The sequence below is a fragment of the Shewanella vesiculosa genome, assembly GCF_009994065.1.
Taxonomy (GTDB): Bacteria; Pseudomonadota; Gammaproteobacteria; order Enterobacterales; family Shewanellaceae; genus Shewanella; species Shewanella vesiculosa.
Genome location: NZ_JAACSD010000012.1, coordinates 70,576 through 185,918, shown reverse-complemented (window position 1 = coordinate 185,918; position 115,343 = coordinate 70,576). Strand labels below are relative to the sequence as shown.

The following is a 115,343-nucleotide window of genomic DNA, read 5'->3' as shown; positions in this document are numbered from 1 at the left end:
TGATAAAAAGCTGAGGATTACACCCCCCTCTCAATCGATAAAGAGTTGCGGCAGTTAGTGACAATTTTGCTAAAGCGGGTGCAGTGTGATTATTTAAGTGTCACCAAAGTAGGTATAATCTCGATATACCTTGTTATTACACAGCATTAACTCTACTGTTAATAAGATATTTACATTCGCTCAATCAAAGGAAATCCAATGAAAAAAGTTCTTGCAGTCGCCACAGTAATGTTAGCTTATTTGACTTGTATTTCGACCACCTACGCTGGGGTTATTTCCTCAGAGCAGGTTATCGTTCAGCAGAAAAATATTTATAATAAACAACAAGTCATTGCAATGCTCAGTAACGTTGACGTTCAAAATAAACTGGTAGCACTTGGCGTTAGTATGGAGGATGCAGAAATGCGGATCGCCAGCATGACGGATCAGGAATTAAACCAATTAAACACCCAAATGAATGATATGCCTGCGGCTGCTGGTGGCGTAGTCGGAGTTGTAGTCACTGTATTAGTGGTGTTAGTGGTACTCGATTTGGTGGGCGTTACCGATGTGTTTTCCTTTATTAGGCCCATTAACTAGATCGTATTTTCAAGTATGAGTCATATAAGCAGGTTTACAAAAGCCGTTGGTATTACTGGCTTTTGTTTATTTCTCAGTGGCTGTCTATCGGTTCCGCCCCAGACAGCCATGCTATTAGCTAATCCGCCCGATATTTCCCTTAAACATCAAATTACTGGGGTTCCTTTTTATCCTCAAGAGGATTACTTCTGTGGTCCTACAACACTCTCAGAAGTGTTCAATTTTTATGGGTTAACCAAAACACCTCAGCAAATAGCACCAGCACTGTTTATTCCTGATTTACAAGGCAGCTTGCAAATTGAAATGGTGGCCGCAGCCCGTCAACAGGGGCTGCTTGCTTATGCTGAATCAGGCAACTTGACCCAACTACTGTCTTTGGTCAGTGACAACATTCCGGTCATAGTGCTACAAAATTTATCAACCTCATGGTATCCCATGTGGCATTACGCAGTGGTAACAGGCTATGACCTTGATAATCAGCAGATCGTGCTCCATTCTGGCAGCCATAAAAACCGTATCGCGGAACTTAAAGTATTTGAACGCACCTGGTTGCGAGGCCAATATTGGTTATTGGCTGTTGTGCCGCCGGATATCAAGAGTTCACATTTCGACCGGTTTATTTACGCCAGCGCCGCCCAAGATTTGCTCAGCGTTGGCGAAAGTACTGCCGGCATAAATGCGCTTGAAAATGCCACCAGACAATGGCCTGACTATTGGCTAAGCTATTTTTTGCTTGGAAATTATTATTTAGCAATAGATAACGCCAAGGCTACTTTTTGGTATCAACAGGGATTAAATTATAGCGCGCAACAGCCTGAGCAACAGGGCGCTTATTTAAATAATTACGCTTACAGTTTGTCTGTGTCTGGTTGTAAACAGAGGGCAATGGAGATGATCAAAAAAGCACTTCAATTACAACCCGAAGATAGCAACATACTCAACACACAAAATGACATAGAAAAAATGTCCGATAATGCAAGTTGTACCACAGATTAAGCTCGCTCAATTAGTCTGATACTATTTTAATGTAATGATTTTAGAACAGAGCAAATAAACACATAAATAAAGATAACAAAATGAAATTTATCATCTTTTTCAATTTACTCAGAAGGTGAGTCAGTCTTTATGATTGCAATGATTTTTGAGCATGACTTGTGCCGCTAAATGACTCAAAGTGAATGAGCGCCAATCGGCGCTCATTCACTTTATGCTGACTACGGTATGACTAACATGCGTTGTCAGTGTTAATTGGGTGACTTACCCGTGAGCCTAGCATATTTGATTAGCAGCTCGTCTTGCGACTCTTTATGTTCTGGATCGGGATCGATGCAATCAATCGGGCAAACTGACACACAGGTCGGTTTGTCGTAATGGCCCACACATTCAGTACACAATCCGGGATCAATTTCATATACCTCTTCACCCATAGTGATGGCCTCATTAGGGCATTCAGGTTCACACATATCACAATTGATACAGCTATCGTCAATGATTAATGCCATAAAACCTCAGGTTAAACAGATTGATGAGGGTTTCGAGTATCCATCCCCTCAGGTAAATTACGCATTAGCATGGCTTTGTCGATGTTAATATCTGCTGGCAGCGCGAGAAACACAAAATGTCCTGAGCCTAAAGCGGAATCGATAGATTCACCTTTGCGATTCAGTAATGCTTCAATAGTGATAACAAAATTACCTTCAGTTGTCATTATTTCAACGCAGTCGCCGACAGAGAATTTATTTTTGACGTCTATTTCAGCTAACCCTTGTGGATTTCGTTTGCCAGTAAATTCACCAGCAAATTGCTGACTATCACTTACAGAATGACCATATTGGTAATTTTGATATTCATCATGAACATGACGACGTAAAAAACCTTCGGTATAGCCGCGATGCGCTAAGCCTTCAAGGTTGTTCATTAAAGTGCGATCAAAGTCTTTACCTGCAGCAGCATCTTCAATGGCCTGACGATAAAGTTGGGCAGTGCGCGCAACATAATAAAAAGATTTGGTACGACCTTCAATTTTTAATGAATCAATGCCCATTCTGGTTAAACGATCCACATGTTGAATAGCGCGTAAATCTTTTGAGTTCATAATGTAAGTGCCATGTTCATCTTCAAACGCTGGCATATATTCGCCAGGGCGACCGGCTTCTTGTAATAAAACAATCTCACTACTGGGTTGACCCGAACCTAAGGTTGGGGTTTCAAACTGAACTGTGGGGGTCACAGGGATGATATCTCCGCTCTCGGTTTGTTGTGCTTGGTGAACATCATATTTCCAGCGACATGCATTAGTGCAGGTTCCCTGATTAGGATCGCGTTTATTCATATAACCAGACAATAAACAACGGCCTGAATATGCCATACACAATGCGCCATGAACAAACACTTCTAATTCTATATCTGGACACCGCTGACGAATTTCTTCAATTTCATCAAGTGACAATTCACGCGATAATATGACTCGCTTAATCCCTTGCTGTTGCCAGAATTTGACCGATGCCCAGTTAATGGCGTTTGCTTGAACTGATAAGTGAACTACTTGTTCAGGGAACGCTTCGCGTACCATCATAATAAGCCCCGGATCTGACATGATCACCGCATCAGGTTTCATTGCAATCACAGGTTCCATGTCTTTAATATAGGTTTTGAGTTTGGCATTGTGCGGCGCAATATTACTCACCACATACAATTTTTTCCCTAGGGCATGAGCTTCTTCTATACCTGAAGCAAGGTTCTCCATTTTGAAATCATTATTTCTGACTCGTAAACTGTAACGAGGTTGGCCTGCATAAACAGCATCGGCACCATAAGCAAAGGCGTAACGCATATTTTTAAGCGTACCAGCGGGAGATAATAATTCAGGTTTAAACATGGTTTTACTCGACCTAGTTAAATAGTGTATGACTCAAGGGCCGAAGCTTACTTAAGGATATTAGCGGGGACAAATATAGCCTTAGAATTTGTGAGGTCGGTTGTATTTTACAACTACTAATCTGTTTACCGAGCGACAAAGCTTAACGGAACGATATAATTAATTGGCTTCTCGTTAGTTGAGTAATCGCAAATGTTATCGCTTTGGGTATATAATCCAACATCAGTGGCTATTTATTTATGGAGACCTCATGTCTACGGAACATCAACTCTTGGTTGGACTATTAAAAAAGCTTAAAGATGATGCTTTAGTTTTACCAACACTGCCAGAAGTGGCCATGCGTGTTCAAGAAGTCGTGTCTCGTCAAGATTCAAGCCTCAAGCAAGTTGCTGACATTATTGGTCAAGATGCCGCTATTTCAGCGCGCATTATCAAAGTTGCCAACAGTGCTTTATATTCTCGTGGTAACAAAGCTGAAAATATTAATGCCGCTGTGAGTCGTATTGGTTTAGTACAAATTAAATCTATTACCACATCTGTTGCCATGGAGCAGTTATTTATCTCCACTAACGAAATGGTGTGGGAGGTGATGGATGAAGTATGGAAAACCTCTATTGAAGTGACAGCTTCCTCCGGTGCCATGTTAGAGATGTACAATAAACGTCACCCGAGTAAGAAATTAGACCGTGATACGCTTACTCTAGCTGGTTTAGTGCATAATATTGGTGCATTACCAGTATTAACCGAAGCGGAAGTTCACCCTGAGTTATTTAGCCGAATTGATGATTTACGCAGTTTAGTGCGTAAAATGCAGGGCCCTATTGGTCGCGCCGTATTAAAAACATGGGATTTTGCCCCTGAGGTAATGGAAGTGGTCGAACGATGGGCCGATCTTCATTACATGCCTGAAAAAGTATCTTATCTCGACTTTATCCGTTCGGCTGCATTTTACACGGGTGAACTGCGTGCCGGTGAAGAATTAGCTGAAAGATTGGGCGTCTTTGCACAAAGAGGCTTACCTGTTACTGCAGAAGATCTTGCCAGTGATGAGTTCATTGATATGTATCATTCAATTAAGCAAAGTTACGAATAGTAGTATGTTGTGCTTATTTCACTGATATTATCAAATGAGTCAAACACAGATGATTAATATTAGTGATGTATTTTTGCGTTGAATACTGTGATGATTAAAATTGCAACATGATGAAGACTTAATGAATTACTTTTTGATAACGATGTTATGTATTATGGCGATCTTGCTGTGTAGCGTTGCACTTCTCTATTGGCGTCAGCATCGTTTTATTCAACAATTGACTCATTCGTTGCAATTACAATTACTTAATCAAGATTCATTCAACGTAGACTCAGCTTCAACTTCAACCTCATTAAAACCGCTCATTAACGTTCTTCACGACTTACATCAATCAAGCATCTTTAGTACCGAACGAGATAAGTTAACTGGCTTAGCTAACCGTGTCGGTTTTAAACGTAAAATGTTGTCTAAAATGCCCATGTCAGACGGCATGTTAGTGCTGATAGATATTCGACAATTTCGGTTTGTGAACGATTTGTTTGGTTTTTTATTTGGCGACAAATTTCTTAAAGCGTTTGCGAAGCGGATCGATAACCTTAATTGCAAAGCACAGTTTATCGCTCGAATGAACGGAAATGAGTTTCTATTGTTTTTTCACCAAAAATTAACAGTTGAGCAACTGCTTGAAATCAAGAGTGAATTACAAAAACCGTTTGAAATTGAACAGCAACCCATCAGTATCAAAATACAATTGGGTGTATTGTCATTAAGTGAACATCATGCCGAGGTCAGTTTGATGCTGCGCCGCTTAGATTTGGCATTAAAAAAAGCCAAAACATTAAAGCAAGCCATGGCATTTTATGATCAAGATGATGATAAAGCCCAATACAGAGAATTATTAATTATCAATGGCTTGCCTAAAGGGTTAAAGCAAAATCAGCTGTTTATGGTATTCCAACCCAAGTTAGATTTAAAAAGTGGTCAATGTAAGCAGGTTGAAGCGTTAATTCGTTGGCAGCATGACAGTTTGGGATTAATTTCGCCTAATGAGTTTATTCCATTAGCAGAACAAACTGGAATGATTAATATTTTGAGTACTTGGGTGTTAGATAACGTGCTAGCTCAACAAGTTAAATGGCGCAACACAGGGATTTACGTTAATGTCGCCATTAATTTATCTTCTACTGATTTAGATAATCCCAATCTTGCCGCTGATGTTGCAAGCAAATTAGCTCAATATCTGGTGCCAGCCGAATCGATTACGATTGAAATCACTGAAAGTGTTTTAATGAAATCTCTGGCACAAACCATTGTGACCTTAAATCAATTACGCAATATTGGGGTTAAGCTTGCGATTGATGACTTTGGTACTGGTCACTCTTCTTTGGCTTATTTGCGTCATTTACCCGTTGATGAAGTGAAAATAGATAAAGCCTTTTTAGATGAGTTTGAAACTTCACCAGCGGCAAAGCAAATTGTTAAGACGAGTATCGATCTCGCTAAAAATCTGGGTTTTGAAGTGACGGTTGAAGGGGTTGAATCTAAGACAGTATTGGAAGCATTACATCATTTTGGGGTGGATACCATTCAAGGTGATTATTTTGCTAAACCTTTTACTGCCAGTGAGTTTGAGCACATATATCCGCAACTTAATTACCCACTCATCAGCTCTGCTCAAATTAACCAGCCATAAATTGTTATCCATAGCGCTAACGTCCTAAATCCCCTTGGATAGATGGGTTATTAATTCTGTCGGCATGGGCGCAAGTTGACGTTTCTGGTTCATACAGACCATTTCTATCGTTGCCGTCACTGCTGGTTTTTTCGCATTAGGTCGCCATATTTCCTGTTTCCACACTGTACGGTACTTACTTTCAAAATAAAATTGAGTACGTACATCAATAATATCAGCAAATTCAACGCCATCGTGACATAACATATCACTGCGATAAACAGCAAAACCCAATTGTTGTTGTTGCCAAAGTTGGCTGAGGATCTCTGCACCAATAACATGTTCACGAGCACGTTCGAAATATTTCAAAAAATTTGGATGATATACCACTCCTGAAAAGTCAGTATCTTCATAATAAATTTGTACTGAAAAAGAGTGCACTGGGCTGTATTGTTGTTGCGCAGGGACACGACTCATTACACTATGACCTTATGTTATTTACTGTGTTGCTATTAATCATATAGGGGCAGAAGTAATTGCTGGTATTTACCCTGTTTTTTTAGTGCTATTAGTCCTTTGTCGAGTAACTCACTAAGGTGTTTTGATTGCGGATTAAGTTTAGAAAAAGCGACAAATATTTTACTGGTATGATTGTTAAATTTAGCTTGTATATCATTGTTAACTCCCATCCGCTTGATGTAAACGTCAGCAACAAGATCATACATGATAGCAGAGTCAATTCTGCCCACTAGTAACAAATTAGTTAATTGGCGTTGGCTATCTACAGTAATAACTTGGAGCTTTCGTTTTTCTACCAGTGTTGTAAATTCATCTCCATACTCATAGCCATTGATAATACCTATGGTGCTTTCGGTTGGCAGTTGCCATTTATTTTTTGCAACCGTAGGATAATCTTTGGCAAAGAAAAAAGAAGCCGTTATGGTAAAAAGAGGTTCATTACCGAAAACAAATCGGTCAATTGTACTTTGCTCTCTGGTAACATTAAATACGCCATCAACCGAGCCTCGTTCAGTCATAATTAATCCGCGAGCATAAGGGACTACGATAGTTGAGATGTTAACATCAACTTGCTCAAAAGCATGGCGGATAATGTTGTGGGAAATACCTCGACCAAATTCATCAGCAAAGGGTGGCCAGCTATCTTCAGCGGCTAGCGTAATTGATAATGGTTGTGCCACGGTATTGTGTATAGAAAGGAAACTGACAATAGTCATTAATATTAAAAATAAGTAATGTATTGATAAGCCAGAATATTTTGGCAGTAAAATGCAATCAAAAAGTACATTTTTTTGATATGTTGACGACATATAATCCTTTATCGAACAGTCCTGTAATGACAAGGCAATAATAGCACTTCTAGCAATAAAGTGATATTTCATGTTTTTCATCATTAGTTCATTCTGTGAACTTTTAGTGATTAAACGCTTGTTATATAAGTTTTTAGATTACCGATAAGCGTAATCGGCACCCGTTACTGTATTTTTATATTTGATAAATTAACCTGGCTTAAATCCATTTGATACTGACCAATATCATTGAAGTTAAACTGCATCGGTTTGTTAATTTATGCGGCTATTCTATTGTGTTAGAACTTATGCAGTGTTGCTGTAATGGACTACAGTAATGTGGCGCTAAGTAGTGGCTAATGAGGTTTTTAGCACGCAAAAGTCACTTGGTATCGCTCATTGGCACAAGCTTACGTGTTACATTATCTAGATCAATAATGGTGCTTCGATAGCGGTAAATTGTTGGCATTGATCGGTTAAAGATTTTGCTGTGAGGCGCTCAACACTTAATACGTGGGTATAGCATGTGGTTGTTTGATTTATCTTTTTGAGTAATAAATCAAAATCACCATCACCAGAGAGTAAAATAACTTCATCTACCGTGGGCGCTATCTCGAGCATATCGATGGTGATCCCCACGTCCCAATCTCCTTTAGCCGAACCATCACTACGCTGAATATAGGGCTTAGTTTTTACGTTAAAGCCAATGTGTTTTAGCGCGTCTTGAAACTTTACCTGTCCATCATCAGCTGGCGCAATAGCATAAGCGATAGCATGAGAAATGTTCCCTCGTGCCGATAACTGCTTATACAAGGCTCGGTAATTAAACGAACGACCAAAACCTTGCTTACAGGTGTAATAAATATTTTGCACATCTACAAATACGGCAAGCGTTGTCATTATTACACCTGAAAAATTAAGGCTTTTGCGCTTGTTGAGCGGCAATAGCATTATTAAGTTGTTCTTCTACAAACCCAGGAGAGTGGGTTGACGAAGAAATAAGTCGGTACATTGCGGGGATCACTAATAAAGTTACCATGGTCGCAAATGCCATACCAAAGAATATCACAGTTCCAACAGCAATACGGCTTTCACTCCCTGCGCCGGTAGAGACGATCAACGGTATTGCACCAATTAATGTGGTGAATGCCGTCATTAATATCGGCCGTAAACGACGTGCTGATGCATCAATAATGGCATTGTCCAGCGATAAGCCTCGATCGCGTAATTGATTGGCAAACTCGACAATTAAAATCCCGTTTTTAGTGACCATACCAATTAACATTATCATGCCTATTTGGCTGTAAATATTCATCCCTTGATGGGTAAGCACTAAACCTATAAAACCACCAAAAATGCCCATAGGAACGGTAAACATTACCACCGCTGGGTTGATGAAACTTTCAAATTGAGCTGCCAATACTAGATAAGCAATCAGCAATGCTAAACCAAACACTATCATTACCCCGGATTGGTTTTCTTTAAAATCTTTTGACTCACCTGTGTAAGCAATCGAGATATCGCTGGGTAACAATGTTATTGCGCGTTGTTCTAAAAAGTCTAGCGCTTCCCCAAGGGTATAACCTTCACCTAAATTGGCTTTGATGGTGATCGATTTTTGTTTATTGGTATGACTCAATCTTTGTGGCGAGGCGACTTCTTCAACATGAGTAACAGTATCAAGGGTAATGAGTTGGCCTCTGCTTGAGCGGAAGTAAATCTTGCTAAGATCAGTGATACTATTAAAGCTGTTTTCATCACCACGAAGATAGACATCATACTCTTCACCGCGTTCGACAAACGTTGTCTCTTTGCGTCCACCTAACATAATTTCTAATGTGGTGGAGATTTCTTCCACACTGATACCGAGTTCAGCAGCTCGCTGTTTATCAACAGTAACAACCAGTTCTGGGGTTGTTTCCGCATAATCTAAATCAGCCCCTGAAAGCATCGGACTTGCATCAGCCTCTTGTTGCAGCACTTGAGCCCATTTGAACAACTCCGAATAGTCAGAGCCTCCGAGCACAAACTGCACCGGTTCACTGGATTGACCTCTAAATCCTGGCAGCATAGGGCGTACCATCACATCGGGAATATCTTTTAAGGTTTGAGCGATTAATGCCAGTGCTTGTTTAATATTAGTGTCACGATCTTGCCAATCTTCCAGCTGGATGATGGCAAATCCTGTTTGGTCTCCGGCTCGACCACCAAATGCTGGTGCTTCAACACTGAATGATTTCACTACACCTTGACCTAACAGTGGCATCAATCTACTTTCAACAATATCCATGTTGGCGATCATACGATTATAACTGGTGCCTTCGGCGCCTTTAATAAACGCAAATAACACGCCGCGATCTTCTTGTGGTGACAGCTGTGAAGGGACTTGTTGCATCAGCATGTAGCTACCACCAATGCAGGCGATGATAATCAGCGGTGCTGCTATACGCCAGCGTAATGCCCATTTAACCAGTCTACGATAACCTCGCTCCATACGGGCAAACCCATTATCGATAGCAATATTAAAACGATTTTTCTTCACATTGGCTTTTAAGAGTTTACTGCTCATTACTGGCGTTAGCGTTAGGGCGATAAGTGATGAAAACAGCACCGACATCGCCAGCATCACCGAAAACTCGGTAAACAGTAATCCAACCATGCCATCCATAAATGAAATAGGTAAAAACACCATTACCAAAACTAGTGTGGTGGAAATAACCGCAAAGCCAACCTCGCGCGTTCCCTTATAAGCAGCGAGGATCGGTTCTTCACCTTGCTCAATATGGTGGAAGATATTCTCAACGACTACGATAGCGTCATCAACCACCAGTCCAATAGCTAAAATCAGTGCCATTAGGGTTAATAAGTTAATTGAATAACCTAAGCTGTATGCCGCTATAAATGCAGCAATTAATGATACCGGAACCGTCACCGCAGGAATAAGCGTTGCGCGCACTTGTCCGATAAAAATGTACAACACCAGGATAACCAGTACCCCAGTAATAAACAGGGTGTTGTATACCTCATTAATCGATCGTGCAATAAACACGTTAGCATCATAATCAACAATCAGCTTTGTGCCTTCGGGCAGAAAACTCTGCACTTTATCGACTTCTTGTTGTACTCGCGTCGAGATGTCTAATGGATTGGCATCTGATTGTGGCACTATGCCGAGACTTAAGTTAACAATGCCGTTACTTTTAAAGGTCGAGTTTTCATTCTCTGCACCGACAAACACGCTCGCGACATCTTTAAGGTAAATCGGTGTGCCATCATCTGCGGTGTGAACCACTAGATAATTAAAGTCTTCTGGGCTGTAATAGAGTCGTTTCGTTCTGACTGACATGACGGTCGTGTCATTGCGAACTTCACCACCGGGTGTTTCAAGGTTTTCAGTATTCAATGCACTGATAATGTCGTTGGTGGTAACATTTCTACCGGCCATTAATTGCGGTTTTAGCTGCACATACATGACTTTGTATAAGCCACCAGAAATATTAACCGAGCTCACACCAGTAATTAAGCTAAATCGGTCTTCTAATACTCGCTGGGCGTAATCGGTCAGCTGAGTACGGTCCATATTTTCAGAGCTTAAGTTGACGTAAATTGATGGCTCACCCGTGCCATTATCTTTCGATACAATAGGATCGTTTGCTTCATCAGGTAAGCGACGTTGTGCTTTTGCTACGGCGTCACGGACGTCACTTACGCCTTCAGTTAAGTCCCAACCCAGCTCAAATTTGATTGAAATACGTGACATGCCATTTCGAGTCGTTGAGGTGATTTCATCAATACCACTAATACCTGTTAATTCATCTTCGAGATTTTTAGTGATTTTACTTTCCATTATCGTCGCCGATGCACCGCTATAAGTGGTCATCACTGTTACGACAGGATTTTGCACGTCGGGCATTTCTCTCACCGACAGTTTGGAGAAAGACACTAAACCAAATACGCACAGCAACAGACTTAATACAATCGCAACAACAGGGCGCTTAACCGCCGTATCACTTAGCCACATTATTTATGCTCCTGTTGCACAGGAGACGTTTCCGATTGAGTCGCTAACTCTTTCACTTTGACACCATCACGCATGTTGACCAAGCCTTGAACTACGATGTGATCACCAATGTTGATACCAGATTCCAGTAAGACTTGGTCTTTAATTCTTGCGCCTAACATCACTTGGGTACGAGTAGCGATATTATGCTTATCGATCACGTAGACATACCGTTTAGTACCTGAATATTCAAGAGCTTGTACTGGCACTATTGGTGATGACACACTTGGAAATACTAGCGTAGCTGACATCATCATACCGGGCTTTAATTGACCCTTTTGATTATCAAACTGGCTGCGAATGTTGAGGTTGAGTGTGGCTGAATTGACACGAGGGTCAATGGCGATGATTTTGCCTGTGAACGTGGTTTTATTCCAAGCTCTACTGGTGGCCTTGACTGACATTCCCGTGCTGAGTTGTGATAAATAATGCTCTGGCACTTGTAAGTCCAACTGAAGCACAGACAAGTCATCAAGTGATAATAGAGACTCATTAATGGTAACCATTTTTCCGCGACTAAAATTGACTAGGCCGGTATTACCCGAAAAGGGCGCAGTTAATGTATGGTAGTCAAGGTCCGTTTTGGCTGATTCTAGTCGGGCAAAAGCGATATCTACAGTCGATTTTTGCGCTTCTATTTCAGTTTGGGTTATGGCGTTAACATGGATTAACTTGTTAAATTCGTTAAGCTTGCGAACTTCATCTTGATAATAAGCTTGGGCTTCGGTTACGCTGGCTTTAGCTTTTCGGTTATCAAGCGTCAGTAATGCTTGCCCTTGCTTGACGTATTGATTGGATGTGACTTCTATATTATCTATTTTGCCTGCAACTTGCGGGGCTATCATTACTGAGTGAGTCGCGACAAGTTTTCCTATTAAGGTAATTGATTGTGAAAGCTCATGTTGTTCAACGATGGCTGTGATAACAGGCACAACTTTTTCTGCGTGCATAGCCTTGGGCGCGGCGTTAACTGTGTGAACAAATCCAACATATCCCATAATCAATATGGTAGTTGAAAAAAGATATTGGCTAAGTTTTTTGATCATCTGAGTACACATCTCTATAAACAATAATGGAAGGTGTCGTTGCGCGACGACATTGGCTAATGGCTAGCCGGTGATTGATGTTTGGGTATTGTAATTATTTTTGCTTAATTGAGCGTAAAGTAATGTAAATCTTTCGATTTTCTTTGTAACAAGGCGCATATGAAGCAAGGGGGGCAACAATTAATCGTCACAAAAAAGCCATATCAGTTGATATGGCTTTTATTTAAATGTTGGTTTTATCGCTAGAGCAAGATCTTCATTATGCCCGCAATGTAACCATTACTTATTAACGGGTTCATTTGTAAACTCTATGTTTTGTTTTTTATTTGCTGGGGCAACACCCATAAAATATTCGTAGCTGTTATCTGATGAGTTCTTTTTAGCATCATCGTCACTTAGCTTAATACTGGTTTGGTCAGAGAATAGAGTGTACTTAGCTTTGGTTTGTTGTACTGAAGGTTGGACTTGTTTAGGCGCCTGCTTAAGGATAACGTTTTTCACCTCAGCCGTGTCCATTTTAGGTTTGTTACTGACTTTTTGAGTAGAGGCAACCTCATTGAATTTGTAGTTAAATACTCCATTACCTTCAATGTTTTCGACACTTGATTTATCTTGATTTTGGTATGAAGCTAAAATGCCATGTTTACCTAAAGGGATCTCGTGAAACAGTTTTTTACCTGTACCCACCTTGGTGCCATTTACATACCAATCAGCTGGAACATTACTGATTAACGTCACCATCGCCGATACTAAACCTAGTTTTTCATTCAGTATAGTGTCGATTTTGTTGTTATATGAAGGTTTAAATTTCATCGCGACTTTATAATGAAGATCGCCTTTCATATTCATGTTGGCATCAAGAACTTCATATGACAATAAAACACTTTTATCGTTTAAAAATGGTGATTCATTGCGAGTATTAGATAAAATGCTGCTTTTAGACTCTTTCAAACAATCTGCGATAGTTTGGTATTTTGAACATTCAGTAGAGCCATTGATATTGACTGGCAAAGTACTCGTTGATTTTGACAAGTCTGCGATTAAACGATTGGTGATATCGGTTTTAAGTTTAAATAATTGCTGACTTTTAGTTGTGCGTTTATTATTTATTACTTCATATTCAGACAGTATTTCGACTTTTTCAGTTTCCAGAAGTTTACTGTCTTGCTCTGCTTTAAGGGTCAGTTCATCGACTAGATTGACAGAGTCTTCAATTTTTTTATAGGTATCTGCAAGCGCCGTTTTGGCCCGAATGACCTTAGGTAATTCTGTAATTAATTCGTTGTATCGATTTTGTTCTGCAACAATCGTCTTCTTTATATTTTCTATGTCGTAGGCTTTTTTATTAAGCTGTGAGAACTTGTCGTTAACTGTGATCAGCAGAGTATCAATATCATATTGATCTTCAATCTTATTGAGGGTCTGCTTTTCTGACGAGGTAATGACTTCGAGTGCCGCAAATGAGTTGCTAGCGTATAAGCACAATAAAGCAAGGCTGATTGAACCGTATCTCACTGATATCTCCATTAAATTTCTCTTCAAGCTAGAACCATCGACACTCTGTAATGCGCTGAGTGTAATCAGCAAAGAGTAAAATAATCCATTAATATTTTATGATACTGAAGTTATTTTGGCTTTACAAACAGATTTAGTGCATTACTTACAATAAATTGACAGTTTTTTGACACATGTTGATATTTCTACAGAGCATTCTCAATAATAACCTTTCACATACGAGCCAATAGAATAAAGCAGAGCTTAGGGCTCTGCTTTATTTGATACTTCTATTTCAACACTATCACTCAAGCTTAACAATTGTTAACCATTTGTGTGCAAGTGTTTAGGTTATTTGTTTAAGCGCTTGTATTTTAGTCGATGAGGTTCAACGACATCAGTTCCTAAGGTATTCTTTAACCAAGTTGAATACTCAGTATAGTTACCTTCATAGAAGTTCACTTTGCCTTCGTCTCGATAATCCAAAATATGAGTTGCAATGCGGTCGAGGAACCAACGGTCATGAGAAATAACCATTGCACACCCAGGAAACTCTAATAAGGCTTCTTCGAGAGCTCGCAATGTTTCGATGTCTAAATCGTTGGTGGGTTCATCGAGTAGCAATACGTTGCCACCAGCTTGCAATAATTTGGCTAAATGTACTCGATTGCGCTCACCACCCGATAAGGTGCCGATGATTTTTTGCTGGTCGCCGCCACGGAAGTTAAAGCGGCCAACATAAGCACGGCTCGATATCTCGGTGTTGTTGATACGCATAATATCGTGACCGCCAGATATCTCTTGCCATACAGTATTTTTATCATTCATTGAATCGCGGAACTGATCTACCGAGGCGATTTGAACCGACTCACCGACAGAGATATCGCCACTGTCGGGTTGTTCATCACCTGAGATCATTTTGAACAAGGTTGATTTACCGGCACCGTTAGCACCAATAATACCGACAATTGCCCCTTTGGGGACAGTGAAGGTTAGGTCGTCAATCAGTACGCGGTCACCATATGACTTGGTTAAATTAGTCACTTCGATCACTTTATCACCAAGGCGTGGCCCTGGCGGAATGAACAACTCATTAGTTTCGTTACGTTTTTGATAATCGTTAGTGTTGAGTTCTTCAAAACGAGCCATACGGGCTTTGCCCTTAGACTGACGACCTTTGGCACCTTGTCTTACCCATTCTAGTTCTTTAGCTATGGTTTTTTGACGAGCGCTTTCGGTAGAAGACTCTTGCTGTAAACGGGCGTCTTTTTGCTCAAGCCAAGATGAGTAGTTGCCCTGCCATGGAATACCTTCACCGCGATCGAGCTCTAAAATCCAGCCAGCTGCATTATCTAAGAAATAGCGGTCATGGGTAATCGCCACGACTGTGCCAGTATATTCTTGTAAAAAATGCTCTAGCCAAGCCACTGACTCAGCATCTAAGTGGTTGGTCGGTTCGTCAAGTAATAGCATTTCAGGCTTTTCAAGTAACAAGCGACAAATTGCGACACGTCGGCGTTCACCACCAGAAAGTACAGCTATTTTTTCATCCCAATCGGGGAGGCGTAACGCATTTGCTGCACGTTCCAGAATATGATCAATATTGTGGGCATCTTGAGATTGGATAATAGCTTCTAGTTGACCTTGCTCTTTAGCTAGGGCATCAAAATCAGCATCGGGCTCAGCATAAGCCGCATAAACCTCATCTAAACGGGTTAGGGCATTTTTAGCTTCACTTAAGGCTTCTTCAACGGCTTCGCGAACCGTTTGTTGCTCATTTAAGCGAGGTTCCTGGGGTAAATAACCAATTTTCAATCCAGGCATTGGGCGTGCTTCACCTTCGATTTCAGTGTCGATGCCGGCCATAATACGCAGTAATGTCGATTTACCTGAACCGTTTAAGCCGAGCACACCAATTTTGGCGCCAGGAAAGAAACTTAATGAAATATCTTTTAAAATCTGCTTTTTAGGCGGGACAATTTTACCCACACGAAGCATGCTGTATACAAACTGAGCCATAATAATACTGTCTAATTGTCAATAAAGATGATGATAATTCTACTGTATTATAGGCTGAACTCAACAGGCAATTGTGTGATTTACTCCTGAGTGTTTTTTCGGCCACATAAGATCTAAAATTTGCCAGTCTATTGGCATAAACATGAATCGTTTTGTATTCAGAACACAGTGAATTTCATGTTGTTTATACTGTAAATCATTATCGTTGCAGAGTAGAATACGCCGCAACCCTACTATATAGATAATGATGTTGGAGCTACCATGTTGAAGAAAGCGATGAATATTGCGGATTATGATCCAGAATTATTTAAAGCCATTGAAGATGAAACTTGTCGTCAAGAAGAACACATTGAATTGATTGCATCTGAAAACTATACCAGTCCACGTGTGATGGAAGCGCAAGGTTCTCAGTTAACTAACAAGTATGCTGAAGGTTATCCAGGTAAGCGTTACTATGGTGGGTGCGAATACGTTGATGTGGTTGAAACATTAGCGATTGAACGCGCAAAAGAATTATTTGGTGCCACATATGCCAACGTGCAGCCTCATTCTGGTTCACAAGCTAACAGTGCGGTATTTATGGCGCTATTAAAGCCAGGTGACACTGTATTAGGTATGAACTTAGCCCACGGCGGTCACTTAACTCACGGTTCACCAGTTAACTTTTCCGGCAAGCTTTACAACATCATTCCTTACGGCATCGACGAGTCAGGTAAAATTGACTATGACGAAATGGAACGCTTAGCTATTGAGCACAAGCCTAAGATGATGATCGGCGGTTTTTCGGCATTTTCAGGCATAGTCGATTGGGCTAAAATGCGTGAAATTGCTGATAAAGTTGGTGCTTATTTGCTTGTTGATATGGCTCACGTTGCTGGCTTAGTGGCTGCAGATGTTTATCCAACGCCCGTGCCTCATGCACACGTTGTGACCTCAACAACCCATAAAACATTGGCTGGTCCACGTGGCGGTATTATTATTTCTGCTGCTAATGATGAAGACTTATATAAAAAGTTGAACTCAGCGGTATTCCCTGGTGGCCAAGGTGGCCCTTTAATGCATGTTATCGCCGGTAAAGCGGTTGCATTTAAAGAAGCATTAGAGCCAGAGTTTAAAGTATATCAACAGCAAGTTGTTAAAAATGCCAAAGCTATGGTAAGTGTGTTTTTAGATCGTGGTTACAAAATTGTTTCTGGCGGTACAGAAAACCATTTAATGTTGGTTGATTTAATTGGCCGTGATTTAACGGGTAAAGAAGCAGATGCTGCATTGGGCAATGCCAACATTACCGTGAACAAAAACTCAGTACCTGATGATCCACGTTCACCGTTCGTCACCTCTGGTGTTCGTATTGGAACACCGGCAATTACTCGTCGTGGCTTTAAAGAAGCAGAAGCGAAAGAGTTAACTGGCTGGATTTGTGACATTCTTGATGATGCATCTAACGGCGAAGTGGCTGAACGAGTGAAAGCTCAAGTGTTGGCATTATGTGCTCGATTCCCTGTATACGGTTAATCGTCTCTTGATGCCTGTTGAAAAGGTTTAGGTTAACCTTGCTCAACAAATAGGATAAACTTTAATGGCCGCTAATTGTTAGCGGCCATTTTGTTTTTTTCTGCAGGAGGCTCAATGCATTGCCCTTTTTGTAGCGCGACCGATACCAAAGTTATAGATTCTCGATTAGTGGCTGATGGTCACCAAGTTCGTCGCCGCCGGGAATGTACCGAATGCCATGAGCGTTTCACTACCTTTGAGGGGGCAGAATTAGTGATGCCCAGAGTGATTAAACGTGACGGTACTCGGCAACCCTTTGATGAAGAAAAGCTCCGTGGCGGCATGCTGCGTGCCGTTGAAAAACGTCCTGTTTCAATCGATGAAATTGAACAAGCATTGACTAAAATCAAATCAACGCTGCGCGCAACGGGCGAACGCGAAGTTAATTCTGAAATGATTGGTAATCTTATGATGGAACAGTTGATGAACCTTGATAAAGTGGCTTATATCCGCTTTGCATCAGTTTATCGAGCATTTGAAGATGTATCACAATTTGGTGAGGCCATTGCCAAATTACAAAAGTAATGGCGACAAATATCATCCTTTTATGACGGCATCTGAGCAATAAGAGATTACCTAATATGGCTAACTTTTCTACCTTCGACACTCAAATGATGAGCCGTGCGATAGCACTCGCCGAGAAAGGTCGTTATACCACTCGGCCAAATCCTTGTGTTGGTTGCGTCATTGTCGCCAATGGTCAGATTATCGGTGAAGGTTATCACCAGCGTGCAGGCCAAGGCCACGCCGAAGTCAATGCGCTTAAAATGGTTCGCGATAATGGCTTTTCGGCACAAGATGCTACCGCCTATGTCACTCTTGAGCCGTGTAGCCATTACGGCCGCACACCACCTTGTGCTTTAGGCTTAATTAATGCCAAGGTCGCTCGAGTTGTTATTGCTGTTACCGATGCCAATCCACAGGTTGCTGGCCGCGGTATCAGCATGTTACGTGATGCAGGTATTCAAGTTGATATCGGATTACTGACAGAGCAAGCTTATGCGCTAAATTTGGGTTTCATGAAGCGGATGAAAACTGGCTTGCCTTGGGTGACAGTGAAAATAGCCGCCAGTTTAGACGGTAAAACAGCCCTGTCGAATGGAGTGTCAAAGTGGATTACCGGTGACGCTGCCAGGGCTGATGTGCAAAAGTACCGAGCCAGGCATTGCGCATTAATCACTGGGGTTGAAACTATTCTTGTTGATGACCCTAGCTTAAATGTCCGTTATGAAGCGCTCGGTGAATTAACCACTTGTCATACGCAAGAAGACATATTCCAGCCTTTAAGGGTGGTGCTTGATAGCCAAGCTAGATTAACGTCAGCCCAGCAGTTATTTTCGATTCAAAGTCCTATTTTACTGGTTTCAGGCTGTGCATATTCTGACAAGGTCAAAATTGACTTTCCACAGCACGTTGATTTTCTGCAATTAGAGTGTGACTCGTCAGGTAGAATCCCTTTGTTAGCTTTGCTAACGTATTTAGGTCAGCATAGCAATAGCGTATTAGTTGAAGCTGGGGCAACGTTAGCCGGCGCATTTGTTGCTCAAGGTCTCGCTGATGAAGTAGTGCTTTATCAGGCAGCTAAACTTTTAGGCAGCCATGGACGTAATATGTTGCAGCTACCCGATTACAGTGCGATGGATCAAACACCGTCGTTGCAATTAATTGATGAGCGTAGCATTGGACAAGATAAGCGATATATCCTTAGATATAATCAATCGTATTAATGTGCGAGTGCTTAGGCGAAAACCCGAGCAAGAGCAAAGTTTATAAGCAAAAAGTGAGTCATTATGTTTACTGGGATAATCGAAGCCCTTGGCACATTACGTAAAATTGATCGAAAAGGTGACGATATTCGCTTAACGGTTGCTAGCGGTAAGCTAGATTTAACCGATGTAAAGCTAGGTGACAGCATTGCGACTAATGGTGTGTGTTTAACGGTTGTTGAACGTTTAGGTGATGGTTATATTGCTGATATATCAGCTGAAACTGTCGCGTTAACCGGTTTTAGTCATTATCAAGTCGGCCAAAAGGTTAATCTTGAAAAAGCGGTTACGCCAACCACAAGGTTGGGTGGGCACATGGTCAGCGGCCACGTGGATGGCATCGCAAAAGTAGAGCAATGTGCTTATCGAGGTAAAGCGCTTGAGTTTTGGTTATCAACACCAGCGCAATTAAGTCGTTACATCGCTCACAAAGGTTCGATTACCATTGACGGTGTTAGTTTAACCGTCAATGAAGTAGATGGTCATCGCTTCAGATTAACCATAGTGCCTCATACTGCGGGCGAAACTACGCTGGTGCATTTGAAAGTCGGTGATAGCGTTAACATTGAAGTGGATTTAATTGCCCGTTATTTAGAACGATTAATGCAACCAGAAGCTCACCATGCACAGCCTTCATCGGGCGTGACCATGGAATTACTCGCTAAATCAGGTTTTTTGCGTTAGTTGTTGCCGTAAAATATCATTCGTACCCAGTACCAGAAGTGTAAAAACACACGGTATAAACAGATTTAATGCCTAAGGTTTAAATCGAATACTTAATCAATAAAGGTCTGACAATGGCGCTACATAGCATAGAAGAAATCATTGAAGATATTCGTCAAGGCAAGATGGTTATCTTGATGGATGATGAAGACAGAGAGAATGAAGGTGATTTGATTATGGCCGCTGATAAAGTGACGCCAGCTGCAATCAACTTCATGGCCACTTATGGCCGCGGATTAATTTGCCAAACCATGACCAAAGAGCGTTGTCAGCAGCTTAACTTACCTTTAATGGTGACCAACAATAACGCCCAGTTTTCAACTAATTTTACGGTTTCAATTGAAGCCGCAACTGGGGTGACCACAGGTATTTCAGCCCATGATCGTGCTGTAACAGTTCAAGCTGCCGTTGCTAAAGATGCTAAAGCCTCTGATTTAGTTCAGCCTGGACATATTTTTCCATTGATGGCGCAAGAAGGCGGGGTATTAACTCGTGCTGGCCATACCGAAGCGGGTTGCGATTTAGCGCGCTTAGCCGGATGTGAACCGTCAGGCGTGATTGTTGAAATATTAAACGAAGATGGCACTATGGCTCGCTGTCCGGATTTAGAAATATTCAGTGAAAAACATGGCATTAAAATAGGCACTATTGCCGACTTGATTGAGTACCGTAATACCAACGAAACCACAGTTGTTCGCGAAGCTCAGTGTAAATTACCCACTCGTTTTGGTGAGTTTACTATGGTGACCTTCAGAGACACTATCGATAATCAATTACATTACGCCTTGATTAAAGATGAAGTAAAATCAAATTGTTTGGTGCGTGTTCATTTACAAAACACCTTCAATGATTTACTGCATTCTGAACGTGATCAAAAGCGCAGTTGGCCATTAGAAAAAGCCATGGAAAGAATTGCTTTAGAAGGTGGTGTTTTAGTGTTGCTGGGTAATGATGAACATACAAGTAACTTATTGGCCAAAGTCAAAGCGTTCGAAGCTGAAGACAATGGTCAATCTCCAGCGCCAGCAATGTGGCAAGGAACATCTCGTCGTGTTGGCGTAGGCTCGCAAATTCTGTCGAGTTTAGGTGTTACGACTATGCGCTTATTAAGCTCACCAAAACGTTACCATTCACTGTCGGGTTTCGGTTTAGAAGTGACTGATTATATAGCTGAATAATTTTAGCTCGTGGTAAATTTAACAATTTCATTAATTGCATAGCGCTCAGGGCTTTTGGCTGTGATATTATAACGCCTCTTTTTGCCCCGAGCCGGGTGCTTTAGCTAATTTAGGTAAGATAGAATGAACGTAGTTCAAGGTAATATCGAAGCGAAAAATGCCAAAGTGGCGATCGTGATCTCGCGATTCAATAGCTTTTTAGTTGAAAGTCTGCTTGATGGTGCAATAGACACATTAAAGCGTTTTGGCCAGGTTAGTGACGACAACATTACTGTTGTTCGCGTCCCTGGTGCAGTTGAATTACCCCTTGCCGCAAAGCGTGTTGCAGCAAGTGGCAAGTTTGACGGTATCATTGCATTAGGTGCTGTCATTCGTGGCGGAACACCTCATTTTGAATTTGTTGCTGGTGAATGTAATAAAGGTCTTGCACAAGTTGCATTAGAGTATGATCTTCCTGTTTCATTTGGTGTATTAACCACAGATACCATTGAGCAAGCTATTGAGCGCTCAGGTACTAAAGCAGGCAATAAAGGTGGCGAAGCAGCCCTTAGTTTGCTTGAAATGGTTAATGTACTGCAACAACTAGAACAACAGCTGTAATAGTAGGAAAAGTATGAAACCTTCAGAGCGCCGTAAGGCCCGCCGTTTAGCCGTTCAAGCCATTTATTCATGGCAGTTAAGTAAAAACAAAGTTGCTGACGTAGAACATGAGTTTTTAACTGAACAGAACACTGACGGTGTTGATGTCGCTTATTTTCGTGAGTTGTTAACTGGTGTAGCATCAAAAACATCGCAAATTGATGAGCTATTAAAGCCGCATCTTGATCGTAATTTTGAAGAAGTGTCACCAGTAGAAAAAGCCATTGTGCGTCTGGCAACTTACGAGTTGACCTTCCGTAAAGATGTGCCGTTTAAAGTGGCGATTAACGAAGGTATCGAGTTAGCGAAAGCGTTTGGTGCTGAAGATAGTCACAAATTTGTTAACGGCTTGCTTGATAAGTTAGTGAAGCATAAGTAACACCAGAACGGTATCTTCGGATACCGTTTTCATTTGTTGTTAATGGTTTCAAAATTAAGGTGGACGGTTTACCGTACCAGACTGAATGTGAAAGAATTCCAACTCATTGAACATTACTTCCGCAATAAAGGCCAAAAAAGGCGCGATGTTGAATTAAGCATCGGCGATGACTGTGCGTTAGTGAATCCTGCAGACAATAAATCCATTGCGATTTCTTGTGATACTCTCGTTGAGGGAGTTCATTTTTTAGCCGACATCCCCGCCCATGCTTTAGGGTACAAATCGTTAGCGGTTAATCTTTCTGATCTTGCTGCTATGGGGGCGGAACCTGCTTGGTTTACCTTAGCTCTCACACTACCTAGCGTTGATCAACCCTGGTTAGCCAGCTTTAGTGAAGGCTTATTTGAGATTGCCGAATACTACGGTATAGCCTTAATCGGCGGCGATACCACTCGGGGACCGCGCAGTATCAGTATCACCATTAATGGCCAAGTGATAAAAGGCACTGCGTTGACTCGTGCTGGTGCCAAAAATGGCGATTGGATATATGTCACTGGTACTTTAGGTGACTCAGCCTTAGGTCTTGATATTCTCAGAGGTGCCCAAAGCGTCAATACTGAAGATAAAGAATACCTGATTAATCGACATTATTACCCCACACCCCGAGTCTTGGCTGGTCAAGCACTGCGAACGCTTGCAACAAGTGCTATTGATTTATCTGATGGCTTAATATCCGATATTGGTCATGTGTTAACTGCATCGAAAGTGGGAGCGACAATCGATGTAAATAAAATTCCGTTATCAAAATCAATCAAAGCCAACCTCAGCCGTGAAGATGCTTTAAGTTATGCATTAACTGGCGGGGAAGATTATGAGCTGTTATTTACTGTACCTGAGTCACAGCGTGGTGCAATCAATACTGCTTTGATCCATGCTGGGGTGAAATTCGTTAAAATTGGTCAAATCTGTGCTGGTGATAAATTAAAATTAGTCGATGATGGCCAGGAATTTAACCTCATTTCACGTGGCTTTGTACATTTCTAATGTGAATATTATGAGACTATTAACCCAAGATAAATTTGTTAAAAAGCTGTCATTAGCACATCCAATACACTTTTTGGCACTAGGCTTTGGCAGTGGTAAAGCAGCAAAAGCGCCGGGTACCTTTGGTACTTTAGCTGCGATACCTTTAGTGCTTTTGATGCAACAATTAAGCTTAACCCATTACCTCATCATTACCTGTATTAGCATGCTTGCTGGATTCTATATTTGTGGAAAAGCTGCTAAGGACATGGGGGTGCACGATCATGGTGCTATTGTATGGGATGAAGTTGTTGGATTGATGATTACCATGATTGCAGCGCCTTTAGGTTTTATGTGGTTAGCACTTGGTTTTGTACTATTTCGCTTTTTCGACATTGTTAAACCATGGCCTATCCGGTGGCTCGATGCCAAAGTGCATGGTGGTTTTGGGATAATGATTGATGACGTATTAGCGGGTGTATTTTCGTTAATCGGGGTGCAACTTGCGGTTTATTATTTATAAGTAACCTGAATTTTGGATAACAAACGACTATCAAAAAGTCCTTTGTTTTCCTCACTGAGTTGATAGGCTTGTTATCGATGCATTCAGTAGCAAGATGCTGAATCTTGTTAAAATAATAAGTTTAGCGCGCGAGGTGGCAAAATAAGTTCATTTTTATTACCTTCTCATCTTTATCTCGATTTCGGGTTAAGCACTTTATATAAAGATTTATAAAACAAAAAAGAGCCCATTTGTGCTCTTTTTCGCTAACGGCATTTAATAAAATCAGTCGAAGTGAATTTTTAAGATGATGTTCCGGTAAGTAGATTAGTGCGCAATTGCTCTAACTCTGTATTGATATTAGTTAATCGTTGCTTATAATCTGTTTCATAAACTGTGCAGTTAAATAATTTACCAATCGGGTTGTAGCGTGACATCCATAATTGCTTTATATAATTGTCAAGAGAGCAGTAATCAGGCTTTATGACCGTGTGAGCAGAGCTCGTTGAAACCGGTTCCTTTACTAAGCTTACAATATACTCAGCCATAAGGTTGTCACTGTCTGTGGGCTTATACAAAGCATCTGCTAGCCATTTTTCATAAAAGGCGACTTCATCAGACTGCACTTCAATTAGCATTTGTTCTCTGACATTATGAGCAAACTGCCATTCACCAGAAAATACTCTCTCAAAATCGTTGTTAGTTAATTCGAATGGTGTTTGCCAAGTGGTGACTTTATTTACAAACGCGCTATCGAGTGTCTTAGCTACAGTGCTGGCAAAGTTAAGTTGAGATTTGATGACGCTAACGGCAATCATATGGTTGACTATAGAGCGAGATGAGTGATAAACCATATTCCAGAATTGAGCATCTGTAGTTAAAAATGTTAACAAGGCCTCATTGGCATTAAGTTTAGTGGCCCCGTCAAAGTTGATTAAAACGCTAAGTTCACTGATTGCTCGTAAGTTAAGTAGTGGTAACCATTTAAATAGACTCTCAGGTGTTAAATACTGAATATCTTCTTGCCAATAAGGCATTTCAATCAGCTTGTTATAATGGGTGATATTGGCTTTATGTGCCTTAATTGTTTGTAAAATACTATCGTTATTTTTTTCAATAAATTCATTACAGCTTACTACATCTGTTTGATAACACGATTTTTTGTAATCGCTTAATAGTTGATTTTCTTCATCATTGAAACTTAATGTCGTGGCCATTTCTTTAGCCGTTACATCCTCAATAGTGCCGCTAAAAGCTTGCAAATATACAAAACCATTTTGAGCAGGGTCAATCGATTGTTGTTTTAACCAAGTTTCAACTAAAAGCGTGTTAGGTGACTTTGTTCTGTCTGTAGCGTTAATGGCCACTAAACAGACAACAATAAATACTAATAAGCTGCAAATTAGTCCGACAACAACACCCAAGCCCTTTATTACTTTGATCATTATGATTTATCCGTAAATCCATGTTAACTTTACGTTAACATATTGATTTGCTTTTTATAAGTGCGTAACGATTATTGCAATAGTTCACGGGCGTTAGCTAAGGTGTTTTCGGTTATGACATCGCCACCCAATAAACGTGCAAGTTCATTCACCCGTTGCTCTTTATCCAAGGCCTGCATGGTCGTTTCTGTGTTGCCACCTTTATTAAATTTATTCACAAACATGTGCTGATGACCATTACCCGCAACTTGCGGCAAATGGGTGACGCATAACACTTGGGTCGACTCGCCAAGACTGCGTAACATGCGTCCGACGACAGAGGCTGTTGGACCTGAAATACCCACATCAACTTCATCAAATATTAATGTTGGAGTGGCAACTTTTTTCGCCGTGATCACTTGAATCCCCAATCCAATGCGCGATAGCTCACCGCCAGAGGCGACTTTTGAGATCGGTTGCAATGGTTGTCCTGGGTTAGTGGTCACCATAAACTCAATGTTATCGCAGCCATTAACTGAAATGTTGTGCGGATTATGATTAATCTGAATGGTAAACTTACCCTTAGGCATGTTGAGTTCATGAATAGATTGAGTGACTAACTTATCTAATTCCTTGGCATAACGGCTGCGGCTTTGGCTGAGTTTTTGTGCATTGGTTAGATAAGCATTTCTGGTGTCTGCAAGTTGTTGTCTTATTTCATCTAATTTAGTTTCATCGTCAGCAAGTTCGGCTAATTCACTCATAAGCGCTTGATGATGTAGCGCTAGCTTGTCAGCACTCACATGATGCTTGCGCGCCAATTGCATTGCCATTGATAGGCGTTTTTCTAAATAGGCGAAATGTTCAGGATCAAGCTCTAAACTACTTAAATAACTCTCAATTTCGCTAGCGCTTTCTTGTACTTGAATTAATGCATCATTGATCATAGTGCTAATCGGGCTAAGTGATTCATCGTAGCCTTGAAGCGTATCAGCAATAGTGGCCACTTTATTGAGTAGTGATTCGATATTAGCATCATCATTTTCGGTCAATAAATGCAAGCCCGCTTGGCAACGTTCAATTAGATCTGTGCCATTGGCTAAGCGTTTGTGTTCTTGTTCTATTTCATCAAACTCATCTAAGCCTAAGTTGAATTCATTAAGCTCTTCAACTTGATATTGGAGTAACTGTTGACGAGAAATACGCTCATGCTGAGCTTGCTCGAGATCCTTCAGCTCGTTTTCAACTTGCTTGCAGCGTTGGTAGCTGGCACTGACACTATCGAGTAGTAGTTTGTGATTAGCATAGTTGTCGAGTAGGTTTAATTGATGTTCGCTTTTGAGCATAGCGTGATGAGCATGCTGGCCGTGAATACCAATCAATAACTGGCCGATGGCTTTTAATTGCGTCACAGGAACTGGATTACCATTAATGTAGGCTCTTGAGCGGCCATCACTGCTAATGGTTCGACGCAATATGCATTCATCTTCAGCATCAAGATCGCTATCTTCAAGCCAACGTTTAGCTAAAGGCACATCGACAAGGGTAAACCTTGCACTCACTTCGGTTTTGCTGGCGCCAGGTCTGACAGTATTGGCATCACTACGATTACCAAGACATAACCCAAGTGCATCGATTGCAATCGATTTACCTGCACCAGTTTCGCCGGTGATGCTTGTCATACCGGCTTTAAAATCGAGTTCTAAAAAACGCACGATAGCAAAATTATTGATGCTGAGTTGGCAAAGCATAATGAATTCCTGTCAATAAACGACCAAACCACTGTATTGATAAACAGTATATACTGATTTTATATACAGTAAAGTGGTTGAGGTAAAATTATTATTGACTATTTTATCGTCGAGAGTCGGTTGAACATTAAGCAATGGATTTTAAAAGTGTTTCTATTATAGGCAAACTGATAAAGGTGATTAATGTGCCATATAAAATCCCTTGAGCACTTCCATTGGCATTAATTTGGTATCGTTCAGCCAACAGATATACGCTTGCTGCCGTTGGTAAGGCTGCTAAAAGTACTCCCATAATCAGTAGTTGATGCTCTACGCCAAAGAATTTGAGTAATCCAAAGGCAATCAAGGGCTGAACAAATAACTTGAGTAAGTTAATGAAACTGAGTTCTATTATAAGTCCGAGACTGAACATTTTTGCGAACGATTGATGTCGTAACGCTTTAGCAAGTACCATTCCGATGGCAAATAGTGCACAAGGGCTTGAGGTATTGCCTATTTGATGCAGTACTAATGCCAGACTCTCTGGTAAGGTAATATGCAATGCCGATAGGCTGATACCAATGACGCTGCCCAGTACAATCGGATTTTTGCATAGTGCATTCGCCATGATGACGATGGCATGATCAGTTGATTTTTTGTCACGGCTGGCCAGTTCAATAGAGACCAAGGCAAAGGCAAACATAAACACCGACAGTAAGCTGGCAATGGCAGCGGCAACTAAGGCGATCTTGTTACCTGGGAATAACAAGCTCAGTAATGGAATACCAATAAATGCAGTATTGCCAAAGGTGGCATTTAAGGCGCGCATTGCCGCAACGGCTTGCTGCTTAGGTTTGCGCCACAATGACACAGCAATCACCAATGCATAGGTAATGATCATCGCCAAACTAAAGCCACCAATAAAGCCCCATTGAATAATGTCTTCAATGCGTGTTTCAGCTAATACAATCAGTAAAATTGCCGGAAAGGCAATGTAGTAGACAAATTGATTGAGGATCAGATCGGTGTCGGCTGGCAAAAATCTCAATTTTTGTACAATACTGCCAAGCAGCATAATGATAAATACAGCGATTAGCGGGGTAAGAATACTGGACATCCCACGCAATTCCTTAACAAAATGACAATATGGTCACTTTACTGCGTTTTGCTAGGAGGATGCAATTAGGCTAAAGTTAAACGAGTGTTTATTTTTTACTTTTGGCTCAAACTGACCTGTAATACTTTTGCTGATGACAATATTTCAAGTTCAGTAAAAATGCACTTACTGCATTCAACCCAAAGAAAGAGCCTATTTGCACCAGATAACTAACGATTAAGGTACAATTATCGGTTTTTTATCAGGCTGGATAAAAATGAAACTGTGATAAAAAATTTCATGGCGTGACACTCAATAAAAAGCCTGAATAACATCAGGCTTGGTTGTTTATTGGCAGTATCGGAGTCAGCCCCTATAGACTAATGCCAATATTAGACACACCGGCTTCGATAATCTCTTTACGTAAACCTTTAACCAGTTCGCTGGTGATTTCTGGGTTAGCTTCGATAATGTCGAGTAACATGCCTTGTAGTTCTTTTTCTTCTTCCATTACTGGGTGCGAAAATACAAATTCATCAAGTTCTTCATCCATTAATGATTCATCACTAATTGCTTCAATGTAATTTGCTACAGTGCTTGATGATAACTTACTAATATTAGTAATATCTTCTTCAATTTTCCCGTCTATAGCACCCATTAGCGTTGCAATGGCTACTGCTGCATCCATGGCAGGGTAAGCACCATAGGCTTCAAATTCACTAGGATCTGGGGTATTTTCATCAAGGCGTTGCAAATGCACGTCAATATTGAACTTAAGTTTTTTGTCATACTGGCTTTGCCACAGTAACTCTAAGGCTGTACTGAGCACCTGCGGTTGGCCAAATTCACACACTTCAGAAAATAATTGGTAGTTAGGCAACATTCGTTGGCACAATGCTAAAGCAAAAAGCTGCTTCTGAGGTAACGATAACGCTTTTAGGCGTTTGAAAAAACCGGATTTACTGGTCATGGGGTATATCCACTGATAGCTGGTTTATGACTTGATTTGCTGCTGATTCTACCTTAGTTAACTCATCAAGTAACTCTAGTATTTCAGGTTCTAAGTCATCAATGGCAATTTTATGCTTTAATGCTGACTCAATATCCCGGCACAGTTTTTGTGTAGTAGGTACACCGCAATAACATGTTGCGCCATGCAGTTTATGCACCGCTTGCACAAGTACCTCGGCATTTTTTGCAATTAATGCCTCATTAATCGTTGCGGTGGTTTCAGGTAATGAGTTAACTAGCATCTTTAACATGTCTAATGCTAAATCTGTTTTTTGATTGGCCTGGGTTAAACATAAATCCCAATTGAGCACATGAGTATCAAAATGGGTGAATTTCGGTTTAATTATCCATCGACTGATAACGCTTTTTAGTGACAGTTCATCAATAGGTTTTGGAAGGAAACCATCCATACCACTGGCTAATATGTTCTCACGTTCTTCTGCAATAGCATGTGCAGTAACGGCAATAATCGGCGTATTTCGATTGAGAGATCCTGAACGAATTTGTTTGGTTGCGGTAATGCCATCTGTGCCTGGCATTTGAATATCCATAAAGATTAAGTCAAACACTTGTGTGTTTGCTTGTTTTATCGCATCCGCGCCGTTATTGACTGTGACCACATTATCGACCAACTCTTTGAGTAAGGTATCAATTAGCTTTAGGTTAGCCATATTGTCGTCAACGGCTAATACGGATGCATTTTGGCGTTTGCTAATCTCATGGTTTATTTGTTCAGGTAAAGCCACTAAGGTTGACGGCATTGGAGGATAGATTAAATGATGTGCTAGGGTAAAATCGCTAACCGGAGTGTTGAGCAATACATCTGCATTGACTTTTAGTACATTGATTATCATGTCTTGGTCTAGACAGTCATGCAATAAAATAAGGCAATCAGTATGCTGTCTGGCTTGTTGTAACAAATGAATAAAGGCTGCGTTGTCTGCAAACCCATGACAGCTAATGATGATGTAATCAAACTTGCTGTTTTTACTTTGTAAAACCGATGTTAGGTTTTCGGGATTGGCAACACTAGTGATAATTAATTGCCATGACACTAAGCGGCGGTTAAGTGTGTCGCGAGTTAATTCTCGTGGTTCATACAATAATACTGATTTATGTTGCAATACATCCACTGGCAGCACTTCACCAATTTCAAATTGACTGATCCCCAGTGGTAAAATAAACCAAAAGTTTGAGCCTTTATCGGGCGCAGAGGTAAAGCCTATTTGGCCGCCCATTTGGTTAATTAAGCGTTTGGTAATGACTAAACCTAATCCAGTGCCACCAAAGCGGCGAGAAATCGATGAGTCTGCCTGGCCAAATGCCTGAAATAGATACTCTTGCTGACTTTCATCAATGCCAATACCGGTATCAATAACTTCGCAGCGTAAGGTAATATTATCGTCGTCCTGACCCACTAAGTGGATTTTGAGTATCACACTGCCTTTGTCGGTAAATTTGATGGCGTTACCGACTAAGTTGGTAATAATTTGACTCACTCTCATGGCATCACCACTGACGCTTTCAGGAACATTGGCATCGATATCAATGACTAATTCTAGGCCTTTTTCTTGAGCACTTCCGGCAATAATGGTCAAGGTTTCGGTAAGGGTTTCACGCAATGCAAATGGCATTTTCTCTAATACCATTTTGCCGGCTTCTAGTTTTGAGAAGTCGAGAATGTCATTGATAATCCCTAATAAATTACTGGCACTTCGTTCAATAGTTTTAATGTAGTCGAGCTGGCTGGTATGCAGTGGCGTTTTTAACAGCTGTCTTGCAAAACCTATGACACCATTAAGTGGGGTACGAAGCTCATGCGACATGTTAGCTAAAAATTCTGATTTTATCCGGCTTGCTTCAAGCGCTCGTTTCTTAGCTATATCGAGTTCTACGTTCTGAATTTCAATTTGTTCAAGTGTTTCGCGTAAATCTGAGGTTGCTTGATCAATGTTTTGCTGCATTTCATCGTGGTATTCAGACAATGATCCTGCCATTGCATTGATACCCCGTTTAAGCAGATCGAGCTCGCCAATCAGATTTCCTTCAAGGCGAGTATCGAGTTTACCTTCACGGATTTTGGCAACAACTCGCACCATTTCGGTAATGGGGTAGTTAACGTATTTGACTAAACGGAAAGTGAAAAATAAGTTAAACTGTACGCCAATCAACACGATAATAAATGCGGCTATTGCTGCTCTATGCTGTTCAAGCAGAGCGTTTTCTTTGTTTAATAATACCGAAATATAGCCGAGTATTTTTTCTTGTTGGTTGTTGTAAATCGGCGCAATCATGCCATTGTTTGCCGAGGCATTATCGGTATTAGTGTCATTCTGGCGATTGATGTTGGTAACCGGTTTTAGTTCTAAGCCAGTATGAGATATTATTGGCACTCGAATGACTAAGGTATCGCCAATGGTTTCATGCTCTGTTCCAACCAAGTTAGCCAAAGGTTGCTTATAACGCATGGTTTCAAAATCTTTATGATAGTGCGATGTCACAAAGAGTTGGTTTTTGGCATCAAAAACAGCGATGGAGAGGATTAGGGATGCATTGTTTATCTGTGAAGCGGCGAGTAAAAGTTTAGTTGATTCACGGTCTTGATTAATAATGCCAAATTCACTGGCAATCGCTAACGGTTCGACAATGTTACTGCCTTTTTCAATTAAGGTTTGTTCCAATTCATAAAAGCGGTTTATCGTGAAATAACTTCCAAGTAGAATACCCACGACAATAGTGGGTGCTAACGCAAGTACCAGAACCCAAGAGCGTAGGCTGTATTTGGTCATATTGTTGGCACTTTTCATGTTTGTTAGGTATGTCCCTGTTACTTAATCGCGATTATTGCGTCTAGATTGCCAGAGATGGCGCACTCTTGACTAGTTTTTTATTCAATACCTGAGGCCGAAATGGCACAATTTTTCCAAGCTAAACCGAACAAATCTAAGCAATTATCAACAAAACTAAGCCTCAGTGTGACTCAACTTGACCATTTAGGTGCAGGTATAGCACAGCATCAAGGCAAAGTGGTGTTTATTCCTGGTGTGTTGCCTGGCGAAACGGCAACAGTGCAATTTGTGGAACAAAAGAAAAGCTACTCTAAAGCTAAGTTAATTGCGATTGAGCTTGCATCTGCACATCGAGTCAAACCTCATTGTCCGCATTATTATGAATGTGGCGGCTGTGATTTACAGCACATGGACACACAAGCTCAGCGCGAACATAAACAAACGACCTTAGTCGACCTTATGAGTAAATCATCGACTGCTTCAGCGATTGAGGCCGATGTTGTCGTTGATCCTATCGTTGGTGACGGTTGGCATTACCGTCGACGCGCCAGACTGGCAACATTATTTGATAAAAACACTCGTCGGCTGCAGCTGGGGTTTCGCGCAGCCAATAGCAATAAAATTGTTTCTATTCAGCAGTGTCCGGTATTAGCAGAGTCTTTATCGGCACTAATTACGCCATTTGCGGTTAATTTAAATCAACTCAAAGCGCGGTCAAGTTTGGGGCACGTTGAACTCACTCAAGCGGATAACGGTAATTTTGCAGTATTAAGAGTGACGAAAGTGTTACCCGCGTCAGATATTCGTTGGTTAACGGGTTTTGCTGAGAAACATCAAGTTAACTTATTATTGCAAGATGATGCCGGTCAATTGACCCAATTATATCCCTTGTTACAAACTCATGATGCGGTGACGTTACCTTATTACCATCTTGCGCAGGAGTCGGTGCGTTGTTCGTTTACCCCGGGTAATTTTGTGCAAGTTAACGGCGCGATTAATCAGAGCATGGTAGATCAAGCTATTGCGTGGTTAGACCCTCAGCCAGGCGAGCGCATTTTAGATTTGTTTTGTGGTGTGGGGAATTTCAGCTTACCTTTGGCATTGAAGGCTGCTGAGGTTGTCGCTGTTGAAGGTGTGCCTGAAATGGTACAACAAGCTAAACAAAATGCTATCGACAATAAACTGGATAACGTCACTTTTTATCATGCAGACTTAAGTGCTGATTTATCGACGCAACCCTGGCTGGGGAAAATTGATAAACTCTTACTTGATCCTGCCAGAGCCGGTGCCTTCGAAAGTTTACAATGGTTACAGAAAATGCAACCTAAAAAAGTGGTCTATGTTTCATGCAATCCGGCAAGTTTAGCTCGCGACAGTAGTGTATTATTAGCTAATGGTTATCGTATTGCTAAAGTCGGATTAGTGGATATGTTTCCACAAACACATCATATTGAAGCCATGGTATTATTTGAATTAGATAAATAAACAGGCCGTTTTAGCGATATCGGAACTTAGGTATGCTAAAAATTTGTTCAACTAAACGCGATTAAATTGACAAACGTATGTAGAGCTTCAAGATAGGTCGTTTAGTTATTGTTAGCGCCATACAAACACAGTTTTACATGTGGCAATATGGTTGAATGTCTGTCAGTCGGTCATGCGGCTAAGGAAGGGTTCATGGTATCTGTTCGCGAAGCACATTTTAACACGCAAGCATTCCAATTAGATGAGTGGGTCGCTCGATATCTCGACGACAAAGATGATGCTCAGAAATTATTATTATTGATCCAGCAAGTTGAGGCCTTACCGGTTAAAAACAAGCTGGCTCATACAGAGTTGCTTGCGCGCGCTCGCGAAATGATTGAGATTTTAGCGCCGCTGAATATGGACATCGAAACCCTCCAAGCTGCGGTGTTATTTCTGCTACTCGATGCAGGTGTGCTCAATGAAGAGCAAATTGTAGAGCAATACGGTGAAAATCTTGCAAAACTTGTTGCCAGTGTTGTCACCATGAATGCTATCGGCGCGTTAAAAGTCAGTCAAAACTCCCGTGATGCAGAACCGCAAATCGATAACATCCGCAAAATGCTATTGGCTATGGTTGAAGACGTGCGCGCTGTGGTCATCAAATTGGCTGAGCGTGTATGTTTGCTTCGTGCGGTTAAAAACGCCGATGAAGAAACTCGAGTATTGTTAGCCCGCGAAATTGCCGATATTTATGCACCATTAGCTAATCGTTTAGGTATTGGTCAGCTCAAGTGGGAGCTGGAAGATATATCTTTTCGCTATTTGCATCCAACGGTTTACAAAGACATTGCCAAACAATTAGATGGTAAACGCCTTGATCGTGAAGTGTTTATCGACAAATTTGTGACTCAATTACAACAACGCTTAGACAGTGATGATATTCGCGCCAAAGTGTACGGTCGTCCTAAGCATATCTACAGTATTTGGCGCAAAATGAAGGGCAAAGATCTCAAGTTTGATGAGCTTTTTGACGTTCGTGCCGTACGTATCGTCACTGAAAGATTACAAGATTGCTATGGCGCATTAGGGGTTGTGCATGATCTTTGGCACCATATTCCTCGTGAGTTTGATGATTATGTCGCCAATCCAAAACCGAATGGATATCAATCGATTCATACTGTAGTTGTAGGCCCAGAAGGCAAAACAGTAGAAATTCAAATTCGTACCGAAGCAATGCATCAAGATTCCGAGCTTGGGGTCGCTGCGCATTGGAAATACAAAGAAGGTGCCAGTAACAGTAAGCAAACGGGTTACGAAGAAAAAATTAACTGGTTGCGTAAAATTCTGCAGTGGCAAGAAGATGTCGCCGAAAGCGGTAATTTAGTTGATGAAGTCCGCAGCCAAGTATTTGAAGATCGAGTTTATGTATTTACCCCAAGTGGTGAAGTGGTTGACTTACCTTTAGGCTCAACCGTGCTCGATTTTGCTTACTATATTCACTCGCAGGTGGGGCATAAATGTATCGGCGCTAAGGTTGATGGCCGCATAGTTCCCTTCACTTACCAAGTGGAAACGGGCGAGCGGATTGAGATTATCACTTCAAAAACGCCTAACCCCAAACGTGATTGGCTGAATCTTAATTTAGGCTATATCAAGTCGTCACGTTCACGCTCAAAAATTCAACACTGGTTTAAGCAACAAGATCGCGACAAAAATATTGCTGCGGGTAAGGAGATGCTTGAATCTGAATTGGCCCGCGTTGGCTTAAAAATCAAAGATGCCGCGGTGGCGGTAGAACGTTTTAATTTAAATTCAATGGATGACATGTTGGCAGCCATCGGTGGCGGCGATTTGCGCTTAAACCAAGTGGTTAATTTCACTGACACCAAAATTCGTAAGGTCGCTGACACAGACGAAAATTTACTTGAAGACATCATCAAGAAAGCGTCACATAAACCTAAAAAATCGAGCAAAGGCCAAGTTGAAGTTAATGGTGTGGGTAATTTAATGAGTCATATCGCTCGTTGTTGCCAACCGGTACCTGGTGATGAGATTTTTGGATACATCACTATGGGGCGGGGAATTTCAGTGCACCGCAGCGATTGCGAGCAAGTCAAAGAGTTAATGCGTGCTCATCCTGAACGTAGCGTCGATGTGATTTGGGGCGAGAACTACTCTGGTGGTTATCGAATTCGCGTTAGGGTGCTATCACATGACCGTAGTGGTTTGTTACGTGACTTAACCACAGTACTGGCTGCTGAAAAGTCTAACGTGATGGCCATGAGTTCATCATCAGACGTGAAAACTCAAACCGCAACGGTAGAAGTTGAACTTGAGTTGTACAACTTAGACGGTTTATCACGGATCCTCGCCAAGTTATCCCAAGTTGATGGCGTGATTGAGTCGCGCAGACTTTAGTTAACAGAGGTTAATTCGCAGATAATCAAGACACAGATAATCAAGACACAGATAATCACACTATCGCGATCAAGGCACCTCTAACGAAGGTGCCTTTTTACTTATTCAAAGAGGACACTATCGTGGCAGATATTCAATCGTTATTGACCATTATGCAGCAATTGCGCGACCCTAAATCAGGATGTCCGTGGGATCTTGCCCAAGACTTTACAACTATAGTGCCTTTTACTTTAGAAGAAGCTTATGAGGTGGTGGATACTATTGAGCGCAAAGCATGGCAGGAATTACCTGATGAACTGGGTGATTTATTATTTCAGGTGGTGTTTTATTGTCAATTAGGCCAAGAGCAAGGCATGTTTAACTTTGCCACAGTGATTGAGCGTATTAGTGATAAGTTGGTTCGTCGTCATCCCCATGTGTTTGCCCAACCAGAAACCCAAGCACCTGCGGCAATCACCAATACCGATGATTTAAGCCAAGCCTGGGATAAATTAAAAGCCTCAGAACGTCAGCAAAAGCAACTGCATTCCGCTTTAGATGATATTCCTCACGCATTACCGGCACTCAGTCGAGCACGAAAAATACAACATCGAGTGGCAAAAGTGGGGTTCGATTGGGCCGAGCTTGAGCCTGTGGTGGCTAAAATACATGAAGAAATCGATGAAGTACTGGTAGAAGTTAATCAACGACATCAAGATCCTGATTTTTATCAACCGAGAATTGTCGATGAAATGGGCGATTTATTGTTTGCAGTGGTCAATCTTGCGCGCCACTTAAAGGTTGATCCCGAGCAAGCATTGCGTCAAGCCAATCATAAATTTGAACGGCGATTCAGAGGGGTTGAACAATGTGTTGCCCTAAGTGGAAAACCAATAGAGCAACACAGCTTAGAGCAATTAGACCACTACTGGAATCGTGTAAAACAACACGAAAACATAAATTAAGCTAAAATTAGCGCGTTTAAGTTTGTCGAAACGAGGTGGCTTTGCTATAATATCGCCCCGTCCTAGTGCTTTCTTACAAGCACGTTTATTCCAACACAATTTCTCAGGTTCAGCATGACTACAAGGTATATCTTCGTTACTGGTGGCGTTGTTTCATCACTAGGTAAAGGCATTGCAGCGGCTTCGCTCGCAGCAATTTTAGAGGCGCGTGGCCTCAATGTAACCATTATGAAACTTGACCCCTATATTAACGTCGATCCGGGTACCATGAGCCCGACTCAGCACGGTGAAGTATTCGTGACTGAAGATGGCGCTGAAACCGATCTTGACTTAGGTCATTACGAGCGTTTTATTCGCACTAAAATGAATCGTCGTAATAACTTTACCACTGGGCGTATTTACGAAGAAGTGATTAGTAAAGAACGCCGTGGTGATTATTTAGGCGCAACCATTCAGGTTATTCCTCACATTACTAACGCGATTAAAGAAAAAGTGTTAGCCGGTGGAGAAGGCCATGATGTGGCTATTGTGGAAATCGGTGGCACGGTAGGTGATATCGAATCATTACCTTTCCTTGAGTCTATTCGTCAATTAGGTGCAGAGCTAGGACGTGAACGCACTCTATTTATGCATTTAACCTTAGTGCCATTCTTAGGCGCTGCGGGTGAAATTAAAACTAAGCCTACGCAACACTCTGTTAAAGAGTTACGTTCTATTGGTATTGCTCCAGATGTGTTGGTTTGCCGTGGCGACCGTGCTATTCCTGCGAATGAAAAAGCAAAAATTTCGTTATTCTGTAACGTTGAAGAACGTGCAGTTATTTCGTTAAAAGACGTTGATAGCATCTATAAAATCCCAGCGCTATTGCGTTCACAAGGATTAGATGACTTGGTCATCAAACGTTTTAATTTAGAATGTAACGAAGCTGATTTGTCTGAGTGGGAAAATGTTATTTATCAAGAAGCCAATCCAAATGGTGAAGTGACTATTGGTATGGTTGGTAAATATATTGAATTACCTGACGCTTACAAGTCGGTTAACGAAGCCTTAAAACATGCAGGCTTGAAAAAACGCGTGACAGTGAACATTAAGTACATTGATTCACAAACCGTTGAAGCTAAAGGCGAAGAAGTATTACAAGGACTGGACGGTATTTTAGTCCCAGGCGGCTTTGGTGAACGTGGTGTTGAAGGTAAGATTTTTGCTGCCAAATTTGCCCGTGAAAACAACCTACCGTATTTTGGTATTTGTTTAGGTATGCAAGTGGCATTAATTGAATTTGCTCGTCATGTGGCAGGTTTAGAAGGCGCACATTCGACTGAATTTAACTCGCAAACACCTCATCCAGTAGTGGGATTAATTACCGAGTGGATTAACGAAGAAGGTGATGTTGAAACGCGCCATGAGTCTTCTGATTTAGGTGGCACTATGCGTTTAGGCGCTCAGTTATGTCATTTGAAACAAGGAACTAAAGCCGCTGAAGCCTACAAGGCTACAACTTGCGTTGAGCGTCATCGTCACCGTTACGAAGTCAACAACAACTATATTGAGCGTCTTGAAAAGGCCGGTTTAGTGTTTAGTGGTTTATCATCTGATCGTAAATTGATTGAGATGATCGAGCTACCAAATCATCCATGGTTTGTGGCAAGTCAATTCCATCCTGAATTCACTTCAACCCCACGCGACGGTCATGCATTATTTGAAGGGTTTATTGCCGCTTCTTATGCGTATCAAAAACGCGATATCGCTTAATGAACTAGCCGCTAATGCATGCATTAGCGGCTTTTTTATGCACGATACTTGCGTTAGATCAAATAATAGCCTCAATCTTTTATCACAGTAGTCAAAACTAAGTTGATGCAAAGTCTAATTCGATTTATCCTAAGTGATATTCGAATTTAAATTACAAAACTGAAAGTTATATACCAATAAGTCTGCTGTTTTTAGTGTTGTATGTATTTTTATTGGTATTAACTTTTTATTTCTTTTAATTTTTTAATTTACTTACACAAAGTACGAGGGAATTATGGCTAACATTATTAAAGTGATTGGTCGCGAGATTATGGATTCTCGTGGTAACCCAACGGTTGAAGCAGAAGTGCATTTAGAAGGCGGTTTTATCGGTATGGCTGCAGCGCCATCTGGCGCATCGACCGGTAGTCGCGAAGCTTTAGAACTTCGTGACGGCGACAAAGCGCGTTACCTAGGTAAAGGTGTTCTTAAGGCTGTTGCCGCTGTTAATGGCCCAATCGCAGAAGCGTTAAAAGGCAAAGATGCATTGGCTCAAGCTGAACTTGACCAAATCATGATTGACTTGGATGGAACAGAGAACAAAGCAAAATTTGGCGCGAACGCGATTTTAGCAGTGTCTCTTGCTGTTGCTAAAGCGGCTGCTGCGGCTAAACATGTACCTTTATATGCTCACATTGCTGACTTAAACGGTACTCCAGGTGTTTACTCTATGCCTCTTCCAATGATGAACATCATCAATGGTGGCGAGCATGCTGATAACAGCGTTGATATCCAAGAGTTTATGATCCAGCCTGTTGGCGCTAAGACGTTCCGTGAAGGCTTACGTATGGGCGCAGAAGTATTCCACAGCCTAGCTAAAGTATTAAAAGCTGACGGTCACTCAACTGCTGTTGGTGATGAAGGTGGGTTTGCACCTAACCTAGCCTCTAACGAAGCGGCTCTAGCGGCAATTAAAGTTGCTGTTGCCAACGCCGGATATGAGTTAGGCAAAGACATCACCTTAGCGATGGATTGTGCTGCATCTGAGTTTTACGACAAAGAAGCAAACATCTACGATCTTAAAGGTGAAGGTAAGAAATTTACTTCTGAAGAATTTAACTTCTTCTTACAAGGTTTGACGCAACGTTACCCAATCGTTTCTATCGAAGACGGTCTTGATGAGTCTGACTGGGATGGTTTTGCTCACCAAACTAAACTAATGGGCGATAACATCCAATTAGTCGGTGATGATCTATTCGTAACCAATACCAAAATTCTTAAGCGTGGTATCGATAATGGTATTGCTAACTCTATCCTGATTAAATTCAACCAAATCGGTACATTAACTGAAACTTTGGCTGCAATTAAAATGGCTAAAGATGCAGGCTTTACGGTTGTTATCTCTCACCGTAGCGGCGAGACAGAAGATTCAACGATTGCTGATTTAGCTGTTGGTACCGCGGCAGGTCAAATCAAAACCGGTTCACTAAGCCGTAGTGACCGTGTTGCTAAATACAACCAATTGCTGCGTATTGAAGAAGCTTTAGGTTCAAAAGCACCGTATAACGGTCTTAAAGAAGTCAAAGGCCAAGCATAATATTTTTGCTTTAGCTTAAAAAGGCCACCACTTGGTGGCCTTTTTTGTTGTACTATAACAGTCATATTTTCTAGGGGTTACTTCGACATAACTTAATATTATGAAACAACTAATATTTTTATTGATTTGTTTATTATCACTTTTACAGTACCGGCTTTGGCAGGGCGATAACAACTTTTCAGAATATGTCGTCTTGCAAACGCAAATCGCGGCGCAAGAACAAAGTAATGACAAGCTTGTTGCTCGAAATCAAATCCTTAAAGAAGAAATTATTGATTTAAAAAGTGGCACAGAAGCCATTGAAGAACGTGCCCGTAACGAGTTAGGTATGGTTAAAGAAGGCGAGACGTTTTATCGAGTTGTAGGCAGTGAGCTGCGTGAACGCAACCAATTTAATCGTTAACCTTATGTGGTACTGCAGGTATAACCCTCAATCATATTACTTTCAATCTTGGTACTGCTAATATGCGCAACAATCCTCGTTCTATTATTGCTATTGTGCCTGCTGCAGGTATTGGTAGCCGCATGGGTGCTGACAAACCTAAGCAATATTTAATGCTTGGTCAACAAAGTATTCTCGCTCATACATTAGATACATTATTCGCTCATCCTGAAATAGAACAAGTCATTGTTGCATTGCATCCACAAGATCATTATTTCAGCCAATTACCGCAATCTCAGCATCCTAAGTTAATCCAAGTTGTGGGTGGTGGAGAGCGTGCCGACTCAGTTTTAGCCGCATTAGACTATGTTTATAGTCATCATCCAGACGCGTGGGCGCTTGTCCATGATGCCGCCAGGCCTTGTGTTACCCTAACCGATATCAGTCGATTAATTGAGTCTGTAAACATTTATCCTCAAGGCGCTATTTTGGCGGCACCGGTTCGTGACACCATGAAGCGCAGTGATGCCAGTGGTCATATTGTTAATACTGTCGATCGCACCTTGTTATGGCATGCGCTCACCCCACAATTTTTCCCAGCATCAATTTTACGCCGCCATTTATCAGCAGCATTAGCGGCGCAGGCCCCTATTACAGATGAAGCCAGTGCTATGGAATGGGCTGGTGTTATGCCGGGGTTGGTCAGTGGTCGGGTGGATAATATTAAAGTGACTCATCCAGATGATTTACAATTGGCAGTTTTGTTTATGTCACAACAATAAATTTAACAGATTTAGCTCGAGTCGTTAATATCACCTGATAGTCAGTTAACGTAAGGTTTTGAAATGAATATTCGTATCGGTCATGGTTTTGATGTACACAAATTTGGCGGTGACAGCCCGCTTATTTTAGGCGGGGTGACGGTGCCTTATGAAAGTGGGCTGATAGCTCATTCTGATGGTGATGTCGTTCTGCATGCTATTAGCGATGCCATATTAGGTGCGATGGCATTAGGCGACATAGGTAAACATTTTCCTGATACCGATGCTAATTTTGCTGGTGCAGATAGCCGAGAGTTATTGAAACATTGCTATCAACTTGCACTGCAAAAGCAGTTTGTTTTAGGTAACCTCGATGTGACTATTATTGCGCAAGCACCTAAAATGGCGCCTCATATTGAAGCGATACGTCAGTGTTTAAGTGTCGATTTACAAACCGATATCGATAATATTAATGTAAAAGCGACGACCACCGAAAAACTTGGTTTTACTGGGCGTAAAGAAGGCATTGCCGTTGAAGCTGTTGTGTTGATGAAGAGCCAATAACCTAAAAATATATAGAGAGTTCTGTCACATGAAAGAATTACATTACCTATTTGGTAAACCAATAAGCCAAGCTGATTTACGTACCCATAACAGTGATTTTATTGTCCAAGAAATTTTGCCTTTTACGCCAACTGGCGAAGGTGAACATCATATGCTCCACGTGCGCAAAAATGGCATGAATACGGTTTATGTTGCTGAGATATTAGCTAAATTTGCTAAGGTTCATCCAAAAGAAGTGACTTATGCTGGCCAAAAAGACAAAAATGCCATTACTGAACAATGGTTCGGGATCCGCATTCCTGGTAAAGAAACACCAGAGTGGGCTCAGCTAAATGATGAAAAGCTAACGATTTTATCGAGTAGCCGTCATAGCAAAAAACTGCGTATAGGCGCATTACTTGGCAACCGGTTTGTGCTGACATTACGAAATATTACTGATGCTACCGATGTTGACATGCGTTTACAGCAGATTGCTAAACTGGGTGTGCCTAATTATTTTGGTGAACAACGTTTTGGCCATGATGGTAAAAACCTTATCTTAGGCCGACAAATGCTCAGTGGTGGTCGAAATATAAAAGATCGTCACAAACGCAGCATGTATTTATCGGCTGTGCGTTCCAATATATTTAACCAAGTGGTGTCATTTCGCCTCGCCAATCATCATATCGAGACATTAACAGGCGATTGTGTGATGTTAGCCGGCAGTAAAAGCTATTTTACTGTGGAAGCTTGGGATGACGTTCTGACAACTCGTTTAGCAGAAAAAGATATTCAACTTGCAGCACCATTGTGGGGCAGGGGAACACCATTAGCACAAGGTGATGCATTAGCAGTAGAAATGATGCCGTTAGCCGAATTTTCAGCTGATCTTCAGGGGCTCGAAGAAGCGGGTTTGACACAAGAAAGACGGCCCTTATTGCTTGAACCTCAAGGAATGAAATGGCAATTTGACGCCGATACGCTAACACTTGAATTTATATTACCAGCAGGGAGTTATGCTACATCAGTGCTTCGTGAACTGGTTGATTATCAAGATGTCCAAGAGTCACAGCGAAAAGTGATGGTTGCAGATCAACAAGCTAAAACAAATGAAGAGTGTTAATGAATGATTAATATTTTAGTCAGTAATGATGATGGTGTTAATGCACCCGGTATTATTGCGTTAAGCCAGGCACTGAGTGAGTTTGCGCAAGTATTAACGGTTGCACCTGATCGTAATTGCTCGGGAGCAAGTAACTCATTAACCTTGACTAATCCATTAAGAATTAATAACTTAGATAACGGCAGTATTTCTGTTAATGGCACACCCACAGACTGTGTCCATCTTGCGATTAGGCAGCTGTGTGATGTCGAGCCCGATATCGTGGTTTCTGGTATTAATGCCGGAGCGAATATGGGCGATGATACCTTATATTCTGGTACTGTTGCAGCAGCCATGGAAGGGCGTTTTTTAGGTTTACCCGCTATTGCTATATCACTGGCTGGTAAATCACTCGTTCACTATGATACCGCTGCAATTTATGCCGTGAAAATCGTAAAAGGTTTATTGTCTCACCCAATTAGCCGCGATCAAATTTTAAATGTTAATGTTCCTGATTTGCCTTTAACACAAATTAAAGGGATTAAAGTCACCCGTTTGGGGGCCAGGCATAAAGCTGAAGGTATGATAAAAACCCAAGATCCAGCGGGTAAAGATATATACTGGCTCGGGCCAGTTGGCAGTGAACAAGATGCGGGTGATGGAACTGATTTTGGTGCAGTCGCAGCAGGTTATGTTTCGATAACTCCGCTAACCGTTGACTTAACAGCATACAATCAACTTGATGGATTAGCCGATTGGATAATAAAAATATGACCCGGGTAGCGTCAACATCAGCACTTAATTTGGCCAAAAAGTTGGCGGAGGCAGGAATTAAAGATCCTGCAGTATTGCATGCTGTCGCGACTACACCACGAGAGATGTTTCTTGATGGTGCGCTAGCTCATAAAGCCTATGAAAATACCGCGTTACCTATAGGGCAGGGACAAACTATTTCACAGCCTTATATCGTTGCTAGAATGACAGAGCTGTTAATGCAGCACCAACCTCAAAAAGTGCTCGAAGTTGGTACAGGATCAGGATATCAAGCTGCCGTTTTAGCGTCATTAATTCCTGAGCTCTGTACTATTGAGCGAATAAAGGCATTGCAAATACAAGCTCGGCAACGTTTAAAGCGTCTCGATTTACATAATGTGTCATTTAAATACGGTGACGGTTGGCAAGGTTGGCCAAATCGCGGTCCATTTGATGGCATTATGGTGACTGCTGCTGCGGCAACAGTGCCTCAAGCCTTGCTTGAACAATTAGCTGAACATGGAGTCTTAATTATTCCTGTTGGAGAAGATATCCAACAATTACTCAAAATTACCCGTATTGGACAGTCATTCCAATCTGAGATTATCGAGGCGGTTAAATTTGTGCCGCTTGTTAACGGAGATTTGGCGTAGTCAATTCGACATAGTTGAGTTTTGGTTAGTGAACAAATGTTCGTTTGGAATAAGCTTGTTTTAGCTTAACAATCATGTATTTTTCTCTGTAAGGATTTTGTTTGATGAATACCGGTTGGCCAAACTTTATGGTCTTAGCAATTATGCTCACAGGATGCAGCTTTCAAGCAGATCGTCCTGCGCCGGTTGACAGTTTATCATCAAAAAATCATGGACCTCGTTACCACAAAGGGTCATTAAAAACCGATAAATATAAAGTACAGCAAGGCGACACCCTTTATTCAATCGCTTGGGGAGCTGGACGCCATTTTGCCGAAGTTGCTCGCTTGAACCATTTATCGGCTCCTTATACTATATATCCTGGCCAAATACTTCATTTAGCGGCCAAAAGTAATCGTCCAACGCCAACTGTTCGTACCCCTCAAACTCAGGTTGCTTCTGTTCAAACTCAAGCCATTAATAAGCCATATATTGCCAGTTCAATTGGTTCAAAATCAGAAACAATAAAGTCAGTAGTCACTTCAAAGCCAGGCACAGCAGCTGTTTCAAGCAGAACGAAAAAAGAGCTTGATCACAAAGTCAAGCCTGCGTATTCTGTAACAACTACCCAACAAACAATTAACCAAAATACAAGTGGTTCTGTCGCAAATTTACCACAACAAGTTCAATTATGGCATTGGCCAGTTAGAGGTCGGATAATCGGGTATTTTTCGGCTTCAGAACAAGGCAATCAAGGTATTAAGATTGCAGGTAATCGCGGTGATATTATTAAAGCCGCTGCAGATGGGAAAGTCGTGTATGCAGGTAATGCACTGCGCGGATATGGCAATTTAGTGATTATCAAACACAATGATGATTTTTTAAGTGCTTATGCGCATGCTGACACGATAGTGGTTAAGGAAAGGCAATATGTGACGGCAGGTCAAACAGTTGCAAAAATGGGCAGTACTGGGACTAATCAAGTTATGCTTCACTTTGAAGTGCGCTTTCATGGTAAGTCTGTCAACCCATTACGATATCTACCTAAACAGTAATTGTTTAGCAACATAAATAACGGAGGATAAGCGAGTGCAGTAGATTAAATAACATAAATTAGGTTTGGGAGAGCAATTATGAGCCGCAAAAATAATACTGCTTCAGCAGAATGTCTTGTCGATCTAGCTAAACAACCACCAGAAGTTGCAACCGATGATGCTAATTTGGTGCAACAACTCGATATTGAAGAAAAAGTCCAAGATGACTTACAGAAAAATTTAGACGCCACTCAATTATATTTAGGTGAAATAGGTTTTTCCCCGCTACTAACAGCAGAGGAAGAAGTATTTTTTTCACGTAAAGCCCTCAAAGGCTGCGAAAAATCTCGCAACCGCATGATAGAAAGTAATCTCCGTCTTGTCGTTAAAATTTCCAGAAGATATAACAACCGCGGATTAGCGTTGCTCGATCTTATTGAAGAAGGCAATTTAGGTTTAATTAGAGCGGTGGAAAAGTTCGACCCAGAGCGTGGTTTCCGTTTTTCTACTTACGCGACATGGTGGATCAGACAAACAATTGAACGGGCAATTATGAATCAAACCCGCACCATTCGCCTGCCTATCCATATAGTTAAAGAATTAAATGTTTACTTACGCACCGCAAGACAGCTGGCGCAAAAACTTGACCACGAACCGACTGCAGAAGAAATTGCAGAAAAGTTAGATGTGTCGACGGGTGATGTCAGTCGCATGTTGAAACTAAATGAACGAATTACTTCTGTCGACACACCACTGAGCGGCGATAATGAGAAGGCTTTATTAGATGTTATTGCTGATGACGATTCAGTAGGCCCGGATTATCGGGTGCAAAATGAAGACTTATCGAATTCGATAGTTGGATGGTTAAATGAGCTTAATACTAAACAACGTGAAGTACTGGCGAGACGCTTTGGTTTGCTTGGATATGAACCTTCAACGTTAGAGAATGTTGGTGCTGAAATTGGTTTAACACGTGAACGTGTGCGTCAAATTCAAGTGGAAGCGCTTAAACGTTTAAAAGATTTATTGGGCGCTCAAGGGCTTTCTGTTGAAGCATTATTCAGAGACTAATGGACAGTGAACGTTTACTGTCATAACTAAGTTACTGGTGATTAATTAATTTAACTTGAATCATTTGTGATAGCTAAATTTTGGATAACGTTAACTTAAGCTATTGTTGGTATGCGGGTAAAGCCTATATGAGAGATTACTTTTTGCTCATGTGTTTAGGTTTATCCCGACAATCAATACCAACGTGATTGATGTGATTGTGATTTATTGCTCACTATTCGATATGACAATTTAAGCTCAGTTCAGCAACTTGTTAGAAATACAATCCTATTGTCTATAGCCTATTTTATGCCTGTCTCACTCCCTCGGTACGTTTATCCTTTTGATGCAGTATATTGCTAACAGCTAATTAATAGTGGGTTTGCGTCAGTTAATCGTAAATATCAAATGGAAGTCTTTGCAGACTTCCACCGTTGTTATCGTCGCGAATAATCACTAGCACTATTTGTTAGCTCACGTTGTTTAAGCGCTTCAATTCATATAAATAATCTAATGCCTGTTTAGGGGTCAAATCATCAGGGTTAATTAGTGCTAACTTTTCCAATACTGCTGATGGCTCTGGCATTGGTGGTAATAAATTCATACTCACTTGAGCCTGATTATGTTGTGGGGAACTCATATCCCTATTTTCAAGTTGATGTAGCTTTTGTTTTGCCGCCTTAATGACCGCAGCGGGAACCCCGGCTAGCGCAGCGACTTGTAAGCCATAACTTTTACTTGCCGCACCTTCTTGCACTGAATGCATAAAGGCAATGGTGTCATCGTGTTCTATTGCATCTAGGTGCACATTCATTACTGATGGTAACAGCTCTGGCAGTTGGGTGAGTTCAAAATAATGAGTGGCAAATAATGTCAGTGCACTAACATTTTTCGCGAGATATTCTGCAGCAGACCATGCCAGCGATAGACCATCATAGGTTGAAGTACCGCGGCCTATCTCATCCATTAACACTAAACTGTTTGCGGTCGCATTATGCAAAATATTAGCCGTTTCGGTCATTTCAACCATAAAGGTGGAGCGACCAGATGCTAAATCGTCTGATGCGCCAATACGGGTGAATATCCGATCGATTTCACCAATTTGAGCTGAGTCAGCAGGAACAAAACAGCCTATGTGTGCCATTAATGTAATCAGTGCCACTTGACGCATATAGGTTGATTTACCGCCCATATTAGGGCCAGTTACAATAAGCATTTGCCGTTTAGGTGTTAATACCACAGGGTTAGCAATAAATGCCGCTTGACTGACGCGCTCTACCACAGGATGGCGTCCAGCATTGATATGAATACCAATATCCTGCGTCATTTGTGGACATTGATAATTAAGGGTTTCTGCACGCTCGGCAAAATTACTTAATATATCTAATTCAGCCGCTGCGCTGGCAAACTGTTGTAACTCTTGTAATTTAGGTAGTAATAAGTCAAAGAGCTGTTCCCACAGTTGTTTTTCAAGTGCGAGCGCTTTGCCCTGGCTTGAGAGTACCTTTTCTTCGTATTCTTTTAATTCTGGAGTGATATAACGTTCGGTGCCTTTAAGGGTTTGGCGACGTTGATAACTCAGTGGCACTCTATCAGCTTGTAAACGGCTGACTTCAATGTAGTAACCATGGACGCGGTTATAACCTACTTTTAAAGTGTTAATTCCAGTTTGCTGTTTCTCGCGAGCTTCAAGTTCGACTAAATAATCACTTGCGCCTTCACTTAACTTACGCCATTCGTCTAATTCATTATTGTAGCCCGTTCGGATTACGCCACCGTCACGAATTAATACTGGCGGATTATCAACAATTGCGCGTGCTAATAAATCGTGTTGTTCTGGAAACTCACCCAATAATTGAATTAAAGCTGTCAATCTTGGTTGTTGGCATACGGCTAATGTTTGTTGAATTTCAGGTAGCAGTGCTAGCGCTTGCTTTAAACGTGAAAAATCACGAGGTCTGGCGCTACGCAGTGCCAAACGAGCCATAATACGTTCAATATCGCCTAAAACCTTCAGCTGCTCATGTAGGGGTTGATATATATCTTGCTCAATCAACTCGCTTACGGCGTTATGGCGATATTGAATCGTTTGTCTATTTCGAAGTGGCTCATGGATCCAGCGTTGTAACATGCGACTGCCCATAGGCGTGGCAGTATTATCGAGTACCCACGACAGGGTATTTTCACGCCCACCAGACAAGTTTTGCGTTAATTCTAAGTTACGTCGCGTCGCGGCATCTAAAATAATGGATTCAGATTGGTTAAAACGCACAATCGAATTAATGTGTGGCAGTGCCATCTTTTGCGTATCTTTGACATACTGCATTAAACAACCAGCAGCTTGTAATGCTAAGCGTGCATCACTAATACCAAAGCCATGTAAATCTTTGGTACCAAATTGACCAAGCAGTAAATTTACGCAAGTATCATAATCAAATTCCCACTCTGGACGGCGACGAATACCTTTCATATTATTGATTAATAACATGTCAGTAAAATCTTCACTGTAGATCAACTCGGCAGGATTAGTACGTTGTAATTCAGCTTCTAGGGCTTCACGAGTAGGTAATTCAGCAACCACAAAACGACCTGATGAAATATCTAAGGTAGCGTATCCAAAACCGTTTTTACCTTGATAAAGCGCCGCCAGTAAATTGTCGTGTTTTTCTTGAAGTAAAGCCTCATCCGTTAAGGTACCAGGAGTCACAATGCGTACGACTTGACGCTCAACTGGGCCTTTTGATGTCGCAGGATCACCAATTTGCTCACAAATGGCTACAGACTGGCCGATATTGACTAGTTTAGCTAAATAGCCTTCTACAGCATGATAGGGGATTCCAGCCATTGGGATAGGATCGCCGCCGCTTTTTCCACGAGCAGTAAGTGAAATCCCCAGCATTTCAGAAGCGCGCTTAGCATCATCGTAAAACAACTCATAAAAATCACCCATTCGGTAAAACAATAACATATCAGGATGGGCCGCTTTTAAGCCTAAATACTGACGCATCATCGGGGTGTGTTTTTCTAAATCGCTGGTATCAATCACTGTCATTATGAACACTTCACTATTAATCAATCTTAGGACGTAAATCTTATGGGGCTAATCTTAACAATATTTGCCCCTAGGGTATAAATAGATTCAAACAAAAAAGTATATGGAGATAAAATATTGATGTAAAAAGGCAATTCGCTAAGGTTTAAAAAAAATTGCCCTCAGCACTTGATACTGTATGACTATACAGTATACTGATGAACATAATGAAATGGTTTACATCATTTCACCTAAGTCAAAATAGCATTTTACTAAACGTATTGAATGCCTTAAGAGGGTTTTATAATGAAGGTTGATCCAAACAAAGAGAAAGCGCTAGCCGCCGTATTAAGCCAAATTGAAAAGCAATTTGGTAAAGGCTCAATTATGAAGTTGGGCGAAGATCGCACAATGGATGTTGAAACTATCTCTACCGGTTCGCTTTCATTGGACATCGCACTTGGTGCGGGTGGTTTACCAATGGGACGTATCGTTGAGATTTACGGCCCAGAGTCATCAGGTAAAACCACATTAACTCTTGAAGTGATTGCCGCAGCGCAACGCGAAGGTAAAACCTGTGCGTTTATTGATGCTGAACATGCTCTTGACCCAATTTATGCCAAAAAGCTAGGCGTAGATATTGATAACTTACTTTGTTCACAGCCAGATACAGGCGAACAAGCACTAGAAATTTGTGATGCGTTAACGCGTTCAGGTGCGGTAGATGTTATCGTTGTCGATTCTGTTGCAGCATTAACACCAAAAGCAGAAATTGAAGGTGAAATTGGTGATTCGCATATGGGCCTTGCCGCGCGTATGATGAGCCAAGCGATGCGAAAACTTGCTGGTAACCTTAAGCAATCAAACACACTGCTTATTTTTATTAACCAAATTCGTATGAAAATTGGTGTAATGTTTGGTAGCCCAGAAACGACTACAGGTGGTAATGCACTTAAATTCTACGCATCTGTTCGTTTAGATATTCGTCGTACCGGTGCGATTAAAGATGGCGATGAAGTCATCGGTAATGAAACTCGCGTTAAAGTGGTTAAAAATAAGATTGCAGCTCCATTTAAGCAAGCTGAATTCCAGATCCTTTATGGACAAGGTATTAACCGTACCGGCGAACTAGTTGACTTAGGTGTTGCACACAAGCTGGTTGATAAAGCCGGTGCTTGGTACAGCTACAAAGGCGAAAAAATTGGTCAAGGCCGTGCCAATGCTGGTAAATTTTTGACTGAAAATCCAGCTATTGCTGATGAAATTAATACCACTCTTCGTGGCATGTTATTGAATGGTGGGGCTAACTCATCAGACTCAACCACTGAAAGTGATGAGAATATTGACCTTGAAACAGGTGAAGTATTCTAAATTAGCCAGTCATATTTATCGCGGTAGCGCTTCTGCGCGCCGCGAAAATTCCCGCCATAAAGTCGCCTCATTACAAGCACTCACCATCTTTTACACTCACCATATTTTAAACGTCATCCAGTCTAAATGTTGCAAATAATGGCAAACTCAGAGCCTTTTAAGTGACACTTGTCATGCACAATGGCTAATCTTTCCAGCTATAGTCAACACCGCTTTAAGCAAAAAAATATCTAAAGCCTTTAACACCCTTGGTATGCATTTATTTGTGTTTGCTAATGTTAAGGTGATTGCATCATTTTTAAGTAAAGTTGGGTACATTGAGAAATGTACGGCGACAAGTTGCTCTATCAAATGTCGGTTAGGCTAAATAATATCCTTTTTAATAACATCCTTTTTAATCACATTATTTCTTATCACATCACGATTGTGCTGATTACCAGACTCGCCAAAATGTTAACTATCTTGGTTTCTTATGCGTTTGATTTGGTTGCTTATCAGATTGATTAATAAAATTATGTCCTAGTCATGATCAACGAGCTTATTTATAGACAAGATAGAAATGCATATTCCGTTTAAATAATCAGTGGATTGAGTTCGCTATCTCCGTCATTATCGGGCCAGTAGATCGTTATTCTATCGATTTTTGTCGAGATTATAATCAACTGACTCAACTCGCTTCTTTCGACAAATTCAGTATATAATGCCTACATTTACTAGCTTGCATATCAAGCTCGTTACTTTTGTATTTTCTCTATTCAGGGCCATTTCATGTTTCAGACTACAGCAGAGTTAAGAAGTGCATTTTTAAAGTACTTTGAAGATAACGGACATCAGGTTGTTGATAGCAGCTCGCTCGTTCCCACTAACGACCCAACACTGTTATTTACCAATGCGGGTATGAATCAGTTTAAAGATGTGTTCCTCGGTATGGATAAGCGCAACTATAGCCGAGCAACAACATCACAACGTTGCGTTCGTGCTGGTGGTAAACATAACGATTTAGACAATGTGGGTTATACCGCTCGTCACCACACTTTTTTTGAAATGTTGGGTAATTTCAGTTTTGGCGATTATTTTAAAGAAGATGCGATTCGTTTTGCGTGGACCTTTTTAACTGAAACCCTCAAGCTGCCAAAAGATCGCTTATGTGTCACCATTTATGAAACAGATGACGAAGCCTATGAACTTTGGACGCAAAAAATTGGTGTTGCACCTGAAAATATGATCCGTATTGGTGATAATAAAGGTGGCGCGTTTGCGTCTGATAACTTCTGGCAGATGGGTGATACCGGACCTTGTGGCCCATGTAGCGAAATTTTCTATGATCATGGCGATCATATCTGGGGTGGTCGTCCTGGTACGCCTGAAGAAGACGGCGATCGCTTTATTGAAATCTGGAATATTGTATTTATGCAATATAACCGTCAAGCCGACGGTGAAATGTTGCCATTACCTAAACCTTCGGTTGATACAGGTATGGGCATTGAGCGTATTGCAGCAATTATGCAAGGTGTGCATTCAAACTACGAAATCGATATATTTAAGCAACTCATCGCAAAAACGGCTGAAATTATTGGTGTATCTGATTTAGAAAATAAATCATTACGGGTTATTGCTGATCATATACGTTCTTGTGCATTTTTAATTGCCGATGGTGTTATGCCATCAAACGAAGGCCGTGGTTATGTATTGCGTCGTATTATTCGTCGCGCAGTTCGTCACGGTAATAAGCTTGGTGCTACCGATGCATTTTTCTATAAGTTAGTCCCAACACTCATTAGCGTTATGGGTGATGCAGCTAATGGTTTAAAACAAACACAAGCCATTGTTGAAAAAGCCTTAAAAGCAGAAGAAGAGCAGTTTGCTCGTACACTTGAGCGTGGCTTAGTGATTTTGGATGGTGCGCTAAATACGCTACAAGGTAATACTTTAGATGGTGAAACGGTATTTAAACTGTATGACACTTATGGTTTTCCAGTTGATTTAACCGCTGATGTTTGTCGTGAACGTGATATTAATGTTGATGAAGCAGGCTTTGAAGTCGCAATGGCGGAGCAAAGAAGTCGCGCACAAGCCGCAGGTAACTTTGGCGCAGATTATAATAGCCAATTAATTATTGATGCAGAAACCGCATTCAGTGGTTATACCGAGTTAACTGGTCAGCCTAATGTGATTGGTTTATATGTTGACGGTAAAGCGGTTGATACTGTGGTTGCCGGTCAAGATGCCGTTGTTGTGCTAGATAATACGCCATTCTATGCAGAGTCAGGTGGACAGGTGGGCGATAAAGGTCAACTGACAGCTGAAGGTTTACTGTTTATTGTTAACGACACGCAAAAGTTTGGCCCTGCTATTGGTCATGAAGGTCAATTAAGCCAAGGCAAATTAGTTATCGGTCAGCAGTTAATTGCGCAAGTGGATAAAAATTTACGTCATCGTACTCAGTTAAATCATTCCGTCACTCACTTACTGCATGCTGCATTACGTCAAGTGTTAGGCTCGCATGTGTCTCAGAAGGGCTCATTAGTTAACCCTGAGCGCTTACGTTTTGACTTTGCTCATTTTGAAGCAGTTAAAGCTTCAGAGTTGAAAGCGGTTGAAGATCTAGTCAATACTCAAATTCGCCGTAACCATGAACTTTGCACCACAGAAATGGCCATTGACGAAGCCAAAGAAAAAGGCGCCATGGCATTATTTGGTGAGAAATACGATGACCAAGTCCGCGTGGTGACTATGGGGGATTTCTCTATCGAGCTATGTGGTGGTACTCATGTTGGCCGTACTGGTGATATTGGGTTATTTAAAATCACTTCTGAGGGCGGTATTGCTGCCGGTGTGCGTCGTATTGAAGCTGTCACAGGTATCGCAGCAATGGCTTATATTGCCGATCAACAAGCAGTATTAGATGAAGCTGCGCAATTACTTAAATCAGACAGTGCTTCAGTTGTGGCTAAGTTAAAAGCCCAGTTAGATAAAGTGAAGCAATTAGAAAAAGATTTGTCGCAGTTAAAAGATAAGTTAGCTGCAGCAGCCAGTGCCGATATGGCGGGTGATGCAGTCGACATCAATGGGGTTAAGTTGTTAGTTAAGCAGCTTGATGGCATTGATCCTGGTTCACTTCGTGGTTTACAAGATGAGCTGAAACAAAAGCTTAAATCTGCGATTATTGTCTTAGGTACGTCTAAAGACGGTAAAGTTAACTTAATTGCTGGTGTCAGCAATGATTTAACTAAAAAAGTTAAAGCGGGTGAGTTAGTGGCAATGGTCGCACAGCAGGTTGGCGGTAAGGGCGGCGGACGCCCAGATATGGCTCAAGCGGGTGGTACTCAGCCTGAGAATTTAGCCGCTGCATTAGCCTTGGTTGCACCTTGGGTAAACGAACGTTTAAGCTAATTAAATCTGTAAATTAACGATTTATCGGCAATTGAGTCATAAAGTCTACTATATGCAGCTTTATGACTTGAGTGCTATCAGTAGATTTGGCATAGTGAACTAACTTGCTAACAGTAAAAGCGTTTAAAAGGATTACCAGTGTCAGACAATGCTTTTTTTTGTGCTCAAGTGTAGTACTCTGATTTGGTATTTGTTTTTCCATTGCTAGCGTTTTTGTTATTGGTTTGCCGTATTGGATTGTTTAACCAGCGAGTCGTATCGTGAATGTGATTAATTGACGGTTAACCTCGTTTCAAAAGATGAAAATCATCAAGTTTTATGATTTCTTAAGAGAATATGCTTTATAAACCGACGTATTCAGAAATTGATACTATGATTTTATGTAAAGCAGACCTTATAATGAGCGCATATTACGGATAAAGCGTGTTATGCAGATTGAACTTAAAGGAGCAATCGAATGCTAATTTTGACTCGTCGTGTAGGCGAAACATTAATGATCGGTGACGAAGTCACAGTTACTGTGTTAGGTGTTAAAGGTAACCAGGTACGTATCGGTGTCAATGCACCTAAAGAAGTCTCTGTTCATCGTGAAGAGATCTATCAACGTATTCAGTCTGAGAAGTCAGGTACCCCTTCTGAAGGTGGTAATTACTAAGTTCGAGCATATTTGATCGATATCAAAAAAGTCAGCATTTGCTGACTTTTTTGTTTTCTGCACGAGAGATATTTCTGGCGGTTAAACAGGGCGGTTAAGTTTATATCCAGTATGGTTAGTCAAAGCGCTACATATTATTTAAGTTAAGGCTTACTCGCATCTGTGTACCACAGCAGAGTGATTATATTGATAATAGATAGCACATTCATCTATACACGAGCGAAGACTAAATACAGGAGCGCTCAGGCGTGTTAGTTGCCCTTTCTTCAACGACGAGCCCAATCCGTTATCGCAGTGATCCAATAGGAGGATGCCTATTCTATGTTGCAACGCAAAATGCTTTGTCTCTTGGCTTACCCTCCAGATGAGGTTGAAGTATTAGCTCTACGCGAGTGATATTAAAAACAAGCCTGCATGGCTTTGATTAAGACCTTGTTAAAGTATCTTACTGACACTCTAATATGAGCATTGGAAATCGCTTGGTTTTATTGTGTTGAGTCAGCATTAATCTATCTCAAACGATTTGCCCTAGTTGAGCTGGCATTAAGTGGTCAATTATCGTTCAGGTTATCAACTACATAAAAAATACTTAAACCGTTCATGTTAATCATTATGGTCACATTAATTATGACAAATGGCCTGGCGAAATTTTAATCTTCAAAACCTCGTCTAAGTTAGTTAATTGATATGCTGATAATGTCGTTTGTAAAAAAAGTTTTTTATCGCTAAATTTCTAACAGACTTAACAGCGAGATAATGAGATGAAGGAAGATTATTTAAATCAATTTTCACTGAAAAGACCACTGTTTTTGTGACTATTTGAGTCTATTATCCCCAATGTGCTTAAAAACACTCCAAATGAAGTTAGGTTTCCTAAAAAGGGTTTGACTTATTTTCATCAAACAGTAATATGTGCGCCAAGAAACGGAGAGGTGGCCGAGTGGCCGAAGGCGCTCCCCTGCTAAGGGAGTATGGGCTTTAAATCCCATCGAGGGTTCGAATCCCTCCTTCTCCGCCATTTCTTACGATAGATATACGATGCGGATGTAGCTCAGCTGGATAGAGTACCTGGCTACGAACCAGGCGGTCGGAGGTTCGACTCCTCCCATCCGCACCATTATCTATTATAGTGTTAAACATGAATGCGCGTGTAGCTCAGCTGGATAGAGTACCTGGCTACGAACCAGGCGGTCGGAGGTTCGACTCCTCCCACGCGCACCATTCATGTTTCACTAAAACCCAATTTATGCGCGTGTAGCTCAGCTGGATAGAGTACCTGGCTACGAACCAGGCGGTCGGAGGTTCGACTCCTCCCACGCGCACCATATATTGCGGAGAGGTGGCCGAGTGGCCGAAGGCGCTCCCCTGCTAAGGGAGTATGGGCTTTAAATCCCATCGAGGGTTCGAATCCCTCCTTCTCCGCCATTCATTAAGTATAGTTAGCAGTTTAATGCTAACTACAGCGATACTGATGAATGGCATGTTGTAACGATTTTGCGCGTGTAGCTCAGCTGGATAGAGTACCTGGCTACGAACCAGGCGGTCGGAGGTTCGACTCCTCCCACGCGCACCATAATAAAAAAGCCCTGCATTATTGCAGGGCTTTTTTTATGGTTCATTTTTAGACTATTTTCTTATCCACGCCTAAGCCCTTTATCAACAAAAGCTGATATTTACATCTTTATTCACTTATCTCCCAAGTCGTGATTTGTTATTCATTTTATCAAGCTGTAAAATCAATAAAATATGACTCATATCGTTGTTCTTATCATGGTTTTACTAATTTAAAGCTTATTAAGCGAAATTCATTGATGATTTAATAAATTATGCCTGTATTTATTGAGATTTATTGATCCAACCTCATCTAATATCACTAATTTGGTAAGACCAATTTACAAAAAGATAGCATTGTGGCGCTAATTTGTTTATATTTTGTGACGGTTTTTTGGGTTTTAATCTCAGTTTGCTATTTTACCATGAAAATACAACTTCATTGAATACGCGTTCAATATGAATATTTATGCTTTATTGAATAGTTGATGCGCTTTATGTAATCGTTAACGGTGTTCCTGTCTTGGTGCAGGTTTGTGATATTGCACCGCGATCGCGCATTAGCGCACGATACATAATAGCCAGCGCGATAGTTTGATGTTTACTAGAAAAAGTGAGGACACATGACATCGATATCAGAGCAGTTATCTGATGCACTTGGCATTATGGTAATGGGCATGGGCTTAGTATTTATTTTTTTGAGTATCTTAATCATTGGTATTGGCATTGTTGCCAAGCTTTTTCCTGCACCTATCGAGGAGCCTGTCACTGGGCCAGCAACGACAGGTTGTGCAAAAACCGTTGGGATAGATCCTAAGTTGGTTGCCGCTATCACTTCTGCGATACATCAATACCGCGCAAAATAATTTTGGAGTCATTATGATCAAGCCGTTAGCATTAACCGATGTTGTCCTGCGTGACGCACACCAATCAATACTCGCAACACGTTTACGTATTGACGATATGTTACCTATTGCACCACTGTTAGACAATATAGGCTTTTGGTCTCTTGAGTCATGGGGAGGGGCCACATTTGACTCTTGTATTCGCTATTTAGGTGAAGACCCTTGGGATCGCATTCGTGAACTCAAAAAAGCCATGCCTAATACCCCGCAGCAAATGTTGCTTCGAGGCCAAAATTTATTAGGTTATCGTCATTATGCCGATGATGTTGTTACGCGTTTTGTCGAACGAGCGCATGCCAATGGTGTCGATGTATTTCGTATTTTTGATGCGATGAACGACGTGCGTAATCTTGAAACCGCGGTTAAAGCGGTTAAAAATGTTGGCGGTCATGCTCAAGGAACAATTTCTTTCACTACTAGCCCAGTTCATTCTGTTGATACTTGGGTCGATATGGCAAAGCGTTTAGAAGATATGGGCGCTGATTCATTATGCATTAAAGACATGGCTGGTTTACTTAAACCGATGCAAGCTTACGATCTGATCAGCCGTTTAAAATCGCAAACCGACCTAATGGTGTCGATGCATTGTCATGCAACAACGGGCCTGAGCACGGCTACATATCAAAAAGCCATTGAAGCGGGTGTTGATGTGCTCGATACCGCTATCTCTTCAATGAGCCAGACTTACGGCCACAGCGCCACAGAAACCTTAGTGGCTATGGTTGAAGATACTGACAGAGCAACCGGTTACGATATGGTGTTGCTAGAAGAGATTGCCGCTTACTTTCGTGAGGTGCGTAAAAAGTATGTGCGTTTCGAAGGTGCATTAAAAGGTATCGACTCACGTATTTTACGCGCTCAAGTGCCTGGTGGCATGTTAACCAACATGGAAAATCAATTAAAAGAGCAGGGTGCTGCTGATAAAATGGATGCTGTGCTTGAGGAGATCCCGCGGGTGCGTGAAGACTTAGGATTTCTTCCATTAGTCACCCCAACATCACAAATTGTTGGTTCGCAATCGGTGATTAACGTATTAATGGGCGAGCGTTATAAGTCCATGACCAAAGAAACCGAAGGCGTGCTAAAAGGCGAATACGGTGCGACGCCAGCGCCGGTTAATGCTGAGCTTCAGGCTAGAGTGTTAAAAGGCGAGCAGCCTATTACTTGTCGGCCGGCAGATTTGATTGCACCCGAACTCGACAAACTACGTACTGAGTTAGCTGAAATATCTGCAGATCAAGGTATCTCGTTAGCTGCAGAAGTTGACGATGATGTAATGACTTACGCCTTGTTCAATCAAATTGGTCTGCAATTTCTTAAAAATCGCGGTAATCCGGATGCATTTGAACCTATACCAAGCGCCGACGATCTTAACGTTAAAGTCGATAGCGGCCCTGCAACGTATCGCGTCAATGTAGAAGGTCAGCATTTTGTCGTCGAAGTCAGCGAAGGAGGGGAAATAAGTCACATTGCGCCAGCTTCCGCTTCAGCCGCGCCAGCAGTTGCAACGCCAACTCAAATTGCCTCACCGCCTGCAGGCGAGGTTAAGTGCACTATGGCTGCGCCATTATCGGGTAATATTTTTAAAGTGCTAGTGAGCAATGGTCAAGCGGTAACAAGCGGTGAAGTGATCATCATCCTTGAAGCAATGAAAATGGAAACTGAAATTCGCGCTCAACAAGATGGTGTTGTCACTCAGTTAGTAGTTAAACAAGGTGACAGCGTAACCGTAGGTTCAGCATTGTTATCATTAGCATAAGAGGTCGAGATGGAAGGATTATTGGCCTTTTGGGCAGAAACGGGTATCGCTAACTTTACTGGTGGCCAACTGCTAATGATGGCTGTTGGTTGTTTGTTATTATTTTTAGCAATAATGAAAGGTTTTGAACCGTTATTATTATTACCCATTGGATTTGGGGCAATATTAGCCAACATTCCTAATGCCGGCTTTACTGATGAAGGTGGTTTATTATTTTACGCTTATCATGTTGGGATCGAGACTGGGGTGTTCCCGTTACTCATCTTCATGGGTGTCGGTGCATTAACTGATTTCGGCGCACTAATTGCTAACCCTAAAACGCTACTACTGGGTGCGGCTGCACAATTTGGTATTTTTGCCACCTTGCTCGGTGCTATTGCCTTAAATTGGGTGCCTGGGTTTGAGTTTAGTATGCAAGATGCTGCAGCCATTGCGATTATTGGTGGTGCAGACGGTCCAACAGCGATTTTCTTAGCCTCTAAACTCGCGCCAGAATTGTTAGGGGCAATTGCTGTTGCTGCATATTCATATATGGCACTCGTGCCGCTTATTCAGCCGCCAATTATGAAACTGCTCACGACCAAAGCCGAGCGTGAAATCAAAATGGAGCAATTGCGTGAGGTCAGTAAGAAAGAGAAAATTATTTTCCCACTGATGGTGCTTGGTTTAACCATTTTGTTTTTACCCGCGGCAACGCCCTTAATCGGCATGTTCTGTTTGGGTAATTTAATGCGCGAATCTGGCGTGGTTGATCGTTTATCAAAGACAGCTCAGAACGAGTTAATCAATATAGTGACGATCTTTTTAGGTCTAGCCGTTGGGTCTAAGTTATCTGCGGATCAATTTCTACGTATCGAAACGTTAGGTATTTTAATCCTGGGGGCGGTTGCGTTCAGTATTGGTACTGCTTCTGGTGTATTGATGGCTAAATTAATGAGTAAGCTTTCTGGTGGAAAAATTAATCCACTTATTGGTGCCGCTGGGGTTTCTGCTGTGCCAATGGCTGCCCGTGTGGTTAATAAAGTTGGTTTAGAGGCTAACAACCAAAACTTCTTGCTGATGCACGCGATGGGACCTAACGTTGCCGGTGTTTTGGGCAGTGCTGTCGCTGCTGGTGTGTTATTGGCTGTTTTGGGCTAAAGCGTCTATTTTCTGCTTAAGCAGACTCATCAATATGCAGCCTAAATCTTAATGACTTTGGGCTGTCTACTGAGTCTACTAAGTTGATTTGATTCGTCTGTTTACTGTTGATTATTATGGGGATGGTGGGATTAAAATGGTCTAATTTTGCTTAGCTGTTTTAATCTTTAAAGCGGTTACTGTGGTATTTAGTCTTACGAAGAGAGATTTGTCTTTGCAATTAATAGCAATAAGCCAGCACGATAAAGTGCTGGCTTATTCATTTATACAATATTGTTTTCGGTGTTATTAAGCTGTTTGTTCAATTGGCTTGTCATCCGAGTAAAACTGTTCAACATCAAGCTGACCTTCGCTCTTACCAATAACAACCGCGGTCATCATGTCGCCAGTGACATTCGTTGCTGTGCGGATCATGTCAATAATACGGTCAATAGCCGCAATAAAGGCGATACCTTCAAGTGGTAAGCCTATTACGCCTAATGTCACAGTTAACATCACCATCGCACTACCTGGCACACCTGCGGTACCGACAGACGCGACCGTTGCCGTGACTGCAATCAACATATAGTCAGTCATGTCGAGCGGGATACCGTAAATTTGTGCAATAAAAATGGCGGCAATCGCAGGGTAAATACCACCACAACCGTCCATGTTCATTGTTGCGCCCAAGGGTAATACAAACGCACTGTATCGTTTTGATACGCCCATCGCCTCTGAACAACGGGTACTGGCAGGTAAGGTTCCGAAACTTGATGCAGTACTGAAGGCTACGATTTGCGCTGGCATGGCTTTACGGAAAAATTGCACAGGACTTAACCCTGCAGCAAACTTTACTAACCCGCCGTAAACAAAAATGATATGGATGAGTGCGGCAATATAAATCGCCATAATAAACTTACCTAATGGTAATAATGTGCTCAAACCATACTCACCTACAACCCACGCCATTAGGCCAAATACGCCAATTGGTGTCAGTTTTAGCACCATACGGGTTAATTGAAACATCACTTCAGCACCAGCTTCAATAACGTTCTTTAACGGTGCGGCTTTTTCGCCGACTGCATTAATGGCAATACCAACTAGCGCGGCAAATACGATGATTTGCAACACATTGCCATCAGCTAATGATGCAAACGGATTGACTGGGATCATGTTGAGCAACACTTGGGCGAAGCCTGGAATATCACGCTCGCGCACCTCTGTTGTGGCTAAAGCAAGATTGCCGCCCATATCGATCAGACTGCCGACCGTTAAGCCAATAAATGAAGCAATTGTGCCGGTAAACATAAACATGGCTAACGTTTTAAAGCTTAAACGCTTTAAATTACCCTGCGAGCCTAGAGAGGTAATGCTGACCACAATGGCACAAAATACTAAAGGCGCGACCAGCATTTTAATGGCACTAATAAACAAATCACCCAGCGGTTTTAACATTATCGCCGATTCGCCTAATCCGACACCTGTGAGTGTGCCTAAAACAAAGCCAGCAATGACTTTCTGCCAAAAAGGGATGCGTTTGAGGGTTTGCAATATCATGAAAGTTCCAAATTATGTCATTATGGCGCTACTCAATTTGAGTAGACAAGGTCGTTGTGCGAGACTCATTATGTTTATTAATGAGTTATGAATTACTAAAAAGTTAACCCCTCTATTGGCGACATCGTGCGATATTACTGGCTAGTCTTTAAAAAAATAGCCGATGTTAACGCTTAATAACGATCAATTAAATTCGTTAAGGTTAATAAATATTAATCGTATTGTATGAAGTGATCCAATGACAAACAACGTTATTTTATTATAACTTATAAGAATAAATAAATTTGTTATTATAACTTTAAGTATTTCACTCCCTATTAACGTATTTGCATGATAACGACTTTAATTTTGTCAGTTTAGTCAGAAAAGCTTGCGTTTTTTGCGTAATTCATCGTTTTACCACTAGGGTGTTTAGGTCAATATCTTGGCCGAGATATATCATTTTAAGATTGATGCACCGGATCTTGAGCGAGATATGTTGGGCTTATATACATATTAAAGGTCCAATAAAAATAAATTGAATAGTGAACATAATGAAACTATTAATGCGTATTAAGGTCTATTGATGACAAATTTATGGTTAATGTTCAGCGGCGCGTTTTTAGCCGCCACCTTACTGCCTGGTGGCTCTGAAGTCTTACTGGTAGCGTTACTTAATCAAACCCCCTCTTCATGGCTTGAATTATTGATACTGGCTAGTATCGGAAATACACTCGGGGCGATAACCAGTTATGGTCTTGGTCGAGCAGGGCGATTAGCCAAAAATCCTCAAGATATTCAAAGCCGACAATATCGTTATGCGCTTGCGTGGATAGAAAAATATGGTACGTGGGCGTTACTGTTATCTTGGTTACCAATAATTGGTGATTTATTATGTTTACTGGCTGGATGGCTTAAAATTCCTATTGTGCCGGCATCATTTTTTATGTTTGTCGGTAAGCTTATCCGTTATAGCCTCATAGTGTTACTGGTGATGTATTCGGTCGATTTTTGATAGCCATTATCTGTGTAACCGTCATGGTTATATTTGTTATAAAAGGAAGGAATCAGTTTTGAAACTAAATGTAAATAAATGGATACTGGCTGCTGCCATCAGCGCAGCGTTGAGTGGTTGTGCATACAACGCTCAGCAAGCATCGAGTTTACCCCAAGGTGTCACCTTAATCGAAATCGCGACCCCGCAAGAAAACCAAGTGAGTATTCCCTATAAAAAATATCAGTTAGCCAATGGTTTAACGGTTATTTTACATCAAGATAAGTCAGATCCTTTGGCTCATGTCGATGTGACTTATCATGTGGGATCGGCGCGAGAACTAGCAGGGCGCAGTGGTTTTGCCCATTTATTTGAGCACATGATGTTTCAAGGTTCACAGCACGTTGAGGATGAACAACATTTTAAAGTGGTGACCGAAGCGGGCGGAACATTAAACGGCAGTACTAATACTGATAGAACCAATTACTTTGAAACGGTTCCGAGTAACCAGTTAGAAAAAATGCTGTGGTTAGAGTCGGATCGTATGGGTTTTTTACTGCCAGCGCTCACCAGCGAAAAATTTGAGGTGCAACGTGAAACCGTTAAAAATGAGCGCGCTCAGCGCATCGATAACCGCCCTTATGGTCGTTTGAATGAACGTTTTAACCAAGCATTCTATCCCGCTAGCCATCCTTATTCATGGCCTGTTATTGGTTGGCCAGACGACTTAAATCGCGCCACAGTCGATGACGTTAAACATTTTTTCCAACGTTGGTATGGACCTAACAATGCCACCTTAACCATTGGTGGTGACATTGATGAAATGCAAACATTGGCGTGGGTGAATAAATATTTTGGGGAAATTCCAGCGGGACCAGTCGTCAAGCCTGAAGCGAAAACCATGGTCACATTGGATAAAACTCGCTATATCTCGATGGAAGATAAAGTACACCTACCGCTTATTTACGTCGGGTTTCCAACCGTTTATGCGCAGCACAAAGACGAGGCAGCCCTCGATTTACTGGCTAATATTCTTGGCGGCGGTAAAACATCACTGATTTATAAGAATTTAGTTAAAGATGGCTATGCAGTGCAAGCTGCGGTCAGTCATCCATGCCAAGAGCTGGCTTGTCAGTTATCACTTTATGCAGTGGCCAATCCCGCTAAAGGTGGCAGTCTTGCCGATCTTGAAACTCGAATTAATCAGACTATCAATGAGTTTGAACAACGTGGCGTAACCGACGATGACTTACAAAAAGTGAAAGTGCAGTTCGAAGCAAATACTATTTTTGGTATGCAGAGTGTGGCCGGTAAAGTGTCCACCCTTGCTGCGAACCAAACCTTCTTTGGTCAGCCTGACATGGTGGCATCTGATTTAGCTCGTTATGCTAACGTCACCAAAGCCGATGTGATGCGCGTTTTCAATACTTACATTAAAAACAAACCCATGGTGGTGATGAGTATTGTCCCTGAAGGGCAAACGCAATTGATTGCTCATGCAGACAATTTTATACCAACCACTATGCCTATTGCACAAGAAGCTGTCACAGGATTAACCGACATCACTTTTGCAAAGTCTTCATTTAATCGCAATAAAATGCCTTCATCTGCTGCAGCACCTTTGTTAACCGTTCCGCAATTGTGGGACAGCAAGCTTGCCAATGGCATCGAAGTGATGGGCACTGAAAGTGATGAAACTCCAACCGTTGAACTGCTTATTTATCTTGATGGTGGTCATCGATTAGACCCAGCTAACAAAGCCGGTTTAGCAGAATTAACTGCATCTATGCTTAATGAGTCAAGCGAGCTGCGAAGCAGTGAAGATTTAGCTGGCGCGCTTGATATGCTTGGGTCATCCATTAGCTTTGGTTCCAGTGATTCACAAAGTTATATCAAGGTATCGAGTTTGACCGAAAATCTTGATGCTACGCTGGCACTGGTTAAAGAGCGTTTGTTTAGTCCTGGTTTTGTTGCCGCTGATTTTGAACGGGTTAAGCAACAACAATTGCAAGGCTTACAACATCAGCTGTCCGATGCTAACTATCTCGCTAGCACAGGTTTTTCTGCCTTGTTGTATGGTGAAAATAGTCCGTTGGGCATAAGCAGTGATGGTACGATTAACACCATATCAGCGTTAACTCTTGATGATGTGAAGCAGTTTTATCATCAGCAGTACCGTGCCGGTAATGCTCAGATGGTGGTGGTATCAGACTTAAGCCAGCAGCAGATCATGCCGAAGTTGTCGATGTTTGCTCAGTGGCAAGGTGAGGCAACGCACTTTGCTGCATTACCTGCCTTGCCAACCCACCCAAAAAATATCGTTTATCTGATTGATAAACCGGGTGCGGCTCAATCGGTTATTAATATTGGTCAGGTGTCGTTACCCTATGATGCTACCGGTGATTTCTTTAAAGCCTATTTGATGAACTATCCATTAGGTGATGCGTTTAATAGTCGAGTTAATCTAAATTTACGTGAAGATAAAGGTTACACCTATGGTGCTCGCACTCAATTTAGTGGTGGTGAAGATACCGGTAAATTTATGGCTTATGCCAGTGTGAGAAGTGATGTCACAGGCTTATCTTTGGCTGAGTTTGTCAAAGAAATTAACGCTTACCAAGCGTCAGGTATGACAGACGAAGAAAGTGCCTTTATGCGCAGTTCAATTGCCCAAAGCCAAGCATTAGAATACGAAACACCGTATCAAAAAGCGGGCTTCTTAAGAATGATCCAACGCTATCAGTTAGCTCAAGATTTTACCGCTGAGCAAGACCAAATCGTCAACAGTATTTCGACGGATGAACTAAATAAATTGGCCAGTAAGTTACTTAATATCAACGATATGGTTATGTTGGTGGTGGGAGATAAAACCACAGTTGAACCGCAACTAAAAGCGCTAGGATATCAGGTTGAAATGGTCACGCTTGCTGACTAGTTGAACACTTGTTCCTAATAGGGTTAACAGTCGCCTTGAAATAAGTTAATGTTAACCCTATATAGATATAGCCCAAGCTATTTTAAAATAGGTTGGGCTATATTGTATGCTTTAATCGTAATATCATTCTGTGTCGGTTAATGAGTGAATAGCAGAGAATGTTTAAGGATCCATTAACGGTGACATAGAGTGTTGCCGTTTTTAATTTCACCCTCATAAACACGCTAATTATACTGAGTTACACTTTTTTCGCGTTTTCAGTAATAATCTCGTTTATTATCAGGTCCAGCTGTTTACTCGCAATGCGAATCCATAAAAGAGAGTAGTAAATTGAAGTCTTTCAATGAAAAAGTCGAACACTTAAGCGACACTCAAGGCCGTGAGGCTTTATTGGGCATGTCACGTGGTATTGAACGTGAAGCATTGCGTATTGATGAAAATGGCCATCTAGCACAAGACGAACACCCAAAAGCGCTTGGTTCTGCTCTTACTCATTCGCGTATCACTACCGATTATAGTGAAGCTTTATTAGAATTTATTACGCCGGTAAGCCACAGTGTTGATGAGTTATTAGATGGGTTAACCCAAACCCATGCATATAGTGTGCGCAATTTAAACGGTCAAAAATTGTGGCCTGTCAGCATGCCATGTTACGTCGGTGACGTCAGTGATATTCCGGTTGCACGTTATGGTAGTTCCAATAACGGTAAAATGAAAACGCTATACCGCAAAGGATTAACCCATCGCTATGGTGCGTTAATGCAAATTATTTCCGGGGTGCATTTTAATTTTTCTGTGTCGCAAGATTTATGGCAATGCCTGTATGACGACAAAATTGCTAATGGCAATGGCAGCGCTTGTTGCAGTAAAAATATTAGCCTTGAAGATTTTATCTCAGAATCCTACTTCGGCCTTATTCGAAATTATCGTCGTTTAGTGTGGGTATTACCGTATTTGTTTGGCTCGACGCCGGCATTATGCAGTTCGTTTATTAAAGATCAAGATGTCGATTTTGAGTTTCAAAAAACCGGTAAAGGCACCTTGTATCTGCCTTATGCAACGTCACTGCGCATGAGTGATTTAGGTTATACCAATAAAGAACAAGACACGCTGAATATTAGTTACAACTCATTGCCTGAATACCTTGAGGGTGTGGGCGCTGCGATTAAGATGCCCTCGAAAAGTTTTGCTAAAATCGGCATTAATGTCGATGGAGAGTATCGCCAACTCAACAGCAATATATTACAAATTGAAAATGAGTTTTACGCCCCCATACGCGCTAAGCGTGTGACCAAAAAAGGTGAGAAACCTTCACAAGCTTTATCGCGTGCAGGGGTTGAGTATATTGAAGTGCGCGCTTTGGATGTGAATCCATTTAGCCCTGTTGGTATTGACGCCACTCAAGTGCGTTTTCTTGATCTGTTCCTGTTGTATTGCCTATTATCTCCTTCTGAAAATACTGATGAGGTCGGTGAGGCTGAAATTGCCGCTAACTTAAAAGCCGTCGTATTAGAAGGCCGTAAGCCAGGACTTGAACTACAGCGTAATGGCAAAAATATTGGATTAACGCAATGGATGCATGAACTCTTTGCACAATTAGACACTATCGCTAAGCTGCTCGACGGCGATGATAGCTATGCCTACAAAACTGCATTGAATACTTGGTCAGAAGCCATTGATAACCCAAACAAAACGTTATCAGGTCGAGTGATGAATGAGGTCGTCCTTAAAGGTACCGATCACGGCGTGTGGGTTAAACAATTGGCTAATGATTACCACGAGTTTTTAAGCCATTACCCATTAAGTGATGAGATTACAAAATCTTATGAGGATGAGGCGAAAAAATCTTTACTTGAATTACAAAGTTTAGAGGCTCAACCACAAGATAATTTTGCGGTTTTCTTACAAAATTATTTTAATGATGTTGTTCCTGCTGGCACTTTCGAGGCGAAATAAGCGATGCAATTTTATTCATCTTGGCGAGCACTGCTGGTTGCGGGCGCGGCATTGGCTATTCAGGGCTGTGCCTCATCGCCAGATGATATGGTTGAATGTGGTACTGTGTCGAGCTATGTAGAGCCCGACAACAGTGCTAATTTATATCGTGTCGTGGTCACTCATTTAGACGGCGTGCCAGTTATTTCAAGACCGAATTATCTATTATCGCCAGGCGAACATACATTTACTGTGGCAGAACTGATTAACTCACCAGATTTGAAAGTGTCATTATCAGCTCGTAAGGTAAAAATGCTTTCGGTTAATGTCGTTGCCGAGCAGCAATACCATATAGCGGCTAAATTCAATACCGATAAAATCTATATTGGTCAAAATCAAGGCTATTGGCAGCCAATAGTTTGGCAAACCGAATTCCATCAATGTGAAATGAAACGCTAAGCATAATTGCATTGATTTTTAATTGATGTAAAACTAAATCCAGAATCAATATCTTAGGTGCTGGTAGAGGTGTTATGAAGTGTTTTTTAGGTATCGTTAGCGTTGTTTTATCTCTGTCATTAGCGGGCTGTGCCACTTCGCCTCCAAAAGAGCCTGATAATTTATGTTCTATTTTTAAAGAACATCGTTCGTGGTATGACGCAGCGGTTAATACACGTGAAAAATGGGGCGTGCCTGTACATGTTCCTTTAGCGATGATGTATCAAGAAAGTTCTTTCAAGCATAATGCTGCACCACCAATGGAATACTTTTTAGGTTTTATCCCCACAGGACGTGCCAGTGACGCTTATGGATATGCGCAAGCCAAAACCATGACTTGGAACGATTATGTTCGTGAAACAGGTAACAGTTGGTCTAGCCGCAGCGACTTTGACGATGCGATGGATTTTATGGGTTGGTTTATCTACAAAACAAATAAAATTAATGGTGTATCCAAGTGGGATGCTAAAAACCAATACTTAAATTACCATGAAGGCTGGGGCGGTTATAAACGTGGCAGCTATAAAGCCAAAAAATGGTTAGTCCCGGTAGCGAATAAAGTCGATCAACGTTCAAAACGTTATGCTGCGCAATATCATCAATGCAAAGAGAATTTAGATTCGTCATGGTTGTGGCGATTATTTTTTGATTAACCATATAGCCTCCTTGTGAGGCTATTTATTGTGCGTAAAACATCCACTTACTCCTTAAATACACTCGATTGTAATAGTTGTGTTTACATTTTGTTAAATCGTCAATATCCTGCATTGTGTAAAATGTTGTCAACGATATTGCGGATCCCAATATGCAAACTCAAAATAATAATAAATTGCAGTTAAAAGTGGTGCTACTTCCGGCGTTATGCCTGATGCTAGCAATGTTGGCGATTTTTTTTATGTCAGCGCCAGTTGATCAATCTACGGTGTTAATCTTGCTAGGGTGCACTTTAGTGATCCAGTCAGGGCTTGGCTGGTTGTTATTTAATCAAGCGATTAACCAGCGTTTAGCGGCACTTCAAGATTATTTAGCCTTGGTCGTGAGTACTGAAACCGCACCACAGAAGCGCCTAGTCGATCCGATTGATGATCAACTCGGTCACATTACTAACCAGTTCAGTGCCTTTATTGAAGGCTTAAAAGTCGTTTTAGCTGAGATTAGACAAGATGTACAAACTTTTCACCATGGCTCACAGGTACTCACTGAGCGAATGAGTTTAGCCGAGCAGTCGATTAGCAATAGTCATGGTGAGAACGAACATATCACCTTATCTTTAAACGCCATTACTCAAACCGCAGATGACTTATCCTTAAGTGCTGATGACCTTAAATCGACCTCAGTTAACCTGACCCAGTTATTACAGTCTGGTAATCAAGACGCCATCGCCAATCACCAAAGTATGACTGATTTCACCAATGGCATTGATGTTATGGTGAACGACTTAGATCTACTCAATAAAGACAGTCAGAAAATTGGTAGCGTACTTGAGGTGATTAAAAGTATTGCAGAGCAAACTAACTTATTGGCGCTTAATGCCGCTATCGAAGCCGCTCGTGCGGGTGAGCAAGGCCGAGGTTTTGCTGTGGTTGCTGATGAAGTGCGTGCATTAGCCTCGCGCACCCAAGAGTCCACCGTCGAAATACAAACCATAGTGGAAGCACTGCAAATTAAAGCTAATAATGCGGTTAATGGCATCAGTAAAAGCCAGCAGATAAGCCAAGTCGGCCTGCAACAATGTCAGCGAGTCACTCAAGCATTTGATAATATTGAAGTGGTATTTACCCAGCTTGACAGTGTCGCTAGCAACATTGCTGATAGTATTTTGGGCCAGCAAGCATCGACTAATTCAATTAACCAACGCGCGGCAAAAATGTCGAGTTTAAGCCAAGATGTTCATGACCATTTAACTGTGATTGCCGAGCGGGCGCAACAGCAAAAAGTCACAGCTAACAAGCTTGATCAAGAGTTAACCCGAGTGTGCGTGTAGTTGTGTTTGCCGCTAAAAAAACACACAAAAAAAGGAGCCTAGGCTCCTTTTTGATTAACGTGTTTATTGCCAAGCGCTTGGCAAATTGACCGGGCAAAGTTTACTTGGCAAACTCAGCTAAAATCCAATCTAATGGTGCTTGATACTGTTGTGGCATCCACGTTTTAAGCTGATTGATACTGTCAGTCAGCATAGGGTTATTATGCACAGACAGATTCAAATGACCCACTTTGCGCCCCACGCGAACTTCTTTGTTATACCAAAACAGCTCCGCATTAGGCAGGCTTAACCAGCGATCGTCTTTATCAACGCCGATAAGGTTTACCATCACGCATTGAAAATTCACTTGTGGCTGATGCAAAGGTAAGTTACATAAAGCCCGTAAATGCAATTCAAACTGATTGATATGACAACCCGCTTGGGTCCAATGGCCAGAATTATGCACCCGCGGTGCTAACTCATTCACCATTAAGTGTTCACCAACACGGAAACATTCCATTGCCATTACACCGACGTATTCAAGACCATGCATGACCTTGCTTAGCATGTCTTCCGCTTCAGCTTGCAAAGGTGCTAAGCGGCTTAATGGCGCGATAGAGGCCATTAAAATGCCGTCTTGGTGCAAGTTAAGTGTTAGTGGGTAGAACAAACAGCGGCCATCTTGAGTGCGAACACCAACTATCGACACTTCTTCATCGAAGTTAATCGCTTGTTCGGCAATTGCTTCGTTGCGCCAATCGGCAGGGATGGTTGTCGATTCTGCCTGTTTTAACCAATGTTGGCCTTTACCGTCATAACCGCCGGTGCGACGTTTTAATAATACCCGCTCACCATAAGCCTTATGCAGGGCTTCGGTGCTGGTATTGTCATCGACTAATTGCCAAGGTGATGTGGCGACAGCTAATTCATCGAGCAGACTTTTTTGAGTAAAGCGATCCGCTAAACGACCAAATACTGGACCATTAATAAAATGTGGGTGTTGGCTGAGTTGTAAACTGAGCTGTGACTCTGGCCATTGCTCGCGTTCAGCGGTAATGATGTCATCAGCTTCTAGCGGTAATTGCGCATCTGATGGCGTCATAATGTCAACTGGACGCACATTAATGCCTAACGGCTGGCCAGCATGACTGAGCATGGCGCCTAATTGACCGTCACCCAATACCCAAAGATTTTTTGGCAAAGTCATTAGTCTTCTCTCGGATCGGGATTATCAAGGACCGAGCGGGTTTGCTCATCACGAAATGCTTCTAAACGTTCAGCTAAAGCGGCATCGCTAATCGCCAAAATTTGACTGGCTAATAAACCGGCGTTAAATGCACCAGCAGTACCGATAGCCAAGGTGCCAACGGCAATCCCTTTGGGCATCTGTACAATAGACAATAGACTGTCCATGCCAGATAGTGCTTTGCTTTGTACTGGGACACCCAGCACAGGCAAACGAGTTTTAGAGGCGATCATGCCAGGTAAATGGGCTGCACCACCTGCGCCACCAATAATGACTTTATAGCCTTTATCGGCAGCGGAACTTGCAAATTCCATTAGCTTGTCAGGTGTTCTGTGAGCTGAAACGACTTCAACATGGTAAGGCACTTGTAACTTATCCATAATTTCAGCGGCGGCTTCCATCGTAGGCCAATCACTTTTCGAACCCATTACAACAGCAACTAGGGCTTGCATGTTAACTCCTTAACGTACTTATTCTATTAGTATATTTAGTTAATTCGCTCATCAGGATACCGCGGCGATTAACGTCAATATTAAGGCGATAAAAAAGGTGCTAGATAATAGCATAAGCCGTGCTCTGTTGGCTGCAATTCAGTGTTTTATGAGGCTAACACTCAGTTTCTAAATACGAAAACTAAGCTGGAACATCCAAGTTATCACTCGCTCAGATTTTTATTGGTGCTGGTTTCAATCGCGACGAAATGATCATTTAAATAACCCTTTTTACTTATCTCGTCGTTATTAGTCGCAAACGCCATCTTGTTTGATTACCGCCAGTAGGCTTATAGCCAATCGAGTGATCACAAATGAGTTGATGAAAAGCGCTTAATAAAAGCAAAATGATGAGGGAAACAGCATGAACACTAAAATAAGTCATAACCTAAGTTATCACTGCAAGCGGTTACAGCACAGTGTGTTAACCATAACGATAAGTGCCATGATTGTTAGTGGCTGCGCACCAGAACCCAAAGAAGGCTCTCAATCTAAGGCGCAAGATGCGACGATTGAAGTTGAATCATCACTTCAGCAAGCGTCAAGCAAACAGGGGCAGATACAGGCTTTGAATGATGCATCACCAGTTTCATACCAACAAGCAGCCAGTCTTGTCACTGAAGAACGGCAATTAACACGCACAAAAGCCATTGATCATCCAGCTGGTTATCGCAATGTCTCTTCCTTGGAGGCCAAGAGTCGTAGCATGACATTGCTGCCAAGCAATAATGATAAGTTTGCATCGGTAGTGCAAAACGGCAACATGGTTGCGGGTGAAACACCTGTATCAACCTTTTCAATTGATGTTGATACAGGCAGTTACAGCACCACGAGAAAATTGATTAATCAAGGTCAGTTGCCGCTTAAAAATAGCGTCAGAGTAGAAGAGCTGGTTAATTATTTTAGTTATGATTATCCCGCACCAACAAGAGAGAATACGCCGTTTAGTGTGACAACAGAACTTGCTCCTTCACCTTATAATCAAGATACTCAGTTACTGCGGATTGGTATTAAAGGTTATGACATTGCGCCCGATAAGCTCGAAGCCAGCAATTTAGTGTTACTTTTGGACGTGTCTGGTTCAATGTCATCTAACGATAAATTGCCCTTATTGAAACAAGCACTGCTGATGCTCAGTCAGCAGTTATCGGCGCAAGATAAAGTGTCGATTGTGGTGTATGCGGGAGCCAGTGGTGTGGTGTTAGACGGTGTCGCTGGTAATGACTTTAGCGCGATTAACATCGCACTGAATCAGTTAAGTGCGCAAGGCGGCACTAACGGTAGCCAAGGGATTCAGCTGGCGTATCAAATAGCACAAAAGCACTTTATCGAAAACGGCAGTAACCGCGTTATTTTGGCCACAGATGGTGACTTCAACCTTGGTATGACAGATCATCAGCAATTAGTTGATTACGTTGCCAGTCAAAGTAAAAAGGGGATTGGCTTATCAACCCTAGGTTTTGGTCTAGGCTCCGGCACTGCCAGTTATAACGACCATTTATTAGAGCAATTATCAAATAAAGCCAATGGTCAGTATGCCTATATTGATACCCTCAATGAGGCCAGAAAAGTCCTTGTTGATCAACTTCATGCCACCCTGCTAACCATTGCTCATGATGTCAAAATACAAATCGAGTTTAATCCAGCTGTCGTGTCAGAATATCGCTTAATTGGTTATGAGAATCGTATGTTAAATCGCAGTGACTTTAACAATGATGCCGTCGATGCCGGTGAAATTGGCGCCGGGCATACTGTGACTGCTTTATATGAACTGCGTTATAACGACAGCCATCAGCGCTTAGTTGATCCACTGCGTTATGCTCAGAGTCAGTCAGAGTCGGTTAGTGGGGCTAAAGACACTAATGAAAGTCGAAGCGGGCAGTTAAGTACTGTGAATGAAGTGGCATTTTTAAAGTTGCGCTATAAAGCTATTGGCGAACAAGCTAGCCAATTAATAACTTATTCGATCAGCCGTGATCAGCAGTTAACACATTTACACCAAGCCAGTGATGATTTTCGCTTTGCTGCCGCCGTCGCCGGATTTGGCCAATTACTTAATCATAATGATTATGTCCACGATACTGATTATACTAAGTTAATTACGCTTGCAGAGTCAGCTATGGGCCAAGACCATTTTGGTTATCGCCATGAATTTGTGCAAATGCTTAAAACCGCGAGTGTACTTTCCCAAGCGTTAGCGCCGGGTGTCAATCGGCTTAATCAATAAGTGCATAATTAAAAGGATTAAATAGTGTCAACATTGAAACAGCCTACGCAACAGACTTTTGCCATACAAGCCGGCAGTGACGAGCAGCTGATGTTAGATTATCAGGCCGGCGATATGGATGCCTTTGAAACCTTGTACCGTAAGCATAAAGGACCTTTGTATCGTTATTTTGTCCGCCAATTACATCAACAGCAGTTAGCAGAAGATTTATATCAAGATACTTGGGGTAAAGTGATTACTGCTGCAGCGCAATATCAGGTAACGGCTAAATTCACCACATGGTTATATAAAATTGCCCACAACTTATTGATAGATCATGTGCGTGCGGTTAAGCCACTGGACAAGGTGGCCCCACTTGGTGAAGACGAGACTATGGATAGCCTAGAAGCTGATAGCCAAGCCTCACCAGAGTCGCAATTACAGCAACAGCAACAAGTCGATATGATGAAGCAATGCATTGCAAAACTGCCGCCTGTACAAAAAGAGGCTTTTTTACTCAATATCGAAATGGGTATGACCGCTGCCGCGATAAGCGATATTGCTAATGTGACTTTAGAAGCCACAAAAAGTCGTATTCGATATGCTTATCAAAGTATTAAGCAATGTATCGCTAACCAATGGCAGGAGACATCATTATGAGTCAGCAACAAGATCATGATGCAGAGTTCACTGCATTACAAACAGAAATCAAAGATGCTTACCATCAGCAACCTTTAGAGCAGCCATCGGCTGAACTGGATGAGGCTATTTTAGCCAAGGCGCGAGCGGGAGCTCATGTATCTGCTCAAGGCAAAAAGTCGACAAAGTCACTGTGGCAACGTAATGCCTGGGCATTTTCAAGTGCTGCATCAGTGTTGCTGGTGGCTGGATTGTTTATGTTAAATCCAAGCATACAGCAGCAAGTGGGTATCGACCTTGAGCCGAGTTCATCGGTACAGCCTGCTTTATTACAACAGACTAAGAGGCTTTCAGCTGATGCTGCAACCGAAAAGTCGATAGTGGTAGAAGGTTTATCGAGCAGTGCCGAGCGTGGTGAAAATCAACCTCTCAGTCGTGGCGCCGCCAATATCGAGTCCGCCAGTGCTGCGCCAGCACAATCGGATACAAAACAAGCTGTTGTCCCCAAAGGCAATGAAGCCCAATCGCCAAAAAATGCGCTTGGATTACAATCGCTTGCTAATAAAAAAGAGGTGCAATTGATGAAGCAGCAAGATGAAAGTTCACTAAAAGGTGATATTCATTTAGATACGCCTGATGTCGCATTGGCCCGATTAAGCGTATTAATGGCAGACAATAAGCTGATTCAGGCGGAACGTTATATGCTCACTATCGATCAACGCTTCCCTGAGCTATCAGATCCGTCGCATCCACTTTATGAGCAATACCATAAAATTAAACTGCAGCTAACCTCTCGATAATTCACGCATAACACTCGTGAAAATACTCTCAATAACCCAACGGCTAAGCAAATACTGCTTAGCCGTTTTTGGTTACATTTTTGTGCTGCAAAAACAGCCATAACTCTGCTAACGTGAAGCGATAAATAAAAACAGTCTATTAGACTTAATAAAGGAAGCTCCTCACCATGAAACTTCGCCGCTCTGTTGCGCATTGTATGCTGGCTTTAGGTACTTTAGCGTGTTCATCAATGATATTCGCCAATGCCTCTAATCAAGGTTATTACCGCGCTCCTGCATTACACGATCAAACCTTAGTGTTTACTGCCGAAGGCGATCTTTGGACTACTGAACTCAGTCAAAACCAGAACCAAACTAAAGCCAGTCGCTTAACCAGTTTGGCGGCAGAAGAGTTGGACGCAACAATTTCTAAAGATGGTAAATGGGTGGCGTATACGGCCAATTATGAAGGCGCAACCGAAGTGTATGTGATGCCTATTGAAGGCGGCGTAGCTAAACGCGTCAGCTTTGAAAACAGCCGAGTGCGATTACAAGGCTGGACCGCATCTGGCGAAGTATTGTATTCCACCGATAACGCCTTTGGCCCAGCTAACTTTTGGGTGCTTAAAACCGTTGACCCACAAACCTTAACCATTACTGATTTACCTTTAGCTGACGCCGTTGAAGGCACCATAGATGATAAAGGCGAGTATGTGTACTTTACCCAATTTGGTCTGCAAGTCAGTGGCGATAATGTCAAAGTATATCGCGGCGGCGCTAAAGGTGAGATTTGGCGTTATAAGCTAGGCAGTAAACAAGAAGCCCAGCAGTTAACCGCAACCCATGACGGCTCAGTTAAACAGCCGATGCTATCTAATGGTCGAGTTTATTTTGTTAGTGATCAGTCCGGTAATGACAATATTTGGTCAATGACAGTCGATGGCAAAGATTTTATACAGCACACCAAATATACCGACTGGCAAGTGCGTGATGCCCAACTTAATAATGGTCGTATTGTATTTCAGCAGGGCGCCGACATTAAGTTACTCAACTTAGCGAATTTTACTGAGTCAACATTAGACATCGAGCTTACCAGCGACTTTACTCATCGCCGCGAGCAGTGGGTTAACGACCCAATGGATTATGCCACCTCGACAGTGTTTTCGCATCAAGGCGATAACGTGGTCATTACCGCCCGCAGCCATGTGGCAATTGCCAGTAACGATGGTCGCCGTTTAGTGCAAATAGACTCTCCCGCCGATAGCCGAGTACGCGATGCACTATTAAGCGATGATGGCAAATGGGTTTATGCCATTAGCGATGCATCTGGTGAGCAAGAAATTTGGCAATATCCAGCCGACGGTTCAGCTGGCGCGAAACAGCTCACCAAAGATGGCAGCACCTTACGCACCAGCTTGTCGTTATCGCCAAATGGCCGTTATTTAGTGCATGATGACTACATGGGCAATGTGTGGTTATACGATTTAAGCCGCAACAATAACCAAAAAATTATCCAAAACGGCGAGGGGTTAGGCCCTTATCAAGACATTACCTGGTCTGGCGACAGTCAGTTTATTGCCCTAACCAAGGCCGAAATTGGCAAACAGCGTCCGCAAATTGTGTTGTATTCCATTAACGAATCAAAAGCACAAACCTTGACCTCAGACAAATACGAGTCGTTTTCACCCAGTTTTAGTCACGACGGTAAATGGTTGTATTTCTTGTCTAATCGCGAATTTAAAGCCACCCCAGACTCGCCTTGGGGTGACCGTAATATGGGGCCGATATTTGATAAACGCACGCAAGTGTTTGCCTTAGCATTAGATGCTAAAGCGTCGTTTCCGTTTGCCAAACCAACCGAGCTTACTGTTATCAAAGACGCTAAAAAAGACGACAGTAAAGACCAGGATACCCCAGCAAAAGTCAAAGTAGAGTGGGACGGATTAAACCAACGCTTATGGCAAGTGCCAGTAGATGCTGGTAACTACAATAGTTTAGTCGCAACTAAAGATAAGCTGTATTTATTGGATGGCAGCCAAGATAAAAGTGAGTTAAAACTGATTAAGTTTGATCCGCTCAATATTAAGGTTGATACCTTTAGCGAAGATGTCGGCCAATATTCGTTATCAAAAGATGGCAGTAAAATTATGCTGCGCAAACAGTCTGACCCTAAAAACCTTTTGATTGTTGATGCTGGAGACAAACTGCCCAGCGATGTATCACGCGCCAAAGTCAGTACTGACCAATGGCAGTTAAGCATTTCGCCACCACAAGAATGGCAGCAAATTTTTGAAGATGCATGGTTAATGCATCGTGATTCGTTTTTTGACCCGAAAATGCGTGGTGTAGATTGGCAAGCAGCCAAAGCCAAGTATCAGCCTTTGGTTGATAGGCTGACCGATCGTAATGAGCTGAATGACATTTTCATGCAAATGATGGGTGAACTTAACTCATTACATTCACAGGTGCGCGGTGGTGATATTGCTCAAGACGCCGATGCCGCCAAAGCTGCTGCATTAGGGGCTAGGCTGACACAAACCGACAAAGGTGTTGTGATAAGCCATATTTATCAAACCGACCCTGAATTGCCATTGTCGGCATCACCCCTAGCACGAATTGAAGTGGACGCTCAAGAAGGTGATGTGATTGCCAGCCTCAATGGCAAGAAAGTCACTAATATTGCTGATGTAACGCAATTACTGCGTAATCAAGGTAATAAGCAAGTGTTGCTGGGTTTAGTTCGTGGGAAAACAGCTATCAATACCATAGTAACGCCCCATGATATTGGTACCGATGCCAAGCTACGTTACCTTGATTGGGTTGAGCATAACGGTGACAAAGTAGCCAAAGCCTCTAAAGGTAACATTGGTTATTTGCACTTGTATGCCATGGGCAGCGGTGATGTTGAAAGCTTTGCTCGCGAGTTTTATACCAACTACGACAAAGAGGGGTTAATCATTGATGTTCGCCGCAATCGTGGTGGTAATATCGACAGCTGGATTATCGAAAAACTGTTACGTCGTGCGTGGGCATTTTGGCAGCCAACCCATGGCAGCACGAATGCAAACATGCAGCAAACTTTCAGAGGCCACTTAGTCGTATTAGCTGATCAAATGACCTATTCAGATGGTGAGACTTTTTCTGCGGGAATTAGAGCGCTAAACATTGCGCCTATTATTGGTAAACAAACTGCAGGCGCTGGAGTGTGGTTATCGGGTCGAAATTCGGTGACCGACAAAGGCATGGCGCGGGTAGCAGAATACCCACAATATGCCATCGATGGTCGTTGGATTGTTGAAGGTCATGGGGTGGAACCCGACATTGAAGTGGATAATTTACCTTATGCCACTTTTAGCGGTAAAGACGCACAACTTGAAGCAGCGATCAGTTATTTAAAAGATGAACTATTACAGCAACCTATAAAGCCATTGAGCGGATTACCTATACCTAAAACAGGTTCTGCGGCAGACATTAAAACCAAGTAACCTCACATTGGTTTAAGTAAAACAGTAAAAAATAACCCTCTCACGCATAATGCTGAGAGGGTTATTATTATTGATTTATCACAACAAATACTTAGTGTTTTATTTCAACTTCGCATGCTAATGAGTTAGCAATAAAGCAATTTGCATGGGCTTTTTCATGTATTTTAGCTAACGTTTCTTCGTCAACGTCAACCCCTTGTGCAAATGTCACTTTTGGCGCTAATGTCATTTTAACCACGGCCACTTTGCCCGCTTCATTTTTACCTAAATCAGCAGTGGCATTATCAACATAACTGGCCACAGGCAGCCGCTTTAAATGGGCAATCGCTAAAAAGGTCAACATATGGCATGAAGACAAAGCCGCGAGCAAACTTTCTTCTGGATTCACTTTATCCGCATTGCCTTTGTATTCTGGCGCAGATGACGCTTGAATGCTTTGCCCTGTGCCAAACTTAACCTCATGATCGCGATTAAATTCACCTTCTTCACTAGGTGAAGACTGCCAATTTACCGTTAATTTAAAGCCCATTTTGTACTCCCCAAACCCCATTAAAGTGGTATTTATAACAACTTAATATAGCGTGTATTACCGCTGAACAGCGGGTACTTACCAAACGGTAACACATCTGTATTGATTCAACACCAAGCGTACCCCAATGTCCATTAATTTGATCTGAATAGTCAAATTGAAACACCCACCTAATGTGACTAAATCGTGGTAATCAATGTTGCGAAACCGCTATGCATCAAAGTGAGTTAGATAACTTTAAAATCAGTTGCTTACATGGTTAACATGACTATTTGGTTATGTGTTTTAAAACAAGCTTATGTTATCAATTTGTAATGAATACGTATGCATTGTGTTGTGTGTTATTCAAGCTAATGCCTAGTATATCGGAATAATAAATGTCTAATATTTAGATTTGTCTGCGCGAGATAACTGAGTATTGGATCACTAATAAGTCGATATGGTGAGGGAAAAACCAATGCTCAAAAGCAAACCCAGTTTATTGTCATTAGCCTTAGTGGCAGCAGGTGTGAGCGTGATGTTCATGCCTCATATTGCAATGGCTAATGATGATGTTAATCCGCTTGAACAGCCAAGTGCCGCTAAACAAAGTATTGAAGTCAATAAGCCTGCGACGACGGCCGATGACGCTAATGCAAGTGAGCTTGTCGCCACCAGTGCTGTAGTCAGTCTTGCAGCAAGTGACGAGCCGATTGAACGTATTGCGGTCAAAGGTTACAGCCGCAGTCTCATTGATTCACTTAACTCAAAACGGTTTAGTGACACAGTGTCAGAGCAGTTGTCGGCAGATGATTTGGGGGCATTGCCTGATGTATCAATGGCAGATGCATTAACACGTTTACCGGGGATTTCTGCAGTACGTACTGGTGGGCAGGCGGCAGAAATTAACATTCGCGGCATGTCTGGTGGGTTTGTATTTTCGACCTTAAATGGCCGCGAGCAGGTATCAACCAGCGGTTCGCGCAGTATTGAGTTTGACCAATATCCCTCTGAGTTGATTAGCTCAGCAGCGGTTTATAAATCGCCTAAAGCATCGCTTATTGAAGGCGGCGTTGCAGGTACGGTTGAGTTACAAACCGTCAGCCCACTGAGTATTGATAAAGATTATAGCTTTGTTATTAATGCCCGGGGTATGCATAACGATCGTGCCAGTGAAGTGTTTGGCGCAGAAGAATATGGCAGCCGTTTAAGCTTTTCTTACCAAGGTAAGTTTTTAGAAGATACCTTAGGTATTGCAGTCGGTTATGCCCGCCTAGAACAGCCCAGTGTTGCCACCCAATTTATTGGCCTAGCGTACAACGACTCAAAAGAGCTAGATGGTCTGGCAAACGACACTAACGGCCCAGTTGATAACCCAGACTTTGAATACATCAGCGAAGGGTTTGAAATGCAGCATTTAGGTGGCGTTGAAACTCGCAATGGTTACATGGGCGCAATTGAGTGGGCACCCGTTGATAACTTTGTGGTTAAAGCCGATGCATTTATGTCTCGTTTTGACAGCGAATCATTTGCACGAGGATTTCGAGCAAAATTGGGTGGTCGCAATGCCAGTGTCGCCAATCCTGTATATGATGGCAACAGCGTGATTGGCGGTACGTTTAATCGCACCTCTAAAAGCTACACTCGAGTTGAAATTGTTAACGATGACAACCAAGATTTTGATGAAGTAAACAGTTTTGGTGTCAATGCGGATTGGCAAGTTACCGATAAGCTAAATGTCAATCTTGATGTGTCGTTGTCGTCAGCCAAAAGTGACTTCCGTAATGGTTTATTGTGGTCAAATGTGGCCGTCGATGCCAATGCCGACACACCGATATTCGATGAAAATGTGTCAATTAGTTACTTGCTCAATGGTCTAGATTTACCCGACATTGGTTTTAATCAAGCGGAGGCTTTTTCTGATGTAGACCGAGTGATGGTCAGCAAATACGGTATTTATCCTTTTGTGAATGAGGATGAAATGAAAGCCTACCGAGTCGATTTTAAATACGATTTAGAAACCGACATTATATCCAGTGTAGAATTTGGTGCCCGTTATTCAGATCGTACTTACTCTAATAATCGTTCGGTATTTGAATACGGTAACGACGGTGCTTTTTCAAAGTCTGAGCCACCGCTTAAACTGACCGAAGACATGACAACAGTTGTCGATTGGCAAGGTGATTTTAGCTACTTTCCTTCTTACTTAGCGATTGATTTAGACGCAGCATTAAATGCTTGGTTCCCTGATGGTATTCCACAACCGGTACAAACCTGGGGTAATGCAGACGGGGTTGTTGATCCTCAAGGCTATACCACTAACTATTCTTGGACTGTTTTGCAAAGTGGTGAAGTGTATGAAAAAGTGATATCTGCCTATGTGATGGCCAATATCAATACTGAAATTGGCGGCATGCCAGTGACCGGTAATATTGGTGTGCGCATGGTTGATACCGATCAATCTGCCACTATGCTACAAAACGTTGATGGCGATATTAACCTCGGTGCGCAAAATATTACTGACAGTATTGGCATTATCAACCAAAACTATGTGTCGACGGTTCAAGGTATCAGCTACACCGATTACCTACCATCGATTAACTTAAATTTTAAAATCACCGATGACTCTCAAATCCGCGTCGCGGCTGCCAAAGTCATGTCACGCCCGCCAATTAACCGCTTAGCGGGCGATATCAGTGCGTCGGTATCAGACGATGGCAAGATTAATGGTTCGAGCACTAATAACCCATTTTTAATGCCATTTTATGCCGATCAATATGACCTGTCTTACGAGTACTATTTTGATGAAGGCGCCTTTGTTGCGGCGGTATTCTACAAAAATATAGACTCATTTATCGACACGATAGCCATTGAAAACTTCGATTTTCAAGCGAATGGTTTTAACGTGCCAGATTACATTGTCGATGAGATCAGTGGTGAACAAATTGCCACCACTAACGGTACCTATACCACCGCCGTTAATAATGCCAAAGGCGGTTATATTCGCGGCTTAGAACTGGCTTACACCCAAGTGTTTGCCTCACTTCCTGATGCATGGTCTGGCCTAGGCTTTAATGCCAGCTATTCGTATACCGAATCAGAAGTGCAGTCTATTACCAGTCTTGGTGGTGAAACCACAACTCAAGACCTACCGGGCTTGTCTAATAACGTGGTCAGTGCAACCTTGTTTTATTCCTATGAAGGGTTTGAGACTCGTGTCAGTGCGCGTTTTCGCGACGAATTTGTGTCTGAGCAAGTGGCCATTAATGAGCAAGTGGTGAACTTTGACGCAGAAACCGTCATCGACTATCAAGCATCGTACCAAGTGAATGACGGCTTAGGCCTGCTGTTTCAAGTCAATAACCTCACCGATGAACCGACTAAAAGTTATTTCGGTAATCAAAATAAAACCGGCACTTTACAGTACTTTGGCCGCGAATTTTATTTGGGGTTCACTTATGCCATGTAACCAACAAGCGGGTTTATTGCTTAATCTGAACTCGGGATGAAGTGTGAATTTATAACGATAATAATCAAAACCTTAACTAGATTTCACTGTCAAACTTGTCATTTGTTTTACTCACAAGGTGAATTAACGCGTCAATAGCGAGCCTATGGCAAATTAATTCAACGCAGTTAGCAAGACAAAGGCTGTTTGAAAGGCGTTTATTATCTCGAGTTCAGGTTACTTATAAAAACAAATAAAAATTATCCGATTGCCAATGGGCAACATGCGATAGGGAGAAGTCAGTCATGATGACTAAATCAATAATGTCGACGATCAGTGTATTTGCGCTAAGTATGGCCACACTGATGGGGTGTGGTGGTGATTCGTCAGCTCCAGGGGAAGTATTATTAACTTGTAATGTACCCAATGTGCCTAATGCCGCGGGGACTGAATGTGTGGCGCCGCCGCCACTAAGCTGCCCAGCACCTAAATTTCCAGATGCTAAAAATGAGAGTTGTATCGTTGGCTACAATTCTGAACTACCTATGCCTGTTGTGTTGGCTGGGCCAAATCAGGCTGTGTTGTATTACAACCGTATCAAAGACAAAGACAACAGCAGCAGTAATCCAAATTATCCCGGTTATAAACTCCACACTTGGAATAACGACACCTGCGATGCCTATGCGCCTCCATATGACTCAAGCGACTGGGCCAATGGTCACTCGTTCGATGGTATCGATCCCAACTATGGTGCTTATTGGCTAATTAACCTAAAAGACGGCTACAGCGACTGCGGCAACTTTATTATCCATGTTGGGACCGAAGGTTCGGGTAAAGCGCTGGGTGACACAGACTTAACCATGAACCTTAAAGCTTATGAAGATGATAGTGCGCCAGAAGCACAGTTTAATCGGGCTAACTTCACTATTCATGGTGAAGGAGATGTGTATGATTATCCTATTTTAGACGTTGGGTTTTCTATTGATGGTGCCAGTGCGCATTGGTTAGATCAAAACACTTTTGTATGGAATGAGCCTGCCGACGGCGTGGCGAAGTTTGTCTTACATCACTCATCCACCGCGGGTATTGAGGTCGATAACGACGGTAATATCAATGGGGCGCAGCTAGAGTTAATCGAAACTGAACTCAGTGATGCACAAAAAGTATTAGTGCCACATTTAGCAAGTTGGCCAGCCTACCAAGCTAGCTTTACTGCCGATGAAGCGAAAGCCATGGCCAAAGAGCAGCTGGTGCTGGTGGCTTACGATAGTGATAACAAACCCATAGCAGCAACAAATGTGCAGGTCGCTAAAGTGCTCGATGACTTGTATACCAAAGGTGATAATGACGCCGACGAGGCTAATTTAGGTGTGATTTATGACGGCAGCAACATTAGCGCCAACGTATGGGCACCAACGGCAATATCCGTTAATGTAAAGATTTTTGACAGCGCTAAAAAACTCACTAAAACCCACGCAATGACCTTAAATGCAGCAAGCGGTATTTGGTCCTTTAGCGGTGACATGAGCTTAGACCGCCAATACTATCGCTATGAGCTGAAGGTATATCACCCCATTTCGAAGAAAATAGAAACCCTAGAAACCACCGACCCTTACTCATTAAATGTGTCTACTAATGGCCGTTATAGTCAGTTTATTCATTTAAGCGATGCTGATCTCAAGCCCGCTGGGTGGGACGGTCATACGGTAATGACTGTTGAAAATCCTGAAGATATCGTGATATACGAAGGCCATGTGCGTGACTTCAGTGCTCGGGATGAAAGCACTTCTGCAGCGAACCGTGGTAAGTACCTAGCATTTACCGAGACGGGGAGTGCGCCAGTTGAGCATTTACGTAAATTGGCTGAGACAGGGGTAACACATTTTCATGTGCTACCAACAACGGATATTGCCACTATCGATGAAGATGTCACAAAACGCATTGAAATCACCGATACACTCGGCAAATTGTGCACCCAAATTAGCGATACAGCTAACGCCTGTAAAACTCAAGATAAAGCCGCGACAATCGCATCTATTTTAGCTGACTTCTTACCTGGTTCTGCAGACGCACAAGATTTAGTCGGCGCGCTACGCAGTTATGACGGTTTTAACTGGGGTTACGATCCGCATCACTTTATTGCACCAGAAGGCAGTTATGCCTCAAGCCCAGAGGGTATTGCACGAGTTAAAGAACTGCGCGCCATGAACCAAGCGCTGCATGAACTTGGCTTACGTGTGGTACTCGATGTGGTCTATAACCATACTAGCGCATCGGGCCTATGGGATAACTCAGTATTTGATAAGCTTGTACCGGGTTACTACCACAGATATAACGAAATCAGCGGTAAAATAGAAACCTCTACCTGTTGCGATAATACTGCTACCGAGCACCGTATGATGGATAAGTTTGTCACCGACTCTCTGGTGATTTTAGCTAAAGAGTACGGTTACGACGGCTTCCGTTTTGATGTGATGGGGCACATGCCTAAAAGCAGTATTTTAGCCGCGCGTGATGCTGTGCAAGCGGTTGATCCTGATAACTATTTCTATGGCGAAGGTTGGAACTTTGGTGAGGTTGCCGACAATCGCTTATTTGAGCAAGCTGTACAAGCGAATATGGCGGGTTCTGAAGTAGGAACGTTTAACGATCGTATCCGTGAAGCTGTGCGCGGTGGGGCATTATTTGCTACAGACAAAAAAGATGATTACTTACGTGATCAAGACACCTTACGTTTATCCATGGCAGGTAACTTACAAAACTACGTGTTAAAAGACTTTAACGGTAACTCAGCTAAAGGCAGTAGCTTTAGCTGGAACAGCCAGCCAACAGCTTACGCGTTAGACCCTGCCGACAGCATTAACTATGTGTCCAAGCACGACAACGAAACATTATGGGATATTTTACAATACAAACATGATGTTGGTTTATCACTTGAACACCGCGTTCGGGTACAAAACATTGCCGCAACCATTCCATTAATGAGCCAAGGTATCCCCTTTTTACAAATGGGTGGCGACATGTTGCGCTCTAAATCGATGGACCGTAACACCTATGATGCCGGCGATTGGTTTAACTGGGTCGACTTTACCAAAAACAGCAATAATTGGAATGTTGGTTTACCGTTAGCACAAGATAACGAGACTAAGTGGAGTGTGATTAGTGGGATTTCGGCTAACCCCAATGCTGCTGCATCTATGTCTGAAATCGATTTTGCATCATCGGTATTCAATGAGTTCTTGGCCATCCGTCAGCAAAGTAAATTGTTCCGTTTAACCACAGCGCAAGACATTATCGACCGAGTGGGCTTTCATAATATCGGTAAAAACCAAAAGCAGGGCGTGATTGTGATGAGCATTGACGACGGCGCAGGCTTAACCGATATCGATCCAAGCGTTGATGCCATTGTGGTGATGGTTAATGGTAGTGCTCAAGAGCAAACTCAGACCATTGCCACCGCTAGCGGTTTTAGCTTGCATGCAAAGCAGCAAGCGTCGATAGACAACGAGGTGCAAAACGCTAGCTTTACTCAAGGAGATGGTGAAGGCACATTTACCGTACCCGCTTACACCACAGCTGTGTTTGTTAAAGTACAAGGCGAAATGCAAGGCGAGGGCTTAACAGCCAATGCGACAGCAGGCGCACCAGATGTCGTCCCTTTTGGCAGTACAGATGTATTTGTGCGTGGCGATATGAATGGCTGGGGTGAGGTTGATAAGCTCACTTATGTCGGTAATGGCGAATACCGTATTGCGATTACCTTAACTGCAAATAGTTATAATTTTAAACTGGCATCAGCAGATTGGAACACAGTTGATTTTGGTGCAATTTCTAGTGATGTGGCCGTTGTTGATGAAAACGTGGCTGAATTGCTTGCTGCCAAAGGAGCTAACATGACCTTTACAGCATCACGTGACGCAACCTACGTGTTCTCATTAAATGCGGCAGACAAGCAGAACCCTGTGTTATCGGTATATAACCAAGAGCCTTTTGCTGACACCCCAGTATATTTACGCGGTGACATGAATGGCTGGTCTACCGATAATGAAATGGTCTATTTAGGTGGCAGTATATATCGTGCTGAAGTCATGGTTACCGCTGGAACCAAAGGCTTTAAAATGGCCTCTAGCGACTGGGATAGCGTCGATTATGGTAGCTTAGATGCCGATGGCACCGTGCAGCTGAGTATTGGCAAAGCACTGGCTGTAAAAGGTGGCAATTTAAGCATCAATATTGAAACAGATGCGATGTACAGTTTTACCTTTGATATGAGTAATCGTAATGCCCCTATTTTGACCATCGACAAAACAGACATGTTTGTCGGTAATACCGTTTACATTCGAGGTGGCATGAATGGCTGGGGCGAAGTAGATGCATTGGCCTATCAGGGATCATCTATTTACCAAGTCGATATTGCGTTAGCTGCTGGCGATAATGAATTTAAAATCGCGACAGCAGATTGGTCGACAATTGATTTTGGTGCAATAGCAGGCGATGACGCTGTGAGTGAAGGTTTGTTGAAAACCTTAGCGAAAAAAGGCGCAAACATGCACTTTAATGCCACAAGCGCCGGTACCTATCGCTTTACGGTAACAGGTCCAAGCTCTGAGTCACCTACTTTATTAGTGACAAAGTTGAACTAGGTTTAGTGATTATCCAGTAAACACAAAACCCAGCGCAAGCTGGGTTTTATTTGTTTAATTAAAACGGTTTAAGCGTCTTCTGTCGTCAGTTTACTAATTAATTCAGCAATCGTGTCGGGATCTTGTGCGCCAGAGACTAAATATTGTTGATTAAACACAATGGCGGGGACGGCTTGGATCCCGCGGCTGATCCACAGTTGCTCTTCCTCTTTTACCGCAGTTTCAAAGCGTTTGTCTGTGAGCACTGCTCGTGCCTCATCAGCATCTAAGCCTACCTTTGTGGCTGCTTCAATGAGAACTTCAATGTCATCTGGGTTTTTTTGATCAGTAAAGTAGCTGCTGAACAACGCCAGTTTCAATTCAGTTTGCTTGCCAGACTCTGCCGCCCAATAAAGTAGCTGGTGGGCCTGTAGCGTGTTATAAATTCGCGATGCGTCAGAAAAGTTAAACTCAAAGCCTAAATCGGCACCCATTTGGGTTAATCGTTGACGATTTTGTGTACTTTGTTCCGGTGTTGAGCCGTATTTCTCGGCAATATGTTCACCTAAGTGTTGTCCTTCAGGCCCCATTGCGGGGTTTAGCTCAAACGGATGCCACTGCAATTTAACCTCTAAATCGTCAAATTGACTCAATGCTTGTTCAAGTCGGCGATAACCAACAATGCACCACGGGCACATTACGTCAGAAATAATATCGATTTGCAGTTGATTCGTTGCCATAGGGATCCTTTATAAAAAATTAATTCGACTTCATTTACTAAAGTCTAAACAGATAAAAAATGTATAGTTGCTTACAAAGTAACTGCTTTTAGTGGTTATTTGTTTGGTTTGTAATCACTTGTGAGAACAAGCCAAAAGTTGCAACCTTTGTGACATTATTGTGTCTATACTTAATCAGTAATCTGATGTTTAATCAATGTAGGGGTTAGGTCAATTTGATATACCCCATGCACGTTTATTAATGGCACAGTGATAAAGTACGCAAGGAGATATAAAACACATTATAGACTTGAGTACTTGTGACGCAAAGCACATGCCCTATGTCTAAATATGTCAGTCTGCATTTGTGCAACACCATTATTTATGTCAGCATGCAGTTGTGACACGCGATAAATTTGGCAAGTAAATTCTTTTAAGGACAATCTATGAAAATAAATCTTTCTGGTCACCATGTTGATGTTACAGACACTGTCAAACAACACGTAGATGAAAAATTCGCTAAAATAGCTAGCCATTTCCCCACGCTTATCTCGCTAGATATCATCATTGCTAAAGAGCATGGTGAATATGATGTTGAAATTAGAACTAACTATGAAGGAACTCGCATTGCTGCTAAAGGTACTGATTTAGTCATGTATCCCGCTATAACAAGCGCTGCTAAAAAACTCGATGCGGCACTAAAGCATCGTAAAGGTCAATTGAAAGCAGATTTACATGAAAAACCAGATGTAACTGCACCAGAAATTGCTTACGAAAAAGTTCAAGAAATGGACTTACGTTAAGTACATTCGTTGATTAAACGACATTAAAAAACGCAGCCTAAGCTGCGTTTTTTAGTTTGGTCTGCTCAAAACACTAATGCTAGGGAAGATGACGTTTGGCTCGCGGCTAAGTCATCTAGTTCCTAGACTTGTAGCGTTTCTCGTTTTAGCGAGTTTTATTCTTCGTTAATCTCAGCGTTGTGATAAACGTTTTGTACGTCGTCACAATCATCAAGAGCAGCTAAGAATTTTTCAAAACTTTCAATGTCTTCGCCAGTAAGTTCTGTCATTGTTTGTGGCACAAATGCTAAATTTTCTACCTTAAAATCAATCTCTGGAAAGGCTTCAGTTAACACTGTGCGGGCATTGTTAAACTCTGACACTGGCGCAAATACGCTGATGATGCCATCTTCAAGCTCTACATCGGCAACGTCGACGTCAGCCATCATAAGCAGTTCTAAAATAGCTTCATCGTCATCACCATCAAATACAAATACTGCTTGATGTTCGAACATATGGCCAACAGTACCAGGGCTACCTAACTTGGCATCATTTTTAACAAATGCTTGGCGAACCTGAGTAAAAGTACGGTTACCGTTGTCTGTTAAGCAATCAACAATCACCATACAACCGCCAGGTCCAAAACCTTCATAGCGGGCGGTATCATAATCTTCACCACCACCGCCACGAGCTTTTTCAATGGCACGTTCAATAACGTGTGCCGGAACTTGATCTTTCTTTGCGCGGGCAATCAAGCTACGAAGAGCTAGGTTACCATCTGGGTCAACGCCACCTTTAGCGCAAATGTAAATCTCTTTACCATAGCGTGAGTAAATTCGTGTCTTTTGGCCGGCGGTTTTCGCCATGGACTCTTTTTTATTTTGATATGCTCTGCCCATCTTAATCTCGTTTTTTAAATGTTTAAGGCTAAAAATTGTCATCGATTCTAACAGGAATTAGTTGTGCTGTTTAGGTGCAGGATCTAAATTTCACGTAAATAGGCTTGATAATACGATAAATATTATTAAATTCAGTATTCGCACCTCGTCTCATTAGTGAATAATTTTTATACTAACATCTCAAGCCTGTTAATTTTATGTATCAATTACTTTGAATCAATAATACAATTTAAACATAATTATCATTTAATGATAAAATACAATAATAAGTTGAAAGGTTTTTTTGTTGTCTAAAATCAATAGATTAAGTGTTTGCCTTTTGATAAATAGATGAGTTGATGAGCTAGGTTATCAATATCATTTCTACCCTGAACCAGTATGCTGTAAATGAGAATGCGAATATGAAATCTGAATCTGCTGAAGGTCAAACATCAACTGCCACTGTGACTATTTTGTATTATGAAGCGCCTGTTGGTTTAGAAATGCATAATGCTGTCATGACCGATTTACATGTCAGCAACACAGGACGCGTAATGATCCCAGAATCATTTCGTCGAGGTAAGTCAATTATTGCGGTGTTAGAGGGTGAGTGCAAAATACTTAACTCGTTAGGTGAGCGTGTTTATTCACAGCGTGTATTGAGCTAAGCACTTATTGATTCTAAACCTAAAAAAGACACCACAATGTGTCTTTTTTGGTTATAGCTATGATGTTTGCTATTTAGCAATATGGGGATTAATCATTTGATTCACAGCGTAATAAATCATTTAATAGCTTATCTGCCAAAGGCTGTAATACTTGCATATTAGGTTCGGTATGAGCCACCGTTCTTAAACCGTATATTCCCATCACCAAATATTGCGCTAAAAACTGACTGTCGCTGTCTTGTGCGATTAACTTCTGTTTTTTTGCTGTATCAAATACTTGCGCTAACGACTGCTGCCACAGCTGCAAAAATTCACAGGCCATAAGTCTAATTTGCTCGTCTTGCTCGCCCATTTCACTGAGTGACTTGGTTAGTAAGCACGACTGGGTCGCATCGCAGCTTAAACATTCTTGTACGATTAGGGCTAAATATGCACCTAAGTTGTCTACCGCTGAATCATCATTGGCAAATAGCTGCTCAAATTGCTTACTGCGATCTTGTTGATATTGCTCAATTGCAGCAATAAATAAGCCTTTTTTATTATCAAAGGCACAGTAAATTGATCCCGGATGTAGTCCCGTTGCTTTGGTGAGATCTTGCATGCTGGTTTTAGCGAATCCATTCACTAAAAAGGTGCTCATAGCAGCACGTAAAACAGTTTCTCTATTAAATTCAGCGTGTCTCATATATGGTCACTTCTGGTCAACAACAAAGCGTGATAACTCATCACACTTGAGTCTAACTAAATTTTACCGACTATTCAAAAAATACTTGAATGTCTATTCAAATACGATTAATCTTGAACGCATATTCAAGAATGGAGTTAACCACATGACGGCCAGTTTATTTACCCCTTACAAACTCAATGACACCTTAACATTATCAAACAAGATTTTAATGGCACCATTAACGCGTTGTATGGCGGATGATGACCTTGTGCCAACACTGAAGATGGTTGATTACTATGCTCGCCGAGCTGAAGCTGGTTTAATTATCAGTGAAGCGACAATTATCCGTCCAGATGCCCAAGGCTACCCAAACACCCCTGGCTTATTTACTCCAGCTCAAATTGACGGTTGGCGTAAAGTGACCGATGCCGTGCATAAAAGTGGCGGTAAAATCTTTGCTCAACTTTGGCACACTGGCCGTGTAGCACACCCACATTTTTTCGATGGTGGTGATGTACTTTCTTCTTCTGCACAAGCGGTTGAAGGCACAGTGCCTAGAATGCGCGAACTCGTTTATCAAACACCAAAAGCGGCCACCTTAGATGATATTAAGCAGTTAGTGGTTGATTATGCTCAAGCCGCGGCAAATGCGATTGATGCAGGCTTTGACGGCGTTGAAATTCATGCCGCGAATGGTTATTTAATTGACCAGTTTTTGCATCATGACAACAATCGCCGTGAAGACGAATACGGCCAAACTCCGGCAAACATGTCACGCTTTGCTTTAGAAGTTGTTGATGCTGTGGTTGCCACAATTGGCGCAGATCGCACAGCTATTCGAGTTTCTCCTGGTGCCTATTTTAATATGGCCGCCGATCCACGCGACCGTGATGTGTTTGACTATTTATTACCTGAGTTGGCTAAACGCCATTTAGCGTTTTTACATGGCGGTATTTTTGACGACTCAATGCAGTTTGATTACTTAGGCGGCAATATATCGACCTATTTGCGCAGTGTTTATACTGGCACCTTAGTGGGTGTCGGTAGCTATACCGCCGAAACGGGCAGTGCAGCCATAACCGACAACAAATTTGATTTGTTGGCAATTGGCCGTCCATTTATTGCCAATCCAGATTACGTGGCAAAAGTGCGTGATGGCGGCGAATTAGTGACATACGCTGACAGCATGTTAGCGGAACTGATTTAACGTTATTTGTTGTTTTAGGTTACTAACGTCAATGGAGGTTAGTAACCTAGTGTGTAGGAATCCATTTCTAAGCCGTACTTGATGTACTAGAAATGGCGCTAAAATTATCAACCCCAATTTGTGTTTTTTAGCCTCCGTTTTGACCACAGCTATTGCTGTGGTTTTTTTTTGATAAAAATTTAGCAGAAATTTGTCTCCGTGGGTGCAGTCTATTACTATGGCGACAATTTTCGGCAAAGAGAAACATGATGCAGACACTGCAACAATTAAATGATGGTTTGTTACTGGGTTATCAACGGGTCAGTATCGCTGAACAACTTACGCAATTTCCTACAAAACTGTTTGAATTAGCCGATACCCTAGAAGTACTCGATCTTAGCAATAACCAGTTGTCGTCGTTGCCAGATAACCTTGCCGATTTACATCAACTTAAAATCTTGTTTGTGTCGAATAACCTATTTGAACATCTTCCAGCTGTATTAGGTCGGTGTCCAAAGCTCGAAATGATAGGTTTTAAAGCCAATCAAATTCGTACCGTATCGGAAGCATCCATTCCAAAACAAACCCGTTGGTTAATTTTAACCGATAACCAAATTGAGCAATTGCCAGACAGTTTAGGTCAATGTCATCGGCTCGAAAAGCTTGCGCTTGCGGGTAACCGATTAACAGCATTACCTAATAGCATGGCAAACTGCCATCAATTAGCCCTGATCCGATTATCGGCTAACCAGCTTACCGCTTTACCACATTGGTTATTTGAGTTACCTAACTTAGCCTGGTTAGCCTTTGCAGGTAACGCGTTCAGTCATGTTGAACATTGCGATAATACTCGCGTACCTGTAGTGCCATTAACCCAGTTTACTTTAGGTCAGTTACTCGGGCAGGGCGCATCTGGACTGATTTATCAAGCTACTCACCATGATGAACACTCAGATGAGGCAAGCTTTAGCTGCCAGACTGATGTTGCGATTAAGTTGTTTAAAGGCATGGTGACCAGCGATGGTTACCCAGCAGATGAGCTTGATTGCTGCTTAACCGCCGGCGAACACCCAAATTTAATCAATGTCGTGGCACAAATTAATCAACCAGAGCAACTGGGTTTAGTGATGCAACTTATCCCGCCAAACTATAGCAATTTAGGTTTACCGCCGTCGTTGCAAACCTGTAGCCGCGACACCTTTGAAGCGCAAACCGTATTTACTTGGGCTCGCATAACTTATATTGCCAGCCAAATGGCTGATATTTTGGCTCATTTACATCAAAATGGGATTAGCCATGGCGATATTTATGCTCACAACATCATGATAAATACCCAAGATAACGTATTGTTTGGTGACTTTGGCGCCGCCTCAAATTTAAAACAGTTTACCCCACAGCATTTGCAATTAATGCAAGCGATTGAGGTTAGGGCATTTGGTTATTTGGTCGATGATATGCTAAACCTCATCGATAACCCAAACACACCACAAGCGACAATGTTGCGCCAGTTAGTGCAAGATTGCTTGCAGCATAGTGCATCAACTAGACCGAGTTTTAAGGCGTTGTTACCCCGTTTAGCGAGCATTGTGTAACAGATAAACACACTCGGGCTAAGGCATCATTAGGTTTAACCTAGTTGTTTCTTAACTCGGGTGAATGCCCCAAGCTAATGGCTCTAGCTAATAGTACGGCGAATAAAAAATCCAGAATATGGTCTTTAGCCACACACTGGATTATAATCAGATTATCATGTCGTAATGAAAGGCTAGCCCACTGTGGAAAATAAAACTGCACGTTTTACTGTATTAATGGACCCGCTAAAAAAGCAGGCATTTGAACAACTGTGTGCTGCGCAAGATCTCACCCCATCAGAAGTCACCCGTCAGCTTATTCGCGAATACCTCGAAAAGCATGATGTGAGTTTTGCTGACAATCAAAGTCGTCCCAATCCACAGGTAAAAAGCTAAGCTTTAATTCGCCTATTGTTAGGCTATTCGTGACGTTAGTGGTAATCCCAATCGTTTCGTTAGCAGGTGAGTGGATCAGCTGGTTTATTATCCTAGGGTAGTCAATTTGTGATAATAGCATTATAATGTCATTACAATATTCGGCAGGATAGATACTTTTCTATCTCACGCCAATCGATAAAGCCTGTCGAACTGCGTATTAGCGCTGTTAACGTGTTCGACAACTGCCAAGAACACAGAGAGTAAAGATATGAGTGATGTAATCCCGCCATGCCCAAAATGTGAGTCTCCGTACGCTTATTCAGACGGCACATTATTAATTTGTCCAGAATGCGCCAATGAGTGGAACCCAAATGAAGAAGTGGTTGATCCAGACGCTATCATTTTAAAAGATGCCAACGGCAACTTATTAGCAGAAGGCGACAAAGTCACCTTAATCAAAGACCTTAAAGTAAAAGGTTCATCACTCGTGCTTAAAGTTGGCACTAAAGCAGTGATCAACCATTTTGTCGACGGCGACCACGACATCGATTGTAAAGTGGATGGCAATGGCCAAATGATGCTGAAATCGAAGTTTGTTAAAAAACAAAGCTAATTATACTTAAGCCCGTCGCGTTAGTGACCATTTGTTAGGCTTGGTAAGATGAATAAAAATCTCCGTTGATATCGCTATTAATGGGGATTTTTTTATGGACACCGGTTCAAGTCCCGCCGCCACATCTGAACCGGTTATTGTTGTTCCAAAAGTATATTGTTTAGCAATGCCCGATCGCATGCTTGTCCAGTTGTGCTCCCCAAGTGCAATCACTTCGGTGACACGCTGTAAACCCATCCATGGGCGCTCTGCGAAAACATCCATGTTTTCGATGGTCACAGCCGCGATTGCACCTGTGTCTCTACTCTCTTCGATTTAACTTTGTATGTGACTATTAATAAAGATAAAAGTCTATTATTAATATTGAATGATTTTCTAATAAGTGATTGTAATTGGAGTTTGTCTATATACTATGATATTGGTTATTATCTAAACATACGGATATGTAAAATGAAAAAGATTTCTGTCTTATTCCTTATATTTATGCTCACCGCATGCGCAGCCCCAACAAGAACAGACGTTGATGAGTTTTTTGTTGTTTCTACTGGCACAATTATTCCTGATTCAGTCCCACTATTTGTTGATTGTTTAATTGATGGATTTAATCAATCTCATTCAGGGTTAACAAATTTTGAGGTTAGGCAATCAATGCGTTCAACGGGTTATCGTGTTGAAACATACACAGGTTCATTTAACTATTTACTGGTTAGTGCTGACGTATTCACTGATGGCCGGGTTGTGCTTCATGAGAGCAGTTCAGCTGGTTGGATCAATACTAATGGAGAAAAAGAAACATTTGGTCATTGTATGCAAAATTTTGAATCTAGTATTGTTAAGGATTAATTAGAATGGATGATGTAACCAAGTTGCAAAATACTGAAAAGAACACACTTAAATATGTTCTCCCTACCTGGTTGAAAATATCGTTAGTAGCCGTTGTTTTAGTTGTAGTCAGTATTCTTATTTTATATTTTGGTATGTTTTATGGAGCATATGGTACGCAAGAGACTTTTGCTCAGTTCGGTGATTTTATTGGAGGTACAATTAATCCTATTTTAGGTTTTGCGACAGTAGGGCTCCTTATTTGGTCAATTAACATCCAACTTCATGAGTTGAGAGAAACTAGATCTGAGGCTAGACAATCAAGAATTGCTTTTGAAAATCAGTTAAATATTTCTAGAGATGAAGTAAAACTTAGGCAGATTCAAATATCAATAGACAACTATCTACAGGAAAGAGAATTGGTTTTAAGTCAAAAACTTCCCCATAATTTTCAAATCATAATTTTTGACATATTGATTAAGAAACATAATCTTAAAAGCCATCCCGCAGATATTCTGTATAAAAAAATATCAGCACTAACTTATAAAAACTGTATTATTCCTTTTGCTAAAATAAGGTTTTCTGCTGAGCTACTCAGCGGCATCAAGCAAAATGAAATTGATGAGATTATTACAGATTTTATGAGAAATGATGAATATTCGAAGGGGCAGATAAAATCAGCTCTTTTTATGAGTTTGCAAATTTCTAAATCTTGGTTCGATTATCACGAACTTACACTGTACAAAAAACACTCGGTAGCCATGTTGTGGAAGCATTCATGTTCGTATTTAGAACCATTTAAAGATTTTATAGATGAAAATGATTTAATTAGCTTAGTATCAGAATTTCCTCAAAGTGATATTCCTAGTTTTTATAATGAACTTAAAATCCAAATTGAGAAAGTAAATGAGCTTCATGTCGATTTTTAGTTTATTAAAGTCAGAAGTATCAACTTTAATACAAATAAACCAGCAGGCTCAATGGTTCTCCGTCCGAAGTGTCCGAAATAGCGTGATGAAAATGCCGTAGTGACATCATGGATGATGTCACAGGCTCAGGGGTACATGGATGTACCATCTGAGCCGTTAGGCGATTTTTATTATCGCTATGAGGATCAACACTTTGTCGGAGCTGCTGGGGTGATCCAAGAGGGGAAAGCAGTTTTTCCCTTCTTGGTCGGGTGTGGGCGAAGCGCCACGACGTTGATGTTAGTTTAAAATGAAGTTAATGTATAAAGTTGCCATGCAAAAATGGACAAAGAAAAAGGGCTTAGCATTGCTGCTAAGCCCTTCTATAAATTGGTGGAGGCGGCGGGACTTGAACCCGCGTCCAGAAAGCCTACATCCTCGGCACTACATGTTTAGTCTCTCTTTTATTTAACCAAGCAGTCTCCGAAAGACAGGATGCTACTTGGTGAGTCCGGTACTGTTTCGCGGTTCACCCCCGGACGGAGTTCCCTCGCTAGCACACTGTAATATGACCATCAGAATCCACTGTCCACGTGCGAAACGTGTGGTTGATGGCTAGCTAGCCTAAGCTGCTAGAGAGTAGTTAGAGTCGTTTGCAACTATAACGGTGCGGCTTTTTACGAGGCCAACCGCCCCTCGACATGCTCCTTGGGTTTCGTGAATCCTGTCGAATCCAGAATCGCCCCCAATTGAGTTAACTATAACGCTTTGTGAGATGAATACCTAGTATCCATTAACAAAATATAATCGTTTGTTCACTATCTGTTCGTTATAGGCTTATGTTCAATAACAACTTATCAGTTTTCATCGTTTCAGTGGCCTATTAACAATATTAAGCGTTTTCTTTGTCTTTTTTCATTACGCGGGCTTTTTCGATTTTCCACTCGCGTTCTTTGGTGTCTTCACGTTTATCGTGATCTTTCTTACCTTTACCTAAGCCTATTTCGACTTTTACCCAGGCACCTTTGCGCCAGTACATTGATAAAGGAATTAACGTATAGCCTTGACGTTCGATTAAGCCGGCAAGCTTGTCAATTTCACTGCGCTTCAATAGCAGTTTTTTGGTTCTGATTGGATCGCATATTACATGTGTTGAAGCAGTATTCAGTGGTTGAATAGTACAACCATGCATAAAAGCTTCACCCTCTTTAATATAGACATAACAATCCGATAAATTGACTTTACCCATGCGAATGGACTTAACTTCCCAGCCCATAAGTTGTAATCCCGCTTCGATTTTGTCTTCAATGCGGTATTCAAAGGTCGCGCGTTTATTGCGTGCGATGCTCGCTGAGGCGTTTGCTGATTTCTTTTTTACCATTATTATTACCGTTCTGATTGCCGTTATTGACCTGAAGGATGGTGCTGGACAACCCGCAGTGAGCCCATTTGATAAACTCTATTATGTTTACTAACTATAATAGATATGGGGGAGATTTATGATATTACAACGATTATACCGAGTTTCTTGATGATTGTGTTATTTCCAACGCGATTTAACACTCTCAGAGATGCCTTTTTTGTTTAACGTGATAAAATCCCGCTATTGTATTAAGGATAGTGATGTCAGATGCCTAAGATTTCCAAAAGTATGCTGGTTAGATTTAGTGCCTTAGAAATGTATGATTTAGTCAATGATGTTGAATCGTATCATGCTTTCCTACCTGGATGTGTTGGGGGTAAGGTACTGGAATTTGATGGTAAAACCATGGTGGCATCAGTTGATGTCAGTAAAGCCGGGATCAGTAAAACATTTACTACTCGTAATCAAGTGGTGCAAGCTAAATCTATTTCACTTGAATTGGAAAATGGTCCCTTTAAGTACATGCATGGTCTATGGAAGTTTACTGAACTAACCGAAGATGCTTGTAAAGTTGAGTTTGATTTAGATTTTGAATTTTCAAACATGCTGGTTGATATGGCGTTTGGTAAAGTGTTTAAAGATTTAATGTCGTCTATGGTAATGGCGTTTACCGATAGGGCAAAGGTGATTTATCGTGATGAATGAAACAGAAAATTTTTCGGTAGATGTTATTTATGCATTACCAAAACAGCAGAAAATTATTTCGGTGATGGTGTCTCCAGGAACCACATTTATTGAAGCCGTTAAGCAAAGTGATATAGTTAAATTTTTTCCAGATATTAACCTTGAAGACGTTAAGCTTGGGGTGTTTAGCCGCCAGGCCAAACATGATGAGGTGCTTGTTCCTGGGCAGCGTGTTGAAATATATCGCCCACTAATTGCCGATCCTAAAGATGTTCGCCGTAAGCGTGCCGAAAAAGCTAAAGATGAAGGTCGTATTAATAAAATAACCGGTGCTAAAGTTAACTAAACTTAGAATAATATCCGTTTATCAAAATGTGCTTTAGGCCTTTGAGTATTATCCTTTGGGTCAATGACGAGTTTATCGCAAGTTAATGGATGCAATAAGCAGGGCAAAGTTTGCAAAATAAATCGTCTATGTTAATTTTGAAATAGGTTAAGCACAGTTATTTTGGCTAATTATCCATGTGTTAACGCTAGTTTAAGGTTAACTCGATTGATGTGTGGCAATGAAAAAACGCCAAAAAAAAGCAGGACTCTCATGAGAGGTCCTGCTTTTTTTGGCATAAATCACATGTTATTGTGTGGCTTATGTTGGTGTATTATCATTTTCTGCCTGGTTCTTTAATGCCGGACGTTGTTCTTCAACTAACGGTTTTGCATCTGGGCGAATTTCAGGTAGTAAAGGCTTCATATCTGGGTCGTTAACGGACGGTAATGAGCTTTGTTCCAGCGGAGTATTAAATTCTTTACTGAGATCGTAATCGCCGCTAACACTGGAAATTGTGTCGCCATTAAAGTGAATGATCAACTCTTTATGAGTAATGCTAGCATCTCGACCACTTTTGAAATGATAGACATAGTACCAAGTGTCATCAGAGAAGCTGTCGCGTAATACTGGGCGACCTAAAATATATTCTGCTTGTGCTTTAGTCATGTCGACACGAAGTTTTTCGACTTGTTGTGTTTCCATGTAGTTGCCTTGTGGCACATCTGGTTTATATATTAACCAGTCAAATACACTGCATCCGCTAAGAGATAATGAAAGCGCTACTGCGCTTACAAGGGTAAGACTTTGTTTTTTGTTTATCATTGTCTGCGCTACTTCCTAAATTCTGTCGGTCATCATACCCAAGCTGTCCCTATGCTGACAAGGGTCTATTAAAAGATGTTGTGGCTTTGAGTCAATTTAGCGCCCTAAGTTCCATTTTTTCAGTAAATAAATCTAAGGTAAATTTTCATATTTATTTAACGCATTACAGCAAATGTTGGTAGGATGTTGTTAAATCGTTCAATTTAAACGATCGAACTAAATTATGTCACTATTAAGTGCTATATCTAACTAAGCATTTATTATTAATAACTTTATCCAAGTTGCAGTGCTCAAAAAAGAAACAACAATGACTATTCAACAATCGCAAAATGCAACATTATCCAATGTAAAAAAAGGCCGTCTGATTTGTGTTGGAACAGGATTGCAGTTAGCTGGGCAAATAGGCGCGTTGAGTTTGAGTTATATTGAGCATGCTGATGTGGTGTTTTCGTTAGTGCCCGATGGTTTTTCTGAACGATGGCTAATGTCGCTTAATTGTGACGTGCGTTCGCTGCAGCCTTATTATGCACAATGCGGCGAGATCAAAAACCGCCGTGCTACTTATGCTGAAATGGTTAATGCTGTTTTGTGTGAAGTACGCCTAGGTAAGTTAGTCGTATGCGCCTTATATGGTCATCCTGGAGTATTTGCTTGTGTTGGGCATTTATCCATAAAACAAGCACGTTTGGAGGGGTATGATGCGAGTATGTTACCGGGTATTTCTGCGGAAGCTTGTTTGTGGGCTGACTTAGGAATAGATCCTGGTAATAGTGGCCATCAAAGTTTTGAAGCGACTCAGTTCATGATTTATCATCATGTGCCCGATCCTACTACGCATCTTTTACTGTGGCAGATAGCCCTAGCGGGTGAACATACTTTGACTCAATTTAGTACCACTAAAGCGAGGTTACAGATTTTGGTTGAGCACTTAACGCAATGGTATCCTCTTGATCATCAAGTGGTGATATATGAAGCCGCAAATTTGCCGTTTCAATCACCAGTAATCGAGCGCATGGCTTTGTCGTCTTTACCTGAGGCTAGGTTGACCCCAATTAGCACACTATTGATCCCTCCCGCTAAACAGATCACATTAAACCATGAGATGTTGGCTAAGTTAGGTATTACCGAATCAGATATAGGTTAAGTATCTGTTAACATTAAAAGATAATATAGCATAATCGTGCTCTACACTGAACGTTTTGGTTTATATCTTGACCTGATATAGACAGCAGATTAATTGAAGATGAAGTTGCAATTGTTAATTTTTTTATAGTCAGTTTTTTGTTAAAATTGTTAGCCGATACAAGTTAACAACTATCAGCGTTTGTTGTTAAACTGACTTGAGTGTAAAGTACGCACAAGTTTAAAAAGCTAGTTAAATCAGTTGAATGTACTTTATGTGTTGAATTGTCTGATGTTATGTCATTATGCCCATAAATTAACAATAAAATTATTAAAACAGAGAGTGACAATATGTCAAACATGAGTGCCTTTTTTACTGAGCTTGCGACTAATGCCCTGTTATTAGAAGCATATAAGCTTGATCCTCGTGCTGTCATGAAATCAAATGGATTAACACAAGAAGAGATTGACGCTGTAATGTCGGGAGATAAAGCACGTGTGAGCCAGTTAGTTGGTGATAAAGACATGGCTATGTACATGATTATAACTAACCCTACAGAGTAATTATTCTTGCATCATACATCGAGGTATTTTTTTATTATCATCGTGTTGCTTTTTAGCCGCGCGGCGATAGCTGACAATATCGATTATGATAAAGAACTCGATACTATTGAACAATATTTGGCGACAGATACTGGTTATGCAATTAAAAAGATTGAAACCGTATTAGCCTCTGAATCTTCACTTACCTCATCACAACACAGCCGCCTACATAGGTTGGTCGGTTCCAAAGAGCTTTATTTAGGTCATTTTGTCGCAGCAGATAAAGCTTTCGATGAAGCACTGATAGACGGTCCAACTGGTGAAGAACTCACCAATATTTATCTATTGAAAATCACTGCAAATATTGGGCTTAGCAACTACCAAAAAGCCTTTTCTCTTCTGGAAGAAAATCTTTCTCGTATTGATAACTATCAAGACCAAAGTATCAAAATAAAGTCTTATAACCGTCTGATGAATGTGTATTTACAGCTGGGCGCTTATGATGAAATGTTACGTATAGCAAAATTGTCGCTGAATTTAAATCAAGGTAAAGACCCAAAAGATCAATGTTATTCAATGTTATACCTGTCGGTGGCCCATTCAAAATTAGCTCATTTTGACCAAGCTGATACATTATTTAAAGACACTCAAGCTTATTGTAAAGATCATGGTCTGCCATTAATTGAGATCATGTCTATTAGAGGCTTGGCTACAGTGCTGTTTGATAAAGGACAATATGCGGCTGCAGAAAGTTTGTATCTTGTTGCTTTAGAGCGTTACCAAAAGTTTAAATTTGAAGTTGAAATCAATGAGATAAGGTCTTATTTAAGTGTTATTTATTTTCATTTAGGCGATTACCAACAAGCTGAAATGTATGCGCAAATGGTTAATGCATTGCCTAATAAACCCAGTAACATGATAGCGAAAAAACGAGTTAACGAAACTCTTTCTTTAATTGCAGGTAAACGCGGGCAATTTGATAAAGCATACCAGTTTCAAGTTGTCGCTTCTGCACTTGGCCAGCAACTACTTGATGAGCAGAAAGTCAAAGAAAATGCTTATCAAATGGCTCGCTTTGATAGTGTTGAAAAAAGCCGTGAAAATAGCAGTTTGATCCAAGATCACGAGTTACTGATGAAACAAAAAGATTTGTTTATGAAGGAAAAAAGTTCATCTATCATGTTCTCTACTTTACTTGTAGGTCTTTCTGTCGGTTTATTATTGTTATTGATCTCGGCTTGGCTGCAACGTAATCAATTTATGAAACAAGCGCAGCGAGATGGATTAACCGGTATTTTTAATCGCCGTACTGGACAAGAAATGGCGGAAAATGAATTTATTCAAGCTCAAACAATAGGTGAAAGATTCTCTGTTGTGTTAATGGATCTTGATCTATTTAAAAATATTAATGACCAATATGGCCACGGTACAGGTGACTGGGTATTAAAAAAAGTGACTAATGTTATCGAGGGTATGTTGAAACCGACAGATATTTTTACCCGAATGGGCGGCGAAGAGTTTGCTGTCTTTATGCCAAAGCAAGCCGAAGATATGGCTGTTGATTTTGCCGAACGTATTCGTAGTGAGATAGCCAATATTAACACTCGTTTCTCTGGACACGATTTTACGGTCACAGTCAGTTGTGGTGTCAGCACTGTTACTAAAGATGACTTAAGCCTTGATCCTTTAATTCATCGTGCTGATTTAGCCCTTTACCGAGCCAAACATAATGGTCGAAACTGCGTAATATCTTATGACGACACCATGAAGCCTTAATCATCGCTAAGCTGAGATCATCATCAAAATTCATCACACAAGCTCTTCGATAGCGACCATGCGTTCTACAACCTCATCACATTATCAGCAATGCAGTCTATGACTAAATGCACACAACAACAGTAAATGGCATAGTTGTTAATAGGCTACTTTGAAGTGTATAAGCTCAATTTCTGTATAATTGAAAAGCACTTTTTAGTGTTTTGCTAGCAGCATCCCACAGGTCATCTTACTCTTTGTGCATTTTATTGTTAAAAACTATGGTAATTGTATCGCTATTACGCCATGTAGCGACTTCATTTTTACATAAAAATGCTCTGTAAATCATAGGTATAGTGCCTAAAACGATAGTGATACCTTACAACAAACACATTCTATTTAAATAGCAAATACCATTTAGCGGATCTCTTCTGGTGGTGTTTATGGCTTATTTTTAGAGCGTCATCGCTTACAAATAAACCATAATTTGGTATAACAAACTGCGGCAGATATAAAATTGCCCTATATTGCGGCAAAAATTATCTTGAAGGAGCGACTGTTCTGAATAATATGAGGCGAGTGATATATTCTGCTGCTCGTTAACGGGTAAGATCTTACCAAACAGATAATCTCTATTAAGTAGAGTAGGGGCTAAGAATGAACACCCTATGCACCAAATTGCTTCAAAACAACTCTACCAAGTTATTACGACTACGACGAACAAGCACACTCCCTCTTTGATCCATTTCTGTGTCTCGTTATTGTTAATCGGTAAATTATCGACTATTTAAGTCACTTTCTGCCCGACCTCAAGCTGAATTTTGGCCGTTTTTCCTATCATCGTGAGTTGCAATGCCATTTTCATTGTTTGGCTATTACTGCAATAAATCTCTGCTATTGCACCATTTTGGTTCTCTATTGCCCCATTTGTGATTGTTTTTAATTTTTTTCAAAAAAAATTCACCTTTATTTAAAACAAACCAATATAGCTGAACTTGTTGATCGGGTGACGTAACTCACATTTTTAATGACATTACCGCCGTATTTTTTAACGTTGACGTAAACGTAAATTTAAAACAGTCGTTTACATTTGGGTTATAAATGAATTTGTTTAAGCTTATGTTTTAAAACAATTAAAAGTGATTACGTACGGGTAAGCTAAAAACGTTATCAAATTGTTTCATTCACGAATATAGACTAAAGTTATGTAAGATAATATTTACAGTTAGTTTTTTATTACAACCATTTTTACCAAAGTAATTTATTGGTCAATTGGTAAGATGAATTTCTAATGATTGATTTAAAGTATAAACTCTAATAATTAAAGTTTTTTATAAACAGGTGCTTATGTGTAGATTTGTTGTTTGGTATTACCAATTTACTGTGCTGTTGACAGTCGTTTTTAACACGTTTTGGTAAACTGATAACTGTTGCAATTACAAACGTTTTTGGTTAGTTTTTAGTACGAAACAGACATTTGAAAGTTTTTGATTCAACGTCAGCTTCTTCAACGTCAGCTTCAAGTTAATCTTATGAGTAAGCGGTTACTGGGCTCGATAAAAAGCATTCAATCGTTAAGTACAACAGTGATTCAGTTGATACAAGAATGTGGCATAAATGAGTTAGCAGTAGATAGCGTTATACAGTGAAGCATGACCACCAATATCAAAACAGACAGCATTTAGGGAGCCATTATTATGACGGCAGAACAACTAGTAGCCCAGTACAGTAAGTCCACAGCAAATGCTGATGATTCGGTTAAAACCGATCTCACTTTTATTGGCCCCACTGTTAATTGCCAAGAAGAGGTTTTTAATTCTGGTGCCGTGGCTTTCCTTGATTCGTTATGTGCCAAGTTTGTTGATGAAGTGCCAGAACTACTAAAACTGCGTAAGCAAAAGCAAGCACGTATTGATAATGGCGAACTACCAGACTTTTTACCTGAAACCCGTGCAATACGAGATGGCAATTGGACTATCCGTGGTATGCCTAATGATTTGACCGACAGACGAGTTGAAATTACCGGCCCGGTTGACCGTAAGATGATCATTAATGCCTTAAACGCCAATGTAAAAGTGTTTATGGCTGATTTTGAAGATTCATTAGCACCGAGCTGGCAAAAGATTGTTGAAGGTCAGATTAACCTTCGCGATGCCGTTCGTGGTGATATTGATTTTACCGCTCCAGAAACCGGTAAGCATTACTCGTTAAATCCAGATCCAGCAGTGTTAATTGCTCGAGTACGTGGTTTACACCTTATTGAAAAACACGTTGAGTACAAAGGCACACCTATACCTGGTGGTTTAGTTGATTTTGCGATGTATTTTTATCACAACTACCGTCAACTTTTAGCCAAAAAATCAGGGCCTTATTTTTATATTCCTAAGCTAGAAAGTCATGTGGAAGCGCGTTGGTGGGCTAAAGTGTTTGCGTTTGTTGAAGAGCGTTTCTGCTTAGAACCTGGCACGATTAAATGTACCTGTTTAATTGAGACCTTGCCTGCAGTGTTTGAAATGGAAGAGATTCTTTATGAGCTTCGTTCAAACATAGTCGCACTAAACTGCGGTCGCTGGGACTATATCTTTAGTTACATAAAAACCTTAAAAAATTATCCAGACCGTGTTTTACCAGACCGTCAAGCAGTCACCATGGACACCAAGTTTTTAAGTGCCTATTCACGCTTATTGATTAAAACCTGCCATAAGCGTGGTGCATTAGCGATGGGCGGAATGGCGGCATTTATTCCAGCAAAAGATGAAGCGACTAACGAGCTGGTACTGCAAAAAGTACGTGGTGATAAAGAATTAGAAGCTCGCAATGGCCACGATGGTACTTGGGTGGCTCATCCTGGTTTAGCTGATACCGCAATGAAAATTTTCAATGATTACATTGGTGGTGATAGAACCAATCAATTGCACATTACTCGTGATGTTGATGCGCCGATTTTAGCCAGTGAGTTACTTGAACCTTGCGATGGTGAAAAAACCGAAGCGGGCATGCGTTTGAATATTCGCATTGCATTGCAGTACATCGAAGCATGGATCCAGGGCAATGGTTGCGTACCCATTTACGGTTTGATGGAAGATGCTGCTACGGCAGAAATATCACGCACCTCTATTTGGCAATGGATTCAACATGGCAAAAGTCTATCAAATGGCAAGCTTGTCACTAAAGCATTATTTAAAGATATGTTGAAAGAAGAAATGGCCAACGTTAAGAAGGAACTCGGCGCAGAACGCTTTAATGCAGGCCAGTTCGCTAAAGCATCAACGTTATTTGAACAAATTACTACCTCAGATGAGTTAGTTGATTTCTTAACATTACCCGGATACGAACTGTTAACGGCTTAATGCCAGTAACAGAATATTAATTACAACACCACTGAATTAAGCAAAGTTGAACGATTCACTTTGCTACCCTCACACAGAAAGGAGCGACACTATGACTACACAACTAACTCGTCAGCAACAGGTTGATGCAATTAAGAAAGATTGGGCTGAAAATCCACGTTGGAAATCTGTTAAGCGTCCTTTTACTGCTGAAGAAGTTGTCGCATTACGTGGATCTGTTGTACCAGAAAACACGATTGCTAAAATGGGTGCTGCAAAATTGTGGGAACTGGTTAACGGCGGCGCTAAAAAAGGCTACGTAAACTCGCTGGGTGCACTTACTGGTGGTCAAGCAGTACAACAAGCAAAAGCTGGTATCGAAGCTATATACCTATCAGGCTGGCAGGTTGCTGCGGACGCTAACTTAGCGGGCACCATGTATCCTGATCAATCACTTTACCCAGCAAACTCAGTTCCAGCTGTTGTGAGCCGTATTAATAACTCATTCCGCCGAGCTGACCAAATTCAATGGGGCAAAGAAGTTAATCCTGGTGATGACAATTATACTGATTATTTTTTACCAATCGTTGCAGATGCTGAAGCCGGTTTTGGTGGCGTACTGAATGCTTTCGAACTAATGAAGTCGATGATTGATGCTGGTGCTGCTGGGGTTCACTTTGAAGACCAACTCGCGTCGGTTAAAAAGTGTGGTCACATGGGCGGTAAAGTTCTTGTTCCAACCCAAGAAGCAGTACAAAAGCTTGTGGCTGCGCGTTTAGCTGCAGATGTGAGCGGTGTTGATACGTTAGTTATTGCACGTACTGATGCCAATGCTGCAGATTTAATGACTTCAGATTGTGATGAATATGACCGTGACTTTGTGACTGGCGAACGCACTAGCGAAGGTTTCTACCGTGTTAAAGCTGGTTTAGACCAAGCCATTTCTCGTGGTCTTGCGTATGCTCCGTATGCTGATTTAATCTGGTGTGAAACGGCTAAACCTTGTCTTGAAGAAGCGAAGAAGTTTGCTGATGCTATTCATGCTAAGTACCCAGATCAACTATTAGCTTATAACTGTTCTCCATCATTTAACTGGAAGAAGAACCTAGATGACGTCACGATTGCTAAATTCCAGCAAGAGCTGTCTAACATGGGTTACAAGTATCAGTTCATCACGTTAGCGGGCATTCATAACATGTGGTACAACATGTTCGATTTAGCCTATGACTATGCTCGCGGTGAAGGCATGAAGCATTATGTTGAAAAAGTTCAAGAACTTGAATTTGCTGCGGCTAAGAAAGGTTATACCTTCGTATCGCATCAGCAAGAAGTGGGTACTGGTTACTTTGACCAAGTCACAACCTGTATTCAAGGTGGTAAATCATCAGTAACAGCGCTAACAGGTTCTACTGAAGAAGAACAGTTTTAACCTATAGTCCCAACCGTTTTACAAGTTTAGTCACTTTGTGGCTGTTGTAACCCCGTGCAGCTCACCTACAGGCAGCACGGGATTTTTATCCAAGGATGTTGGATTATAAGTTTTACTTAGTTGTTAATCCTGATTGTTTGGCTACTTCCTACCCGTAAGCTTTTTAACCACATTATTTGTGATTGCGGCTCTTGTGAGCCGTTTTTTTTTGCTTAATTTTTATCTCATGCTTGTTACTCTGCACATCAAACAGATTCAACTCAAATTACGTTCACTAAAATATAAATAAAGTGACGCAGTTAGCACATCATTTACTAACCATGAGAGTGATTGCGACTTATTCATTGGTTTATTGCCACGTCATTTGAAAGCAAATATCGTTGTTTTACTTTGATACGTGAGCTAGCTTGCTCTAATGACAATCTCTACAAGACACTGTGTTGAAATTGAGTATACTAAATCAATGTTTGTTACATTTAGGTTAAATTTTGAAGGCGATGACTCAGCAAAAAGGGGCTGATTATTGGACCAAGCGTATCAGTGATCAAGAAATGCCTGCATTATGTTCCACAGTGCGTGATTTAGAAAAGCTGGCTAAAGACGATGTATCTTCATTATCTTTACTCGGTCGAAGTGTCATGCACGACAACGCACTTACCTCGCGAATTTTGCGAGTAGCAAACAGTGCTACCTACAATAAAGGTATTAATCCGGTGTCGACTGTCAGCCGCGCAGCCGTAGTACTCGGATTTGATACTATTCGTAATATTTGCATTACCGCAAAACTACTGACCAGTTTACTCGAAAACAAACATCTGAGTGCCAGTGTTTATCAACGCTTGTTAAAGCTGATGGCGCAATCTTTTCAGGCGGCCATGCTCGCCAGAATGATGATGAGCGATCGAGGAGAATCGTTACGTGAAGAAGTTTTTATCGCTTCTTTGTTGTATCGCATCGGTGAAAGTGCTTTTTGGAGCATGGGCGGTGAGCTAACCGAACAGCTAGATAAAAAACTGTTATCAACCGATGATAAAATAGAGCAAAACTCATTGATACGAGCTGAACTTGGTACGTCATTTATTCAGCTTACCCAGAGTATTGCCAGAAGCTGGGGGTTAGGTGACGTGTTAATTAAATCGTTAACGCAGCCAGATGAACGTATGCCCGAAATCCGTTGTATTTTTTTAGCCGATAAGTTATCGGAGATAGTATCGCAACCTAACGTTAATGCTGAAGAGTTGCATAAGCGCTTATCCCAAGCCGCCGATATGTTAGACATCAGTGTGGCTAAATTTACTGAAAAGTTTATTGATTGCAGTGAAACAACCCATAAGCTAGCTATCGAATACGGTGCTAAAGCGATTGTGTCTTATTTACCTCATACCGCTAATGTATTAGACAATATTGATGCTCCAGTTGTGCCTTCTGAGGTACGTGAAACCAATCACGCTTATCAATTAAGTAAACTGAGGCAATTAACCCATTACGCTGCGGTAAAAACTGATTTTAATCAAATCATGCACACGACATTAGAGGGCATGTTAACCGGTGTTGGTTTAGACCGATGCGGTGTATTGTTATTATCACCGAGTCGTAAACTATTACAGCCAAGAGTGATGATGGGCGATGGCGCTGAATTATTAAAGCAAGCATTTGTGATTGAACTTGATGATCCTCAATCGGTTTTTACTCAGTGCATTGGGCAAAAAAAGAGCTTTTGGGTTAATGCACCAACCAGCAATGAATGCAAAGTACAAGTAGATGATGTGCTTGTGGAACGATTTTCCCAAAATGGATTTCTATTAGCACCATTATCTGTTGGAAATAAAGTATTAGGCTTGTTTTATGCCGATAGGTTGGGCTCTGGGCGTCATTTTGAACAAGATGATTTTGACAGTTTTACTCACTTTAGTGAGTTGGCAAATGTGTGTTTTGCGGTGTCGATGGCATAACAAGGCTATTTAGTTATTGACTATTATTGGGTGGGTTAAAGATTTATCACTGGATATTAAGCATCTGCTATTAAACAAAAGGGTGACCGTGATAATAAACATGGTCACCCTGATGAACTGATGATTATTGCATAATTAAGCTAGTAATACGTTTAGCTTTGTCGTTTGGTATCGGAAAGCTCAAATGATATTGTGCTATTTTCCAACCATCAACCGTTTGAACTAATGCACCTGTTCCTCGGCTAATGCCATATTCTGGGCTATAAAGCTGTTCGTCAAATACGATGGTATCGTCAATTTGCAGTAAGTGGCGAGACTTTACATCGTAACGCCAACCTTGAGTGGGTTTGGCATAGCGTTCAAACTCAAGCATATCCCATCGTTCTGACTTATCGGTACCAATAAACACTGCTTGTGGGTGATAAAGACTAAAATAAGTCGTCCAGTCAGCTGCTGCTGCGCTTTCATGTAACTGGTTTAATAAAGCGCTGACGGCTTGGCTGTCTTTTGCAGATAAACCTTGGCTGTCAATTAATTCATTTGCCTGGCTAATATTCTTAATCACGGCTTCGCTTTCGGAGCTTACTTGTTGGCTCACTTGCTTGTTTTTTGGTGCGGTTTGGCTTTGACCAAGTGAGGTGTCATCGGCTTCTGTTGCATGCAAGTCGAAGGCTGCTACTGTGGTCATTAACACCGCAATAAATCCAAGTCTGTTAATGATTGATTGCATAGTATTCCTTTTACGTTATGAATTATTATTATGTTGATGACTTATCTAATGCCAATTTATTGGATCTAGCTGATAAAACTGGCTCAATTCTTTATATAATTGATTATGTTGTTGGTAAAACTCAATAGGTCGTTCAAAAAATGTTTCACTTATTACAGCAAAAAACTCTGCGGGATTGGTTGCGCCGTAATAATTGAATAATGACGGGATATGCTGTTGAGCGCAATGTTGAAGTTGTTTAAATTCCTGCCCTAGAGTAGCAGACCAAGAACGATATGAGGTGATATCTCGTAAAGGAGGCGCACCATTGGCGCTGCCATCTTCTTGGTCAAGTTGGTGAGCAAATTCATGAATAACCACATTGCTGCCATCAAACGGATCTGCAGCGCCTTCTACAGTGCTGTTCCATGACAACACTACCTTGCCATATTCCCAAGATTCACCCAGCAACACATTACGCTGAGTAGAATACACGCCTGCTATATCAGTGCGGTTTTGATGAACAATAAATGCACTTGGGTAGACCAAAATTTGTTTCAGTTTAGGATAGTAATCAGTTTTTCGGTTGAGCAATAATAAACAGGCCTGGGCTGCTATGGTGACTTTTACTTCGTCATTTATGTCGAATCCGTCACAACCGACGAATTGTTTCTCACTAATAAACACTTGGATATGCTTTTTAAGCTGTAGCTGCAAGTCTGTTGGCATGGCTTTAAAGTAAGGAAAGCGCTTTTTTAATATATTACGCCATAGTGTTGGAAATGGTTTGCTAGCCACTATGCTACGTTGACGATTGCGGCGCCATTGACTACTGGTAATCCATCCAATAGCGGTCATTGATATAATGAGCAATGTTACAATCGCGATCATAGAAGGATCCTAATAGTCAAAAAGGTTTTTTTGGTTTTTATTTCAAGCTTATATCTGTGCTGATAAGTTTTCGCACTACTCCGTGATGTTATTCGATAGCTTTAGCTGTGTTTGTTATAAAATTTTGCCCTATGTGAGATTAATGGGGCTGTTTGTAAACAAATTCAAGCTTTAGCAAAAATTAACTCTAGGTGCTGGGCAAATGTTAACTTGTGCAGCGGTATGAGAGGTTGCGTTTTTTAGAAAAAAGCACTGGCTAATAAATATGACCTTCATATTTATTAGCCAGTGAAAGGGTGGGGGGAGAAAAGCGAACATCCTGACCAATCACAAAGTAAATTAACGATTAATCTTTAAAATTAGCTTCTAAGCTTTTTTGTTGTAGTGGCGATAAGCTGAAATATTGTGAAATCAATTGTCTAATCAGTTTTGACTTTGCTATGCCGCCTTGCTGGCTCAGCAAGGCTAACTGAGTGATAGCTGTCTCGCTTAAAGTATAAGTGCAGCGCTTATAAGGTTGCTTTTTGTTGTTGCTATTTGATTTTATTGCCCCCAATTTCTGCGGGTATTTACGCTGTAGAAAATCGATTATATTCGTTTGACTCTCTGTGCCAACAACCTCAGAGGTTACCGCATGTCGAGCTCCGCCTTTACCGGCTGCGTACAGATCTGCAGCTGCAATAAAGTCATCAATTGATACTGCTATGTTATTGGTTTGCTTACATGACGAAGCGTTTTTCTTGAGATCGGCTAGTCCCATAATTTCCTCCCAATGTGGTCACATTCGATGCAGTATTGCGCTGTTTAAGGAGTTGCTTTGCATCGGTAATCTCAAGTAATTCGCAAGCAATACTGCGCATCTCTTCAGCTGCTTTACCTTTGGGTTCTAATTCAAATACTGATAAGCCCGATTCTTCACTGTCGTCATAAATGTTACGACTGTAGTTAACTGCATCTAATACGTTAATATCGTAAGTACGACAAACATCTTTTGCTTCGATGATTCTACTTGCTTGGTTAGGTAAGCTTGGGCATTGTGTGATTACAAATGATGCTTTCATTTTGGGATTTATCATCAAACAAGTGGACACGATATCGTCCATGTGGCTTACCGTTTTCAAGTCGCGACGTTTTGGTCTTAACGGCATTAATACATGTGATGCAACTGACATAGATGCTCGTAAGGCAAGGTTATCTTGACCACCACAATCGACAATTACATAGTCATAATGTTGCTCTAAGCTGAGGAGGTCATTACGGATTTTGCCATAAAGCTGTACGCAGTTTATCGCCGATAATTTGGGGTTGTTGTTACGAGCCTGGATCCAGTCTGATGTTGTTCTTTGTGGATCGCAGTCGACCATAATCACGCAGGCATCTGCCTCTTGGGTCAGGAACACCGCAATATTTTGCGCTAAACAGCTTTTACCGCTGCCGCCTTTCTCACCACCTACTAATATGATCATCTATGCAGCCCTCCCAACCAAGTTTGTTACTTACCTAAAAATAATTCTAAACTCACTTTAAATACTGAATTAGGTTTGGTCAATTAGCTGATTTTTGACAGTTTTTTATAAATGTCGCCTAGATGTTTAATTGACTAAATTAGCTTGTACGGCAAAAAATTGACAACATGGTGTCGCACGCAGGAATGTTATTTAAAAGTTAAACTTTATAATCACTTAAAGCACTTTACTGAGCAACATGTACCCTATTACTGGCCAGCTAATTTGGCATATTATGCTTGCATATCTTGTTGATACACTTTTTACATCTTATTTTTACTTTTGTTATTCGAAATTGATATAAGTAATAGTTGGCGCTATGAGGGACTTTTTTACGGTTTGCAGCGTGTTACACTTGGGTTTTAGCCATCAAAGCTGTGGGACCGAAGTCATGAATGAACAACAATTATTAGAAGCGATTAATCAAACCATGCCATTTGGTAAATATGCTGGCCGTAAGTTACTGCAGTTACCTGAACCTTATTTAGTGTGGTTTCATTCAAAAGGCTTTCCAGAAGGTAAGCTTGGTGAGCAGCTTGCATTAATGTATGAAGTGAAGCTCAATGGATTAGAAGAAATGCTGCAACCGCTTTTAAAGCGGTGACCTTGGTAATAAGCGATGGCAAGCGATATCGAACGTAACAGCCCAGAGGCTAGGGCGGACTGCGTCCTGCTAGATCGCTACGCTGCTAAATAAAGCGGCCAAAGCGTTCGCTCGTTATCATCCTAGCATCTTGGCTTTTAACACTTATACCGTTACCGCTAGTTACCGCCCTTTTGAGGCCTCTCGTGGCGTTCAGAGCGCTTTTTTCATGTAAAAACCGGTGAAAGTTTGGCCACGTTTTTGTTGGTAGCTGACTTGTTGTAAGGCAAAACCCATAGTCTCAAACAAAGCTCTAGATAAATATGACGCATCCACACTGACAAATGGATATTGTTGCTGCTGTGCCCAATGTTCAAGGTGTTGGTATAGCGAGCTTGCTATACCTTGATTTTGGAAGCTGGGGTGCACGTATAAACAGTCAATATAACCTTGGTGGTTAAAATGAGTTTCTAGGCTAATAAAACCGATGACCTGTTGCTTGTTTAATGCAATCCAAGCTTTATTTCGCTTGTATTGTAATTGCCAGAACTTAGCTGAACGGGGGGCTAATGACCATGCATCAAGTTTTAGTTTCGGGTATCTCGGATGTTCAATACCTTGCACAGCAATATGGTATAACTGGCTTACTTGAGTAGCGTAGGACGCTGAAAAATCAACGATTTGACTTGGTTGATTTATTGAGTTTTTCATAAAAAAGACCAATCGGTAAGATTGGTCAATTATGTAAGATTTTTGCGATAAAACGTACTATTTTTTATTAATGTTGCCAACAAACATGATTTTATCAAATGTTCTGTTTAGGCTTGAACTTTTAAAATCGGTCATCCACATTTGCTCAGACACTTCAACTTTATCGCCTTTATTCACTTCAGTTTGTGGGCCTGCTGCCCAGTATGTTTTGTCGGCTTCTTTTAGCTGAACATAGGTGTAACCGCCACCATTCATAGTGTCGATGACTTCTGCTTGATGCAAAGCACCTTGTGCCCACACAGAGGAAACACCTAAAGCCAAAGTGGCTGCGGCAGCAAATGCGATTAATTTAGCTTTCATGTATGTATTCCTATTTTATCTACAGATGACACTGGATAACGAGATTGGCTCAATTTTATGCTATTTAACCATCTCAGCTGATTATGGTCTGTGATCTAGCACGAATAATTGTTATCTGCCAGCGGTTAGGTATTACCACTAGATGGTTTAATCGTGCAGGCTACTGTAGTGAATATTAGCAAATAGTTGCCCACTCTTAAGTTGTCGATACCGGCTGACAAAGTCGTAAAAGCCGCTGGCAGCGTTTGAGTGTGCCAGTGGCTAGGTATTATCACTAGTTGATTTAATCGTGATGGCTAATGTAGTGAACATTAGCAAATAGTTGCACAGTAATAAGCTGTCCATGCTGGCTTGTAAAGTCGTAAAAGGCGCTGGCAGCGTTTGAGTGTGCCAGTGGCTAGGTATTATCACTAGTTGATTTAATCGTGATGGCTAATGAAGTGAACATTAGCAAATAGTTGCACAGTAATAAGCTGTCCATGCTGGCTTGTAAAGTCGTAAAAGCCGCTGGCAGCGTTTGAGTGTGCCAGTGGCTAGGTATTATCACTAGTTGATTTAATCGTGATGGCTAATGTAGTGAACATTAGCAAATAGTTGCACAGTAATAAGCTGTCCATGCTGGCTTGTAAAGTCGTAAAAGGCGCTGGCAGCGTTTGAGTGTGCCAGTGGCTAGGTATTAT

General features: G+C 41.4%; 93 protein-coding genes, 6 tRNA genes and 1 other RNA gene. 68 read left to right on the top strand and 32 right to left on the bottom strand.

From position 1 onward, the window contains the following. The first annotated feature begins 198 nt into the window (after positions 1-198). Together GW828_RS14240 and GW828_RS14235 are read left to right on the top strand one after the other, a co-directional pair. Positions 199-579 carry a PA2779 family protein gene (locus tag GW828_RS14240; RefSeq protein ID WP_124017611.1) on the top strand — a complete coding sequence of 127 codons (381 nt, stop codon included), beginning with the start codon at positions 199-201 and terminating at the stop codon, positions 577-579. A 15-nt stretch (positions 580-594) separates the two neighbouring features. Next, positions 595-1,575: a PA2778 family cysteine peptidase gene (locus GW828_RS14235; RefSeq protein WP_273058008.1), complete on the top strand. Its 981-nt coding sequence runs from the start codon at positions 595-597 to the stop codon at positions 1,573-1,575. A gap of 248 nt (positions 1,576-1,823) precedes the next feature. On the opposite strand, the gene GW828_RS14230 is transcribed toward GW828_RS14235, so the two are convergent. Beyond that, positions 1,824-2,081: a YfhL family 4Fe-4S dicluster ferredoxin gene (locus GW828_RS14230; protein ID WP_124017609.1), complete on the bottom strand. Its 258-nt coding sequence runs from the start codon at positions 2,079-2,081 to the stop codon at positions 1,824-1,826. An 11-nt stretch (positions 2,082-2,092) separates the two neighbouring features. After that, the gene (gene trhP, locus GW828_RS14225; RefSeq protein ID WP_273058007.1) at positions 2,093-3,457 is read right to left on the bottom strand and encodes a prephenate-dependent tRNA uridine(34) hydroxylase TrhP; all 1,365 of its coding nucleotides are present in this window, start codon (positions 3,455-3,457) and stop codon (positions 2,093-2,095) included. 250 nt (positions 3,458-3,707) lie between these two features. On the opposite strand from trhP, the gene GW828_RS14220 reads away from it, so the two are divergent. Both GW828_RS14220 and GW828_RS14215 read left to right on the top strand, forming a co-directional pair. Continuing rightward, positions 3,708-4,550 carry an HDOD domain-containing protein gene (locus tag GW828_RS14220; protein WP_182697881.1) on the top strand — a complete coding sequence of 281 codons (843 nt, stop codon included), beginning with the start codon at positions 3,708-3,710 and terminating at the stop codon, positions 4,548-4,550. 154 nt (positions 4,551-4,704) lie between these two features. Beyond that, complete coding sequence (locus GW828_RS14215) at positions 4,705-6,183, top strand: putative bifunctional diguanylate cyclase/phosphodiesterase (RefSeq protein ID WP_273058006.1); 1,479 nt, start codon at positions 4,705-4,707, stop codon at positions 6,181-6,183. A 24-nt stretch (positions 6,184-6,207) separates the two neighbouring features. Here the strand turns inward: GW828_RS14215 and GW828_RS14210 are convergent, their stop codons facing one another. The 7 genes from GW828_RS14210 to ettA form a co-directional block, all read right to left on the bottom strand. After that, a complete protein-coding gene (locus tag GW828_RS14210; protein WP_182697883.1) occupies positions 6,208-6,639 on the bottom strand; it encodes an acyl-CoA thioesterase in 432 nt (143 codons plus the stop codon). A gap of 35 nt (positions 6,640-6,674) precedes the next feature. Then, positions 6,675-7,571 carry a substrate-binding periplasmic protein gene (locus GW828_RS14205; protein WP_273058005.1) on the bottom strand — a complete coding sequence of 299 codons (897 nt, stop codon included), beginning with the start codon at positions 7,569-7,571 and terminating at the stop codon, positions 6,675-6,677. 324 nt (positions 7,572-7,895) lie between these two features. After that, on the bottom strand, positions 7,896-8,369 hold the full coding sequence (locus tag GW828_RS14200; protein WP_124017604.1) for a LabA-like NYN domain-containing protein: 474 nt from the start codon (positions 8,367-8,369) through the stop codon (positions 7,896-7,898). A 16-nt stretch (positions 8,370-8,385) separates the two neighbouring features. Then, positions 8,386-11,490: a multidrug efflux RND transporter permease subunit gene (locus GW828_RS14195; RefSeq protein ID WP_182697884.1), complete on the bottom strand. Its 3,105-nt coding sequence runs from the start codon at positions 11,488-11,490 to the stop codon at positions 8,386-8,388. Beyond that, entirely contained in the window at positions 11,490-12,575 is a 1,086-nt protein-coding gene (locus tag GW828_RS14190; protein ID WP_404948305.1) for an efflux RND transporter periplasmic adaptor subunit, read from the bottom strand. The genes GW828_RS14195 and GW828_RS14190 overlap by 1 nt, the downstream gene beginning before the upstream one ends. A gap of 279 nt (positions 12,576-12,854) precedes the next feature. Continuing rightward, positions 12,855-14,090: a synaptonemal complex protein 1 gene (locus GW828_RS14185; RefSeq protein WP_182754869.1), complete on the bottom strand. Its 1,236-nt coding sequence runs from the start codon at positions 14,088-14,090 to the stop codon at positions 12,855-12,857. Positions 14,091-14,420: 330 nt separating this feature from the next. Beyond that, positions 14,421-16,088 (bottom strand): energy-dependent translational throttle protein EttA, encoded by a 1,668-nt coding sequence (gene ettA / locus GW828_RS14180; RefSeq protein WP_124017600.1) that lies wholly within the window; start codon positions 16,086-16,088, stop codon positions 14,421-14,423. A gap of 261 nt (positions 16,089-16,349) precedes the next feature. Here ettA and glyA point away from each other — a divergent pair, with 261 nt between their 5' ends. The 9 genes from glyA (at position 16,350) to GW828_RS14135 (ending at position 23,873) form a co-directional block, all read left to right on the top strand. Next, positions 16,350-17,603, top strand: coding sequence for a serine hydroxymethyltransferase (gene glyA, locus GW828_RS14175; protein WP_273058004.1), 1,254 nt, complete (start codon positions 16,350-16,352; stop codon positions 17,601-17,603). Between the two features lie 114 nt (positions 17,604-17,717). Next, on the top strand, positions 17,718-18,167 hold the full coding sequence (gene nrdR / locus GW828_RS14170; RefSeq protein WP_124017598.1) for a transcriptional regulator NrdR: 450 nt from the start codon (positions 17,718-17,720) through the stop codon (positions 18,165-18,167). A gap of 56 nt (positions 18,168-18,223) precedes the next feature. Then, positions 18,224-19,369: a bifunctional diaminohydroxyphosphoribosylaminopyrimidine deaminase/5-amino-6-(5-phosphoribosylamino)uracil reductase RibD gene (ribD, locus tag GW828_RS14165; protein WP_182754867.1), complete on the top strand. Its 1,146-nt coding sequence runs from the start codon at positions 18,224-18,226 to the stop codon at positions 19,367-19,369. A 63-nt stretch (positions 19,370-19,432) separates the two neighbouring features. Further along, positions 19,433-20,092, top strand: coding sequence for a riboflavin synthase (locus GW828_RS14160; RefSeq protein WP_124017596.1), 660 nt, complete (start codon positions 19,433-19,435; stop codon positions 20,090-20,092). A gap of 113 nt (positions 20,093-20,205) precedes the next feature. Continuing rightward, complete coding sequence (ribBA, locus tag GW828_RS14155) at positions 20,206-21,309, top strand: bifunctional 3,4-dihydroxy-2-butanone-4-phosphate synthase/GTP cyclohydrolase II (RefSeq protein ID WP_124017595.1); 1,104 nt, start codon at positions 20,206-20,208, stop codon at positions 21,307-21,309. Between the two features lie 123 nt (positions 21,310-21,432). Continuing rightward, on the top strand, positions 21,433-21,909 hold the full coding sequence (gene ribH / locus GW828_RS14150) for a 6,7-dimethyl-8-ribityllumazine synthase (protein ID WP_011636512.1): 477 nt from the start codon (positions 21,433-21,435) through the stop codon (positions 21,907-21,909). Positions 21,910-21,922: 13 nt separating this feature from the next. Continuing rightward, entirely contained in the window at positions 21,923-22,327 is a 405-nt protein-coding gene (nusB, locus tag GW828_RS14145) for a transcription antitermination factor NusB (protein WP_101085664.1), read from the top strand. Between the two features lie 87 nt (positions 22,328-22,414). Beyond that, complete coding sequence (gene thiL, locus GW828_RS14140; RefSeq protein WP_165870152.1) at positions 22,415-23,371, top strand: thiamine-phosphate kinase; 957 nt, start codon at positions 22,415-22,417, stop codon at positions 23,369-23,371. Positions 23,372-23,381: 10 nt separating this feature from the next. After that, on the top strand, positions 23,382-23,873 hold the full coding sequence (locus tag GW828_RS14135; RefSeq protein ID WP_182722034.1) for a phosphatidylglycerophosphatase A family protein: 492 nt from the start codon (positions 23,382-23,384) through the stop codon (positions 23,871-23,873). 281 nt (positions 23,874-24,154) lie between these two features. On the opposite strand, the gene GW828_RS14130 is transcribed toward GW828_RS14135, so the two are convergent. The 5 genes from GW828_RS14130 to barA form a co-directional block, all read right to left on the bottom strand. Beyond that, complete coding sequence (locus tag GW828_RS14130; RefSeq protein ID WP_273058003.1) at positions 24,155-25,297, bottom strand: hypothetical protein; 1,143 nt, start codon at positions 25,295-25,297, stop codon at positions 24,155-24,157. A 71-nt stretch (positions 25,298-25,368) separates the two neighbouring features. Then, on the bottom strand, positions 25,369-27,027 hold the full coding sequence (gene recN, locus GW828_RS14125; RefSeq protein ID WP_273058002.1) for a DNA repair protein RecN: 1,659 nt from the start codon (positions 27,025-27,027) through the stop codon (positions 25,369-25,371). Positions 27,028-27,154: 127 nt separating this feature from the next. Continuing rightward, positions 27,155-28,123: an AEC family transporter gene (locus GW828_RS14120; protein ID WP_124017590.1), complete on the bottom strand. Its 969-nt coding sequence runs from the start codon at positions 28,121-28,123 to the stop codon at positions 27,155-27,157. Between the two features lie 352 nt (positions 28,124-28,475). Then, positions 28,476-29,072 carry a YjaG family protein gene (locus GW828_RS14115; protein ID WP_124017589.1) on the bottom strand — a complete coding sequence of 199 codons (597 nt, stop codon included), beginning with the start codon at positions 29,070-29,072 and terminating at the stop codon, positions 28,476-28,478. Continuing rightward, positions 29,062-31,920: a two-component sensor histidine kinase BarA gene (gene barA, locus GW828_RS14110; protein ID WP_273058001.1), complete on the bottom strand. Its 2,859-nt coding sequence runs from the start codon at positions 31,918-31,920 to the stop codon at positions 29,062-29,064. Before barA ends, GW828_RS14115 begins: the two co-directional genes overlap by 11 nt. 102 nt (positions 31,921-32,022) lie before the next feature. Here barA and rlmD point away from each other — a divergent pair, with 102 nt between their 5' ends. From rlmD to rpoS, 13 genes are all read left to right on the top strand, one after another. Further along, positions 32,023-33,387, top strand: coding sequence for a 23S rRNA (uracil(1939)-C(5))-methyltransferase RlmD (gene rlmD / locus GW828_RS14105; RefSeq protein ID WP_273058000.1), 1,365 nt, complete (start codon positions 32,023-32,025; stop codon positions 33,385-33,387). A gap of 192 nt (positions 33,388-33,579) precedes the next feature. Next, positions 33,580-35,787 carry a GTP diphosphokinase gene (gene relA, locus GW828_RS14100; RefSeq protein ID WP_182697896.1) on the top strand — a complete coding sequence of 736 codons (2,208 nt, stop codon included), beginning with the start codon at positions 33,580-33,582 and terminating at the stop codon, positions 35,785-35,787. A 122-nt stretch (positions 35,788-35,909) separates the two neighbouring features. Then, complete coding sequence (gene mazG / locus GW828_RS14095; RefSeq protein ID WP_273057998.1) at positions 35,910-36,731, top strand: nucleoside triphosphate pyrophosphohydrolase; 822 nt, start codon at positions 35,910-35,912, stop codon at positions 36,729-36,731. Between the two features lie 114 nt (positions 36,732-36,845). Next, entirely contained in the window at positions 36,846-38,483 is a 1,638-nt protein-coding gene (locus tag GW828_RS14090; protein ID WP_124017584.1) for a CTP synthase, read from the top strand. Positions 38,484-38,757: 274 nt separating this feature from the next. After that, positions 38,758-40,059 (top strand): phosphopyruvate hydratase, encoded by a 1,302-nt coding sequence (gene eno, locus GW828_RS14085; RefSeq protein WP_182722028.1) that lies wholly within the window; start codon positions 38,758-38,760, stop codon positions 40,057-40,059. A 100-nt stretch (positions 40,060-40,159) separates the two neighbouring features. Continuing rightward, positions 40,160-40,462, top strand: a complete 303-nt coding sequence (gene ftsB, locus GW828_RS14080) for a cell division protein FtsB (protein ID WP_124017582.1) — start codon at positions 40,160-40,162, stop codon at positions 40,460-40,462. A 62-nt stretch (positions 40,463-40,524) separates the two neighbouring features. Continuing rightward, on the top strand, positions 40,525-41,223 hold the full coding sequence (gene ispD, locus GW828_RS14075; RefSeq protein ID WP_182722027.1) for a 2-C-methyl-D-erythritol 4-phosphate cytidylyltransferase: 699 nt from the start codon (positions 40,525-40,527) through the stop codon (positions 41,221-41,223). A 63-nt stretch (positions 41,224-41,286) separates the two neighbouring features. Continuing rightward, positions 41,287-41,766 (top strand): 2-C-methyl-D-erythritol 2,4-cyclodiphosphate synthase, encoded by a 480-nt coding sequence (ispF, locus tag GW828_RS14070; RefSeq protein WP_124017580.1) that lies wholly within the window; start codon positions 41,287-41,289, stop codon positions 41,764-41,766. A 28-nt stretch (positions 41,767-41,794) separates the two neighbouring features. Further along, positions 41,795-42,868, top strand: a complete 1,074-nt coding sequence (truD, locus tag GW828_RS14065) for a tRNA pseudouridine(13) synthase TruD (RefSeq protein WP_273057997.1) — start codon at positions 41,795-41,797, stop codon at positions 42,866-42,868. Positions 42,869-42,871: 3 nt separating this feature from the next. Beyond that, a complete protein-coding gene (gene surE / locus GW828_RS14060) occupies positions 42,872-43,621 on the top strand; it encodes a 5'/3'-nucleotidase SurE (protein WP_182697901.1) in 750 nt (249 codons plus the stop codon). Next, positions 43,618-44,253 (top strand): protein-L-isoaspartate(D-aspartate) O-methyltransferase, encoded by a 636-nt coding sequence (locus tag GW828_RS14055; RefSeq protein WP_182722104.1) that lies wholly within the window; start codon positions 43,618-43,620, stop codon positions 44,251-44,253. Before surE ends, GW828_RS14055 begins: the two co-directional genes overlap by 4 nt. Before the next feature lie 101 nt (positions 44,254-44,354). Then, positions 44,355-45,287, top strand: a complete 933-nt coding sequence (locus tag GW828_RS14050) for a peptidoglycan DD-metalloendopeptidase family protein (RefSeq protein ID WP_404948306.1) — start codon at positions 44,355-44,357, stop codon at positions 45,285-45,287. A 78-nt stretch (positions 45,288-45,365) separates the two neighbouring features. Beyond that, the gene (gene rpoS / locus GW828_RS14045) at positions 45,366-46,337 is read left to right on the top strand and encodes an RNA polymerase sigma factor RpoS (protein ID WP_124017576.1); all 972 of its coding nucleotides are present in this window, start codon (positions 45,366-45,368) and stop codon (positions 46,335-46,337) included. Positions 46,338-46,785: 448 nt separating this feature from the next. Here rpoS and mutS read toward each other — a convergent pair whose 3' ends face one another. Next, positions 46,786-49,368: a DNA mismatch repair protein MutS gene (mutS, locus tag GW828_RS14040; RefSeq protein ID WP_273057996.1), complete on the bottom strand. Its 2,583-nt coding sequence runs from the start codon at positions 49,366-49,368 to the stop codon at positions 46,786-46,788. A gap of 285 nt (positions 49,369-49,653) precedes the next feature. Between mutS and recA the strand changes: the two genes are divergently transcribed. From recA to GW828_RS13980, 12 genes are all read left to right on the top strand, one after another. Then, on the top strand, positions 49,654-50,718 hold the full coding sequence (recA, locus tag GW828_RS14035; protein WP_182697904.1) for a recombinase RecA: 1,065 nt from the start codon (positions 49,654-49,656) through the stop codon (positions 50,716-50,718). Between the two features lie 768 nt (positions 50,719-51,486). Next, on the top strand, positions 51,487-54,111 hold the full coding sequence (gene alaS, locus GW828_RS14030) for an alanine--tRNA ligase (protein ID WP_273057995.1): 2,625 nt from the start codon (positions 51,487-51,489) through the stop codon (positions 54,109-54,111). Positions 54,112-54,568: 457 nt separating this feature from the next. Next, entirely contained in the window at positions 54,569-54,766 is a 198-nt protein-coding gene (gene csrA / locus GW828_RS14025; protein ID WP_011636538.1) for a carbon storage regulator CsrA, read from the top strand. A 926-nt stretch (positions 54,767-55,692) separates the two neighbouring features. Then, positions 55,693-55,784, top strand: a tRNA-Ser gene (locus GW828_RS14020). A gap of 22 nt (positions 55,785-55,806) precedes the next feature. Next, positions 55,807-55,883, top strand: a tRNA-Arg gene (locus GW828_RS14015). 27 nt (positions 55,884-55,910) lie between these two features. Next, positions 55,911-55,987, top strand: a tRNA-Arg gene (locus GW828_RS14010). A 27-nt stretch (positions 55,988-56,014) separates the two neighbouring features. Next, positions 56,015-56,091: transfer RNA gene (locus GW828_RS14005), tRNA-Arg, on the top strand. Between the two features lie 8 nt (positions 56,092-56,099). Continuing rightward, positions 56,100-56,191, top strand: a tRNA-Ser gene (locus GW828_RS14000). A gap of 71 nt (positions 56,192-56,262) precedes the next feature. Then, positions 56,263-56,339, top strand: a tRNA-Arg gene (locus tag GW828_RS13995). Positions 56,340-56,940: 601 nt separating this feature from the next. Further along, on the top strand, positions 56,941-57,183 hold the full coding sequence (locus GW828_RS13990; RefSeq protein WP_124017572.1) for an OadG family transporter subunit: 243 nt from the start codon (positions 56,941-56,943) through the stop codon (positions 57,181-57,183). A 13-nt stretch (positions 57,184-57,196) separates the two neighbouring features. Next, positions 57,197-58,981 (top strand): sodium-extruding oxaloacetate decarboxylase subunit alpha, encoded by a 1,785-nt coding sequence (gene oadA, locus GW828_RS13985; RefSeq protein WP_273057994.1) that lies wholly within the window; start codon positions 57,197-57,199, stop codon positions 58,979-58,981. A gap of 9 nt (positions 58,982-58,990) precedes the next feature. Then, positions 58,991-60,121, top strand: coding sequence for a sodium ion-translocating decarboxylase subunit beta (locus tag GW828_RS13980; protein ID WP_124017570.1), 1,131 nt, complete (start codon positions 58,991-58,993; stop codon positions 60,119-60,121). 288 nt (positions 60,122-60,409) lie between these two features. On the opposite strand, the gene GW828_RS13975 is transcribed toward GW828_RS13980, so the two are convergent. Beyond that, a complete protein-coding gene (locus tag GW828_RS13975; protein WP_182697907.1) occupies positions 60,410-61,657 on the bottom strand; it encodes a dicarboxylate/amino acid:cation symporter in 1,248 nt (415 codons plus the stop codon). Between the two features lie 565 nt (positions 61,658-62,222). On the opposite strand from GW828_RS13975, the gene GW828_RS13970 reads away from it, so the two are divergent. The 6 genes from GW828_RS13970 to GW828_RS13945 all read left to right on the top strand — a co-directional run bounded on the left by GW828_RS13970 (position 62,223) and on the right by GW828_RS13945 (position 69,982). Continuing rightward, entirely contained in the window at positions 62,223-62,651 is a 429-nt protein-coding gene (locus tag GW828_RS13970) for a YqaA family protein (protein ID WP_182697908.1), read from the top strand. Between the two features lie 58 nt (positions 62,652-62,709). Then, complete coding sequence (locus tag GW828_RS13965) at positions 62,710-65,565, top strand: M16 family metallopeptidase (RefSeq protein ID WP_273057993.1); 2,856 nt, start codon at positions 62,710-62,712, stop codon at positions 65,563-65,565. Positions 65,566-65,877: 312 nt separating this feature from the next. Further along, complete coding sequence (gshA, locus tag GW828_RS13960; protein ID WP_273058024.1) at positions 65,878-67,521, top strand: glutamate--cysteine ligase; 1,644 nt, start codon at positions 65,878-65,880, stop codon at positions 67,519-67,521. 3 nt (positions 67,522-67,524) lie between these two features. Further along, a complete protein-coding gene (locus GW828_RS13955) occupies positions 67,525-67,959 on the top strand; it encodes a hypothetical protein (protein WP_182697911.1) in 435 nt (144 codons plus the stop codon). Between the two features lie 74 nt (positions 67,960-68,033). After that, on the top strand, positions 68,034-68,651 hold the full coding sequence (locus tag GW828_RS13950; RefSeq protein ID WP_124017565.1) for a transglycosylase SLT domain-containing protein: 618 nt from the start codon (positions 68,034-68,036) through the stop codon (positions 68,649-68,651). A 152-nt stretch (positions 68,652-68,803) separates the two neighbouring features. Further along, positions 68,804-69,982, top strand: coding sequence for a methyl-accepting chemotaxis protein (locus GW828_RS13945; protein WP_273057992.1), 1,179 nt, complete (start codon positions 68,804-68,806; stop codon positions 69,980-69,982). Positions 69,983-70,082: 100 nt separating this feature from the next. On the opposite strand, the gene purK is transcribed toward GW828_RS13945, so the two are convergent. Further along, complete coding sequence (gene purK, locus GW828_RS13940; RefSeq protein ID WP_182741756.1) at positions 70,083-71,168, bottom strand: 5-(carboxyamino)imidazole ribonucleotide synthase; 1,086 nt, start codon at positions 71,166-71,168, stop codon at positions 70,083-70,085. After that, positions 71,168-71,659 (bottom strand): 5-(carboxyamino)imidazole ribonucleotide mutase, encoded by a 492-nt coding sequence (gene purE, locus GW828_RS13935; protein ID WP_182697914.1) that lies wholly within the window; start codon positions 71,657-71,659, stop codon positions 71,168-71,170. Before purE ends, purK begins: the two co-directional genes overlap by 1 nt. Before the next feature lie 484 nt (positions 71,660-72,143). Between purE and GW828_RS13930 the strand changes: the two genes are divergently transcribed. The 4 genes from GW828_RS13930 (at position 72,144) to GW828_RS13915 (ending at position 78,807) form a co-directional block, all read left to right on the top strand. Beyond that, positions 72,144-73,925 (top strand): vWA domain-containing protein, encoded by a 1,782-nt coding sequence (locus tag GW828_RS13930; RefSeq protein ID WP_420542428.1) that lies wholly within the window; start codon positions 72,144-72,146, stop codon positions 73,923-73,925. 90 nt (positions 73,926-74,015) lie between these two features. Next, positions 74,016-74,564, top strand: coding sequence for a sigma-70 family RNA polymerase sigma factor (locus GW828_RS13925; protein WP_182722103.1), 549 nt, complete (start codon positions 74,016-74,018; stop codon positions 74,562-74,564). Further along, a complete protein-coding gene (locus GW828_RS13920) occupies positions 74,561-75,343 on the top strand; it encodes a hypothetical protein (protein ID WP_273057990.1) in 783 nt (260 codons plus the stop codon). The genes GW828_RS13925 and GW828_RS13920 overlap by 4 nt, the downstream gene beginning before the upstream one ends. A 167-nt stretch (positions 75,344-75,510) precedes the next feature. Beyond that, on the top strand, positions 75,511-78,807 hold the full coding sequence (locus GW828_RS13915) for a S41 family peptidase (RefSeq protein WP_273057989.1): 3,297 nt from the start codon (positions 75,511-75,513) through the stop codon (positions 78,805-78,807). A gap of 91 nt (positions 78,808-78,898) precedes the next feature. On the opposite strand, the gene GW828_RS13910 is transcribed toward GW828_RS13915, so the two are convergent. Continuing rightward, positions 78,899-79,336 (bottom strand): OsmC family protein, encoded by a 438-nt coding sequence (locus GW828_RS13910; protein ID WP_124017558.1) that lies wholly within the window; start codon positions 79,334-79,336, stop codon positions 78,899-78,901. 457 nt (positions 79,337-79,793) lie between these two features. Here GW828_RS13910 and GW828_RS13905 point away from each other — a divergent pair, with 457 nt between their 5' ends. Further along, positions 79,794-82,784 carry a TonB-dependent receptor gene (locus tag GW828_RS13905; protein WP_273057988.1) on the top strand — a complete coding sequence of 997 codons (2,991 nt, stop codon included), beginning with the start codon at positions 79,794-79,796 and terminating at the stop codon, positions 82,782-82,784. A 284-nt stretch (positions 82,785-83,068) separates the two neighbouring features. Continuing rightward, entirely contained in the window at positions 83,069-87,406 is a 4,338-nt protein-coding gene (gene pulA, locus GW828_RS13900; protein WP_273057987.1) for a pullulanase-type alpha-1,6-glucosidase, read from the top strand. 68 nt (positions 87,407-87,474) lie between these two features. Here pulA and GW828_RS13895 read toward each other — a convergent pair whose 3' ends face one another. Then, entirely contained in the window at positions 87,475-88,125 is a 651-nt protein-coding gene (locus GW828_RS13895; protein ID WP_182697919.1) for a DsbA family oxidoreductase, read from the bottom strand. 425 nt (positions 88,126-88,550) lie between these two features. Here GW828_RS13895 and hpf point away from each other — a divergent pair, with 425 nt between their 5' ends. Further along, positions 88,551-88,907 carry a ribosome hibernation-promoting factor, HPF/YfiA family gene (gene hpf / locus GW828_RS13890; RefSeq protein ID WP_011636558.1) on the top strand — a complete coding sequence of 119 codons (357 nt, stop codon included), beginning with the start codon at positions 88,551-88,553 and terminating at the stop codon, positions 88,905-88,907. 155 nt (positions 88,908-89,062) lie between these two features. Here the strand turns inward: hpf and GW828_RS13885 are convergent, their stop codons facing one another. Further along, the gene (locus tag GW828_RS13885; RefSeq protein WP_124017554.1) at positions 89,063-89,785 is read right to left on the bottom strand and encodes a YebC/PmpR family DNA-binding transcriptional regulator; all 723 of its coding nucleotides are present in this window, start codon (positions 89,783-89,785) and stop codon (positions 89,063-89,065) included. 401 nt (positions 89,786-90,186) lie between these two features. Between GW828_RS13885 and GW828_RS13880 the strand changes: the two genes are divergently transcribed. Beyond that, complete coding sequence (locus tag GW828_RS13880; RefSeq protein WP_182697920.1) at positions 90,187-90,432, top strand: TIGR02922 family protein; 246 nt, start codon at positions 90,187-90,189, stop codon at positions 90,430-90,432. A gap of 88 nt (positions 90,433-90,520) precedes the next feature. Here the strand turns inward: GW828_RS13880 and GW828_RS13875 are convergent, their stop codons facing one another. Further along, positions 90,521-91,117 carry a TetR/AcrR family transcriptional regulator gene (locus tag GW828_RS13875; protein ID WP_124017552.1) on the bottom strand — a complete coding sequence of 199 codons (597 nt, stop codon included), beginning with the start codon at positions 91,115-91,117 and terminating at the stop codon, positions 90,521-90,523. Positions 91,118-91,262: 145 nt separating this feature from the next. On the opposite strand from GW828_RS13875, the gene GW828_RS13870 reads away from it, so the two are divergent. The 4 genes from GW828_RS13870 (at position 91,263) to GW828_RS13855 (ending at position 94,847) form a co-directional block, all read left to right on the top strand. After that, positions 91,263-92,306 (top strand): alkene reductase, encoded by a 1,044-nt coding sequence (locus GW828_RS13870; protein ID WP_182697921.1) that lies wholly within the window; start codon positions 91,263-91,265, stop codon positions 92,304-92,306. 248 nt (positions 92,307-92,554) lie between these two features. Further along, the gene (locus GW828_RS13865) at positions 92,555-93,877 is read left to right on the top strand and encodes a leucine-rich repeat-containing protein kinase family protein (protein ID WP_273058023.1); all 1,323 of its coding nucleotides are present in this window, start codon (positions 92,555-92,557) and stop codon (positions 93,875-93,877) included. 183 nt (positions 93,878-94,060) lie between these two features. Beyond that, entirely contained in the window at positions 94,061-94,252 is a 192-nt protein-coding gene (locus GW828_RS13860) for a CopG family transcriptional regulator (RefSeq protein ID WP_273057986.1), read from the top strand. 250 nt (positions 94,253-94,502) lie between these two features. Continuing rightward, entirely contained in the window at positions 94,503-94,847 is a 345-nt protein-coding gene (locus GW828_RS13855) for a zinc ribbon domain-containing protein YjdM (protein WP_011636566.1), read from the top strand. Between the two features lie 6 nt (positions 94,848-94,853). Here the strand turns inward: GW828_RS13855 and GW828_RS13850 are convergent, their stop codons facing one another. Then, positions 94,854-95,126, bottom strand: coding sequence for a hypothetical protein (locus GW828_RS13850; RefSeq protein WP_273057985.1), 273 nt, complete (start codon positions 95,124-95,126; stop codon positions 94,854-94,856). Positions 95,127-95,297: 171 nt separating this feature from the next. On the opposite strand from GW828_RS13850, the gene GW828_RS13845 reads away from it, so the two are divergent. From GW828_RS13845 to GW828_RS13835, 3 genes are all read left to right on the top strand, one after another. Next, positions 95,298-95,690: a hypothetical protein gene (locus GW828_RS13845; protein WP_273057984.1), complete on the top strand. Its 393-nt coding sequence runs from the start codon at positions 95,298-95,300 to the stop codon at positions 95,688-95,690. Between the two features lie 5 nt (positions 95,691-95,695). After that, positions 95,696-96,598, top strand: coding sequence for a hypothetical protein (locus tag GW828_RS13840; RefSeq protein ID WP_273057983.1), 903 nt, complete (start codon positions 95,696-95,698; stop codon positions 96,596-96,598). 135 nt (positions 96,599-96,733) lie between these two features. Next, entirely contained in the window at positions 96,734-96,886 is a 153-nt protein-coding gene (locus GW828_RS13835) for a hypothetical protein (protein WP_273057982.1), read from the top strand. Between the two features lie 82 nt (positions 96,887-96,968). Here GW828_RS13835 and ssrA read toward each other — a convergent pair. Further along, positions 96,969-97,324, bottom strand: a transfer-messenger RNA (tmRNA) gene (ssrA, locus tag GW828_RS13830). Between the two features lie 145 nt (positions 97,325-97,469). Further along, positions 97,470-97,958 carry an SsrA-binding protein SmpB gene (smpB, locus tag GW828_RS13825; protein WP_124016830.1) on the bottom strand — a complete coding sequence of 163 codons (489 nt, stop codon included), beginning with the start codon at positions 97,956-97,958 and terminating at the stop codon, positions 97,470-97,472. A gap of 249 nt (positions 97,959-98,207) precedes the next feature. On the opposite strand from smpB, the gene GW828_RS13820 reads away from it, so the two are divergent. Together GW828_RS13820 and GW828_RS13815 are read left to right on the top strand one after the other, a co-directional pair. Beyond that, the gene (locus tag GW828_RS13820) at positions 98,208-98,645 is read left to right on the top strand and encodes an SRPBCC family protein (protein WP_124016831.1); all 438 of its coding nucleotides are present in this window, start codon (positions 98,208-98,210) and stop codon (positions 98,643-98,645) included. Beyond that, positions 98,638-98,970, top strand: coding sequence for an RnfH family protein (locus tag GW828_RS13815; protein ID WP_420542427.1), 333 nt, complete (start codon positions 98,638-98,640; stop codon positions 98,968-98,970). Before GW828_RS13820 ends, GW828_RS13815 begins: the two co-directional genes overlap by 8 nt. 300 nt (positions 98,971-99,270) lie before the next feature. Here the strand turns inward: GW828_RS13815 and GW828_RS13810 are convergent, their stop codons facing one another. Further along, the gene (locus GW828_RS13810; RefSeq protein ID WP_124016833.1) at positions 99,271-99,774 is read right to left on the bottom strand and encodes an outer membrane protein assembly factor BamE; all 504 of its coding nucleotides are present in this window, start codon (positions 99,772-99,774) and stop codon (positions 99,271-99,273) included. A 307-nt stretch (positions 99,775-100,081) separates the two neighbouring features. Here GW828_RS13810 and GW828_RS13805 point away from each other — a divergent pair, with 307 nt between their 5' ends. The 6 genes from GW828_RS13805 to GW828_RS13780 all read left to right on the top strand — a co-directional run bounded on the left by GW828_RS13805 (position 100,082) and on the right by GW828_RS13780 (position 109,904). Next, the gene (locus tag GW828_RS13805) at positions 100,082-100,918 is read left to right on the top strand and encodes an SAM-dependent methyltransferase (RefSeq protein ID WP_273057980.1); all 837 of its coding nucleotides are present in this window, start codon (positions 100,082-100,084) and stop codon (positions 100,916-100,918) included. A gap of 329 nt (positions 100,919-101,247) precedes the next feature. Beyond that, entirely contained in the window at positions 101,248-101,460 is a 213-nt protein-coding gene (locus GW828_RS13800; protein ID WP_124016835.1) for a hypothetical protein, read from the top strand. A 6-nt stretch (positions 101,461-101,466) separates the two neighbouring features. Beyond that, positions 101,467-103,215: a tetratricopeptide repeat-containing diguanylate cyclase gene (locus GW828_RS13795; RefSeq protein ID WP_273057979.1), complete on the top strand. Its 1,749-nt coding sequence runs from the start codon at positions 101,467-101,469 to the stop codon at positions 103,213-103,215. Between the two features lie 1,676 nt (positions 103,216-104,891). Continuing rightward, a complete protein-coding gene (gene aceB, locus GW828_RS13790; RefSeq protein WP_273057978.1) occupies positions 104,892-106,544 on the top strand; it encodes a malate synthase A in 1,653 nt (550 codons plus the stop codon). 91 nt (positions 106,545-106,635) lie between these two features. Beyond that, complete coding sequence (gene aceA, locus GW828_RS13785) at positions 106,636-107,952, top strand: isocitrate lyase (protein ID WP_182697954.1); 1,317 nt, start codon at positions 106,636-106,638, stop codon at positions 107,950-107,952. 497 nt (positions 107,953-108,449) lie between these two features. Beyond that, entirely contained in the window at positions 108,450-109,904 is a 1,455-nt protein-coding gene (locus tag GW828_RS13780; RefSeq protein WP_124017010.1) for an HDOD domain-containing protein, read from the top strand. 124 nt (positions 109,905-110,028) lie between these two features. Here GW828_RS13780 and GW828_RS13775 read toward each other — a convergent pair whose 3' ends face one another. From GW828_RS13775 to GW828_RS13760, 4 genes are all read right to left on the bottom strand, one after another. Further along, entirely contained in the window at positions 110,029-110,634 is a 606-nt protein-coding gene (locus GW828_RS13775) for a nuclear transport factor 2 family protein (RefSeq protein ID WP_273057977.1), read from the bottom strand. Positions 110,635-110,679: 45 nt separating this feature from the next. Then, on the bottom strand, positions 110,680-111,504 hold the full coding sequence (locus tag GW828_RS13770; protein ID WP_273057976.1) for a M90 family metallopeptidase: 825 nt from the start codon (positions 111,502-111,504) through the stop codon (positions 110,680-110,682). A gap of 346 nt (positions 111,505-111,850) precedes the next feature. Beyond that, complete coding sequence (locus tag GW828_RS13765) at positions 111,851-112,264, bottom strand: CopG family transcriptional regulator (RefSeq protein ID WP_124016841.1); 414 nt, start codon at positions 112,262-112,264, stop codon at positions 111,851-111,853. Then, positions 112,224-112,970, bottom strand: a complete 747-nt coding sequence (locus GW828_RS13760; protein ID WP_124016842.1) for an AAA family ATPase — start codon at positions 112,968-112,970, stop codon at positions 112,224-112,226. Before GW828_RS13760 ends, GW828_RS13765 begins: the two co-directional genes overlap by 41 nt. A 430-nt stretch (positions 112,971-113,400) precedes the next feature. Here GW828_RS13760 and GW828_RS13755 point away from each other — a divergent pair, with 430 nt between their 5' ends. Then, on the top strand, positions 113,401-113,613 hold the full coding sequence (locus GW828_RS13755; RefSeq protein WP_041413444.1) for a DUF3820 family protein: 213 nt from the start codon (positions 113,401-113,403) through the stop codon (positions 113,611-113,613). A 192-nt stretch (positions 113,614-113,805) separates the two neighbouring features. On the opposite strand, the gene GW828_RS13750 is transcribed toward GW828_RS13755, so the two are convergent. After that, the gene (locus tag GW828_RS13750; RefSeq protein ID WP_273057975.1) at positions 113,806-114,303 is read right to left on the bottom strand and encodes a GNAT family N-acetyltransferase; all 498 of its coding nucleotides are present in this window, start codon (positions 114,301-114,303) and stop codon (positions 113,806-113,808) included. Positions 114,304-114,360: 57 nt separating this feature from the next. Next, complete coding sequence (locus tag GW828_RS13745) at positions 114,361-114,663, bottom strand: NrfJ (protein ID WP_124016844.1); 303 nt, start codon at positions 114,661-114,663, stop codon at positions 114,361-114,363. Between the last annotated feature and the right edge of the window lie 680 nt (positions 114,664-115,343).

Bases quoted from the DNA above. Each gene is read 5' to 3' on its own strand.
- GW828_RS14240 (WP_124017611.1), top strand. From the start codon at position 199: ATGAAAAAAGTTCTTGCAGTCGCCACAGTAATGTTAGCTTATTTGACT.
- GW828_RS14235 (WP_273058008.1), top strand. From the start codon at position 595: ATGAGTCATATAAGCAGGTTTACAAAAGCCGTTGGTATTACTGGCTTT.
- GW828_RS14230 (WP_124017609.1), bottom strand. From the start codon at position 2,081: ATGGCATTAATCATTGACGATAGCTGTATCAATTGTGATATGTGTGAA.
- trhP (WP_273058007.1), bottom strand. From the start codon at position 3,457: ATGTTTAAACCTGAATTATTATCTCCCGCTGGTACGCTTAAAAATATG.
- GW828_RS14220 (WP_182697881.1), top strand. From the start codon at position 3,708: ATGTCTACGGAACATCAACTCTTGGTTGGACTATTAAAAAAGCTTAAA.
- GW828_RS14215 (WP_273058006.1), top strand. From the start codon at position 4,705: ATGGCGATCTTGCTGTGTAGCGTTGCACTTCTCTATTGGCGTCAGCAT.
- GW828_RS14210 (WP_182697883.1), bottom strand. From the start codon at position 6,639: ATGAGTCGTGTCCCTGCGCAACAACAATACAGCCCAGTGCACTCTTTT.
- GW828_RS14205 (WP_273058005.1), bottom strand. From the start codon at position 7,571: ATGAAAAACATGAAATATCACTTTATTGCTAGAAGTGCTATTATTGCC.
- GW828_RS14200 (WP_124017604.1), bottom strand. From the start codon at position 8,369: ATGACAACGCTTGCCGTATTTGTAGATGTGCAAAATATTTATTACACC.
- GW828_RS14195 (WP_182697884.1), bottom strand. From the start codon at position 11,490: ATGTGGCTAAGTGATACGGCGGTTAAGCGCCCTGTTGTTGCGATTGTA.
- GW828_RS14190 (WP_404948305.1), bottom strand. From the start codon at position 12,575: ATGATCAAAAAACTTAGCCAATATCTTTTTTCAACTACCATATTGATT.
- ettA (WP_124017600.1), bottom strand. From the start codon at position 16,088: ATGGCTCAGTTTGTATACAGCATGCTTCGTGTGGGTAAAATTGTCCCG.
- glyA (WP_273058004.1), top strand. From the start codon at position 16,350: ATGTTGAAGAAAGCGATGAATATTGCGGATTATGATCCAGAATTATTT.
- nrdR (WP_124017598.1), top strand. From the start codon at position 17,718: ATGCATTGCCCTTTTTGTAGCGCGACCGATACCAAAGTTATAGATTCT.
- ribD (WP_182754867.1), top strand. From the start codon at position 18,224: ATGGCTAACTTTTCTACCTTCGACACTCAAATGATGAGCCGTGCGATA.
- GW828_RS14160 (WP_124017596.1), top strand. From the start codon at position 19,433: ATGTTTACTGGGATAATCGAAGCCCTTGGCACATTACGTAAAATTGAT.
- ribBA (WP_124017595.1), top strand. From the start codon at position 20,206: ATGGCGCTACATAGCATAGAAGAAATCATTGAAGATATTCGTCAAGGC.
- ribH (WP_011636512.1), top strand. From the start codon at position 21,433: ATGAACGTAGTTCAAGGTAATATCGAAGCGAAAAATGCCAAAGTGGCG.
- nusB (WP_101085664.1), top strand. From the start codon at position 21,923: ATGAAACCTTCAGAGCGCCGTAAGGCCCGCCGTTTAGCCGTTCAAGCC.
- GW828_RS14135 (WP_182722034.1), top strand. From the start codon at position 23,382: ATGAGACTATTAACCCAAGATAAATTTGTTAAAAAGCTGTCATTAGCA.
- GW828_RS14130 (WP_273058003.1), bottom strand. From the start codon at position 25,297: ATGATCAAAGTAATAAAGGGCTTGGGTGTTGTTGTCGGACTAATTTGC.
- recN (WP_273058002.1), bottom strand. From the start codon at position 27,027: ATGCTTTGCCAACTCAGCATCAATAATTTTGCTATCGTGCGTTTTTTA.
- GW828_RS14120 (WP_124017590.1), bottom strand. From the start codon at position 28,123: ATGTCCAGTATTCTTACCCCGCTAATCGCTGTATTTATCATTATGCTG.
- GW828_RS14115 (WP_124017589.1), bottom strand. From the start codon at position 29,072: ATGACCAGTAAATCCGGTTTTTTCAAACGCCTAAAAGCGTTATCGTTA.
- barA (WP_273058001.1), bottom strand. From the start codon at position 31,920: ATGAAAAGTGCCAACAATATGACCAAATACAGCCTACGCTCTTGGGTT.
- rlmD (WP_273058000.1), top strand. From the start codon at position 32,023: ATGGCACAATTTTTCCAAGCTAAACCGAACAAATCTAAGCAATTATCA.
- relA (WP_182697896.1), top strand. From the start codon at position 33,580: ATGGTATCTGTTCGCGAAGCACATTTTAACACGCAAGCATTCCAATTA.
- GW828_RS14090 (WP_124017584.1), top strand. From the start codon at position 36,846: ATGACTACAAGGTATATCTTCGTTACTGGTGGCGTTGTTTCATCACTA.
- eno (WP_182722028.1), top strand. From the start codon at position 38,758: ATGGCTAACATTATTAAAGTGATTGGTCGCGAGATTATGGATTCTCGT.
- ftsB (WP_124017582.1), top strand. From the start codon at position 40,160: ATGAAACAACTAATATTTTTATTGATTTGTTTATTATCACTTTTACAG.
- ispD (WP_182722027.1), top strand. From the start codon at position 40,525: ATGCGCAACAATCCTCGTTCTATTATTGCTATTGTGCCTGCTGCAGGT.
- ispF (WP_124017580.1), top strand. From the start codon at position 41,287: ATGAATATTCGTATCGGTCATGGTTTTGATGTACACAAATTTGGCGGT.
- truD (WP_273057997.1), top strand. From the start codon at position 41,795: ATGAAAGAATTACATTACCTATTTGGTAAACCAATAAGCCAAGCTGAT.
- surE (WP_182697901.1), top strand. From the start codon at position 42,872: ATGATTAATATTTTAGTCAGTAATGATGATGGTGTTAATGCACCCGGT.
- GW828_RS14055 (WP_182722104.1), top strand. From the start codon at position 43,618: ATGACCCGGGTAGCGTCAACATCAGCACTTAATTTGGCCAAAAAGTTG.
- rpoS (WP_124017576.1), top strand. From the start codon at position 45,366: ATGAGCCGCAAAAATAATACTGCTTCAGCAGAATGTCTTGTCGATCTA.
- mutS (WP_273057996.1), bottom strand. From the start codon at position 49,368: ATGACAGTGATTGATACCAGCGATTTAGAAAAACACACCCCGATGATG.
- recA (WP_182697904.1), top strand. From the start codon at position 49,654: ATGAAGGTTGATCCAAACAAAGAGAAAGCGCTAGCCGCCGTATTAAGC.
- alaS (WP_273057995.1), top strand. From the start codon at position 51,487: ATGTTTCAGACTACAGCAGAGTTAAGAAGTGCATTTTTAAAGTACTTT.
- csrA (WP_011636538.1), top strand. From the start codon at position 54,569: ATGCTAATTTTGACTCGTCGTGTAGGCGAAACATTAATGATCGGTGAC.
- GW828_RS13990 (WP_124017572.1), top strand. From the start codon at position 56,941: ATGACATCGATATCAGAGCAGTTATCTGATGCACTTGGCATTATGGTA.
- oadA (WP_273057994.1), top strand. From the start codon at position 57,197: ATGATCAAGCCGTTAGCATTAACCGATGTTGTCCTGCGTGACGCACAC.
- GW828_RS13980 (WP_124017570.1), top strand. From the start codon at position 58,991: ATGGAAGGATTATTGGCCTTTTGGGCAGAAACGGGTATCGCTAACTTT.
- GW828_RS13975 (WP_182697907.1), bottom strand. From the start codon at position 61,657: ATGATATTGCAAACCCTCAAACGCATCCCTTTTTGGCAGAAAGTCATT.
- GW828_RS13970 (WP_182697908.1), top strand. From the start codon at position 62,223: ATGACAAATTTATGGTTAATGTTCAGCGGCGCGTTTTTAGCCGCCACC.
- GW828_RS13955 (WP_182697911.1), top strand. From the start codon at position 67,525: ATGCAATTTTATTCATCTTGGCGAGCACTGCTGGTTGCGGGCGCGGCA.
- GW828_RS13950 (WP_124017565.1), top strand. From the start codon at position 68,034: ATGAAGTGTTTTTTAGGTATCGTTAGCGTTGTTTTATCTCTGTCATTA.
- GW828_RS13945 (WP_273057992.1), top strand. From the start codon at position 68,804: ATGCAAACTCAAAATAATAATAAATTGCAGTTAAAAGTGGTGCTACTT.
- purK (WP_182741756.1), bottom strand. From the start codon at position 71,168: ATGACTTTGCCAAAAAATCTTTGGGTATTGGGTGACGGTCAATTAGGC.
- purE (WP_182697914.1), bottom strand. From the start codon at position 71,659: ATGCAAGCCCTAGTTGCTGTTGTAATGGGTTCGAAAAGTGATTGGCCT.
- GW828_RS13930 (WP_420542428.1), top strand. From the start codon at position 72,144: ATGATTGTTAGTGGCTGCGCACCAGAACCCAAAGAAGGCTCTCAATCT.
- GW828_RS13925 (WP_182722103.1), top strand. From the start codon at position 74,016: ATGTTAGATTATCAGGCCGGCGATATGGATGCCTTTGAAACCTTGTAC.
- GW828_RS13920 (WP_273057990.1), top strand. From the start codon at position 74,561: ATGAGTCAGCAACAAGATCATGATGCAGAGTTCACTGCATTACAAACA.
- GW828_RS13915 (WP_273057989.1), top strand. From the start codon at position 75,511: ATGAAACTTCGCCGCTCTGTTGCGCATTGTATGCTGGCTTTAGGTACT.
- GW828_RS13910 (WP_124017558.1), bottom strand. From the start codon at position 79,336: ATGGGCTTTAAATTAACGGTAAATTGGCAGTCTTCACCTAGTGAAGAA.
- GW828_RS13905 (WP_273057988.1), top strand. From the start codon at position 79,794: ATGCTCAAAAGCAAACCCAGTTTATTGTCATTAGCCTTAGTGGCAGCA.
- pulA (WP_273057987.1), top strand. From the start codon at position 83,069: ATGATGACTAAATCAATAATGTCGACGATCAGTGTATTTGCGCTAAGT.
- GW828_RS13895 (WP_182697919.1), bottom strand. From the start codon at position 88,125: ATGGCAACGAATCAACTGCAAATCGATATTATTTCTGACGTAATGTGC.
- hpf (WP_011636558.1), top strand. From the start codon at position 88,551: ATGAAAATAAATCTTTCTGGTCACCATGTTGATGTTACAGACACTGTC.
- GW828_RS13885 (WP_124017554.1), bottom strand. From the start codon at position 89,785: ATGGGCAGAGCATATCAAAATAAAAAAGAGTCCATGGCGAAAACCGCC.
- GW828_RS13880 (WP_182697920.1), top strand. From the start codon at position 90,187: ATGAAATCTGAATCTGCTGAAGGTCAAACATCAACTGCCACTGTGACT.
- GW828_RS13875 (WP_124017552.1), bottom strand. From the start codon at position 91,117: ATGAGACACGCTGAATTTAATAGAGAAACTGTTTTACGTGCTGCTATG.
- GW828_RS13870 (WP_182697921.1), top strand. From the start codon at position 91,263: ATGACGGCCAGTTTATTTACCCCTTACAAACTCAATGACACCTTAACA.
- GW828_RS13865 (WP_273058023.1), top strand. From the start codon at position 92,555: ATGCAGACACTGCAACAATTAAATGATGGTTTGTTACTGGGTTATCAA.
- GW828_RS13855 (WP_011636566.1), top strand. From the start codon at position 94,503: ATGAGTGATGTAATCCCGCCATGCCCAAAATGTGAGTCTCCGTACGCT.
- GW828_RS13845 (WP_273057984.1), top strand. From the start codon at position 95,298: ATGAAAAAGATTTCTGTCTTATTCCTTATATTTATGCTCACCGCATGC.
- GW828_RS13840 (WP_273057983.1), top strand. From the start codon at position 95,696: ATGGATGATGTAACCAAGTTGCAAAATACTGAAAAGAACACACTTAAA.
- GW828_RS13835 (WP_273057982.1), top strand. From the start codon at position 96,734: ATGGATGTACCATCTGAGCCGTTAGGCGATTTTTATTATCGCTATGAG.
- smpB (WP_124016830.1), bottom strand. From the start codon at position 97,958: ATGGTAAAAAAGAAATCAGCAAACGCCTCAGCGAGCATCGCACGCAAT.
- GW828_RS13820 (WP_124016831.1), top strand. From the start codon at position 98,208: ATGCCTAAGATTTCCAAAAGTATGCTGGTTAGATTTAGTGCCTTAGAA.
- GW828_RS13815 (WP_420542427.1), top strand. From the start codon at position 98,638: ATGAATGAAACAGAAAATTTTTCGGTAGATGTTATTTATGCATTACCA.
- GW828_RS13810 (WP_124016833.1), bottom strand. From the start codon at position 99,774: ATGATAAACAAAAAACAAAGTCTTACCCTTGTAAGCGCAGTAGCGCTT.
- GW828_RS13805 (WP_273057980.1), top strand. From the start codon at position 100,082: ATGACTATTCAACAATCGCAAAATGCAACATTATCCAATGTAAAAAAA.
- GW828_RS13800 (WP_124016835.1), top strand. From the start codon at position 101,248: ATGTCAAACATGAGTGCCTTTTTTACTGAGCTTGCGACTAATGCCCTG.
- aceB (WP_273057978.1), top strand. From the start codon at position 104,892: ATGACGGCAGAACAACTAGTAGCCCAGTACAGTAAGTCCACAGCAAAT.
- aceA (WP_182697954.1), top strand. From the start codon at position 106,636: ATGACTACACAACTAACTCGTCAGCAACAGGTTGATGCAATTAAGAAA.
- GW828_RS13780 (WP_124017010.1), top strand. From the start codon at position 108,450: ATGACTCAGCAAAAAGGGGCTGATTATTGGACCAAGCGTATCAGTGAT.
- GW828_RS13775 (WP_273057977.1), bottom strand. From the start codon at position 110,634: ATGCAATCAATCATTAACAGACTTGGATTTATTGCGGTGTTAATGACC.
- GW828_RS13770 (WP_273057976.1), bottom strand. From the start codon at position 111,504: ATGATCGCGATTGTAACATTGCTCATTATATCAATGACCGCTATTGGA.
- GW828_RS13765 (WP_124016841.1), bottom strand. From the start codon at position 112,264: ATGGGACTAGCCGATCTCAAGAAAAACGCTTCGTCATGTAAGCAAACC.
- GW828_RS13760 (WP_124016842.1), bottom strand. From the start codon at position 112,970: ATGATCATATTAGTAGGTGGTGAGAAAGGCGGCAGCGGTAAAAGCTGT.
- GW828_RS13755 (WP_041413444.1), top strand. From the start codon at position 113,401: ATGAATGAACAACAATTATTAGAAGCGATTAATCAAACCATGCCATTT.
- GW828_RS13750 (WP_273057975.1), bottom strand. From the start codon at position 114,303: ATGAAAAACTCAATAAATCAACCAAGTCAAATCGTTGATTTTTCAGCG.
- GW828_RS13745 (WP_124016844.1), bottom strand. From the start codon at position 114,663: ATGAAAGCTAAATTAATCGCATTTGCTGCCGCAGCCACTTTGGCTTTA.